Raw genomic sequence first — 100,007 nt, forward strand, 5'->3', positions numbered from 1 at the left:
GCCGCGGCGGCGCAGCGCACCGAGCGCGTGCGGGTAGGTGGGTCGCTCGACCATCACCGCGTCGCCCGGCTCCACCAGCAGCTGGGTCAGCAACGTGAACGCGTGCTGCGCGCCGGTGGTGACGACGATCTGGTCGGCGCGGGTCGCGACGCCGCGCGCGGTGTAGCCGTCCGCGATGACCTGCCGCAGGCTCGCCAGCCCGGCGGGCTCGTAGCCCGGGCCCGAGCTGTAGCGGGGCAGCTCGTCGACGGCCGCGGCGACCGCCTCTTCGAAGATCGCGGGGGCGCCGGGAGCGGCGCAGCCGAGGTCGATGAACGAGGGATCGTCAGGCGCGGGGTGGGCCATGCCGTACCGGTGGCCGGCGGGGACCGCGTCGCCCGGCGCGCCGCGGAGCGCGCCGGGCGGCTCGGCCGACGACATGCGGACCGGGGGCAGCGCCGTCCAGCTTCCCGCGCCCTGCCTGCTCTGGACGTAGCCCTCGTCGCGGAGCCGGTCGTAGGCGGTCGTCACGGTGGTGCGGCTGACGCCGAGGGCGGCGGCCAGGTCGCGTTCGGCGGGCAGGCGCGTGCGCAGCGCGAGCCTGCCGTCCAGGACGAGGGCGCGCAGCGACCGGGCCACCGCCGCATAGACGGGACGCTCCCCGGACACGTCCCCGAGCAGCCGGGCCAGGTGCGGGCCGCTCACGTAGCGCGTGCTCATACGAGCCACTTTCGCACATTGGCTCTACAATCACCAGTCCACTGAGCGCCAGAGTGGTCCGAAACGATGGCCGCCAGTGGATGGGAAGCTTGAAATGGCCTTGATGACGCGCCGCCTGGTGCAGCTCTACATTGGATTGGCCTTGTACGGGCTCGGGATCGCCCTCCAGGTGTCGTCCGGCCTCGGCAACGACCCCTGGGACGTCTTCCACCAGGGGCTCTCGCGGCGCTTCGGCCTGTCGATGGGCGCCTGGATCATCATCACGGGCGCGGTCGTGATGCTCGCGTGGATCCCGATGCGGCAGCGGCCCGGCATCGGGACCGTCAGCAACGTCGTCCTCATCGGCGTCTTCGCCGACCTGTTCCTGTGGCTGCTGCCCGCCCCGGACGCGCTGGCCGGCCGCTGGGCCTACCTGATCGCCGCCGTGCTCGTGGGCGGCTTCGCCACCGGCTGCTACATCGGCGCCGGCCTGGGCCCGGGCCCCCGGGACGGGCTGATGACCGGGCTCGCGGCGCGCGGCCACTCGATCCGGGTGGTCCGGACGGCGATCGAGTTGGGCGTGCTGGCGGTCGGCTGGCTGCTCGGCGGCACCGTCGGCGTTGGAACGGTCCTCTACGCCGTGGCGATCGGGCCGCTGACCCACGTCCTGCTGCCCCGGCTGACCGTCCGGGTCCGCACGCCCGCGCCCGAACCCGAACCCGAGCCCGCCGGCGTCTGCTAGCGGCGGAACAGGCGGACCGCCTGCTCGGCGACGGCGGCGAGCAGGGGCGCGGCGCCCGCCTTCAGCTCCTCCAGGGTGCGGGGGCCGTCGGCGAGGCTGAACGCGGCGGTCAGGCCGAGCGCGTGCAGCTCCTCCAGCGGGCCGGCGACGCCGCCGGCCAGGGCGACGCACGGGACGCCGCGGTCCCGGGCGAGCGCCGCGACCGCGGACACCACCTTGCCGCCGGCGCTCTGCCCGTCCACGCGGCCCTCCCCCGTGACGACGAGGTCGGCGCCGTCGAGCGCGGCGGGCAGGCCGACGGCCTCGGCGACCAGGAGGGCTCCCCCGGACGGCTCGGCGCCGAGCAGGCCGACGAGCCCGCCGCAGGTGCCTCCGGCCGCGCCCGCCCCGGGCAGGTCGTGCACGCGGGGGCCTCCCCGCGCGGCGACCGCGTCGGCGAAGACGGCGAGGGCGGCGTCCAGCTCGGCGACCTGGCCGGGGGACGCGCCCTTCTGCGGGCCGAACACGGCGGCGGCGCCGTCCGGCCCGACGAGCGGGTTGGTCACGTCGCAGGCCACCCGGAACCGGGTCGCGCGGACCTCCTCCGGTACGCCGGAGTCGTCGATCGACGCCAGGCGGGCGAGCGCGGCGCCGCCCGGCGGCAGCTCCCCGCCCGCGGCGTCCAGGAACCGCACGCCGAGGGCGCGCAGCAGCCCGGCGCCGCCGTCGGTGCTGGCGCTGCCGCCGATGCAGACCAGCACGTCGCGTGCGCCGCGCCGCACCGCGTCGGCGATCAGCTCGCCGGTGCCGGTGGTCGCGGCGTTCATCGGGTCGGGCGGGACGTCCTCGACCAGCGGCAGCCCGGACGCCGCGGCCAGCTCCACCACCGCCGAGCGCCCGTCGCCGGACAGCGCGTAGCGCGCCTTGACCGGGCGCCCCACCGGGTCGGTGGCGGCGACCTCGACCGCGTCGCCGCCGCGGGCGCTGAGGAAGCAGTCGAGGGTGCCCTCGCCGCCGTCGGCCATCGGCACGGCGGCCACCTGCGCGGCGGGCGCGGCGCGCCGGACGCCCGCCGCCACGGCGGCGCACACCTGCGCGGCGGACAGGCTGCCCTTGAACGAGTCGGGGGCGACGACGACCTTCATCAGCGCTCCGCCGCCAGCGTGGCGAGCACGGAGGCGAACTCCTCCGGCAGGACCATGGTGTCGCCCTCGTAGCGGGTCTCCAGGAAGGTCAGCTCGCCGGCGCGCCACCAGTACAGGTACGGGCTGAGCGAGCCGGGGCCCTCCTCGTAGGCGCGGTGCGCCTGCGCCTGGAGCTCGGTCGCCGCCGCCACGGCCTCGCGGTAGCGCGCCCTCGGGTGGCCTTCGGCGATCCGGAGCGGGTGGGCGACGATGAGGCTCCGGTTGGGCGCGATGACCAGCGCGCCGTACGGGCCGATCGGCAGGTACTCCTCCAGCCACGCCAGGTGGGTGACGGCGTAGAAGGTCCATCCGTGCAGGACCGAGACGCGGACGCCGCCGAGGTCCTGCTCGTCCAGCTGGAGCGGGCCGTCGGCGCGGACGTTCGCGCGGCCGAGCATGAACAGCGCGTCGCCCGACACCGGCCAGCCGCCCATCTCCTCGGTGGTGACGGTGCGGACGGTGGTGGGCGTGTCGACCACCACCACCTCGATCAGACCGGGTGCGAACGGCCGGGCGGCGAGCACCCCGTTGTCGGCCTCCGCCGGGTAGATGCGGGTGCGCAGCAGATGCTGGGCGAGGTCGAAGTCGCTGAGGTCCAGCGGCTCCTCGATCGCGGTGACGATCGTGGTGACGTGGTCGGAGACCAGCGCGGGCCAGTCGTCGCGCGGCACGAGCCGCGCGAGCTGCCGCAGGTCGCGCAGGCTGACGTGCAGCCTGTTGGCGCCCTCCAGCAGCATGACCTCGCCGGGCACGGGGCTGCACCGGTAGCCGAGGCTCTCGGCCACGAGGACGAGCAAGGAGTCGAGGGTCCCGTCGTCCCATGGATCGGGACGGGCGTGGCGGCCGCTCATCGCGCACCTCCCGGGGGCGCTTCGAGGGTGAGCGCGCCGGTGTCCGGCACGGCGGGGTGCGGATGTGCGGGGTCGTGGCCCGGCGGGGCCGGGGCGTGCAGAACGGCGGGGGCGCCGAGTTCCAGGGTGTGCTGGCGCGGCCCGTGCCCGGCCGGGACGCCGGCGAGGATCGGGACACCGAGCGGGCCGAGCCGCGCGGCGAACACCGCGTCGAGCTCGGCGGGGGCGCCGCAGTCCTTCCAGGAGCCGAGCGCGAACCCGGCGGCGCCGTCGAACCAGCCGGCCTGGAGCAGTTGGACGAGCATCCGGTCGATCCGGTAGGGCGCCTCGGTCACGTCCTCCAGGAAGACGATGCGCCCCGCGGCGGGCGGCGCGGCGTACGCGGTGCCGAGCACGGCCGCCAGGAGCGAGAGGGTGCCGCCGGTCAGCGGGCCCTCCGCGCGCCCGGGCCGCAGCGTGCGCGTGCCGGGCAGCAGGGTGGGCGACGGGGCGGCGCCGCCGAACAGGGCGGTGCGCAGGGCCTCCAGGGAGGCGTCCGGCGCCGCCGGGTCGAGGTCTGCGATCACTCCGGCGGGCATGGGGCCGAAGGACGTCGTGAGCCGCAGGCGCGTTCCAAAGGCGCCGTGCAGCGCGGTGATGTCGCTGGAGCCGTGCAGGATCTTCGGCCCGCCGCCGGAGGCGACGGACGCCTCGGTGGCGGCGCGCAGGGCGTCCCAGTCGAGACGGTCGAGGACGCGGGTGGCGCCGTAGCCGCCCCGCGCGCAGACCACAGCGCGGACCCGCGGGTCGCACCAGGCGGCCTGGAGGTCGGCGGCGCGGTCGGCGTCGGTGCCGGCCAGCCGGTGCCAGTCGCCGCGCACAGGTCCCGCCGCGCCCAGGTTGACACGGTCGAGGGCGTGCTTGCCGACCACGACGTCAAGGCCGAGATCGCGCAGGACGGCGCAGCCCGCCTCCAGCCGGGCGGGCTCGGCGGGGCCGCTGGGCGCGACCACCGCGACGCGGTCGCCGGGCCGCAACCGCGCGTACCTGCGGGCCTTCCGCGCACGCTCCGCACCGCCGGGCGTGCCGACGGCGGGCGCGTCCGGCGACCCGTGGGTCGCCACCGCGCGGGCGCCCCCGCTGTTCAACCCGATCCCTCCTCGCACCGCGACGGATAGAGCTTGTCAGGATCCGGACGCCAGTGGAAGGGGCGACCGGTCACGACCCGCCAACAGATCATCGCCCCGTGCCGAGCGCGAGGCCGGCGAGCCGCGGCAGCGTCTCGCCGATCGGCCGGCGCAGCACCGCGTCGGCCAGCCCATCGTAGGGCGTCTCCTCCGCGTTGATGATCACCAGGCGGGCACCGTGGTCGACCGCCTCCAGGCACAGCCCGGCGGCGGGCTGCACCGTGAGCGAGGTGCCGACGGCCAGGAACAGGTCGCAGGATCGCGCGGCGGTGATCGCCGCGTCCAGGACGCGCTGGTCGAGGGCCTGGCCGAAGGAGATCGTCGCGGACTTCTGGATGCCCCCGCACTCGGTGCAGGGCGGGTCGGCCTCCCCGGCCTCCACGCGCGCGATGATCTCCTGCATCGGGGTGCGCAGCTCGCAGGACAGGCACACGGCCTCGCGCGCGGTCCCGTGGATCTCGATGACGGCGCCGTCGCTGGATCCGGCCCGCTGGTGCAGGCCGTCGATGTTCTGGGTGATCAGGGCGCGGAGCCGTCCCGCCCGCTCCAGCTCGACCAGCGCGGAGTGCGCGGCGTTGGGCTCGGCCTCCCAGACGGGGGCGTCGCGCCGGGCCCGCCAGGCGCGGCGCCGCACCTCGGGGTCGGCGAGGTAGGAGCCGATCGTGGACATCGCCTCCGCCGACGGGTCGCGCGTCCAGACGCCGTTCGGGCCGCGGAAGTCGGGGATCCCGCTGTCGGTGGAGATGCCGGCGCCGGTGAGCACCGTGATCGCCTCGGCCTCCGGCAGGAGGTGGGCCAGCGTGATGGGAGCGTCCACCGCACCATGGTAGGTCCAGCGCCGCACCGCGCGTCCCGGCGACGGGACGGGCCGCTCCGGTTAACGGATGGGTATCGGGCGGGCCCTTACGGAGGGTCACGGACCGACCGGCCCTCAAAAGGTGACAAACTTGGCCCGGTTATGAGGTCGACGCCGCACATCCTGGTGATCAACGGCACCAAGGTCCGCCGCCCGGTGTTCATCCTGGGCGCGCCGCACTCGGGTGCGGAGCTGCTGGCGCGCGCGGTCAAGCGCTCACCCGGCTTCCACCTGACCACCGGCCGGCCGGACGTCCTGCGCGTCACCTACGCGTTCGCCCGGCAGCCCTCGATCGCCGAGCGCGGGGAGGGCGCCGCACGCGTGCTGCGGGACGCCTACGCGCAGGCGTGGCAGGTGTCGGCGCGGGCCTGCGGGGAGTGCCCGGACGAGTGCCGCGAGATGGGCGGGCTGCCGCCGCGCCCGCCCGGCCGGACGGAGGGGCCCGCGCCCGGCTCCGAGGCGCCCGGCCCGTGCGTGCGGGCGCAGGGGCTCGCCCGGTACGCCGACGCCTCCCCCGACCTGATCTACAGCGCCGACGTGCTGCTGGACGCCTTCCCCGACGCCCAGCTCGTCCAGGTGATCCGGGACGGCCGGGACGTGGTCGCCGACATGCTGGCCGACGAGCGCTGCCTGGCCTGGTTCAAGCCGGGCCTGGCCAACCTCGACACGGTGTTCCCCAACCCGTTCTTCGGCGTCGAGGACCACACTGACCGGAGCCGGTGGCCGCGCGCGGCGACCGCCGTGAAGTGCGCCCTGCGGTGGCGGGGGTCCGTGCGGTTGAGCGCGAAACTCCGCCTCCAGGTTCCCGAGGAGCAGCTGGTCACGATTCGCTACGAGGAGCTGGTGGCCCGGCCGCGCCGCGTCGGCGCCGAGCTGTCGGAGTACCTGGACGCGCCGCTGTCGAAGTCGGCGTTCTCGGGACTGGTGCGTGCCGGGGCGCGGGACGCCGCCGAGCCGGGCGTCGGGGTGTGGCGCGAGCGCCTCACCCCGCGGCAGGCCGCCCAGGTCGAGAAGATCGCGGGGACGGAGCTGCTGCGCCTCGGCTACCCGCTCGGCTCCGAGACCTGAACGGCCGCTACTCGGCCCCCAGCGGCTCGGCCCGCCGCTCGCCCGCCGGGTCCGGGTCACGCTGGTGCGAGAACTGCGTGCGGTAGAGCTCGGCGTACAGGCCGCCCTCCAGCAGCAGCTCCTCGTGGCGACCGCGCTCGGCGACCCGGCCGCCGTCGATCACCAGGATCTGGTCGGCCTCCCGGATCGTGGACAGCCGGTGCGCGATCACCAGCGACGTCCGCCCCGCGAGGGCGGTGCGCAGGGCCCGCTGGACGGCCGCCTCGGACTCGGAGTCCAGGTGCGCGGTCGCCTCGTCCAGCACGACCACCGACGGCGCCTTGAGCAGCAGCCGGGCGATCGCGAGCCGCTGCTTCTCCCCGCCCGACAGCCGGTAGCCGCGATCGCCGACGACGGTGTCCAGGCCCTCGGGCATGTCGGTGACGAGCCCGCCGATGTGCGCGGCCTCCAGTGCGGCGAGGATCTCCTCGTCGGAGGCGTCCGGACGGGCGTAGCGCATGTTCTCGCGGATCGAGTCGTGGAACAGGTGGGCGTCCTGGCTGACGACGCCGATCTCGGCGCGCAGCGATTCCAGCGTGACGTCGCGGACGTCGACGCCGCCGATCCGGACCGCGCCGGCGGACACGTCGTAGAGCCGCGACACCAGATGCGTGATCGTCGACTTGCCCGCGCCGGACGGCCCGACGAGCGCGACCAGCTGCCCCGGCGCGGCGGCGAAGTCGACGTCGTGCAGCACCTCGCGGCCGGGCGCGGTGTCGATGCGGGCGATCGACTCCAGCGAGGCCAGCGACACCTCGTCCCCCGACGGGTAGGCGAACCGGACGTGGTCGAACTCGATCGACGGCGCCTTCGCGAGCGCCGGGCCCGAGCCGTTGCCGGACGGCGTGCGGGCCTCGCCCAGCTTCCGGGCGTCCTCGCGGTCGCGGACCAGCGGCTTCAGGTCGAGCACCTCGAACACGCGGTCGAAGCTGACGAGCGCGGTCATCACGTCCACGTGCACGTTGGACAGCGCGGTCAGCGGCCCGTACATCCGGGTCAGCAGGGTGGCCAGCGCGACGAGCGTGCCGAGCTCGAAGGTGCCGTCCACCACCAGGTAGCCGCCGACGCCGTAGACCATGGCGGTGGCCAGCGCGGCGACCAGGGTCAGCGCGGTGAAGAAGACCCGCCCGTACATGGCGGCGACGACGCCGACGTCGCGGACGCGGGCGGCGCGGCCGGAGAAGTTCTCCTCCTCTTCGGCGGGCCGCCCGTAGAGCTTGGCGAGCATGGCCCCGGCGACGTTGAACCGCTCGGTCATCAGCGAGCCCATCTCGGCGTCCAGCACCATCTGCTCGCGGCTGACCCGCTGGAGCCGCTTGCCGACCCACTTGGCCGGCAGGATGAAGATCGGGAGCAGCAGCAGCGCGATCACCGTGACCTGCCAGGACAGGATGAGCATCGTCACCAGCACCAGGACCAGGCTGATCACGTTGGACACCACCGACGACAGGGTGGTGGTGAGGGCGCGCTGCGCGCCGATGACGTCGTTGTTGAGGCGGCTGACGAGCGAACCCGTCTGCGCCCGCATGAAGAACGCGACGGGCTGCCGCTGGACGTGCGCGAACACCTGGCTGCGCAGGTCGTAGATGAGCCCCTCGCCGATGCGCGCCGAGTACCAGCGCTGCGCGAGGCCGAGCACGGCCTCCACCAGGGCGAGCCCGGCGACGGCGCCCGCGAGCCAGATCACGACGCTCGACCGGCCCGGCACGATGCCGCGGTCGATGATCCCCTTGAGCAGCAGCGGGTTGGCGACGACGATCACCGCGGCCAGCGAGTTCAACGTGAGGAAGACCGCCAGCTCGCGGACGTAGGGCCGGGCGTAGCCCGCGATCCGCCCCACGGTGCCGGGCGCCAGCTTCTGCCGGGTGACGGAGCTGTCCTTGCGGAAGGACGCCATCACCTGCCAGCCGTTGCCCGACATTCCCGGCATTCCCACGAGCGCCTCCGGTAGAGCCTGGACGTATCAAGTACGTAATCAAGTAAGCATCTCAGTATCCGCCGGGCACAACGCGCCCCCGCCCGCCCGTCTTCCCGGCTCCGCTCACGGCGTAACACGCCTCTGGACAACCCGCTCGCGGCGGTGTAACCGTGATCTCCACTTCCAGGCTCACACCCCCAGGAGCCCCCATGAGACGACGACGCCTCACCGGCGGCGCCGGCGTGATCACCCTCACCGCCGCGCTCGCCGCCGCCACCGCGCCGCCCGCCGCGGCGGCCGGACCCGCCGGGTCCGCGCCCCGGCCGCCGGGCGCCCCTCAGGTCACGGTGAAGAACGGGGAGACGCAGCCGGTGTTCTCCCGCGCCGACGCCGTCACCCAGACCGTGAACATCGAGACCACGGCCGACAGCGACCGCGACGGCGTGCGGGACCGCGTGCAGTTGCGGATCATGCGCCCGAGGGAGACCGACGGCGCCGGACTCAAGGTCCCGACGATCCTGGAGCCGAGCCCGTACTGGGCCGGGATCAACGACGTCCCGAACCACCCGGTCGACATCGGCGACGCCGGCGCCCGGTCGCTCACCTCCTCGCGGCGCGACCTGGCGGAGATCTTCCCGGGCTACTACGACAACTACTTCCTGCCGCGCGGCTACGCCGTCGCCGACCTGGACAGCATCGGGACGGGCGGCTCGACCGGCTGCCCGACCTCCGGGGACCGCAGCGAGCAGGCGGGCGCGAAGGCCGCCGTGGACTGGCTGAACGGGCGGGCCCGGGGCTGGGCTCCGGACGGCGCGCCGGTGAAGGCGACCTGGTCCACCGGGAACGTCGGCATGATCGGCCAGTCCTACGACGGGACGCTCCCCAACATGGCCGCCGCCACCGGAGTCGAGGGACTGAAGGCCATCGTCCCGATCGCCGGCATCTCCAGCTGGTACGACTACTACCGCGCGGGCGGCGGCGTGGTCGCGCCCGGCGGCTACCAGGGCGAGGACCTGGACGTCCTGGCCAAGGCCGTGCTGACCCGGAAGGACCCCGAGGTCTGCGCGAAGATCATCGACGGCATCGAGGCGGCCCAGGACCGCGAGACCGGCGACTACTCCAAGGTGTGGGCCGAGCGCGACTACGTCGGGCAGGCGCGGAGGGTGCGCGCCGCCGTCATGGTGGTGCACGGGCTCAATGACTGGAACGTCAAGATCAAGAACTCCGTGCAATGGTGGAACGCGCTGAAGGAAGCGGGCGTCCCGCGCAAGCTGTGGCTCCACCAGGGCAACCACTCCACGCCGTTCCGCTGGCGGGCCGAGGAATGGCTGCGCCAGACGCTGCACTGGTTCGACCGCTACCTGTACGGCGTCCGCAACGGGATCGAGCGCGAGCCGCGCGTGGACGTCCAGCACGCGGACGGGACGTGGGAGACGGCGACGGACTGGCCCGTCCCCGGCACGCGCACCGTCCCGGTCAGCCTCAACGCGGGCCCGGCCGGGCAGCCGGGCGCCCTCGGCCTCAGGCCCCGGTCCGGCGCGGCGCAGTCGTTCACGGACGCGGGCAAGACCCGCACGGCCGAGCAGCTCCTCGCGGGCGAGGGCCAGGCGGACCCGAACCGGCTCGCCTACCTGACCGGGCCGCTGGCGAGGCCCGTCCGGGTGGACGGCATCCCCTCGATGTCGCTGCGGGCCTCCCTCGACGGCCGGTCGCCGTACCTGACGGCACTGCTGGTCGACTACGGCACCGACACCCGTCCCACGGGCGCGCGGGTCAACACCGGCGAGGAGGTCTGCTACGGCCAGAGCGTGCCGGGCGACTCCGGCTGCACGATCCGGCAGGCGCTGCACACCGAGACCGCCCCGTACAAGATCATCACGCGGGGGTGGCTGGACGCGCGGAACCGGCACGGCTTCGCCCGGACCGAGCCGATCGAGGCCGGGCGGACCTACACCTTCCGGTGGGACCTGGAACCGGCCGACTACACGGTGAAGGCCGGGCACCGGCTCGGCGTGATCCTGCTGTCCACCGACCACGACTACACACTCCGCTACCCGGCGGGGACGAAGGTCGGCGTGCGGCCGGGCGTCAGCAGGGTGCTGCTGCCGCTGGCGCGGGGCGGCCGGGAGTCGCTCCAGTAGCGCGGCGCGGCGGGCCGGGGGCGGGGGACGCCTCTCCCCCGGCCCGTCCGCTCATGAGCCGAAGACCTCGCGGAGGCGGCCGATCTGCTCACGCCGCTCGGCGGCGCACTGCTCGTCGAGGGTGTTCTCCGCGGCCTGCCACAGCAGCCGCTTGGTCGCGGCGGCCGCACCCGGGTTCACCGCGAGCAGGGCGTCCGCCAGGTCGCGGACGGCTCCGTCGAGGCCGTCGCGCGGGACGACGGTCTCGGCGAGCCCGATCCGGGCCGCCTCGTCGGCGAGCACCGTCCGGGCGGTCAGGCACAGCTCCAGGGCGCGCCCGACCCCCACGATCTCGACCAGCGGCTTGGTGCCGGTCAGGTCCGGAACGAGCCCGAGCGCGGGCTCCTTCATGCAGAACCTGGCGTCCTCGGCGATCACGCGGATGTCGCAGGCCAGCGCGAGCTGGAAGCCGGCGCCGATGGCGTGGCCCTGCACCGCCGCGACGGAGACGATGTCGGGGCGCCGCAGCCAGGTGTAGCCCTCCTGCAGCTCGGCGATGAAGCGGTCGGTGCCCTCGGCGTCGGCGCCGTCGGTGAACCCCTCGCCGCCTCCGCCGCCGGAGAACATGCCGAGGTCGATGCCCGCGGAGAACGAGGGTCCCTCCCCGCGCAGGACGACGACGCGCACGCCCGCGGGCAGGGAGCGCCCGATCGCGGCGAGCCCGCGCCAGGTCGCGAACGTCATGGCGTTGCGCCGCTCGGGCCGGTTCAGGGTGACGGTCGCGACCGCGCCGTCCACGTCCAGCCGCAGTCCCGCCTCGTCGAGGCCCGGCGGGACGGACTCCGCCGTCTCCGGCGCCGTGGCCGTTTCCGGCCTGCCGGCCGTGGTCGCGTCCCCCATGGGTCTTCCCTCCGATGAGCGTTCGGGTCCCGCCTCGCCGTCCACGAGGCGGGACCCGCAATCCTGTCCGCCGCCGCGACCGAACCTTACTCGGTCGGTCGCGGCGCCGGGTCAGGCGGTGCGCTCATCCGGGGGCCGGTGTCCGGTCAGGACTTCTTGCCCCGGGTCGCGCCACCGCGACCGCGCAGGTTGACGCCGGACTCGGTCAGAATCCGGTGGATGAAACCGTACGAGCGGCCGGTGGCGGCTGCCAGGGCGCGGATGCTCTCGCCGGAGTCGTACCTCTTCTTCAGGTCCGACGCCAGCTTGTCGCGCTCGGCACCGGTCACGCGGGTGCCCTTCTTCAGGGTCTCGGCCACGAGTACCTCCCGTAGTGATGTGGTGACCGCTGCGTTATCCCCCGCCATGATCAGTCATTCCCGCCGGTTCGGCTACCCACTCGGCCAGAAAAGATCTGCGGAAGTCACTCCGCAGGTCACGCGAGGGCCACCAGATCGGCAAACTCGTCACTCCAGATGTCTTCCACACCATCCGGGAGCAAAATCACTCTTTCCGGTGCGAGCGCCTCCACCGCGCCCTCGTCGTGGGTCACCAGGACGATCGCTCCGGCGAACGTCCGCAGGGCCGCGAGGATCTCCTCGCGGCTCGCCGGATCGAGGTTGTTGGTGGGCTCGTCCAGAAGCAGCACGTTGGCGCTGGAGACCACGAGCATCGCCAGTGCCAGCCGGGTCTTCTCGCCGCCGGACAGCACCCCCGCGGGCTTGTCGACGTCGTCGCCGGAGAACAGGAACGAGCCGAGGATCTTGCGGACCTCGACCGGCGCCATGCCGGGGGCGGCGGACTGCATGTTCTCCAGGACGGACCGCTCGACCTCCAGCGTCTCGTGCTCCTGCGCGTAGTAGCCGATCCGCAGCCCGTGCCCGGCCACGACCGACCCGGTGTCGGCCTTGTCGACCCCCGCCAGCAGCCGCAGGAGCGTCGTTTTCCCGGCGCCGTTCAGGCCCAGAATGACGACCCGGCTGCCGCGGTCGATGGCCAGGTCCACGTCGGTGAATATCTCCAAAGATCCGTACGATTTCGACAAACCCTCCGCGGTGAGGGGGGTTTTGCCACAGGGTGCCGGGTCCGGGAAGCGAATTTTGGCCACCTTGTCGGCCTGCCGCTCACCCTCGACGCCCGCCAGCAGCTGCCGGGCCCGCCGGTCCATCTGCTGGGCCGCCTTGGCCTTGGTGGCCTTGGCCCGCATCTTGTCGGCCTGCGACAGCAGCGTCGACGCCTGCCGCTGCGCGTTCGCCGACTCGCGCTTGCGGCGCCGCTCGTCGGTCTCCCGCTGGTCGAGGTACTTCTTCCAGCCGACGTTGTAGATGTCGATCACGCCGCGGTTGGCGTCCAGGTGGAACACCCGGTTGACCACCGCGTCCAGCAGCTCCACGTCGTGGCTGATGACGACGAGGCCGCCCTGGTGGCCTTTCAGGAAGTCGCGCAGCCAGACGACCGAGTCGGCGTCCAGGTGGTTGGTGGGCTCGTCCAGCAGCAGTGTGTCGGCGCCCGAGAACAGGATGCGGGCCAGCTCGACGCGCCGCCGCTGGCCGCCCGACAGCGTGCCGAGCGGCTGGGTCATCACCCGGTCCGGCAGGCCGAGGCTGGAGGCGATCGAGGCGGCCTCGGCCTCCGCGCTGTAGCCGCCGAGGACGTGCAGGCGCTCCTCCAGCCGCCCGTACCGGCGGACGGCCTTGTCGCGCCCGGCGCCGGTCGCGGTCGCCATCGCCTCCTCGGCGGCGCGCAGCTCGCGGATCACCTCGTCCAGCCCGCGGGCGGACAGGATCCGGTCGCGGGCCAGCTCGTCCAGGTCGACGCCGCGGGGGTCCTGCGGCAGGTAGCCGATGGTCCCGGAGGACGTCACGGCGCCCTGCGCGGGCAGCGCCTCACCCGCCAGGACCTTGGTGAGCGTGGTCTTGCCGGCGCCGTTGCGGCCGACGAAGCCGACCCGGTCGCCGGGGTTGACCCGGAAGCTGGCGGCCTCGATCAGCAGCCGGGACCCGGCGCGCAGCTCGATGTCTTTCGCGATGATCACAGTGACAGGGCTCCCCTGACGGACGGCTCGGTGGACAGGCACGAAGAAGCGCGCCGCGCGGTCCTGTGACCGGGGCGCGCTGGGCGGCCTGTCAGTTCGGGAGCGGAACCATTCGCCCAGTGTACGTGAAGCCGGACCGGCCGCGGTCATCGCGGAGCCCGCCCGGATCCGATGTGTAGACGCGGTGGGCGGGGCCAGGATGGGAGGTGGCGGCGTGCGGCGGACGACACCGGGGCCACGGTCCCCAGCAGAAGGAGTGTGAGTCGGATGACCCACGTCACAGGCAACGCGCCGGACGGGACGCCCAACTGGCTGGACATCGGCGTCCCCGATCTCGACCGGGCCAGGACGTTCTACGGGACCCTCCTGGGCTGGCAGTTCCAGGACGCCGGACCGGAGGCGGGGCACTACAACATGTGCAACCTGCGCGGCGAGCCCGTCGCCGGGATGATGCAGAACCCCGAGGGCGAGCCGGACGTGTACTGGTGGAACGTCTACTTCGCCGCCGACGACTGCGACGGGCTCGCCAAGCGGGCCACCGACGCGGGCGGGGAGGTCGTCGTCCCGTCCATGGACGTGATGGACCTCGGCCGCATGGCGGTCCTGCGCGACCCGCAGGGAGCGCATTTCGGCCTGTGGCAGGGCCGCTCCCACCCCGGCTCGCGGATCGTGAACGTCCCGGGCTCGTACGTGTGGAACGAGCTCGTCGCGCGCGACTCGGCCGCGGCCGGGGAGTTCTACAAGGCGGTGTTCGGCTACGAGCTGGAGCCGATGCCGGGCGACATGGACTACACCGTCCTGCGGCGGGCGGGCGACGGGCGCTACGTCGGCGGCATCCTCGGCGGATCCGGGATCGTCCTCGGCGGCGGCGGCAGCCCCGCCTCGTCCTGGACGACGTACTTCGCGGTCGACGACGCCGACGAGGCGGCCCGCAGGGTCCGCGCGGGCGGCGGCACCGTCGACTCCGAGCCGCAGGACACCCCGTACGGCCGGTCGGCGACGGTCCGCGACCCCTTCGGGGTCCCGTTCCACGTGATGAAGCCCGCACAGGAGCCGCAGTCCTGATCCGGTGGTCCCGGGGGCCGGACGTGCTCCGTCCGGCCCCCGGGATCAGCCCTGGCGTTCGGAGGCGAGCCGCTGCGTGATCGTGTGCTGGAGGCGCTGGAGGCCGGACGCGCCGACCAGCCCGATCTGGCCTTCGAGGTCGCGCAGCAGGACGTCCTCGTTCATCACGACCTCCGACGACTGCATCATCACGGTGCCCTGGCCGGTGAAGTCGAACTGGTGCTCCTCGCCGGAGGAGCCGCCGATCCCGAAGATCATCCGGGCGGCGCCGAACGCGCCGCGCATGTAGGAGTGGTCGTAGTGGTGGCACGGCGACGGGCAGTCGGCCCAGCCGAGCAGCGCCTGCGGGTCGACGCGGATCGGCGGTTCGACGAAGTGCACGGGACCGTTGGAGGCGGCGACGAACCGGCCCGTGCCGATCAGGGTCAGGAACCCGGGGATGATCGACTGCTTCAGCTCCAGGCCCGGCTCGAAGGCGAGCAGGTTCCCCGCCCGGACGGTGAGGTTGCCCTCCTCCAGGTCGAAGGAGTTGACGTCGAACCCGCGGTCGGCGAGGACGAGCTTGCCCTGCCCCTGCGCGACGATCCAGTCCTGCGCGTAGAGCGGGGAGTTGAAGGTGTGCGCGACGAGGGAGTCCAGCGGGCCGGACGACAGCGCCTCGAACTTGATCTGCCCGTAGTAGGCGATCATCTTGCCCTTCTGCGCGAACCACTGCCCCTTGAGGTCGACGCTGAAGGCGTAGGGGTTGACGTTGTCGTTGGACGGCAGCGTCGTGGGGTTCCAGGTCTGCGTCCCGAACGTGCTCACGGTCAGATCTTCCTCTCGCTGGCCTGGACGTAGACGACGCCGGAGCCGCTCAGCTCCAGCTGGAAGCCCTCGCCGGAGCCGCGTCCGATCAGGTCGCGCAGCCCCACCGCCGTGGTGAGCTTGTTCTGCACCTGGCCGCGGTGGGCCACGTACGCCTGCGGATCGACGTGGACGGGACGCTGCGGGGTGATCGGCAGCTCCATCACGCCGCCGTGCGACAGCAGTGCGCACGCGCCGTGCCCGGTGAGCGTCGTGGTGAACAGGCCCTGCCCGGTGACCGCGCCGCGCACGATGCCGCGCACGCCGCCCTGCTCGCCCATGAACATGGTGCCGACCTGCAGGGTCGCGTCGTGCACCAGCAGCCGGTCGGCCTCGGCGTAGAGGGTGTCGGCGCCGTTCAGCTCGACGACGGACACGTGCAGCCCGCCGTGGCCGAACATGACGCTGCCCTGGCCGGTCACGTGCATCATCGCGCTGTGCTCGCCGGCGACGGCGCGCCCGAGCGTGCCGCCGATGCCCTGCCCGGCCGTGGCGGTCGGGGCGAACGACACCGGGCCGGTGTAGGCCAGCATGGCGCCGCGCTTGCTGTAGACCTCCTGCCCCGGTCCGATCGGGACCTGGAGCATCTTGGAGTTGATCGACTGGTAGCCGGGCATCAGATCTCCAGAATCCCGCCGCGCTCGGCCGGCTGGACGTAGACCAGCCCGTGCCCCTGGTACCGGAACTGCACGCTCTCCCCCGATCCCTGACCGATCACCGTCCGCCAGTTCACGTCGGTGACCACGTCCTGCTGAAGCTGCCCGTGGTGGCAGACGTAGGCGTGCGGGTCGACGCACAGCGGCGTCTGCGGCGTCACCTCCAGCGCGATGGCCGGTCCCTGCGACAGGACCGCCACCGTCCCGTGCCCCTCGACCTTGGTGGTGGCGAGGCCCTGACCGGTGCCCATCCCCCGCAGCCCCACGAACTGCACGCCCGTGCTCAGGTTCCCGTCGAGCGCCAGCAGGCTCTCCGACTCCACGAACAGGGTGTCGCCGGTGAGCTGGACGAGCGTCACCTCCGTCGCCTCGCTCGCCAGGTAGACCGTCCCCTGCCCGGTGATCTCCATGAGGGTCATGCCCTCGCCGGCGATCCTGCGCTTGAGGGCGCCGCGCAGGCCCTCGCCGCCCGTCATGCCCTGCCGCTTGAACGCCATCTGGCCCTCGTAGGCCACCATCGAGCCGTTCAGCGCCCGGATCGTCTCGCCGCCGATGTCGACGGCGAGCATCTTCGAGCCGTTCATTCGAAATTGCGCCACGAAGCGAGAAGATACAGCCCGGCGCGTTGCCGGTCCGCCCGGTGCGCCGATCGGGAAGGATGAGCACATGTGGATCGCTCCCGAACGCCGCAGTCTCAGCCGGTGGGCCGTCCCAGGGCTCGTCCTGGGCGCCGGTGTGGTGGTCGGGGCCGTGCTGGCCGCCGACGGGCGGTCCGGGACGGCCCTCATCGCGCTGGCCTCGCTGGCCGGGTACGCGGCGTACCTCGCCTACCGCCGCAACGAGCCGGCGCTGCCGCTCAGTGAGGGTTTCGGGTCGGGCACCCGGGCCCGCGCGCACCTGCGGGCCGCCGCCATGACGGGCGACGTGCTGACCGTCGCGGTCGTCGGCGGCCTCGTGGTGCAGGCGCTGCGCGGCGCCGACATCACCGCCTACGTGTGGCTGGCGGCCGTCGCCGGCGTGACGTACCTGCTGTCGGCGATCGCCGGCGGCCGCGGGCTGTGACCGGCCGCCGTCCGGCCGGGTGAGCTGCAGGAATAGTGGGTTAACTTCTCCTGACAAATGCGGTTTCGCCGGCTTGCGGGCGGCATGATGCGCCTGTGTCCTCCACCGACACCCTCGACGCGCTCGTCCCGGCCCGGGCCGTGTTCCACCCCGTGGTCGACCTCGGCACGGGCGCCGTCGTCGCCGTGGAGGCGCACGCCGCCCCGTCCGGCCCGTCCGGCGGCCCGGTGCGGCCCGACCCGGCGTCCGGGGACGTGCGGCGCGCGGTCGCGGCGGCGCGCGCGGCCGCCGAGCTGGGCACCCCGCTGCCGCTGCAGATCGGGCTGCGCGCCGAGTCCCTCGCGAGCGGCGCCGACCTGCTCGGCGAACTGCACCGCGGACTCGGCGAGACCGGACGGCGCCCGCAGGAGATCATCCTGTGCGTCGGCGGGGGCTTCCCGCCCGCGCGGCGCCCGGCCCTCGCCGCCGCGCTGTCGGCGCTGCGCCGCGCCGGGTACCTCGTCGGGCTGTCCGGCCTCGGCTCCGCCCACACCCCGCTCGACCTGTTGGTCGACGGCGCCTCCTACCTGCTCAAGCTCGATCCCGGGCTGGCCCGGACGGCGGCCGGCGATCCGCGCCGCGCGGCGCTCGTGGCGAGCCTCGTCGAGCTGGCGCACCGGCTGGAGACCCGCGTCCTCGCGCCGGGCATGACGACGCACGACCAGGTTCTGCACCTGCGCGAGACCGGCGTCCGGCTCGTCCAGGGACCCGCCCTCGCACCGCCGGACTGGCGCCCGGGAATGCCGGTGAGCATCCCGGTCACCGGCGGGCGCGAGGCCCCGGCCCGGCCCGGCGCCGGTCTCGGGCCGCGGGTGTCGGAGTTCACCCTCCCCGCGGTGACGCTGCCGCGGACGGCGACCGCCGGCGAGGTGCTCACCGTGCTCAACGCCGAGACCGGCGCCACCAGCGTCGTCCTCGTCGACGAGCGGCAGCGGCCGAGCTTCACCGTCGACCGGACGCGCTTCCTGCTCCAGCTGTCGGGCGCCTACGGGCACGCCCTGCACGCGCGCCGGCCCGCCGCCCGGCTCGCCGACCCGCCGCGGCCCGTCCCGCGCACCGTCCCGGCGATCGCCGCGCTGCGGGCCGCCGGCGCGGAGGACGAGCGCGTCTACGACGACCTGGTCGTGGTGGACGAGGTCGGCCGCTGCCTCGGCATCGTCCGGGTGGCCGACCTGATCCGGGCCATGTCGCGCTGAGATCGCCGCTGCGGGCCTAGACCGTCCCGGATGATCCCTTATGCGGATCAAGGCCGGAGAGTCCCGTGACGGCCGTCTCCTGCGCGAGAATGGCCGCCTGGACGCGGCTGGCGAGCCCGAGCTTGCCGAGGATGCGGCTCACGTGCGTCTTGGTGGTCGTCTCGGCCATGGCGAGCCGGGCCGCGATCTGCCCGTTCGACAGGCCCTCCCCGAGGCAGCCGAACACCTCGCGCTCGCGCGGCGTCAGCTCCGCCAGCCCCGGCACCTCCGCCGGGGCCGCCGGCCGGGCCGCGAAGGCGCCGATGAGCCGCCGGGTGACCTGGGGGGCGATGATGCCCTCGCCCGCCGCGACGGTCCGCACGGCCTCCACCAGCCTGTCGGCGTCGACGTCCTTGAGCAGGAACCCGGCGGCGCCCGCCCGCAGCGCCCCGAACACGTACTCGTCCATGTCGAACGTCGTCAGCACCAGGACGTCGGTGAACCCGGCGATCCGCCGGGTGGCGGCGATCCCGTCCAGGCGGGGCATGCGGACGTCCATGAGCACCACGTCGGGCCGCAGCTCGCCGGCCAGCTCCACCGCGCGCGCCCCGTCGGCGGCCTCGCCGACCACCCGCACGTCCGGCGCGGCGCCGAGGATCAGCACCAGCCCCGCCCGCACCGCCGCCTGGTCGTCGGCGACCAGCACGTCGATCACGCCGTCCCGCCCCGTGCTCACGCCGCCCCGCCCAGCGAGTCGACGGGCAGCTCGGCGTGCACCCGCCAGCGGCCGCCGTCCGGCCCGGCGGCGAACCTGCCGGCGAGCATCACGGCGCGCTCGCGCATCCCGACCAGGCCGCTGCCGGTGCCGGGCAGCCGGGAGCCGTCCAGGCCGAGCGGGCTCAGGACGTCGATCACCACGTGCCCGCCCGCGTACTCCACCCGCACGTCGGCGCACCCGGACCCGGCGTGCTTCAGCGCGTTCGTCAGCGCCTCCTGGACGATCCGGTAGGCGGCCAGCTCGACCGCCGCCGGCAGCTCCGGCTGCTCTCCGGCGACCTCCAGCCGCGCCGACAGGTCGGACCGCGCGGTGTGCCGGACGAGCCGGTCCAGCTCCGCCAGCCGCGGCCGGGCCGCCGGGTCCGCGTCGTCGCCCTCCCGCAGCAGCCCGATCATCCGCCGCATCTCGGCGAGCCCCTGCACGCTGTTCTCCCGGATGACCTCCATCGCCCGGTTCACGCCCTCCCGGTCCAGGCCCTGCACCTTCAGCACGGCCGAGGAGTGCAGCGCGACCGCGCTCAGGTGGTTGGCGATCACGTCGTGCAGCTCGCGGGCCATCCGGGCGCGCTCGGCGCTCACGGCGGCCCGCCGGTCCATCTCGGCCAGCCGCGCGACCTGCTCGGCGCGCTCCCGCTCCGTCTCGGCCCGGGACCGGTGCTCCCGGACGGCCATCGCGGTCAGCACCGGCGTCACCCACACCACCCCGGCGACCGACGCCCCGAGCACGGCGACCGCGACGCCGCGCAGGGCCGACGCCGCCGCGACCGCCACCGCCGCGCTCGCCGCCAGCGTCGTCCCGAGCAGCCACTCCGCCGTCCGGCGCCGCCCGTACAGGCTCGCCGCGTACAGCGCGTCCCCGTAGATCATCACGGTGGCGAGGCTCGGCCCGAACGCGACGTCGACGAAGTTGAACGGCGTCGCCAGCAGCAGCCCGGTGAGCGGCGCCGTCCGCCTCAGCGGCATCGCCGCGCACAGCCCGATCAGCGGGAGCAGGCGCAGCCGGAACGAGGGGTTCCAGCCGTCGGACCAGACGGTGTGCCCGTGCGCCGCGAGCACCACGAGACCGCCCGCGAGCGCGGCGACGGCGATCAGCGCGTCCTGGCGCGTGGTGAGACGTCGGAGCCTGTGCACGGGTCCATCTCAGCATCTCGCCCGGGATGTCTCGTCCGTCCAGGTGAGGAGCGCGCGTACATCCTTCGGACGACCCGCGAAACCTCACCGCAGACGACGATCCGCCCCCGTCCCGGGGCTGACGATGGGATCCCCGCCGTCGAGAAGGGATTCCACGTGCTCCTTGCGGTGATCGCCGGATGCGAGATCGGCTTCTGGGTCCTGCTCGCCGCGGGCCTCCTCGCCCGCTACGCGCTGCGCCTGCGCCGCACCGGCGCGGCGCTCCTGCTGTGCGTTCCGCTGGTCGACCTGGTCCTGCTGGCCGCCACGGCCATCGACCTGCGCGGCGGCGCCACCGCCGGCGCCGCCCACGGGCTGTCGGCGGCCTACCTCGGCTACTCCGTCGCGTTCGGCCACAGCATGGTGCGCTGGGCGGACGAACGCTTCGCCCACCGCTTCGCCGGCGGACCGCCGCCCACCCGCGGTCCGCGGTACGGGGCGGCGCGCGCCCGCTACGAGTGGCGCGAGTTCGGCAAGGCGGCCCTCGCCACGGCCATCGCCTGCGGCCTGCTCCTGACGATGATCGCCCTGGTCGGCGACGCCGACCGCACGCGGGCCCTCGACGCATGGCTGGGGCGCCTCGGATTCGTCCTGGCGATCTGGTTCCTCTGGCCGGTCACGACCACCCTCTGGCCCCCCAAGCCGCGGGACGGCGCCACCCGGGACCCCGCGGAGCACGCACGGCCGGAGTGACGCTCGGCGAGCGGAACGGCCCGTCCGCCGCGCCCTCGCCGGGCTTTCGGACGCCGTGAGGCCGCGCCCCGTCCCGGGGCGCGGCCTCACGGCGTCGCGTGGCGCGGGTCAGACGTTGAAGCCGAGGGCGCGGAGCTGGTCGCGGCCCTCGTCGGTGATCTTGTCGGGGCCCCACGGCGGGAGCCAGACCCAGTTGATCTTGACGTCCTTGGCGAGGCCCTCCAGCGCGCTGTGGGCCTGGTCCTCGATCACGTCGGTGAGCGGGCAGGCGGCGCTGGTGAGCGTCATGTCCAGGGTGGCGACCTCGTCGGACAGGTCGACGCCGTACACCAGGCCGAGGTCGACGACGTTGATGCCGAGCTCGGGGTCGACGACGTCCTTGAGGGCCTCAAGGATCTCCGCCTCCTCCTCGGAGGGGGCGGCGGCCGCGGGCGCCTCGGTGTCGGGCGTCTCCTGGGCGGGCGTGTCGGTCGCGGGCGTGTCGGTCATGGTGCCTCTCCGAGTGCGCGGGCGGTCGCGTCCTTCCACGCCATCCAGGCGAGCAGGGCGCATTTGATGCGGGCGGGGTACTTCGAGACCCCGGCGAAGGCGACGGCGTCCTCCAGGACGTCCTCGTCAGGCGCGACGTCCTGGCCGCGGGACTGCATCAGCGCCAGGAACTCCTCGCCGACCGCCATCCCCTCCTTGACGGACTTGCCGATCAGCAGGTCGGACATCACCGAGGCGCTGGCCTGGCTGATCGAGCAGCCCATGGCGTCGTAGGACACGTCGGCGACCGTGGCGTCCTGGCCCCCGCCCTCCAGGTGGACGCGCAGCGTCACCTCGTCGCCGCACGTGGGGTTGACGTGGTGCGCCTCCCCCTCGAACGGCTCCCGCAGCCCCTTGTGCAGGGGGTTGCGGTAGTGATCCAGGATGACCTCCTGGTACATCGCCTCCAGCTGCATGGCGTCCTTTCTCAACCTTTCTCGCTACAACCCGGGCACGTCAGGGCGTGTTCCTCAGGCGGTGCCGAAGAACTTCTGCGCCTGCCTCACCCCGTCGGCGAGCGCGTCCACGTCGCCGAGGGTGTTGTAGAGGTAGAACGTCGCGCGGGTGGTCGCCGGGATGCCGAAGCGGCGGCAGATCGGCCACGCGCAGTGGTGGCCGACGCGGACCTCGACGCCCAGCTCGTCCAAGACCTGCCCGACGTCGTGCGGGTGGATGCCGTCGACGGTGAACGACACGGCGCCGCCGCGGGCCTCGGTGGTGCCGGGGCCGATGACCCGGATGCCGGGGATCTCGCCGAGCCGGTCCAGCGAGTGGCCGACCAGGGCCTCCTCGTGGGCGTGCACGCGGTCCATGCCGATCTCGGTGAGGTAGTCGCAGGCCACGCCCAGCCCGACCGCCTGCGCGGTCATCGGGACGCCCGCCTCGAACCGCTGCGGCGGCGGCATGAACGTGGTCTCCTCCATGTGGACGACCTCGATCATGGAACCGCCGGTGATGAACGGCGGCATGGCCGCGAGCAGCTCGCCGCGGCCCCACAGCACGCCGATGCCGGTGGGGCCGAGCATCTTGTGGCCGGAGAACACCAGGAAGTCGGCGCCGAGCCGGGCCACGTCCACGGGCTGGTGCGGAACCGACTGCGCGGCGTCCAGCAGGACGAGCGCGCCGACGGCGTGGGCGCGCTCCACGATCCGCTCGATCGGCGGAACGGTCCCGAGCACGTTCGACTGGTGCGTCAGTGCGACGATCTTCGTGCGCTCGTTGACGATGCCGTCGAGGTCGTCGAGGTCGAGGCGGCCCTCGTCGGTGATGCCGAACCAGCGCAGGGTGGCGCCCGTCCGCCGGCAGAGCTGCTGCCACGGGACGAGGTTGGCGTGGTGCTCCATCTCCGACACCACGACCTCGTCACCGGGGCCGACCGCGAACCGCTCGGCCCCGGGGCCGGCGGTGGCCGCGTTGCTCATCGCGTAGGCGACCAGGTTGATGCCCTCGGTGGCGTTCTTGGTGAACACGATCTCGGCGGGCGACGCGCCGACGAAGCGGGCGATCGAGGCGCGGGCGTTCTCGTAGGCCTCCGTCGCCTCCTCGGCGAGCAGGTGCGCCCCGCGGTGCGGCGCGGCGTTGTGCCGCTCGTAGAACTCCCGCTCGGCGTCCAGCACCCGGACGGGCTTCTGCGACGTCGCCCCCGAGTCGAGGTACACCAGCGGGCGCCCGCCGCGGACCGTGCGCTGCAGCAGCGGGAAGTCCTTCTTCAGCTCCTCGGGCAGAAGGCTTGCCGTTCCCTGTGCGGAGGCGGCCGTCCCCGCCCCCCGGGCCGCTTCCGTCATAGGGACGCGCCCGCCTTCACGTACTTCTCGTAGCCCTCGTTCTCCAGCTCGTCGGCCAGCTCGGGCCCGCCCTCGGCGACGACGCGGCCGGCGGCGAACACGTGCACGAAGTCGGGCTTCACGTAGCGCAGGATGCGCGTGTAGTGGGTGATGAGCAGGACGCCGGTGTCGCCGGAGGCGAAACGGTTGACGCCCTCGGAGACGACCTTCAGGGCGTCGACGTCGAGGCCGGAGTCGGTCTCGTCCAGCACGGCGACCTTCGGCTTCAGCATCTCCAGCTGGAGGATCTCGTGCCGCTTCTTCTCGCCGCCCGAGAAGCCCTCGTTCAGGCTGCGCTGCGCGAACGCCGGGTCGATGGACAGGGCGTCCATCGCGGCCTTCATCTCCTTGGAGAACTCGCGCAGCTTCGGGGCCTCGCCGCGCACGGCGGTGACGGCCGAGCGCAGGAAGTTGGACACCGAGACGCCGGGCACCTCGACCGGGTACTGCATCGCCAGGAACAGCCCGGCGCGGGCGCGCTCGTCGACCGACATGGCCAGGACGTCCTCGCCGTCCAGCGTGACGGAGCCGGACGTCACCTCGTACTTCGGGTGGCCGGCGACCGCGTAGGCGAGGGTGGACTTGCCGGAGCCGTTCGGCCCCATGATCGCGTGGGTCTCGCCGGCCTTCACGGTCAGGTCGACCCCGCGCAGGATCTCCTTCGCTCCGTCGGAGCCGTCGCCGACGGAGACGTGGAGGTCGCGGATCTCAAGCGTGGCCATAGTGCGTCTAGTCCTTCGTCGTGCGGTCAGTCGTCGCCGGCGAGCGAGACGTAGACCTCGCCGTCCTCGACCCTGACCTTGTAGGTGGCGACCGGCTGCGTGGCCGGCGGGTTGGTGGGCTTGCCGCTGCGCAGGTCGAAGCAGGACCCGTGCAGCCAGCACTCGATGGTGCCGTTGTAGACCTCGCCCTCGGAGAGCGAGACCTCGGCGTGCGAGCAGATGTCGTTCAGGGCGAACACGTCGCCGCCGCTTCGCGCGATGACGACGGGCGTGTCGTCGACCTCGACGCCGAGCGCCCCGTCGGCGGGGACCTCGTCCAGCGCGCACACCTTCACGAAGGTCACTTGGCCGCTCCCCGGTCCAGCTCCGCCTCGATCGCCTCGCGCACCTTCTCGCGCACCTCGACGACCTCGATGCGCTCGATGAGCTGGCCGAGGAAGCCCCGGACCACCATGCGGCGCGCCGCGTCGAAGGTGATGCCGCGCGCCTGGAGGTAGAACAGGTGCTCGTCGTCCAGCCGCCCGGACGCCGAGGCGTGGCCCGCTCCGGCGACCTCGCCCGTGAGGATCTCCAGGTTCGGCACGGAGTCGACCCGCGTCCCGTCGGTGAGCACGAGGTTGCGGTTCAGCTCGTAGGTGTCGGTGCCCTCGGCCTCGGCGCGGATGATCACATCGCCGATCCAGACGGCGTGCGCGTCCCGGTCCTGCAGGGCGCCGCGGTAGTCGACGCGGCTGCGGCAGTGCGGGACGGCGTGGTCGACGAGGAGGCGGTGCTCCAGGTGCTGGCCGCCGTCGGCGAAGTACACCCCGTACAGCTCGGCGTCGCCGCCGGGCCCCTCGTAGGCGACGGACGGCGAGATCCGCACGACGTCGCCGCCGAGCGAGATGTTGTGCGAGACGAACCGGGCGTCGCGGCCGAGCCGGGCGTGCTGGTGGGAGACGTGGACGCCGTCGTCCGCCCAGTCCTGCAGGCTGATCACCGACAGGCGGGCACCGTCGCCGACGACGAACTCGATGTTGTCGGCGTAGGTCGCCGAGCCCTGGTGCGCCAGCACGACGGTGGCCTCGGCGAAGGGCTCCAGGACGACGGTGGTGTGCCCGTAGGCGGCGGCCGAGGCGTCCTCGCCGCGCAGCCGCAGCACCGTCGGCACGGAGGCCGCGGTCTCCTTCGGGACGGTCACGACCGTGGCCTGGGTGAAGGAGCTCCACGCCTGGGCGCTGACCCGGTCGGCGGGGACGTAGGCCCTGCCGAGGCGCTCGTCGCCGCGGCCGACGGTCTCGACGGTCACCTCCGGCGCCGCCTCGACCTCCAGCAGGACCTTGCCGCCGTCCTCGGCCGTGCCGTTGTGCAGGCCGCGCAGGCGGCGCAGCGGGGTGAACCGCCACTCCTCCTCGCGGCCCGTGGGCACGTCGAAGTCGGCAACCTCGTAGGACGCCTTCTCGTGCAGCGTCGAGAGAGGCTTCTGCTCCAGCCCCATCAGCCGACGGCTCCTTCCATCTGCAGTTCGATGAGCCGGTTCAGCTCCAGGGCGTACTCCATCGGCAGCTCGCGCGCGATCGGCTCGACGAACCCGCGCACGATCATCGCCATCGCCTCGTCCTCGGTGAGGCCGCGGCTCATCAGGTAGAACAGCTGCTGCTCGGACACCTTGGAGACGGTGGCCTCGTGGCCCATCTCCACGTCGTCCTCGCGGACGTCGACGTAGGGGTAGGTGTCGGAGCGGCTGATCTGGTCGACCAGCAGCGCGTCGCACTTGACCGTGGACTTGCTGTGCTCGGCGCCCTCCTGGATCTGCACCAGTCCGCGGTAGGACGTGCGGCCCCCGCCGCGCGCCACCGACTTGGAGATGATGCTGCTGGAGGTGTTCGGCGCGGCGTGCACCATCTTCGCGCCGGCGTCCTGGTGCTGGTCCTCGCCCGCGAACGCGATCGACAGGGTCTCGCCCTTGGCGTGCTCGCCGAGCAGGTAGATGGCCGGGTACTTCATGGTGACCTTGGAGCCGATGTTGCCGTCGACCCACTCCATGGTGGCGCCCTCGTAGGCGACGGCGCGCTTGGTCACCAGGTTGTAGACGTTGTTCGACCAGTTCTGGATCGTCGTGTAGCGGACGCGGGCGTCCTTCTTCACGACGATCTCCACGACGGCCGAGTGCAGCGAGTCGGACTTGTAGATCGGGGCGGTACAGCCCTCGACGTAGTGGACGTAGGAGCCCTCGTCGGCGATGATCAGCGTCCGCTCGAACTGGCCCATGTTCTCGGTGTTGATCCGGAAGTAGGCCTGGAGCGGGATCTCCACGTGCACGCCCGGCGGGACGTAGATGAACGAGCCGCCCGACCACACGGCGGTGTTGAGCGCGGCGAACTTGTTGTCGCCGACCGGGATCACCGAGCCGAAGTACTCCTGGAAGATCTCCGGGTGCTCGCGCAGGCCGGTGTCGGTGTCGACGAAGATGACGCCCTTCTCCTCAAGGTCCTCGCGGATCTTGTGGTAGACGACCTCCGACTCGTACTGGGCGGCGACGCCGGCGATGAGGCGCTGCTTCTCCGCCTCGGGGATGCCGAGCTTGTCGTAGGTGTTCTTGATGTCCTCGGGGAGCTCCTCCCAGGACGTGGCCTGTTGCTCGGTGGAGCGCACGAAGTACTTGATGTTCTCGAAGTCGATGCCCGTGAGATCCGAGCCCCAGGTGGGCATCGGCTTCTTGCTGAACAACCGCAGCCCCTTGAGGCGCAGGTCGAGCATCCACTCAGGCTCGCTCTTCTTGCCCGAGATGTCGCGGACGACGTCCTCGTTCAGGCCGCGGCGCGCCGAGGCGCCGGCGGCGTCCGAGTCGGCCCAGCCGAACTTGTACTTGTCGAGCCCTTCGAGCTCCGGGTGGGCTGCCGTAGTCATAGGGAGGTCCCTCCGGACTCCTCGTCACTGATCAGATGCGTGCCGGCGGACGCCCCCGCGTCCGCCGTGTCCCCGCCAGGGGCGGCGTGCGCGGCGCGGGCGCCGCCCTCGCCGGTGTCGCTGGTCCCGCACAGCGAGCGGGAGCTGACGTGGGTGGTGCAGATGCCGTCGCCGTGCGCGATCGTGGCGAGCCGCTGCACTGGAGTGCCCAGCAGCCGGCTGAACGCCTCGGTCTCGGCCTCGCACAGTTGGGGGAACTCCGCGGCGACGTGCGCGACCGGGCAGTGGTGCTGGCACAGCTGCTCGCCGCCGCCCGGCTGGGGCGCCTTGGCGGCGGCGGCCGCGTAGCCGTCCCCCGACAGGGCCTCGGCGAGCGTGCGGACCCGCTGGTGAGGCGGCGCGTCCTGCACGACGGGCCGGTACCGGCGCTCCAGGTCGGCGATCTGCCGCCGGGCGAACTCGGCGACCGCGTGGTCGCCGGCCGTCTCGGCGAGGAACCGCAGGGCGCTGGTCGCCAGGTCGTCGTAGGCGTGCACGAAGGCGCTGCGCCCGGCGTCGGTGATGGCGAACCACTTGGCGGGGCGGCCCCGGCCGCGCCGGGACTGCGGCACCCGCGCCTTGCGGATCTCGATCATGCCCTCGGCCAGGAGCGCGTCCAGATGCCGCCGGATCGCCGCCGGCGTGAGGCCGACGCGCTCTCCCAACGTGGACGCGGTGACGGGGCCGTGTTCGAGGATCAGCCTGGCGACCCGGGCGCGGGTGTCGCGCTCGGGCTGGCCGGACGGCACGCCGACAGGGCGCGCGGTGGCGCCCCGGCTGCTCGTCTGATCCTCGCCCACGTTTTTCACAACATCAGTGTGCCGTAATTACTTCCCGCGAAACACTGGATCGCCAATGTCGTAGCTCACGCAGGTAAGCCTTACCTAAGCTGGGCGTCCTCGCCGGAGGGCGCCTCGCCCTGGCCCGCGCCGGTCCCGCGCGGCAGCACCAGCACCGGGCACGGGGCGGCCCGGACGATTTTGCCGGAGCCCTCCCCGAGGAACACCTTGCGCAGCGGCCCATGACGGCCGGGCAGGCAGGCGACGACCTCGCCCGGCAGCATATCGACGGCGCCGAGAGTGCTGGCGACCCCGGTCCCCACCTCCGCGAGCCGCTCCACCGGCATCCCGTCCCCCAGGCGCGCCCCGAGCAGGCCCGCGGCCTCCCGCAGCTCCTCGTCGGCCCGGGCGACCTGGCGGTCCAGCGCGCCGCCGACACCGCCGAGCCCGGCCGCGAGCGCGGCCGGCCGCAGCACCAGCGTCAGCAGCCGCATCGGCAGCCCCAGCGTCCGCGCGAGCGCGGCGGCGGCCAGCAGCGGGCCCTCGACATCGCGGCGCGGCCAGAACGCCACGGTCATCCGCTCCAGCCGCCGCGCCGAGCGGTCGGGCCCGAGCGTCCGGTGGTGGCCCAGCGACTCCTCGGCGTATCCGCGCGGCGCCAGCATCACCGGCACCGGCGAGTCGTGCAGGAGCTGGTCGGCGGTGCTGCCGATGGCGATCCGGCCGCGGCGGCCGCCCGGAGCCGAGCCGATCACGACGAGATCGGCGTCCGCCTCCTTCGCGGCCTCGATGAGGCCGCGCCCGGTCCCCCGGTGGGCGCGCGCCCGCAGGTCCAGCTCAGGCCGCGGCACCTGGAGCTCGCCGAGCCGCGCGACGGCCCGCGCCAACGCCTCCTCGGCCTGGCCCCTGAGGTAGGCGACCCATTCGGCGTCCACCGACGCGGGGCCGTGCGCGGGCCAGGCGGGCGGATACAGGTTGACGACCGTCAGCCGCGCGAGCCGGCTCGACCGGTCCGCCGACCGGACCATCGCGGCCAGGGCGAGGGCGTCGTCGCCGCGCTCGTCGGGCGAGTACCCGACCAGCACGCGCAGCCCGTCCGGTCCCCCGCCTCCCGATTCCCCGGCATCAGGTGCACTGCCGTTCGGTTCACTGCCGTTCGGTTCACTCATGCGGGCTCCCTCCGTTGGGCCCTGCGTGCCGGGCCGCCAGGCGCGAGTGGCGGCGGCCGTACAGGAAGTAGGCGGCCAGGCCGACGGCGGTCCAGATCGCGAAGACGGTCCAGGTGACGCCGCCGAGCCCGACCATCAGGTAGACGCACAGCGCGACGCCGAGCAGCGGCGTCACCGGGTACAGCGGCGCGCGGAAGCTGCGCGCGAGCTCCGGCCGGGTGCGGCGCAGCACGATCACACCGACGCTGACCAGGGCGAACGCGAACAGCGTCCCGATGCTGGTGGCGTCGACGAGCCGGCCGAGCGGGATCACCGCGGCGAGGATCGCGATGAACGCCGCCACGATGACGGTGTTGGCGACCGGCACGCGGCGCCGCGGGCTCACCTTCTGGAAGACGTGCGGGACGAGCCCGTCCCGCGACATCGCGAACAGGATGCGGGTCTGCCCGTACATGACGGTGAGCACGACGCTGGCGATGGCGACCACGGCGCCCAGGGACAGGACCAGCGACGGCCACGTCCGCCCGCTCACCGAGTCCAGCACCTGCGCCAGCGAGGCCTCGGAGCCGCTGAGCGAGAACCGCGTCCAGTGCATGGCACCGACCGCGGCGAGCCCGACCAGGACGTACAGGGCGGTCACGACGGCCAGCGAGAGCATGATCGCGAGGGGCAGGTCGCGGCGCGGGTTCCTGGCCTCCTCACCGGCGGTGGAGGCGGCGTCGAAGCCGATGTAGGAGAAGAACACCTTGGAGCCGGCCGCGCTGATGCCCGCCCATCCCATCGGCGCGAACGGGGTCATGTTCCCCGCCCGGAACGCCGTGAAGGCGATCGCGCAGAAGAACAGCAGCACGCCGATCTTGAGGAACACCATGACCGTGTTGGCGGCGGCGCTCTCGGACGTGCCGCGCAGCAGCAGCGCCGTGGCGAACAGCACCACGATCACCGCGGGGACGTTGACGAGGCCGCCCTCCCCCGGCGGGTTGCTGATCTGCGCCGCGATCGTGAAGCCCGCCGCGCCGTCGAGGAAGGCGTTGAGGTAGGAGCCCCAGCCGACCGCCACGGCCGACACCGACACGGCGTACTCCAGCAGCAGGCACCAGCCGCAGACCCACGCGACCAGCTCGCCCAGCGTCGCGTAGGCGTAGGAGTAGGACGAGCCGGAGACCGGGATGGTCCCGGCCAGCTCGGCGTAGGACAGCGCCGAGAACAGGGCGGTGACGGCGGCGAGGACGAACGACAGCACGACCGCGGGCCCGGCCAGCGGGACCGCCTCGCCGAGGACGACGAAGATGCCGGTGCCGAGGGTCGCGCCGACGCTGAACAGGGTGAGCTGGAGCAGGCTCATCGTGCGCCTCAGCTCGCCGCCCTCGCCGCGCCCGCCCTCGGCGACGATCAGGTCGACGGGCTTGGTCCGCAGCAGGCTGCGCGCGAAGGTCTCCGGTGCGGTCCCGGCGGTCACAGGGTGCTCGCCAGCGGCCAGGTGGCGTTCGGGGTGACGATCGTCCCCGCGGTCCCCTCCAGGATGCGCTCGCACTGGTCGATCATCCCGATCGCGGCCATGTCGCCCGTCCGCTCGACGAAGCTCACCGCCGCCTCGACCTTCGGGCCCATCGACCCTGCGGGAAAGTCCTCGCCGCGCAGCTCGTACGGCGTCGTGTGGGTGATCTCCTCCTGCCGCGGCGTGCCGAAGTCGCGCATCACGCGGGGCACGTCGGTGAGGATGAGCAGCGCGTCGGCGTCCATGCTCTCGGCGAGGACGGCCGCGGTGAGGTCCTTGTCGACCACCGCCTCGACGCCCTCCAACCGCCCCACGTCGTTGCGGAAGACCGGGATACCGCCGCCGCCCGCGCACACCACCACCGTGCCGAGCCGGACCAGCTCCCTGATCAGCCGCGTCTCGATCACCCGCTGCGGCCGCGGGGACGGCACCACGCGGCGCCAGCGGTCCCCGTCGGGCCGGACGGTCCAGCCGTACTCGGAGGCGAGCTTCTCCGCCTCCTCGCGCTCGTAGACCTGGCCGACGAACTTGGTGGGATTCTGGAACGCCGGGTCCACCGCCGACACCAGCGTCTGGTTGATCATCGCCATCACCTGGCGGCCGGGCAGCGCGTTCTGCAGGGCCTGGAGCATCCAGTAGCCGATCATGCCCTGGGTCTCGGCGCCGATCGTGTCCAGCGGGTAGGGCCGGGTCAGGTTCGGGTCGTTGACGCTCTCCAGCGCCAGCACCCCGACCTGCGGCCCGTTCCCGTGCGTGATGATCAGCTCGTGCCGCTCGGCGAGCGGCGCCAGCGACCGCACGGCCCGGTCGACGTTGCCGCGCTGGAGCTCGGCGTCGGGCGTCTGCCCCCGCTTGACCAGCGCGTTCCCCCCGAGCGCGACGACCACGCGCATGCGTCCTCCCCCTCCCCGGCGGCCCCCGCTCAGCCGAGCGTCGCCACCATGACCGCCTTGATCGTGTGCATCCGGTTCTCGGCCTCGTCGAAGACGATCGACGCCTCGGACTCGAACACCTCGTCGGTGACCTCCAGGGCGTCCAGGCCGGTCCTGCGGTAGATCTCCTCCCCGACGGCGGTCCGCCGGTCGTGGAAGGCCGGCAGGCAGTGCATGAACCTGGCGGCGGGATTGCCGGTCGCCCGCATGACCTCGGCGTTCACCTGGTAGGGCGCGAGCATCGCGATCCGCTCGTCCCACACCTCGGCCGGTTCGCCCATCGACACCCACACGTCGGTGATGACGAAGTCGGCGCCGCGCACGCCGTCCGCGACGTCCTCGGTGATGGTGATGCTCGCACCCGTCCCGGCGGCGACCGCGCGGGACGGCCCGACGACCGTCTCCTCGTCGGGCCAGAGGGCGCGCGGGGCGACGATGCGGACGTTCATGCCGAGGAGCGCCCCGGCCGCCACGTAGGAGTGCCCCATGTTGTTGCGCGCGTCGCCCAGGTACGCGTACGTGACCTCGCGCAACGGCCTGCCGCCGTGCTCGCGCATGGTGAGCATGTCGGCGAGCATCTGCGTCGGGTGCCACTCGTCGGTCAGGCCGTTCCACACCGGGACGCCCGCGTGCTCGGCCAGTTCCTCGATGCGCCTCTGGCCGGCCCCCCGGTACTGGATGCCGTCGTACATCCGTCCGAGGACGCGCGCCGTGTCCTTCATCGACTCCTTGTGGCCGATCTGCGTCCCGCCGGGGTCGAGGTAGGTGACGTGGGCGCCCTGGTCGTGCGCGGCGACCTCGAACGCGCAGCGGGTGCGGGTGGAGGCCTTCTCGAAGATGAGCGCGATGTTCCTGCCCGCCAGCGCCTGCGTCTCCGTCCCGCCGCGCCTGGCCGCCTTCAGGTCGGCCGCCAGGTCGATGAGGTGTTCGAACTCGCCCGGCGTGAAGTCGAGTTCCCTGAGCAGGCTGCGGCCGCGCAGCTCGGCCGCCATCAGGCGTCCCGGACGAGCGGGCAGCTCATGCAGCGCGGGCCGCCGCGGCCCCGGCCGAGCTCGCTGCCGCGGATCGTGATGACCTCGACGCCGTTCCGGCTCAGGTGGTTGTTGCTCGTGGCGTTGCGCTCGTAGGCGACGACGACGCCGGGCGCGACGGCCAGGACGTTCGCGCCGTCGTCCCACTGCTCGCGCTCGGCGGAGAACACGTCCTGGGTCGGGGCGAGGACCGTGATGTCGTCCAACCCGAGCGCGGCGGCGACGGCCCGGTGCATGTCCTCCGCCGGATGATCGGTGATCTTGAGTTCCTTCTCGTTGTCGCCGGGCTCCACGGTGTGGGACGGAAGCATGCCCATCCCCGCGTACTTGGTGAACACCCCGTGGTCGACCATCGTCATGACCGTGTCCAGGTGCATGAACGCCCGCCTGCGCGGCATCCGCAGCGCGACGATCCGGTCGCAGGAGCCCCCGGCGAACAGCGCCTGGGCCAGCATCTCGACGGCCTGCGGCTGCGTGCGCTCGCTCATCCCGACCAGCACGGCGCCGTTCCCGAGGACCAGCACGTCGCCGCCCTCCAGCGTCGCCGGCGCCATGGCGGTGCCGCGGTTCCACACGTGGTACCCGCCCTCGGCGGGCCGGTCGTAGCCGGTCGCGAACAGCGGGTGCCAGCGGTAGACCGCCTCCATGTTCACCGTCTCGCGCATCCGGGCCTTCATGCGCATCGTGTTGATCGACACGCCGTCGTAGATCCAGCAGGACGTGTCGCGGGTGAACAGGTGGTTGGGCAGCGGCGGCAGGACGAACCCGTCCATGCCGATGGAGTGGAACGCGATGGACGCCGGCTCGGGCATCCGCTCCAGCATCTCCCGCTTGGTGATGCCCCCGATCAGGAACGCCGCCAGCTCCGCCACGTCCATGGCGTCGAAGCAGTTGCGGATCGCGTCGGTCGCCAGCGGGCCGAACCAGTGCGGGTCGACCACCCTGTCGAGGATGTGCCGGCGCGCCTCGGGGATCGTGACGGTCTCGCCGAGCAGGTCGATCAGCAGATGCGTCCGCACGCCCTGGGCGCGCAGCACGTCCTCGAACTCCTCGTGCTCCTCCACCGCCCGCCGGACCCACAGCACGTCGTCGAACAGCAGCCCGGCGGCGTTGGAGGGGGTGAGCCGCTTCAGCGACAGCTCGGGCCGGTGCAGCAGCACCTCCCGGAGCCGGCCCACCTCCGAATCGACGCGGAACGCCATCCCCACCTCCCCGGAGCACGGCCACGGCGCCGCGACTCCCCCAGAGCGCGGATTCCCCGGGGCGCGGCGGCGAAACTAGATCGACTTCCACCGGGCGGCTTTACCGCGACTTCACGCCGGCGGCGCCGGGACCGGGCGCGGAGCTGTCCTGCCCCGGACCTAAACTCGTCACCATGACACCCCCCGGAGACGGCGCGGTCGAACTGCACTCGCTCGCCAAGCGCTACGGCGCGGTGGCGGCCGTGGACGGCCTGTCGCTCAGCGCCGCCCGGGGTGCGGTCACCGCGCTGCTCGGCCCGAACGGCGCCGGCAAGACCACCACGATCGAGATCTGCGAGGGGTTCCGGCGGGCCGATGCGGGCACCGTCCGCGTCCTCGGCCTCGACCCCGCCGCCGACGGGCGCGCCCTGCGCCCGCGGGTCGGCGTGATGCCGCAGTCCGGCGGCGTGCCGGGCACCGCGCGGGCCGGCGAGTTCCTGCGGCTCGTCGCCTCGTTCCACACCGCGCCGCTCGACGCCTCCGCCCTGCTGGAGCGGCTCGGCCTCACCGGGCACGCCCGCACCCCGTTCCGGCGGATGTCGGGCGGGCAGCAGCAGCGGCTCTCCCTCGCCGTCGCCGTGGTCGGACGTCCCGAGTTGGTCTTCCTCGACGAGCCCACCACCGGGCTCGACCCGCAGGCCAGGCACGCGACCTGGGACCTGATCGGCGAGCTGCGCGCCGCCGGGGTCTCGGTCGTGCTCACCACGCACAACATGGAGGAGGCCGAGCGCCTCGCCGACCACATCGTGATCGTCGACGGCGGCCGGGTCGTCGCCGAGGGCGCCCCCGAGGAGCTGACCGGCGCCGAGCGGCAGCTGCGGTTCCGCGCCCGTCCCGGCCTCGGCCTGGAGGAGCTGCTCGCGGCGCTGCCCGCCGGGAGCGCCGCCAAGGAGTCGCCCGCCGGGCACTACCTGATCGAGGCCGACGTCCGGCCCGAGCTGCTGGCCACGGTCACCGCCTGGTGCGCCTCGCACGGCGTCCTGACCGAGGACCTGCGGATCGAGCGGCGCACGCTGGAGGACGTCTTCCTGGAACTCACCGGACGGGAGCTGCGCTCGTGACGACCTCGCTGGACCTCGCCCCCGCGCCGGGCGCCGCGCCGCTGCCGCGCATGATCCTCTCCCAGGCCGGCTACGAGTTCCGCGCCGTGCTGCGCAACGGCGAGCAGCTGCTGCTCACACTGATCATCCCGGTGGTGCTGCTCGCGCTGTTCAGCGCCACGTCCCTGCTGGACCTCGGCGCGGGCCGCCGCGTCGACTTCCTGGCGCCCGGCATCCTCGCCCTCGCGGTGATGTCCACCGCGTTCACCGGCCAGGCCATCGGCACCGGCTTCGAGCGGCGCTACGGCGTCCTCAAGCGGCTCGGCGCGACCCCGCTGCCGCGCGGCGGGCTCATCGCCGCCAAGACGCTCAGCGTGGTCGCGGTCGAGGCCGTGCAGGCCGCGGTGGTCTGCGCCGTGGCGCTGGCGCTCGGCTGGCACCCGCACGGCGACCCCGCCTCGGTGGTCGTCCTGCTGCTGCTCGGCACCGCCGCGTTCAGCGGGTTCGGGCTGCTCATGGCCGGGACACTGCGCGCCGAGGCCACCCTGGCCGCAGCCAACCTCGTCTACATCCTGCTGCTCGCCCTCGGCGGCGTCGTCTTCCCGCTGGACCGGTTCCCCGGCGCGGTGCGCTCCGCCCTGGAGCTGCTGCCGATCTCGGCGCTCTCCGAGGGGCTGCGCCAGGTCCTCCAGCACGGCGCCGCGTTCCCCGGCCGGCCGCTGGCGGTCCTCGCCGTGTGGGCCGTCGCGGGCCTCGTCCTGGCCGCCCGCTTCTTCAAGTGGGAGTAGCGCATGGTCCTGTCTGAAGCGCCCGGCTCGTTCGGCGGCGCGTCCCACCCCGCCCGTCCTTCCCGGGCGCGGGCGCTCTCATCGCGGAAACTGTCGCTCGGGTCGGTGCCGCCGCCCGCGCTGATCCTGCTCGGCATCATCTCCCTGCAGGTCGGGGCGGGCATGGCCAAGCACCTGTTCGACCGGCTGCCGCCGAGCGCCGTCGTGACGATGCGCCTGCTGACCTCGGCGATCGTGCTGGGGTTCCTCAGCCGCAAGGCGCTGCGGACCGTCCTGCGCGACCACTCGCGCTCCAGCCTCGCGATCGCCGCCGGCTTCGGGCTGGCGCTGGCGCTGATGAACTTCTCGATCTACCAGTCGTTCTCGCGGATCCCGCTGGGCGTCGCGGTCACGATCGAGTTCCTCGGGCCGCTCCTGGTCTCGATCGTCGCCTCCCGGCGCCCCCGCGACGCGCTGTGGGTCGTGCTGGCGGGCGCCGGGGTCGTCCTGCTCGCCAGGGGCGGCAGCGGCGCCCTCGACCCGGTCGGCATCGCGTTCGCGCTGCTGGCGGGGGCGTGCTGGGCGGGCTACATCGTGCTCACCGCCGCGACCGGCAGGCGGTTCCCCGGCTCCACCGGCCTGGCGCTCGCCAGCGTCGTCGGGACCGTCGCGATCCTCCCGCTCGGCGTGGCGTCCGCGGGCACCGCCCTGCTGGACCCGCGGCTGGTGCTGATCGGCCTCGGCGTCGGGCTGCTGTCGTCGGTGATCCCGTACTCGCTCGAACTGGAGGCGCTGCGGCGGATGCCCGCCCGCGTCTTCGGGATCCTCATGAGCCTGGAGCCCGCCGTCGCGGCGCTCGTCGGGGTGGCGCTGCTGGGCGAGATCCTCACGGCGCGCCAGTGGGTCGCGATCTGCTGCGTCATCGTCGCCTGCGCGGGCGCCACCCGGAGCCGGAAGGAGCCGCCCGAGGCCCCTGAGGCCTGAGCGGTGGCGGCCCCGTGTGGCAGCGTGGAAGGATCGGGACGTCGCGATCATCAAGCCGGAGAGGAGCCGCCGTGATCGGCCGGAGCGAGGACCAGGGGATTCCGCCCGAGTTCTTCGAGGCGGGGTCGGCGTCGTTCGTCGACTTCCTGCGCCTGCACTCCCCTGAGCTGCTGCCCGTCAACCGGGTGCCCGAGGGGGACGCGCCCGAACTGCCGCACGGGACGACGGTCCTGGCGCTGACGTTCCCGGGCGGCGTCATGATGGCCGGCGACCGGCGCGCCACGCAGGGCCACCGCATCGCCTACCGCGAGCTCGACAAGGTGCAGCGCGCCGACGAGTACTCCGCCGTCGCCTTCGCGGGGACGGTCGGGCTGGCGCTTGAGATGGTCCGGCTGTTCCAGGTGGAGCTGGAGCACTACGAGAAGATGGAGACCGTCCCGCTGTCGCTGCCGGGCAAGGCCCGCCGCCTCGGCGCCGTGATCCAGGCCAACCTCGCGCAGGCCCTCCAAGGGCTCGCGGTCGTCCCGCTGTTCGCCGGCCTCGACCCCGGCTCCGGCGAGGCGCGGATCTACACCTACGACATCACCGGCGCCCCGCAGGAGGCCCGCGGCTTCCACGCGGACGGCTCCGGCTCCCCGTACGCCACCGGCGCGCTGAAGAAGCTCTACCGCGACGACCTGTCCCTGGAGGACGCCGCCACCGTGTGCGTCCAGGCCCTCTACGACGCGGCCGACGACGACACCGCCACCGGCGGCCCCGACCCGGCCCGGCGCATCTACCCGACGATCGCGGTCGTCACCGCCGACGGCTACCGGCGGCTGCCCGAGGAGCAGGTCGCGGCGATCGCCGGGGAGGTCGTGCGCGGCCGGACCGAGCGGCCCGGCGGACCCGTCGCGCCCCTGCGCTGAGCGCCGGAAACGTCGTACCCGGCTTCTAGACTCGGCCCATGGCACGGGCGAACGACGAGGCTGCGGCCCTCATCCAGGAACTGGCGGACCTGCTGTCCATCACGGGCGGCGACGCTTTCAAGATCAGGGCGTACGAGAAGGCGGCGCGGGCGGTCGCGGGCCACCCCGGCGACATCGCCGGCCTCGACCTGGCCGGGCTCCGCACGATCTCGGGGGTGGGCGACGCGATCGCCAAGAAGCTCCTCGACTACAACACCACCGGAACGATCCGGCAGGTGGAGGAGCTGCGCACGCAGATCCCGGCCGGGGTCCGCGCCCTGACGGCCATCCCCACGCTCGGCCCGAAGAAGGCCCTCGCCGTCTACGAGGCGCTCGGCGTCTCCTCGGTGGACGAGCTGGCCGCCGCCGTCCAGGAGGGCCGGCTCCGCGGGCTCAAGGGCTTCGGCGCCAAGACCGAGGAGAACATCCTCCACGGCATCGAGCTGATGCGCAGCTCCGGCGAGCGCGTCCTGGTCGACGCCGCGGCGGGCGTCGCCGACGAGATCGTCGCGGCCCTGTCCGAGCTGCCCCAGGTGGAGCGCTGCGCCCACGCCGGCTCGCTGCGCCGGATGCGCGAGACGATCGGCGACGTGGACGTGCTGGCCGCCTCCCGCGACCCGCGTCCGATCATGGAGGCGTTCACCGCGCTCCCGTTCGTCGCGGAAGTGATCGCGGGCGGCGACAAGAAGACCTCGATCCGCACCGCCCAGGGCCTGCAGGTCGACCTGCGCGTCGTCCCGCCCGAATCGTGGGGCGCCGCGCTCCAGTACTTCACCGGCTCGCAGGCCCACAACATCCGCACCCGCGAGATCGCCGTGAGGGCGGGGCTCAGGCTGTCGGAGTACGGGCTGTTCGACGCCCGGACCGACGAGCTGATCGTGTCCAGGACCGAGGAGGAGGTCTACGAGCGCCTCGGCCTCCCCTGGGTCCATCCCACCCTCCGCGAGGACTCCGGCGAGATCGAGGCGGCGCTGAAGGACGAACTGCCCCACCTGGTGACCGTCGAGGACCTCCGCGGCGACCTGCACAGCCACACCGACCTGACCGACGGCGTCGCCTCCCTGGAGGACATGGCCGCCGCCGCGCGGGACCGCGGCCTGGAGTACTACGCGATCACCGACCACGCGCCGAACCTGGTCATGCAGCGCATGACCGACGAGAAGATGCTCGCCCAGCGCGCGCAGGTCGCCGAGCTGCGGGAGCGGTTCCCCGGCCTCACGCTCCTGCACGGCACCGAGCTCAACATCGACCCCGACGGCGGCGTCGACTGGGACGCCGACTTCCTGTCCGGCTTCGACGTCTGCGTCGCCTCCGTCCACTCCCACTTCACGCAGGACGAGGCGAGCATGACCCGGCGGCTCGTCCGCGCGTGCGAGAACCCCCACGTCCACGTGATCGGGCACCCCACCGCCCGCAGCATCGGCCGCCGGGCTCCGGTGAACGCCGACTGGGACGAGGTGTTCCGCGCCGCCGCCCGCACCGGCACCGCGATGGAGATCGACTCCTTCCCCGACCGCCTCGACCTGCCCGCCGACCTGATCCGGCGCGCGAAGCGGTTCGGCGTGAAGTTCTCCATCGACACCGACGCCCACTCCGTGGGCCACCACCGCAACATCCGCTACGGCGTCGGCACCGCCCAGCGGGGCTGGCTGACCCCCGACGTCGTCATCAACACCTGGCCGCTGGAGCGCCTCCGCGCGTTCCTGCGCAAGGCCTGAGCGCGGGTCAGGCGGGCTGGGGCGCCTCGGCGGGCCGCGGGGCCGCCGAGGCCGGGTCCACGGTCGCGGGGACGGGGCCCCGGTCCCGCAGGGCGAAGAACAGGCGGAACGCCGCGATCCACATCAGCACCGACCCGAGCATGTGCAGCAGCACCAGGCCGGCGGGCACGCCGAGGAAGTACTGGGTGTAGCCGACGGCGCCCTGCAGGACGATCAGCCCGGCCAGCTCGTGGGCGCGGCGGCGGGCGGCGGCGGGCGCCCCCGCGCGGTGCAGGGCCACGATGGCGAGCACCGTCAGGGCGATGGTGAGCCACGCCAGCTCGCCGTGGATCCGGGCGACGTCGGTGATGTCGAACCCGTAGCGGCGCGACTCCGCGTCGCCCGCGTGCGGGCCGGTGCCGGTGACGACGGTGCCCGCGACGAGCACGGCGGCGCAGGAGACCAGCAGCGCGGCGGCGAGGCGGCGCGTCCAGGGCCCGGCGAGCGGCCGGGGCGGCGCGTCGCCCTCTCCCGCGCGGATCCACAGCGCGACGCAGAACACCAGCAGGGCCGGCGAGACGAGGAAGTGCAGCGAGACCGCCGCCGGGTGCAGCTCGGTCAGCACGACGATGCCGCCGATGACCGCCTGGGCGACCACGCTCATCGGCTGGGCCAGCGCCCACCACACCAGGCCCCGGCGGCGCGGCCGCAGCCGCAGCGCGGCGACGAACACCAGCACGCCCACGCCCAGCACCACGAAGGTGATCAGCCGGTTGCCGAACTCGATCGACATGTTGAGCACATGGTGCTCAGGATCGTGGGTCGGCACGAGGCTGTCACCGGAGCAGCGCGGCCAGTCGGGGCAGCCGAGGCCGGACTTGGTGACGCGGACGGCGCCGCCGCTGACGACGATCACCACGTTGCCGATGACGCCGATCAGCGCGAGCAGCCGCAGCGACCCGGGCGTCGGGCGCCACACGGCGTTCCAGGTCCGGATCAGGAGGTTGGAGGACTCTCGCTCTGCCACGGCACCAATCGTATGGCCGGGTCCCCGCGACCGTGACCCGGCCCCCGGCCGTCTCGCGCCGCTCCGCCCGCGTCCGCGGGTCAGGCGCCGTACGGACCGGGCGGCCGCGGCGGCAGGAACCCCGACGGCCCCTGCCGCGCCCAGGGCGGCCCGGCCTGCAGGCCCGCTCCGGGGCGCGGCGGGGTGCGCAGGAACGCCTGCCTGGCCAGCGACATCAGTGCGAGCAGCGAGTCGCGGCGGGTCAGGAACCAGCGCTGGTCGGCCACCCCCCGGTCGGCGCGCTTGTGCAGCAGCGCCAGCTCGGTCGCGGCGAGCTGGTAGTCGACCATGGCGCGCCCGGCGGGCGCGCCGCCGACCGAGCGGGCCCAGCGGCGGGCGGCGCGGCGCGAGGGGATGGAGCGCAGCATCCGCACGTCCTGCGGCGTCACCAGGCCCGTCCCCGCGTACATCGGCAGGTAGGCCTCGATGCGGCGGACGGTGTTGCGCCGCTCGACGAACACGATGACGATCAGCGTGACCAGGACGCAGAAGTCCAGCAGGTAGACGATGCCGAGCCCGCCGAGCCCGAACGCGGCGGCGCCGTTCCACAGCCCGTGCAGCACCATCGCGCCGAGCAGCCCGGCGAGCGGCGCGGCGATCTGGCCGCGCCGGTGCGTGGCGGCGTAGGCGACGCCGAGGCCGGTCATCGAGGTGAACAGCGGGTGGCTGAGCGGCGCGATCAGGCCGCGCAGGATGAAGACCGCCTGGAGCTGCTGGGCGCCGCCGTCCTCGAAGGCCCGCGTGTAGTACGTGACGTTCTCCATCATGGCGAAGCCGAGCCCGACCATGGCGGCGTACATTATCCCGTCGGCGAACCCGTCGATCTCGTTGCGGCGGAACCACAGCATGCCGAACAGGACGGCGCCCTTCAGGGTCTCCTCGATGATCGGCGCGCCGATGGCGGCGCTGACGAAGTGGCCCTCCGTCTCGCCGAAGATGGGCACGGTCACGTACAGCATCCCGGCGGTGTTGAGCACGAGGGCGCCCAGCACGGCGACGCCCGCGCCCCACATGAACGAGAAGGCGAGGGCGCGCGGCGGCTCGGGCTCCAGCCGGTCGAGGGTGAGGGCGAGGGCGATCAGCACCGGTATCGGCAGGATGGCGAGGACCACCCCGACCCAGAAGCCGGCCCCGCCGAGGGCGGCGTCCGCGCCGAGCGCGATGACGGCGCACAGCCCGGACACGGTCATGCCGAGGATCAGGCCGACCGGGGGCCGACCGGGGACACGGCCTTCGAGCACCGCCTTGGGATCCATGCTCGCCATAACGCGAAAGCGTAACGGCAGGTCGCACCGATCGCTAAAGCGCAGGCGATCCCCGCGGCGGCGGCGCGGGAGCGCGCCGGCAGTACCGCGCCGGTCAGTACAGCGCGCCGGTCAGTACAGGAGGGGGTCGACCGCCACGGCGGTGAACAGCAGCGCCAGGTAGACGTTCGACAGGTGGAAGAAGCGCATCGGCCGCAGGTGGACGCCGGTGACCCCGGCGCGCACGGCCTTCAGCAGCCGGTGCCCCTCGGCCAGGAAGACCAGGCCGAGCACGACGGCGACGGCCCCGTACACCGGGCCCATCCCGGCGACGGGCCACAGCACCAGCGAGCAGGCGACGGTCGCGTAGGTGTACACGAGGCTCTCGACGACGACGCGGCGCTCGGACGCGACGACCGGCAGCATCGGGACCTTGGCGAGGGCGTAGTCCTCGCGGTAGCGCATCGCGAGCGTCCAGGTGTGCGGCGGCGTCCAGAGGAACACCACGCCGAACAGGACGAACGGCGTCCAGGCGACGGTCCCGGTGACGGCGGCCCAGCCGATGAGGACGGGCATGCACCCGGCGATGCCGCCCCACACGACGTTCTGCGAGGTGCGCCGCTTGAGCAGCAGCGAGTAGACGAAGACGTAGAACAGGATCGCGAACAGCGAGCCCGCCGCGGCGACCGGGTTGACCGCGAGCAGGAACCCGGCGGTGGACAGCACGGCGAGCGTCACCCCGAAGACGAGGGCGCGGGCCGGGGTGACCTGGTGGCGGGCCAGCGGGCGGCGCCGGGTGCGGCGCATCTTGGCGTCGATGTCGCGGTCGATGTAGCAGTTGATCGCGTTGGCGGCGCCGGCGGACATGGTGCCGAACGCCAGCGTCAGCAGCACGGTGGACAGCGGCGGCACGCCCCGGTCCGCCAGGAACATCACCGGGATGGTGGTGATCAAGAGCAGCTCGATCACGCGCGGCTTGGTCAGCGCCACGTAGGCGCGCACGCTCGCACCGGGCGTGCGCCGGGCGGCCCGCTCGGCGGGGGGCGGCGCGAGCCCGGACGCGGGCGCCTCCGGCACCTGCTCGTCCAGGTCGATCCCGCGCTTGTTACTGAGCACCGTCACAATCGGGTCCACGTCTGACTAGGGATGAGAAATCGGTACCACCCTGGCGGTGCCCCGCGATCGGGCCGGCCTCGGCTGGGTGCGACTTCGGCTTGGTCGTCTTGCCGCGGCGGCTGGCGTCAGCCGCGCAATCACTGTAGTCCGCCCCCTCCCGGAGGCGCGCACCGGGTCGCCGGACGCGTCGCGCCCGGTGCCGGCGGCCCCGTCCGGACCCCGGGGCGACCTCGGATCACCCGCCGGATCCCCCGTGCGGGGGGTTAGTCGGCGGGGCGTTCGGGCAAGGGTGCATGAAGCGTCGCGGCCCTATGCCCGGCGCGTCGGCGCAGGGGTCCCCCGCCCCCGCCTGCGACGGCCCTCCCGCGCGATAGGCTCGCGGCTGGGCGCGGGCATGATCTTCGCGACCGCGCCCGTGCGGCCGTGCGGGGCGGGGGAAGAGGCGCCGCACCGCCGGGCGTTGTCCTCTGTGGGGGTCGTCTGCGGGGTCGCCGGCGCACAACATTACAGAGTGGTTCTTTGACATCGGTTCGAGAGGAGCCTGGCGTTTCCGTGAGCAGGGACAACAGCACGTTTGAGTGGTCCGAGCAGGACCGGCGCGCGGTGGACGTGATCCGCGCCCTCGCCATGGACGCGGTCGAGGAGGCGGGCTCCGGTCACCCCGGCACGGCGATGAGCCTCGCGCCGGCCGCCTACCTTCTCTTCCAGCGCTTCCTGCGGCACGACCCGACGGACCCGCACTGGGCCGGGCGGGACAGGTTCGTGCTGTCCTGCGGACACTCCAGCCTGACCCTCTACATCCAGCTGTACCTGTCGGGCTACCCGCTGACGCTGGACGACCTGAAGTCCCTGCGCAAGTGGGGCAGCCTCACCCCCGGCCACCCCGAGTACGGGCACACCGCGGGCGTGGAGACCACCACCGGGCCCCTCGGGCAGGGCATCGCCAACGCCGTGGGCATGGCGATGGCGGCCCGCCGCGAGCGCGGCCTGTTCGACCCGGACGCGCCGGAGGGCGAGTCCCCCTTCGACCACACCGTCTGGGCGATCGCGTCCGACGGCGACATCGAGGAGGGCATCAGCCACGAGGCGAGCGCGCTGGCGGCGCACCAGCGCCTGGGCAACCTGGTCCTGCTCTACGACGACAACCACATCTCGATCGAGGACGACACGGCGATCGCGCTGTCGGAGGACGTGCGCGCCCGGTACGCGGCCTACGGCTGGGACGTCCACCACGTCGACTGGACGCAGGACGGCGACTACGCGGAGAACGTCGCCGCGCTGGCGGAGGCGTTCGCCGCGGCCAAGGCCGACACGTCCCGCCCGTCCTTCATCGCGCTGCGCACGATCATCGGCTGGCCGGCGCCGAACAAGAAGAACACCGGCAAGATCCACGGTTCGGCGCTCGGCGCGGACGAGGTCGCCGCGACCAAGCGGATCCTCGGCATGGACCCGGCCGAGAGCTTCCTGGTCCCCGAGGACGTGCTGGCCCACGCCCGCGCCGTGTCCGACCGGGGCCGCGCCGACCACGCCGAGTGGGCCAAGTCGTTCGAGGCGTGGCGCTCCGCGAACCCCGAGCGGGCCGCGGAGTTCGACCGGATTTCGTCCCGGACGCTTCCGGCCGGCTGGGAGGCCGCGCTTCCGGAGTTCGAGGCGGGCAAGGCCCTCGCGACCCGCGCGGCGTCCGGTGAGGTGCTGGCGTCGCTGGCGCCGACGCTGCCGGAGCTGTGGGGCGGCTCGGCCGACCTCGCGGAGAGCAACAACACGACGATGAAGGGCGAGCCCTCCTTCATCCCGGAGGAGTTCCAGACCAAGGAGTTCCCCGGCCACCGCTACGGCCGCACGCTGCACTTCGGCGTCCGCGAGCACGCGATGGCCGCGATCTGCAACGGCATCGCGCTGCACGGCGGCACCCGCCCGTACGGCGGCACGTTCCTGATCTTCAGTGACTACATGCGCCCGGCGGTCCGGCTGGCGGCGCTGATGAAGCTGCCGGTCACCTTCGTCTGGACGCACGACTCGATCGGCCTCGGCGAGGACGGCCCGACCCACCAGCCCGTCGAGCACCTGTGGGCGCTGCGGGCGATCCCCGGCCTGGACGTCGTCCGCCCGGCCGACGCCAACGAGACGGCGGTCGCGTGGCGGACGGTCCTGCAGCACACCGACCGGCCGGCCGGCCTGGCCCTGACCCGGCAGAAGCTGGCGACGCTGGAGCGCGGCGGCGAGATCGCGTCCGCCGAGGGTGTCGCCAAGGGCGGCTATGTGCTGGCCGACGCCGAGGGCGGGCGCCCCGAAGTGATCATCATCGCGACGGGCAGCGAGGTGGAGCTGGCGCTGCAGGCGCGCGCGACGCTGCAGTCCGAGGGCACCCCGACCCGCGTCGTGTCGATGCCGTGCGTGGAGTGGTTCGAGGAGCAGACCGACGCCTACCGGCAGGAGGTCCTCCCGCCGGGGGTGCGCGCCCGGGTGTCGGTCGAGGCCGGCGTGGCGCTCGGCTGGCGCGGCTACGTCGGCGACGCCGGCGAGTCGGTGAGCCTGGAGCACTTCGGCGCCTCGGCCGACTACAAGACCCTGTTCCTGCAGTTCGGCATCACGCCCGAGCGCGTGGTGGCGGCGGCCAAGGCCAGCCTCATCAAGGCGGGAGTGCGGAACGCCGGTCAGGGCGAGACGACCGGCAACTGAGCGGGAGCCCGCGAGGCGGACGGCGTCCGCGCACCCCTGGGCGCCGCCCGCCCCCGGCGCGGCGATGAAGACGACGAGGAGGAGAAAGCGATGAGCGAGATTCTGAAGAAGCTCTCGGGCGAGGGCGTGTCGATCTGGCTGGACGACATCAGCCGGGAGCGGCTGCGCACGGACAACCTGGCGGAGCTGGTCAAGGACAAGTACGTCGTCGGCGTCACGTCCAACCCGACGATCTTCGCGAAGGCGCTGGGCAAGGGCGACGCCTACGACGAGCAGGTCCGCGACCTCGCGGTGCGCGGCGTGGACGTCGAGGAGGCGTCCCGCGCGATCACCACCTACGACATCCGGTGGGGCTGCGACGTGCTGCGCCCGGTCTACGACCGGACGGAGGGCCTGGACGGCCGGGTGTCGATCGAGGTCGACCCGCGGGTGGCCCGCGACACCCGCCGCACGATCGCCGAGGCGCGTGCGCTGTGGTGGATGGTGGACCGGCCCAACCTGTTCATCAAGATCCCGGCGACGGAGGAGGGCCTGCCGGCGATCACGGCGGTGCTGGCCGAGGGCATCAGCGTGAACGTGACGCTGATCTTCTCGCTGGAGCGCTACGGCAAGGTCATCGACGCGTTCTTCGCCGGCCTGGAGAAGGCCCGGGAGAACGGCCACGACCTGTCGAAGATCGCCTCGGTGGCCTCGTTCTTCGTCAGCCGGGTGGACACCGAGATCGACAAGCGGCTCGACAAGATCGGCTCGGACGAGGCGAAGGCGCTGCGCTCGAAGGCGGGCCTCGCCAACGCCCGGCTCGCCTACGCGCTGTACGAGGAGAAGTCCGGCACCGACCGGTGGAAGTCGCTCAAGGACGCCGGGGCCCGTCCCCAGCGGCCGCTGTGGGCCTCGACCGGCGTGAAGGACCCCGACCTCAGCGACACGCTGTACGTGGACGAGCTGGTCGCGCCCGGCACGGTCAACACGATGCCGGAGGCGACGCTGCTGGCGGAGGCCGACCACGGCCAGGTCCGCGGCGACACCGTCCGGGGCGCCTACGACGACGCCCGCGCGCACATGGCGGCCCTGAAGGACGTCGGCGTCGACTACGACGACGTCGTCCGGGTGCTGGAGGATGAGGGCGTCGAGAAGTTCGAGGCGTCCTGGAAGGAGCTCCTCGACACCATCACCGGCGAGCTGGAGTCCAAGAAGGCCGGCGCGTGACCTCGGTGGTGACCGCCGGGGGGATCTCGGTCACCATCCGCGGCGCCGTCGTCGACGAGAGCGAGACGGTCCTGGACCGTCTCGTCTCCGACGGCGTGCCGGGCTCGCTGGCGTCCCGCAACGCCAAGCTGTGGGGGCCCGACGCGGCCCCGCTCGCCGCCCGCCGGCTCGGCTGGCTGGGTCTGCCGGAGACCTCGCGGTACCTGAGCGACCGCCTGTCGGGCCTGGTGGGCGAGGTCCGCTCCGCCGGGCTCGACCGGGTCGTGCTGGTCGCGTCCGGGGGTCCTGCGCTGGCGGCGGACGCGATCTGCCGGACGGCGGGCGCGGACCTGACCGTCCTCGACACCACCGACCCGCACGAGGTGTCCGCCGTCCTGGCCGGCAGCCTGGACCGGACGCTCGTCGTCGTGGTGGACGAGGGCGTCGAGGCCGAGTCGCTTCGGCGCGTCTTCGGGCGCGCCTTCTCCGAGGCCGGGCTGAAGGGGGCCGAGCTGGCGCGCCGGTTCGTCGTGGTGGCCGAGGAGGGCTCCGACCTCCAGCAGGCGGCCCGCGACGTCGGGCACCATCTCGTCCTGGCCGAGCCCGACGTCGACGGCCGGTTCGGCGCGCTCGGCGCGCGGGCGCTGGTCCCGGCGGCGCTGGCGGGCGTGGACGTCGAGGTCCTCCTGGACGAGGCGGCCCGGCTCGCGGGGGCGCTGCGGCAGCCCTACGACAACCCGGCGCTGGCGCTCGGCGCGGCGCTCGGCTCCTCGGCGCTCGGCGCCCGCGACAAGCTGGTGATCGCCGACCTCGGCTCCGGCCTGGACGGCTTCGCCGCGTGGGCGGAGCAGCTGGTCGCCGGGGCGATGGGCAAGGACGGCAAGGGGCTGCTCCCGGTCGTGGTGGAGGGCGTCGACGCGCCCGGCTTCGAGCTGACCGGGGAGCTGCGGCGCGTCATCCTCGGCCGCCGCCCTGACGAGCCGGGCCCCGGGCGCGAGGCGGGGGTGAGCGTCGCCGGGCCGCTCGGCGGGCAGTTCCTGCTGTGGGAGTACGCGGTCGCGGTGGCGTGCCGGGTGATCGGGGTCGACCCGTTCGCCGAGCCCGACGCCGACGAGTCGCGGGAGAGCACGGCGGCGCTGCTGCGCTCGGAGGAGGGCGCCGCGCCGACGGTGGTGCACCGGCCTCCGGAACTGGTCGAGGGCGCCGTCGAGGTGCACGCCCCCGAGGAGGCGCTACGGGGCGCGCAGACCCTCACCGAGGCGGTGGACGCCCTCCTGGAGGACGTCGAGGACGGCGGCTACCTCGCGGTCCTGGCCTACCTGGACCGGTCCGGGGACGCCGCGGCGGCGGAGCTGCGGCCGCTGCTGGCCGCGCGGGCCGCCAAGGTCCGCCGGAAACCGGCCCCCGTCACGTTCGGGTGGGGGCCCCGCTGCCTGCACACGGCCGGGCAGTACCACAAGGGCGGCCCGGCGAACGGGGCGTTCCTGCAGATCACCGGCGCCGTCACCGACGACCTCCCGGTGCCGGGCAAGCCCTACAGCCTGGGTGAGCTGCACCTCGCACAGGCGTTCGGCGATCTGCGGGTGCTGCGCTCGCTCGGCCGTCCCGCTTTCCGGATCCATCTGCGCGACCGCGCCGAGGGCCTCCGCCGGCTCGTCGCGGCCCTGAGCTGACCGACCGGGTCCGGCCGCGTCGACTCCGTGCGACCGGCCGGATCCGGGACGCGACCAAGAAGATCGATGGAGATGGTCGCGAATGCCCATTCTCTCCTGAAACGATGGGGGCCGGGAGGGAACGGTGTCAGGATTCGACGTACTCACGCGCGGCGACGTGCTCGACTCCGCGCTGCAGGCGCGGGACTACCTCGTGAGCTGCGGCGTCCCGGGTGCGCTGGCCGCGAAGGACCCGCAGCTGTGGGGGCGGCGGGCGGTCGACCACAGCCGGCTGGGCTGGCTCGACCTGCCGTTCGCCTCGCGCGGCCTGCTGAACCAGGTGGGCGGTCTGGTGTCGGAGGCGCGGTACTCCGGCCTCGACCATGTGGTGCTGATCGGCGTCGGCGCGGAGAGCCTCGCCGCGCAGGCCATCGTGGAGGCGCACGCGCCCGCGCTGGCGGGCGCCGGCGGCGCGGGCGAGCGGCCGTCCGGCGAGCTGACCGTCCTGGACGGCGGCGACACCGCCGCGCTCGCGTTCGCGATGGAGCGGCTCGACCGCACGCTGGTCGTGCTGGCCAGCAAGTCGGGGGTGTCCCTGGAGGGCGACGCCTACCGCCGGATCTTCGCGGCCGCGTTCCGGGAGCGGGGCCTGTCGGAGCGGGAGATCGCCGGCCGGTTCCTCGTCATCACCGACCACGGCAGCCCGCTGCACGACTTCGCCCGCCAGTGCGGCTACCGGATCGGGCTGACCGACCCCTACCTGCCCGGGCACTACGGCGCCCTGTCGGCCTACGGGCTCGTCCCGGCCGTGCTGGCGGGCGCCGACGCCGACCGGCTGCTGGAGGAGGCGGCGTCGCTGGTGCCGTCGCTGTCCAAGGACGAGGACAACCCGGGACTGCTGCTCGGCGCCGTCATCGGCGGCTGCGCGCAGCAGGGGCCGGGCGGGCTCGCCCGCGACAAGGTGCTGCTGCGCGAGCCGGGCGGGCCGGGCGCGCTGAGCGCGTGGATCTCCCAGCTGCTCGCGGTCGGCACCGGCAAGCGGGGGCGCGGCGTGCTGGCCTTCGAGCCGCCCGGCGGGCGGGGCGACTTCCCCGACGTGCACGGCGTGTCGGTCAATCCGCGCTCGGCGGCGCAGGACGAGTCCGACACCTCGGTGTGGGCGCCGCTCGGCGCGCAGTTCCTGCTGTGGGAGTACGCGACGGCGGTCGCCGGATGGCTGCTCGGCGTCAACCCCTTCGAGGCGGGCAGCACGGTCGTCCAGGAGGCCGAGGACGACGCCGCCACGCTGCTGCGCACGGTCGCGGGCGGGTCGCTCACGGCGGAGCGGCCGGTGTACGTCGAGGACGACATCGAGGTGCACGCCGACTTCCCGTGGCCGCCCGGAGCCGAGCTGCAGACCGTCCTCGGCGGCCTGGTCGCCTCGGTGCCGTCCGACGGCTACCTGGCGGTGATGACGTACCTGTCCGGCGACTTCTCCGGGCGCTACCTCGCGCCGTCGCTGGCCCGCGCGTCCGGCCGCCCGGTCGCCTACGGGCCGGGTCCCGGCTACCCGCACGCGACGGGCCCGGTGCACAAGGACGGTCCGGGCAACGGCGCGTTCCTGATCATCACCGGCGACCCCGCGCCGGGGGACGCGCTGGCCGCGCACCCGGTCCCGGGGCGCCCCTACAGCCTGGCGCAGCTGCAGATCGCGCGCGCCCTCGGGGAACTGCGGGCGCTGCGCGCGCGGCGGCTGCCGGTCATCCGGCTGCACCTGCGCAACCCGGTGGACGGCGCGGCGCGGCTGATCGAGGCGGTCCGCGCGGTGGCGGGGGCGCGCAGACCGTGAGCTTCACCGCCGTCGTCTCGGGGGAGACGGCCATCACCGCACGCGGTGCGCTGAGGGAGGCCGCCGAGCGGGTCATGGGCCGGTTGTGGATCGACCAGGTGCCGGTCCGGCTCGCCTCGGAGGACGCGTCGCTGTGGCCGTCGGCCGCCACCGCCGGCGTGGAGGGCCGCCCGCTGTGCTGGCCCGGGCAGCCCGGCCCGGGACGTGCGGTGTTGGACCGTGCCGAACGGCTGCGCGCGCGGGCCCGCGAGGACGGGCTGACCGACGTGGTGCTGCTCGGCGGCGGCGCCCCGGCCCGCGCCGCCGAGCTGATCGTGCGCGCCCGCGGGCCCGCCGCGCCGGACGGCGCCGGTTCGCTGACGGTGCTGGACGGCCCGGACCCCGGGCCGCCGCTGCGCGTCCGGGAGGACCCGGAGCGGCTGAACCGGACGGCGTTCGTGGTGACCGGCGACGACCCGGCGACCGAGGCGCTGCGCGAGGTGTTCGCGGAGGCGCTGCGGGAGGAGGGCCTGTCCCCCGCCGGGATCGCGCGGCGGTTCGTGACGGTCGCCGAGCCGCGCGCGGCGGCGGCCAAGCACGCGACGGAAGCGGGGCACCCGCTGGTGGAGGCCCCGGCGCCCACCGCGTTCGGCGCGCTGTCCCCCTACGCGCTGGTGCCCGCCGCGCTCGCGGGCGCCGACGTCGGGGCGCTGCTGGTGGAGGCCACCGCCGTCCTGCCGTCGCTCACACGGCCGGAGAACAACCCGGGGCTCGTGCTCGGCGCCATCCTCGGCGGCGCGGCCCGGGCCGGGCGAGGGACGGCCGTGCTCGGCGGCTACCCGGCGGCGCTGCCGGGCATCGCGGGGTGGGCGGCGCTGCTGCTGCGGGAGGCGGCCCGCGGCCGGCTGGCGCCGGTCGTCCAGGACGGGGGCCTGCCGCTGCTGCCCGACGACGACCTGTTCCTGCTGACGTTCGACGGCCGCCCGCACCAGGACGACGCCACCGTCGCCGGGCCGCTCGCCGCGCAGCTCGTCGTGTGGGAGTACGCGGCCGCCGTGGCGTCCTACCTGCTGGAGGCCGACCCGCTGGCGGCGGAGCGGCCCGCCCCGATGACGCTGGACGACGGGATCGGCGAGCCGCTGTTCGCCGACGGCGACCCCGGCCGGGCGGTCGAGGCCCACACGACCGTCCCGGCGCTGGCCGGCGCGTCCGGGCTCACCGAGCTGCTGGACGCGCTGGCGGGCCGGGTCGGGCGGGGCGAGCACCTCGCGCTCGTCGCCTACCTCGACCCGGACGGGGCGCGCGGCCAGGGCGCGCAGGTGCGCCGGCTCGCCGCGCTGCTCGCCGCCCGCTGCGGGCGGCCGGTACGGGTGGACTGGGGCGCGCGGCCGGCCGCGACCGGAAATGATCACCCGGACGGATGCGTTTACCTTCTGGTGACCGGGAACGTCGTCCGCGACGTGCCGGTCCCCGGCCGGCACCACAGGCTCGGCATGCTGCAGCTCGCGCGGGCGCTCGGGGACGCCCGCGACGCCCATGCGGCGGGCCGCCCGGTGGTCCGGCTCCATCTGCAGAACCGCTGGGCGGGGCTGACCCGGCTGCTGGACGCCGCCAGAGGGGGCACATGAGCGCTCACACCGGGGGCGGCGGAGACCGTGGCCGGACAGGGGGCGATTCCCAGTTGGGGCCCGCGATACGAGTTGGGGCAGGATGCTTGCAGCAGTAGTCGAAGAAGGCGCAGTGCGACCAGAGGGGGCCACGTGACCAACACAGCCAATCCGCTCCGCGACCCGCGGGACAAGCGCCTGCCGCGGGTGGCCGGGCCGTGCGTGCTCGTGCTGTTCGGGGTCACCGGGGACCTGTCGCGCAAGAAGCTCCTCCCGGCGATCTACGACCTGGCGAACCGAGGGCTGCTGCCGCCGGGCTTCTCCCTGGTGGGATTCGCGCGGCGCGACTGGGAGAACGAGGACTTCCGCCAGATCGCCTACGAGTCGGTCAAGGCCCACGCGCGGACCCCGTTCCGCGAGGACGTGTGGACGCACCTGATGGAGGGCATGCACTTCGTCCCCGGCGAGTTCAGCGACCCGGGCGCGTTCGACGCGCTGGCGATGGCGGTCAAGGAGCTGGACGAGAGCCGCGGCACGGGCGGCAACTACGCCTTCTACCTGTCGATCCCCCCGAAGTTCTTCCCGCAGGTCGTCGAGCAGCTGCAGCGCAGCGGCCTCGCCGACCGCGAGGAGGGCTCGTGGCGCCGGGTCGTCATCGAGAAGCCCTTCGGCCGCGATCTGAAGACCGCGGTGGAGCTGAACGACACGGTGCACCGCGTCTTCCCCGAGGAGGCGATCTTCCGGATCGACCACTACCTCGGCAAGGAGACGGTGCAGAACATCCTGGCCCTGCGGTTCGCCAACACGATGTTCGAGCCGATCTGGAACCGCTCCTTCGTCGACCACGTGCAGATCACGATGGCCGAGGACATCGGGATCGGCGGCCGGGCCGGGTACTACGACGGCATCGGCGCCGCCCGCGACGTCATCCAGAACCACCTGCTCCAGCTGCTGGCGCTCACGGCGATGGAGGAGCCGACGTCGTTCAGCGCCGACGCCGTCCGCGCCGAGAAGGCCAAGATCCTCTCCGCGGTGCGGGTGCGGGGCGACCTCGCCCAGTCGACCGCGCGCGGGCAGTACGCGGCGGGCTGGCAGGGCGGCGTGAGCGTCCGGGGGTACCTGGAGGAGGAGGGCATCCCCGCCGACTCCCGCACCGAGACCTACGCGGCCGTCAAGCTGGAGATCGACAACCGCCGCTGGGCGGGCGTCCCGTTCTACCTGCGCACCGGCAAGCGGCTGAGCCGCCGGGTGACGGAGGTGGCGATGGTGTTCCAGCAGGCCCCGCACCTGCCGTTCTCGCACACCGACACCGAGGAGCTCGGGCAGAACGCCCTGGTGATGCGGGTGCAGCCGGACGAGGGCATCACGGTCCGGTTCGGCTCGAAGGTGCCCGGCACCTCGATGGAGATCCGCGACGTCAACATGGACTTCGCCTACGGCGAGTCGTTCACCGAGGCCTCGCCCGAGGCGTACGAGCGGCTGCTGCTGGACGTGCTGATCGGCGACCCGCCGTTGTTCCCCCGGCAGGAGGAGGTCGAGCTGTCCTGGAAGATCCTCGACCCGATCGAGGAGTACTGGGCCAGCCGCGGCGGCCTCGACCAGTACAAGGCCGGCGGCTACGGGCCCGACAGCGCCGACGAGCTGATGGCGCGGGACGGCCGAACCTGGAGGCGGCTCTAGATGAACATCGATCTGACCGGCACGACGACCCGCAAGATCCAGGACGCGCTGACGCAGTCCCGGCATCTGATGGGCGGCCCGGCCGTCGGCATGGTGCTCACACTGATCATCGTGACGGACGAGTCGGCGCAGTACGACGCGGTGCGCGCCGCGACCGAGGCGGCGCGCGAGCACCCCTGCCGGGTGCTGACGGTCATCTCCCGCGACCCGCGGGGCAGCTCCTCGCGGCTCGACGCCGAGATCCGGATGGGCGAGACCGGCCCCGGCGAGACCGTGCTGCTGCGCATGTACGGGCCGCTCGCCGAGCACGCCGACTCCGTCGTCGTGCCGCTGCTGATGCCCGACACCCCGGTGGTGACGTGGTGGCCCGGCGGCAAGGTGCCGAAGGTGCCCGCCAAGGACCCGCTCGGCCGGCTGGCGCAGCGCCGGGTGACCGACGCCTACGCGGCGCGCGACCGGCTCGGCACCCTCGCCCAGCTCGCCGAGGGCTACCGGCCGGGCGACACCGACTTCACCTGGACGCGGCTGACGTCCTGGCGGTCGCTGCTGGCCGCCGCGCTCGACCAGGAGCACGACGAGATCACCGCGGGCGAGGTGATGGCCGAGCCGGACTCCCCGAGCGCGGAGCTGCTGGCGGCGTGGCTGTCGGTCCGGCTCGGCGTCCCGGTGGACCGGTCGGTCTCCGAGGGCCCCGGCATCACCGGCGTCCGGCTGGCGACGACGAGCGGCGACCTCCTGATCGACCGCCCGGACGGGCGGGTCGCGACGCTGAGCCGTCCCGGGCAGCCCGACCGGCAGGTGTCGCTGATGCGGCGGCCGATGGCCGAGCTGCTGGCCGAGGAGCTGCGGCGCCTCGACCCCGACGAGGTCTACCGCGACGCCGCCGCCCGGTTCGCCAAGGACCTGGCGGGCGGGTCGCAGAAGCCGGGCGTGGCGAGCGAGCCGGTGTCGGCGACGTCCGACGCGGCCGCGACGGGCCCCGCCAAGAAGCAGGCCGAGTCCAAGCAGCCCGCGTCCAGGCAGCCCGCGTCCAGGCAGGCGGAGTCCAAGCAGCCGGCGCGCAAGGGGCGCGGCAAGTCGGGGGACGCGTGACCGCCCCGGACGTCCTGGTCCACCGCGACCAGGCACTGCTCGCCCAGGCGGCCGCGGCCCGGCTGGTGACGCGGATCGCCGACGCCCAGGCGGCGCGGGGCTCGGCGTCGGTCGTGCTCACCGGCGGCGGCGTCGGCACGGCGGTGCTCGCCGCGCTGGCCGCCGCCGGCGCCCGCGACGCGGTCGACTGGGGCCGCCTCGACGTGTGGTGGGGCGACGAGCGCTTCCTGCCCGCCGGGGACCCCGAGCGCAACGAGACCGGGGCGCGGGAGGCGCTGCTCGACCGCGTCCCGCTCGACCCGGCGCGGGTCCATGCGATGCCGGCGGCCGACGGCCCGGACGGCGACGACCCGGAGGCCGCGGCCGAGCGGTACGCCGCCGAACTGCGCGCCGCCGCCGGGGCCGGCGGCGGCCCGGTCCCGGCCTTCGACGTGCTGATGCTGGGCGTCGGCCCCGACGCGCACGTGGCGTCGCTGTTCCCGGAGCTGCCGGCGCTGCGCGACGAGGGCGCGGTCACGGCGGTGCGGGGCGCCCCGAAGCCGCCCCCGACCCGGATCTCGCTGACGTTCCCCTCCCTGCGCGCCGCGGACGAGGTGTGGCTGCTGGCGGCGGGCGAGTCCAAGGCGAAGGCCGTCGGGCTCGGGCTGGCGCCGGACGCGGACCCGTTCCACGTCCCGTGCGCCGGGGCCCGGGGCCGGAACCGGACCCTGTTCCTGCTCGACCGCGCCGCCGCGTCCGAGCTCCCGCCGGGCATGGGGCGCCTCACGTCCCCTTGAACCCCGCTTGAAGGCAGGCCCGTACACCTGGGAGAAGACTGAACAGTTGCGGTGCTTCCGCATGCCTTGCGCGAAAGCGTGCATACCCTAACCGAGGGAAAACCCGCGTCGAGCGTGAGGAGTTCTCAGGTGCTCAAGGGTCGGACCGGGACGGTGGGTGCGGCGGTCGCCGGCGCGGTGGTGATCGCCGCCGCGGGCTGCTCGTCCGGAGGTGGCGGCGGAGGCAGGGGCGATGACGGCGGCAAGGCCGAGGACGCGGTGAAGCTCGCCGTCACGCCCGCCACCGGGACGCGGCAGGCGGCCCCGGACAAGCCGGTCACCGTCACGGCGGACAACGGCAGGCTCACCAGCGTGACCCTGACCTATGGCAAGAAGGGCGCGAAGGCCGACGGAAAGCTCGCCCCCGGCGGGAAGTCGTGGACGTCGTCCTGGACGCTGCGGCCGTCCACGACGTACACGGTCACTGCCAAGGCCACCGGCGACGGCGGCAAGCAGGCCACCACGACGTCCACGTTCACGACACTGACGCCCAGCAAGAAGCTGGAGAGCGGCATGTCGCCGCTGGACGGCGAGAACGTCGGCGTCGGCATGCCCGTCCAGCTGCTGCTGTCCAAGCCGGTCAGCACCAAGGCCGGCAAGGTGGCGGTGGAGAAGGCCCTTGAGGTCCGCATGTCCAAGCCGGTCGAGGGCGCCTGGTACTGGGTCGGCGACAAGGAGGTCGACTTCCGGCCCCGCGACTACTGGCCCGCCGGGCAGAAGGTGAAGGTCGTCGCGCATCTGGCGGGGCTGAAGGCCGGCGAGGGCATGTACGGGATGAAGGACCGCAGCGTCGGCTTCACCGTCGGGCCGCGGCACATCACCACCGTCGACGCCAAGAAGCACCGCGCGACGGTGACCGACGGCGGCCGCACGGTGCGGACGATGAAGGTGAGCCTCGGCAAGCCGGGCCACGACAGCTACAGCGGCACCATGATCGCGCAGGAGAAGGCGGCGCACATCGTCATGGACTCGGCCACCACCGGCGATCCCGGCGAGTACCGGATCCCGACGAAGTGGAACGTCCGCCTCACCTACAGCGGGACGTTCGTCCATTCGGCGCCGTGGTCGACCGACGCACAGGGCAACGACAACGTCAGCCACGGGTGCGTGAACGCCTCTCCGGGCGACGCCAAGTGGTTCTTCGACTTCACCAACCGGGGCGACGTGGTGAAGGTGACGGGCACGTCGCGGCAGCTCCAGTTCGGGAACGGCCCGACGCCGTGGGCCAAGTCCTGGGATGCCTGGCTGAAGGGCGGCGCCCTCGGCAAGCCGGTCATGGGCACGCCCCTCACCTGAGGTAACCGGCGCCGTCCACGACCGCACTGGCACACTTGGTGCCATGCAGAAGCTCTCGTTGGACGCACGGGTACGGGACCTGATGAAGCGCGCCGCCGCGGCCTCGACGGGGCGCGGCGCCGACACCGTGTACGGCGGGCACGAGCACGTCCTGCGCCAGACGCTGATCGCCATGACGGCGGGCACGTCGCTGGCGGAGCACGAGAGCCCCGGCGAGGCGACGATCCTGGTCATGCAGGGACGCGTCCGGCTGGTGGCCGGCCAGGACACCTGGGACGGCATCGCCGGCGACCTGCTGATCATCCCGAACGCGCGGCACAGCCTGGAGGCGCTGGAGGACGCCGCGGTGCTGCTCACCGTGGCCAAGTCCGGCTGACCGGACGGCGCCGGGCCGGGCCGCCCGATGTCGGGTCGGCCCGGCCCGGCGCCTCCGGCAGGAGGGCGCTCCGCCTCAGGCGCAGGTGAGGTCCCGCGCGGGAAGGCGACCGGTCAGCAGGTAGTCGTTGACGGTGTCCATGACGCAGGTGTTCGGGTAGCCGCGCTGGTAGGGCGCGTGGACGTCGGCGTCCAGCGTGACCATCCGAGAACCGCGCAGCAGCCGGTGCAGCACCTGGTTGCCGGCGTAGGTGGTCCGGGTGTCACCGGTCGCGGCCACCATCAGCGCGGGCAGGCGCCCGCCGACCTCGGTCGGCCGCTCGGCGGGCCGCGCCGGCCAGAAGGCGCACGGGTTGACGTTGCGGGTCAGCGGCGCGAACAGCGGGCTGGCCGACCGGTTCCGCTCGATGTCGCGCCGGTAGTACTCCGGATCGCGCGGCGCGGCCGCGTCCCCGCAGATGATGGCGGTCTGACCGCTCCCGTACACCGACTCGGCGCCGGTGAGCAGGAACGCCAGTTCCTCGTCCAGTTCCTTGGTCGGCTGGACGCTCTCCCCCGCCGCGGCCTTGGCGAAGACGCGCAGCGACTCCGCCAGCACGGCCCTCGGCCCGTCCTCGTCGGTGCCGAGGTTGTCGAACAGCACGACGGGCAGCGTCGTGTCGTCCACGCGGTACCGGCCGACGGCGAGGGGCGCCTTGGCGGACGCCTCGACGAGCCCGCGCACGGTGCCGAGGACTTCGGCGCGAGTCCCGCCGAGACCGTAGGCGGCGTCGCGCTCGGCCGCCCACGCGGCCCACGCGCCGAGCGCGTGGTCGTTGGCGCCTTCGGTTCCGGCCAGCAGGCGCGGGCCGAAGCGTGTCGGGTCGACCGAGCTGTCGAGGAGGACGCGGTCGAGGCGGCCGGGGAACATCGTCGCGTACACCGACCCGAGGTAGGTGCCGTAGGACGCGCCGTTGTAGGAGACCTTCCGCTCACCGAGGGCGCCCCGGACGATGTCCATGTCGCGGGCGATGTTGCGCGTGCTGATGTGCGGCAGGACGCCGGCGTTCGTCCGCGCGCACCGGTCGGCGAGGTCCTTGGCGAACGCGGCGGCCCGGTCGAAGGTGCCGCGGCTCTCCCCCGCCGACTTGATCCAGGTCCCGGAGGGCCCGCCGCAGTCGACCGCGGCGCTGCGGCCGAGCGAGCGCGGGTCCATCCCCACCAGGTCGTAGCGGGGGCCGGCCCTGCCCATGATGGAGCGCATGTAGGGGGGCATGTCGATGGCCGGTCCCGGGCCGCCGCCATTGATGATCATCGTCCCGATGCGGTGGGCGCCGTCGGACGCCTTCAACCGGGAGATCGCGACGGTGATGGTGCGGCCCTCCGGACGGCGGTAGTCGAGCGGGACGGTGACGTCCGCGCACCGGGCGCCCGCCTCGTCGAGCTCCTTGCCGACCTCGTCGCCGGCGTTGAGCGTGCAGTCCTTCCACTCCAGCCGCTGGTCGTAGTAGCGGCCGAGACCGCCCGCGCCGGACGTGGCGGCGGCCGGCGCGGCGCCGGGTGCGGCGGCCCCGTCGCAGAAGGCCGTCTCGACGAGTTTCATCTGGTCGTCGAACATCTCCTTGGTGGACGGGCTCTCGTTGAGGTCGACCGTCACGCGGCGCCCTGACGGCGCGACGCCCGAGACGGTGGCGTAGCTTTCGAGACCGCCGGCGTGCCCCCACCAGGTGCCGCCGCAGCGCAGCGGGGTCCCGATCAGGCCGAGACCGTAGGCCGCGCCGTCCCAGACGCGGTCGGGGTCGGCGGGAACCGTCTGCTTCATCTGGGCGAGCATCGCCGGGGACAGCAGTCGGCCGCCCATCAGCGCCCCGAAGAAGACGTTCAGGTCCCGCGGGCTGGAGATCAGTGCGCCGCCGGCCCAGGCCACCGTCGTGTTCATCTCGGTGAAGTCGTCCCACCGGACGGTCCCGTCGCGCTCCTCGCGCAGGTAGCCACGCGCGTGCGCTCCCCTGATCCGCGTCCGGTCGCCGGGCCAGTAGGTGTCGCGCAGCCGCAGCGGCCCGATGATCCGGCGCTGGACCTCGTCCTCCAGGCCGTGCCCGCTCGCCTTCTCCGCGATGAGCCCCGCGAGGACGTAGTTGGTGGTCGAGTAGTGCCAGCCGGGGCTCGGGTGCGGGAGCGTCAGCGCCCGTTCGACCAGGTCTTCGGGCTCGAAGTGCCGGAAGCGGTACCCGTCCGGGTCCGCGAAGGCGTCCATGTGGTCGGGCAGGCCGCTGGTGTGCCGCAGCAGGCTCCGCACGGTGATCTTCCGGCCGTCGTAGCCGCCCCGGTCGATCAGGCCGGGCAGGTAGCGCTCGACCGGTGCGTCCAGCGAGATCCGGCCCTCCCGGGCCAGCTGGAGCACGGTCACGGCCGTGAACGTCTTGGTGACGCTGGCGATCCGTACCCGCAGGTCCGCCCGCATCGGCCGCTGCGTGCGGCGGTCGGCCACCCCGCTGCCGGCCGTCCACGTCCCGCACTCGGGGTCGTCGACGCGCACGGCGGCGCCGGTGAGCCCGTGCGTTCCCGTCATCCGTTCCAGGGCGCGCAGCGTCGCCGTGCGGTCGGTGCAGCCGGCCGGCGGCGGCTCGGCTCGCGCGGGCGCCGGGACGGCGGCGGCCGCGGCGATCGCGGCCACCGCCGCGAGCACCGCGCCCGCCCGCCTGGCGGCCCGGCGCCGCCTCGGTTGTCTGGTCGTCATGGTCTCCGACGCTAGGCAGCCGCGGGCGCGGGCACACTGCGGCGCTCACCCGGACCGGTACTGCGGGCAGCGGGCGGCCGCGGGGTGGGGACAGCCCCAGGAGGCGCCCCGGCGACCAAAGTCGATGGCGCCGCCGACCTGCGGCCGCTGCCCGGGGCGGGCGGCATGGCTACCGTTGGGCGGGTGGACCTCCTGAGACGATCGTGGCGCGACTGGCTCGGCGACCTCGGCGCCGTCGGCGCCGCGATGCTGCTCGGCTGGGTGCTGCTCCAGGGCACGGTGGAGGACCTGCCTCCCGGGGAGACGATCGCGGTCCGCCGGGACGTGCTGATCGGCGCCGCCACCTGCGTGTTCCTCCTGCTGTTCCGGCGCCGCCATCCGGTGGCCGTCGCGGTCACGATGGTGTTCGCGCAGTGGGCGGCGACGACGACGCTCGGCACGGCGGCGATCGCGATGTACTCGCTGGCGATGCTGCGCCCCTGGCGGATCGCGCTGCCGATCGCCGGCGCGAGCCTGGCGCTGATCATCGGCCTCTTCTGGATCGCGGAGGCCGGGGAGGACTTCCTCGAGGGCAGCGTCATCTTCGCGCTGATCTACGCGGTCCTCGTCACGACGGGCATGCTGGTGCGGTCCCGGCGGCAGCTCATCGCCTCGCTGGAGGAGCGGGCCCGCGCCGCCGAGACCGAGCAGCGGCTGCGGGTCGAGGAGGCCCGGCTGCTGGAGCGCGAGCGGCTCGCCCGCGAGATGCACGACGTGCTCGCGCACCGCATCTCGCTGCTGGCCGTGCACGCGGGGGCCCTGGAGTTCGGCCCGGGCACGCCCGAAGGGCAGCGGGAGGCCGCCGGGGTCATCCGGCGGAGCGCCCACGAGGCGATGGAGGACCTGCGCGAGGTGATCGGGGTGCTGCGCGACGACGCGCCCGGCACCGATCCCGAACGCCCGCAGCCGACGCTCGCGGACGTTCCCGGGCTCGTCGAGGAGTCGCGGCGGGCGGGGGGCCGCGTCACGCTGGAGCAGGACGTCCCCGACCCCGAGCTGGTCCCGTCCCGCGTCGGGCGGCACGCCTACCGGATCGTCCAGGAGGGGCTGACGAACGCCCGCAAGCACGCGCCGGGCGCGGACGTCCGGGTCTGTGTGGGCGCGGGCGCCGAGCTGGACGTCGAGATCGTGAACGCGATGCCCCCGGGCCCGCCCGCCCTGCCCCTGCCGGGTTCCGGCACGGGGCTGGTCGGCCTGGCCGAGCGGGTGGCGCTGCTCGGCGGGACCTTGGAGCACGGCCGCACCGGCGACGGGCGGTTCCGGCTGCGCGCCCGCCTTCCGCTGCGGGCCGCGCATGGCGCCGGGACCGGTGGGAAAGGTGGTACGCATGGCAGCGAACTCCTCTGACGAGCCCGTCCTGGAAGAACTCGACCGCGCCGAGTGCATGAAGCTCCTCGCCGGCGGCACCATCGGCCGGGTGGCGTTCGACGACGGCGAGGGACCGACGGTCATCCCGGTGAACTACGCCGTCGAGGGCGACTCGGTGATCTTCCGCACGTCGGCGTCGGGCCGGCTGAACCGCAACCTGCTGTCGGCGGTGACCGGCGGGGAGGTCCGGGCCGCCTTCGAGGTCGACCGGTTCGAGGAGGCCCACCACGAGGGCTGGAGCGTGCTGCTGCGCGGCGGCGCGCACCCCCTCTCCGAGGCGGAGAAGGCCGAGGTCGCGCAGGTCCGGCCGTGGCCGGGCGGCGACCGGGAGGCGTGGTTCCGGCTGGCGGCGGCGAGCGTCACCGGCCGCCGCCTGCGCCGCGGTTGAGCCGCCCCTAGGGTGGCGGGATGGACTCCCCTCCCGTCCGCGTCCTGATCGTGGACGACGACGCGCTCGTCCGGGCCGGCCTGTCGATGATGCTGGCGAGCGCCGACGACCTGAAGGTGGTCGCGGACGTCGCCGACGGCGCCGAGGTCGTCGCCGCCGTGAACCAGCACCGGCCCGACGTCGTGCTGATGGACATCCGGATGCCGCGGCTGGACGGGCTCGCGGCGACCGCGCTGCTGCGGGGTCGCCGTGAGCCGCCTGAGATCATCATCCTGACCACGTTCGACAGCGACGACCACATCCTGCGGGCGATGCGCGCGGGCGCGAGCGGCTTCCTGCTGAAGCACACCCCGCCGCCGGAGATCGTCCGGGCGATCCGCCAGGTCGCGGCCGGCGAGCCGATGATGTCCCCCGCGGTGCTGCGCAAGATGATGGCGTACGTGGCCGAGAGCGGCGCCGACCCGCGCCGGGCCCGCGCCCGCGATCTGCTGGCCCGGCTGAGCGACGGCGAGCGGGCCGTCGCCGCGCTCGTCGGGCGCGGCCACACCAACAGCGAGATCGGCAAGGAGCTGTCGCTCAGCGTCGCCACGGTGAAGGCGTACGTGTCGCGGCTGCTGACCAAGCTGGAGCTGAACAACCGCGTCCAGATCGCCCTCCTCGTCCACGACGCCGCCCTCGACGACTAGTCCTCCGGGCCGCGCCCCGCCAGCGGGACGTGGCGGAGGAGCAGCGCCGCCGCCAGGCCCAGCGCCGCGACGGGCAGCGCGGCGACGAACAGGGTGGAGAACGCGTCCGCGAAGGCCTCGGCGACGCCGTCGCGCACCGGCGCCGGGAGCGTGTCCAGCACCTCGGGACGGACGGCGTCGCCGAACGCCGGGACCCGCCCGTCCGGGACCCGCGAGGCGATCTCCTCGGCGAACCGGTTCGACACGACGGCGCCGAAGACCGCCATCCCGGCGGCGGTGCCGAGCATCCGGCTCGCGAAGACGCCCGAGCTCGCCGCGCCGAGGTCGCGGTGCGGCGCGGCCTGCTGCGCGATCAGCATGACGACCTGCTGGGACAGCCCTGCCCCGAAGCCGAGCACCGCCATGTAGCAGCCCGCGGCGACCAGGCCGGTGCCGGCGTCCATGGTCGCCAGCAGCGCGATCCCGGCGGCGCTGACCGCCATGCTCGCCGCGGGCAGCCGGTGGTAGCGGCCGGTCCGGTGGATGCGCTTCCCGGCCGCCATGGAGGACACCAGCAGGGCGAGCATCATCGGCAGCAGGAGGAGGCCCGACCTGGTCGCGTCCACTCCCCCGACGACCTGGAAGAACATCGGCAGGTAGGTGGCGAGGCCGAACCCGGTGGCGCCGCCGACGGCCGCGACGACGCAGGCGACGCCGAACGACCGGTCGCGGAACAGCCGCGGCGGGATGATCGGCTCGGCGGCCGTCCGCTCGGCGAGCACCCACGCGGTGAACAGCACGGCCGAGGCCGCCGCCAGCGAGAGCACGACGGGCGAGCCCCACGCGTACCGCGTCCCGGCCCAGCTGGTGAACAGGGTGAAGCAGGTCACCGCCGCGCCGAGCAGGACGATCCCGGCATAGTCGATCCGCGGCCTACCCCTCGGCGCCGGCAGCCGCAGGAACAGCGCGACCAGGGCCGTGGCGGCGACGCCGAGCGGCAGGTTGAGGTAGAACACCCACCGCCATGACGCGTGGTCGGTGAGGACGCCGCCGGCCAGCGGCCCCGCGATGCTGGAGACGGCGAAGACGAGCGCCGAGTACCCCTGGTACCGGGCACGCTCGCGCGGTTCGAACAGGTCGCCGGTGAGTGCGAACATCGAGCTCAGCAGGCATCCGGCCGCGGCGCCCTGGAGGGCGCGGAACACGATCAGCCAGGTCATGGTGGGCGCCGCCCCGCACGCCGCCGATCCGGCGAGGAACCCGAGCAGGCCGGTCAGCAGGACGCGGCGGCGCCCGAACAGGTCCCCGAGCCGTCCCGACAGGGGGACGGTGACGCTCGTGGCCAGCACGTACGCCGTCGACACCCAGGCGAGCCGGTCGAGCCCGCCGAGGTCCCCGACGATCGTCGGCAGCGCGGTGCCGAGCACCGTCGCGTCCAGCGAGGACATGAGCCCGGCGAGCATGAGCCCGCCGAACACCAGCTTCCGGTGCCGGCCGGTCATCGGCGCGGTCATCTCGATCACGCGCACCTCCATTTTCTATGCCTTGGACATATAGATGCTAAGCGCAGATAGATGAGTCGCGCAATCCATCTAGACTGGGAGCCATGAGCGACGAGGCGCTGGACGCCGTCGAGCGGAGCATGGTCAGGCTGCGCCGGGGCATGTCGCGGCAGCGGCTGGGCAAGGCGGCGATCCGGGACCACAACCTCCCCGTGGACGTGCAGGTCCTGCACGTCGTGGACATCGTGGACGAGGGCCCCGACCGGCCCGGCGAGGAGATGAGCGTCGGCCTGGTCGCCACCCGTCTCGGCGTCGACGCCTCGCGCGGCAGCCGCATCGTCGCCGAGGCGGTCAAGTCGGGCTACGTCCGGCGGGTCGCCTCACAGGAGGACGGCCGCCGCATCCACCTGGAGCTCACCGACGCGGGCAGGGCCGTCGTCGACGCCACCCGCCGCACCCGGCAGGAGCACTTCGCCAAGGCCATGGGCGGCTGGACGGACGAGGAGCGCTCCGCGTTCGCGCGCCTCCTGTCCCGCTTCGTCCACACCTACGAGGACTGACCGCCCGGACCGCGGTGCGGGGGTCTCGCGTCCTCCCCCGGTTGCGGTCGGACGGCGCCTGCCTACAACCCCGGTTGCGGGTCCGGCGCGAAACGTTCGGCCGCGCGGAGGACGGCGCCGGGCCGGGCCGCCGTCTAGGCTGGCGGGATGGGTGGCAGCCTGATCCCGCTGCCGCCGGCAGGGCGCGCGCGGGACGCGGCCCTGGCGGGCGGAGTGTTCGCCGTGGTGGCCGTCAGCAGCCTGAAGTCGCTCGTCGGCCCGCGCGAGGAGCCGTGGGCCGCGACCGCGTTCGACTGGGCGCTGATCCTCCTGGCCTGCGGGGCACTGTTCTTCGCCCGCCGGTGGCCGGTGGCCGTCGCGGGGCTGGTCCTGGTGACCACCGGCGCCTACTACGTCACCAGCCTGCACGACGGCGGGCTGATGATCGCGGTCATCGCCGCGCTGTACGCGGTCGCGGCCGGGGGACGGCTCCAGGCCGCCGTCGTCCTCGCGGCGCTGACCGTGATCACCACCGGCGCCGGCACCCTGCTCGGCAACCGCGACGTCAACGGCGTCGCCCTCTTCATGCTGACCGGTTGGCTGGTGGCCGTGGTCGCGCTCGGGTGGGTGCGGCACAGCCGGCTCGCCTACCTGCGCGAGGCCGAGCGGCGCGCCGCCGGCGAGGAGCGGCTGCGCATCGCCCGCGAGCTGCACGACGTCGTGGGGCACCACCTCTCGCTGATCAACGTCCAGGCGGGGACGTCGCTGCACCGCTTCCACCGGGACCCGGCCCAGGGCGAGGCGGCCCTCGCCGCCATCAAGGCGTCGAGCCGGGAGGCCCTGCGCGACCTGCGCGCGACCCTCGGGGTGCTGCGGCAGGCCGACGAGGAGGCGCCGACCGCGCCCCCGCCCGCCCTGGACGGGATCGGCGGCCTGATCGGGACGGCCCGGGCGGCGGGGCTCACCGTGCACGGCCGCCTCACCGGCGAGGCGGAGCCGCCCACCGAGGTCGGCCTGGCCGCCTACCGCATCGTCCAGGAGTCCCTCACCAACGTCTCGCGGCACGCCGCCGCCGCGGAGGTCACCGTCAGCGTCGAGCGCGGGCCGGGCGCGCTGCTCGTCGAGGTCGCCGACGACGGCCGGGGCGCCGCCGCGCCGGCGGGTCCGGGCAGCGGCGTCGACGGGATGCGCGAGCGGGCCCGCGCCCTCGGCGGCGAGCTGACGGCGGGGCCGCGGCCCGGCGGCGGCTTCCTCGTCCGGGCCCGGCTGCCCTACGGAAACGAGGCCCCCGCACGATGATCAAGGTTCTGCTGGCCGACGACCAGGGCCTGGTGCGGGCCGGGTTCCGCTCCATCCTCGACGACGAGGACGACATCACCGTCGTCGGCGAGGCCGCGGACGGCGCCCGGGCGGTCTCCGCCTGCCGCGAGCTGCGCCCGGACGTGGCGCTGCTGGACGTGCGGATGCCCGGCACGGACGGCCTGGAGGCCGCCCGCCGGATCACCGCCGACCCGCGGCTCGACGGCGTGCGGGTGGTGATCCTGACGACCTTCGACCTGGACGAGTACGTGTACGGGGCGCTGCGCGCCGGGGCCACCGGCTTCCTGCTCAAGGACACCGAGCCTGCGGAGCTGATCCACGCCGTGCGGGTCGCGGCGCGCGGGGACGCGCTCATCACCCCGTCCGTCACCCGCCGCCTCATCGGCGAGTTCGCCGGGCGGGTCCCGGCGCCGGCCCCGGGTCCGCGGCTGGAGTCCCTCACCGTCCGGGAACGGGAGGTGATGCTGCTCGTCGCGGCCGGGCTCAGCAACGACGAGGTCGCCGCCCGCCTCGTGCTCAGCCCCGCCACCGCCAAGACCCACGTCAGCCGCATCATGTCCAAGCTGGGCGTGCGGGACCGCTCGCAGCTGGTCGTCCTCGCCTACGAGTCCGGCATGGTCAGACCGCGCTGGATGCGACCACGGACGTAGGCGCGCCGCACGCCCGCAACCGGCGGGGTAGCGCGGATGCCCGCCGCGGGCCGATGCGGCGCGGGCGGCCGCGTCCCGATCCTTGGAGCCATGAACCACACCGGCGCAATGATCGGGTTCGTGGTCGGCGGGGCCGCGGGCTTCCTGCTGACCGAGACCGTGGGAGCGTTCTTCACCTTCGTCCTGGAGCGCACGCTCGACGTCGACGGCACCCCCGTCCTGCTGGCCGCCTTCATCCTCGTGCCGGTCCTGTCCGCGCTCGTCGGCGCCGTCGTGGGCTCCCGCTTCAGAACCGGGCGGTGATCCCCCGCGGTCAGGTCAGGCGGGTCCGGAGCAGGCAGAACTCGTTGCCCTCCGGATCCGCCAGCGGGACCCAGCTCTCCTCACCGGTCTGCCCGACGTCCACCGGCCGGGCCCCCGCGGCCAGGAGCCGCTCCAGTTCGGCGTCCTGGTCCCGGTCCGTGGCGTTCACGTCGAAGTGCAGCCGCAGCTTGCCGTTCTTCGGCTCCTCGCTGCGGCTGAGGATCAGCGTCGGATGGAGCCCGCCGAACCCCTCCGGCGGACCGATCTCGATGTCGTCGCCCTCCCGGTCCAGCTCCACGAACCCGAGCACCTCGCACCAGAACCCCGCGAGTCTCTCCGGATCGCGGCAGTCGAGCACCAGTTCACTCACCCGGCACGCCACAGTCGGCCCCCCACCACGTCCTGCAAAGATCGAATACCAACGCCCCACGGTGCCAGAACCCCGTGCCGGGCGTCGAGCAAAATACCGCCGGGCCCGCGTCACAGAGGTGGGGGCACCGGGACAGAAGTGGGTCGCGGGGACGCCAGGGAGGCGGATCCTCACGGTAAGTGATCGCCTCATCGCCCTCGGGAATGGGGAGCGTGATGTCGATCCCCCGAGAGGAAGCGCACATGCCGGCTCAGCGCCTGGTCCAAGGACAGCCCCCGACCCGCGAGCCGATCCTGCTCGTCCACCAGGTGTCGGGGACGTTCCTGCAGAGCGAGAACCAGTCGACGACGACGCTCAACGACGAGGTGCAGAACGAGAACCACTGGCCGCTGCCGTCCGACAAGACCGTGCGATGGCGGCTTTACGAGATCAGGCTGCGCGGCGGCCGCTCCGTCTACCTGATGGAGCACCAGGTCAACGAGCACGTCCTGACGTTCCGGCCGGGGTCCGGGCCCGGGAGCATCCCGGGCCTGTCACCGATCCTGACCACACGGGAGGGGCGGACGGGCAGCCCGCCGCAGCACTGGAGGTTCGTCCCGGTGCCGGGCACGGGCGCCAACTACTGGGGGATCGTGCCGGACCAGTATCCCGGCTACGCCCTCGGCCTCTACAACAACCACGTCGCCGACGACCAGTGGGTGGTGCCGACCCCGACCTGGGGCGGGCCTCCGACGCTCTTCCACGCGTGGTCGGCCGTCCCCACCACCATCCCGGCAGGGGACGTCGACGAGGAGGACGCACGGCTGGTCGGTGAGGACGAGGGCGCGGCATCCGAGCCGCGCACCAACATGTGAACGGCCCGGGTCAGGCCTGGGCGAGCACGGCGCAGAGGGCGTCCAGGGCGGCCGGGTAGGCGGCGCCGACCGGGGTGCTGTAGCCGACGACGAGGCCCTGCGGGCGTTCGCCGGGATCCTGCCAGTGGTCGCGCAGAGGCATGAGGGCGAGGTCATGGAACGCGGCGCGGCGCATGACCTCGCCCTCACCCAGCCCGCCGTCCGGGAGCAGCACCAGGGCGTGCAGGCCGGCGGCGACCCCCTGGACCCGGACCCGCGGGACGCGGTCGCGGAGCGTCTCGACCAGGAGGTCGCGGCGGCGCCGGTAGCGCTGGCGGGCGGCGCGGACGTGCCGGTCGTAGGCGTGGGCGGCGATGAGGTCGGCGAGGACGAGCTGGGCGAGCGACGGGGTGTGGGCGTCGGCGAGGCGCTTGGCCTCGGCGAAGGGCTCGACCAGGTGCGCGGGCAGGACCAGCCAGGCCAGGCGCAGCGCCGGGGCCAGGGTCTTGGACGCGGTACCGCCGTAGACCACGTGCTCGGGCGCCGTCCCCTGCAGGGCGCCGACCGGCTGGCGGTCGTAGCGGAACTCGCCGTCGTAGTCGTCCTCGACGATCGTGCCGCCGGTGCCGCGGGCCCAGGCGGCGAAGGCGCGGCGGCGGTCCGGGTGGAGGGTCGCGCCCGCCGGGTACTGGTGCGCCGGGGTCAGCACGGCCGCGCCCGCCGGGCCGAGCCGGTCCGCACGTGCGCCCCGCTCGTCCACCGGCAGCGGGACGACGGCGAGCCCGGCGCGCCGGACGATCGCGCGGTGGAAGGGATGTCCCGGCTCCTCCATCGCGATCGACTCCGTGCCGAGGTCCCGCAGGACGGAGGCCAGGAGGCCGAGGGACTGGGCGTAACCGGACGTGACCACGATCCGGGCGGGGTCGGCGTGCACGCCCCTGGCCCTGCCGAGGTATCCGGCCAGCGCCTCGCGCAGCTCGCGGCGCCCGCGCGGGTCGCCGAGCGCGTGCACGTCGGGCGGGGCGGACGCGAGGACGCGGCGCGTCGAGCGCGACCACGCCGTGGAGGGGAACGTGCTCAGGTCGGGCCGCCCGGGCAGCAGGTCGTGCGCCGGCGCCTCGGCGGACGCCGGTTCCGCGGGCGCGGGCGCCGGTGCGGGCCCCGCCGCGACCCGCGTTCGTCCGCCGGGAACGGCCGTGAGGTAGCCCTCCGCCGTCAGCTGGTCGTAGGCGGCGCTGACCGTCCCGCGCGCCAGGCCCAGCTCGGCGGCCAGCGCGCGGGTCGACGGGACGACGTCGCCCGGGGCCAGCCGCCGGGACCTGATCGCTGCGCGGAGGGCGCGTTCGAGTCCGGCGCGGCGGCCCCCGGAGGGGTCGACGTCCAGATGCAGGTCGACCGAACCGGACCAGTCTTTGCGCATGAGACTGGATCTTAATACTGGTCCGGTCGGCGTCTAGATTCGCGGCATGATTGTTTTCGCGCAGCTCAGCGACACCCATCTGGACGGCGGCGAGGGCCCGGCCGAACGCGCGGCCCGCGTCATGGACCACCTGAACGGCGTGCCGGTCGACGCCGTCCTCGTCACCGGGGACATCGCCGACCACGGCGAGCCCGCCGAGTACGAGCAGGCCCGCAAGGTCCTCGCGTCGGGGCATCCGGTCCTGACCTGTCCCGGCAACCACGACAGGCGCGGCCCGTACCGGGAGGTCCTGCTGGAGGAGCCGCCGGGCGGCGGCCCGGTCAACCGCGCCCACGAGATCGCCGGGGCCACCTTCCTGATGTGCGACTCGACCGTCCCCGGCGAGGACCACGGGCGGCTCGACGACGAGACGATCGGGTGGCTCGACCGGCGGCTGGCCGCGGCGCCGGACGCTCCGGCGTTCGTCTGCTTCCACCACCCGCCCGTGAGGCTCCAGATTCCGTACGTGGACGGGATCCGGCAGTTCGGCGAGCGGCGCCTGGCCGAGGTGGTCCTGCGCCACCCGCAGGTCGTGGCGGTGCTGTGCGGGCACGCCCACACGGCGGCGGCCACGACCTTCGCGGGACGGCCCCTGCTCGTCGCGCCCGGCGTCGTGTCGACCCTCCGGCTGCCCTGGCAGGAGGGCGACATCGCCGACCTGGACGCTCCCCCGGGCGTCGCCTTCCACGTCCTGGACGACGAGGGGCGCCTGAGCACGCACTACCGCACCTTCTAACGGTGCGCGGTCCAGGTCCGGGTGATCTCCTCGGCGGCGTCGCGGACCAGCGTCCGGTACCGCTCGACGGCCTCGGGGGTGAAGCGGTGCCGGGGCCCGCACACGCTGATGGAGCCGTGGACCTCGCCGTCCGGGCCGAAGAGGGGCGCGGCGACCGACCCGGCGTCGGCCTGACGCTCGCCGAAGGAGACGCCGACGCCCTCCCGGACCGTCTCGGCGAGTTCGGCGCGCAGCGCCGGCCCGCCGGTGACGGTCCGGTCGGTGAGCGCCGCCAGCGGGCGGGCCAGCACGGCCTCGCGCCGCTCCTCGGGCAGGAACGCGAGGATCACCCGGCCCGAGGAGCCCGCGTGCAGCGGGAACCGCCGCCCGACCTCGACGGTCATCTTGACCTCGCGGGGGCTCTCGAACTGGTCGAGGTAGACCCGCTCGTCGCCGACGAGCCCCGACAGCGTGGTCGTCTCGCCGGTCTCGTCCCGCAACCGGCGCAGCACGGGCGCGGCGACGGTGCGGACGTTGAAGCGCCGCAGCGCGCTCACGCCGAGGGCGACGGCGGCGGGCCCGAGCCGGTAGCCGGACGTGCCCGCCTCCAGCATCTCGCGCGACACGAGCGACTGCAGGATGCGGTACACGACGGCCTTGGAGATGCCGAGCTCGCGGCCGATGGCGGTGACGCCGAGGTACTCGGGCCCGCCGGCGAACAGCAGCAGCACGTCGGCGACGCGCCCGGCGACCTCGGTTCCCCCCGGGGCCGGAGCGGCGGTCTGGTTGGTCACTGGACGATCCTAGGGAATGGGATCAGCGGCCGCGGTGGAGGTAGCGGCCGGCGGGAGCGCCGGTGATCTCGCCGTCGGCGTAGACGCGGCGGCCGCGCACGAAGGTGTCGGTGACCCGCGCGGTCATGGCGAAGCCCTCGAACGGCGTGTACTCCTGCGTCGACTCGGAGTCGGCGGCGCGGACCGTCCAGGACACGTCCGGGTCGACCAGGGCGATGTCGGCGTCGTACCCCTCGGCGATGGCGCCCTTGGTGAGAAGCCCGTAGCGCCGGGCGGGGTTCCAGGACGTCAGCTGGGCGACGCGCTGGAGCGGCAGGCCGCGCTTCAGTCCCTCGCCCACGAGGCCGGGCAGCAGGTACTCGGCGCCGCCGAAGCCGGACTTGGCGAGGAAGACGTCGTCGCGGTCGGCGCCGAACTTCATCTCGTCCCGGCAGCAGGCGTGGTCGCTGACGACCCAGTCGACCTCGCCGGCGAGGACGTGCCGCCACAGCGCCTCGACGTCGGAGCGCTCGCGCAGCGGCGGGTTGACCTTGCCGCCCAGGCCGTGCGCGGTGTCGACGTCGGCGAGCAGGTGCCCGATGGTGACCTCGCGGCGGAAGTCGATGTGCGGGAAGGCGCCCGCCATGGTCAGCGCGGCCGACAGCGCCTTCTCCGACGACAGGTGCAGCAGGTTGATGTTGGGCAGGCCCGTCTCGTGCGCGAGGTAGGACGCGATCGTGACGGCGAGGCCCTCCGAGTGCGGGGGCCGGGACGCGCTGTAGGCGCGCAGCCCGGTCAGCGACCCGTCGCGCTCCACCATCCTGGTGTACGCGGTCATGATCTCGGCGGTCTCGCAGTGCAGCGACAGGGAGATGTGCGGCGCGTACTCGGCGAGCTGCTCGCGGGCCTTCTGGACGCCGCGCATGACGAACTCGAAGTGGGCCACGTCGTAGCGCTCGTCCGGCGGCGTCATGAGGAAGTCGCTCTGGCCGGACGAGCGCCCGTGCAGGCCGTGGCTGCCGTAGAACATGAAGATCTTGAACGAGGTGACGCCGTGCTCCTCGACCAGGTAGGGGATCTCCTCGATGTGCCGGGCCATCATCGGCGCGAGGTGGAAGGCGTAGTCGACGTAGGCGTTGCCCTGTGCGGCGCCGAGCACCTCGGGGAAGAACTCGCGGTACGGTCCTCCCCTGTTCAGGTAGTACTGGCCGGTGCGCATGTAGGTCAGGGCCGTGGTGACGCCGCCCTGCGCGGCGGCGCGGCTCTCGGTGCGGGTGTCGGTCACCAGCTCGTTGTAGATGCCCCAGTGCTGGTGGGCGTCCACGACGCCGGGGAAGGCGAGCCGCCCGCGGCCGTCGATCACGGTGGCGGCGTCGTCGTCCGGCAGCCCGGGCGCGACCCGCGCGATGGCGCCGTCGTTCACGGCGATGTCCAGGGGCTCGGGCTCGGTGCCCTCGGGGGCGTCGGGGCGGACCACCCGCACGTTCTTCAGCAGCAGCTCGGTCGTCGCCATGGTGGTCTCCTCAATTCTCGCGGGTGGTCGTGCGGCGGGCGATGGCGCCGGCCGCCAGGTAGGCGAGCCCGAAGGCGGGCAGCAGGCCGTTGCCGGGCAGGTAGCCGCCGGCGCCGTGGCCGGAGATCCCGGCGGCGGCGCCGCCCGCGGCGTACAGGCCGGGGATGGGACGGTCGCCGGGGTCGACGACCGCGGCGTCACCGTCGACGAGCAGCCCGCCCTGGGTGTGGAAGAGGGCGGGGACGACGCGGACGGCGGCGTAGGGGGCGGCGAGCGGGCGCTCCCAGTGGGTGCGGCCGTGCTCGTCGGGGCGTTCCCCGCGCGCGGCGGCGGCGCCGGCCTCCAGTTCGCGGGCGAGGGCCCCGGCGGGGAGGCCGGTGGCCTCGGCGAGGCCCTCGGCATCGTCGGCCCAGACCAGGACGCCCGACTCGACGGTGTCGCGGAAGTCCTGGAACGGCCGGCACTGCTCGAAGATCGTCTCGTCCAGGACGATCCAGCCGGTGGAGCCGGGACGGGCGGCCAGTTCGGCGGCGTACTCGGAGTAGCCGCGGGTCTCGTCGCCGAACCGGCGCCCGTCGAGGTCCACCATGATCCCGCCGTGGATGATCGTGGCCCAGCCGACGAGGGTGCCCGCGCCGGCGGCGACGGCGCCGTGCCCCTGGTAGGCGTCCAGGTAGCCGGTGGCGGCGCCGAGCCCGCCGCCGATGCGCAGCGCGTCCCCGCGGGACCGCTCGCCGCCCTGGTAGAGGGCCTCCGCGATCTCGGGCAGGTGGCGCCTCACCAGGGCGCGGTCGGCGCCGAAGCCGTTGGTGGCGAGGAGCACGGCGCCGGCGGGGATCTCCTCCTGCGTCCCGTCCGGGTACCGGACCAACGCCCCGCGCACGGTGGTGGCGGCACCGGGGCCGCCCGTGGTCGTCACGTCCACGAGCGCGGCCGGGACGAGCAGGTCGATGCCCGGGTGCTCGCGGACGCGGCGGGCGAGGTGGTCGATCACGCTGGAGCCGTGCCGCCCGGGGACGGAGTGGCAGCGGTGCACGGAGTGGCCGGGGTAGTTGAAGTCGGTGACCAGGGAGAGCGGCAGCCCGGCCGAGTCGGCGAGCCACTCCACGAGCGGGCCGCTGACCTCGGCGAGCGTGCGGGCGAGGCGGGCGTCGGCGCGGCCGCCGGTCTTGGCCGCGATGTCGGCGGCGAACCGGTCCGGGGAGTCCTCGACGCCCGCGGCCTTCTGCCAGCGCGAGCCCGCGCCGGGGAACATCGCGGTCGACATCGAGGTGTTGTTGCCGCGCCGGAAGTGCTCGCTCGCCTCGACGACGAGCACGCTGAGGCCGAGTTCGGCGGCGCGCAGCGCCCCGGCGAGGCCGCCGCCGGCGCCCGCGACGACGAGGTCGGGTCCGCCGGTCACGCGCTCCCCCCGATCACCATGAGCCGCAGGGCCAGGGCCGTGGGGTCGACGATCCGGGCCGCGAAGCGGTGCTCCGCGACGTCGACGGCCGAGCAGCCGTTGATCACGGCGGTGGCCCCGGCGGCGGCGAGCGCATCCGCCGCCGCGCCGAGGGCGGCGTTCCAGGCGCCCGCGTCGGCGACGGCGTCGAAGGGCAGGTCCAGCACCTCGATCCCGGCGGTGCGGGCGTCCAGGCCGTAGGCCGTGAGGCGGCGGCGCAGCTCCGCACCGATCGCCTCGTTCCGCACCACCGCACCGAAACGTACATTCATCGCAGAAAGATACAGACTACTCAGCCTGAGCAGGCCGTTCACCGGAACGGCCTGGTCGGCGGCGTGGCCGGCGGGCGCAGGGCCCTCGGGCACGGCCGGGTCCAGCACGCAGTCGGGAAAGGCGAGGTCCCAGCCGTCCCCGGCCCGCGCCAGCGCGGCGGCGACCTCATGTTCGGACGCGCGGATCGACGCCTCGTCGTCCAGCGAACCGGGCGCGGCGGGGCCGACGTCGCGCAGCTCGACCGACAGCCCCGGCGGGGCGAGCCGGTCGTAGCGGGCCTGCCTCCTTCGGATCTCCTCCGGCGGCAGATGGATCGGCGTCACGGCAAGGGCGCGCATCACTTCGGCTCCTTCGTCTCGTCTGCGCCGGCGAGTTCGCGCAGGCGCTCACCGGCGTGGTCCAGGGCGGGCAGCTCGCGGGCGAAGGCCGCGGCCCTGCCGATCAGGTCCTCGCGTCCGGGCAGCCGTCGCCTCAGCAGGGCCAGGAGCTCCCCTTCGTCCAGGGGGCGGTGGTCGGCGTCGCCCACCGGGTTCGGCACCTCGCGGATCCGGGTCGTCCCGTCGGCCAGCGCGACGGTGACGCGCGCGGCGCGCTCGTCCGGGAGCCGGGCCGTCAGGTCGTCCGCCTCGACCAGCCGGACGCGCCGGGCGAGGGCCCGCAGCCGCGGGTCCTCCAGGCTCGTGCGCGGTCCGACCTCGCCGTGCAGGAAGGCCGCGGCCACGGCGAACGGCGTGGAGAACATCGCCGACAGCCGGTTGTGCCAGCGCGCCGAGCCCAGCCCGGCGCCGAGCGCGTGCGTCTCGACCAGGACCGCGGTGATCCGGGACGGGTCGAGCCCGGGCCGCAGGTCGAGGACGGCGTCGGCGGCCGGATGGGTGAACGAGCAGGAGGCGTGCCGCTTGAAGTAGCCGTGCGCGATGTCCCAGCGGTCCCCGAGCCCGCCGGTCAGCTCGGACGGGTCGAACTCCCCCAGCAGGGTCCCGAGCGAGAGCGCGGCCGTCCCGGTGTTGCGGGCGGACCCGGCCGCGGCCATCCGGGCCGCCACCAGGCCGGACATGTTGGCCGCGCCCATCCAGGCGTCGCGCACCGGGTTGCCGTCGGTCGCGGACGCGAAGTGCCCCGCGACCGGAAGCCCCGCACCGGTGTCGATCGCGGCGGCGACGGCGTCCGGGCCGAGGCCGAGCAGCCGGGCGCATCCGGCGGCGGCGCCCGCGACGCCCCAGCTCCCGTGCGGGTGCGCGCCAGGCCGCAGCCGCGACGCCCGCCCGAACCGTGACGCCACCTCGTAGGCGGCGAGCAGGGCGGCGGCCGTGTCCGCCCCGGAGGCGTCCACCTCCGACGCCAGCGCCAGCACGGCCGGGAAGCCGTGCGCCGCCGGATGCCCCTTGGCGTACTTGTTGCCCTCGTCCAGTTCGAGGCAGACGAGGGCCGTCGCGTTCAGCCAGGCGGCGGCGTCGACCGTGACGCAGCGCCCGGCGCCGATCAGCGGCGCGGGCCCGGCGGGCGCGTTCCACGCCGAGCGCATCGCGCTCGTCTCCTCCAGCCCGGCGCCGAGCGCCGTCACGCCGATGACGTCGAGCAGGACGAGCGACAGCCGGTCGAGCACCGGCTCCGGCACCCGCGCCGCGTCCAGCCGCGCGACCCACTCCCCCAGCCGCGCCGTGGCCTCCACCGCATCCGTCACAGCCCCAGGTACGCCTTCCTGACCTCGGCGGATCCGGCCAGCTCGCGGCCTGTCCCGTGCAGGACGGTCGATCCGCTCTCCATGACGTAGGCGCGGTCGGCGATCCCGAGCGCCTGCTTGGCGTTCTGCTCGACGAGCAGCACGGCGACGCCGGTGTCGCGGATCCGCTTGACCGCGTCGAGCACCGCCCAGGTGAGTTTGGGCGAAAGGCCGGTGGACGGCTCGTCCAGCATGAGCAGCTTCGGCCGGGCCATCAGCGCGCGGCCGATCGCGAGCATCTGCTGCTGCCCGCCGCTGAACGTCTGCGCGATCTGCGCGCGGCGCTCGGCGAGGACGGGGAACAGCTCGAACACCTCCCGCATCCGGGCGGCGGCCTCGGCGGGCGGGCGGGTCCAGGCGCCCATCCGCAGGTTCTCCTCGACCGTGAGCGTGCCGAACAGCGCCCGGTCCTCGGGAACGTGCACGAGGCCGTCCCGGACGAGCTGGTCCGGGCGCCGCCCGGCCGTGGACGCGCCCGCGAACGTGACCGTCCCGGACGTCGGCCTCAGCTGCCCGCACACCGCGCGCAGCGTGGTCGTCTTGCCCGCGCCGTTCGCGCCGACGAGCGCGACGATCTCGCCCTCGCCGAGCCGCAGGTCGACCTCGTGCAGGATCCGCATGCGGCCGTAGCCGGCGCAGAGCCCGTCAATCGCCAGCATCGTCCGGCTCCTCTCCGAGGTACGCCTCGATCACGCGGGGGTCGGAGGTGACCTCCGCGGCCGTCCCGGCGGCCAGCACCCGGCCCTGGTCCAGGACGAGGACGCGGTCCGACAGCCGCATCACGGCCGCCATGATGTGCTCGATGAACAGCAGCGTCGTGCCGTCCTCCACCCGCAGCGCGGCGAGCAGGTCCAGGACGGGTTCGCGCTCGGCCGGGACGAGTCCGGCGAGGACCTCGTCCAGCAGCAGCACCCTCGGCCGCATCGCGAGCGCGCGGGCGAGTTCGAGCCGCTTGAGCCCGGCGGTCGGCAGTTCGGTGGCGCCCCGGTGCGCCCACTCTCCGAGCCCGACGCGCTCCACGACGTCCATCGCCCCTGCCCGCAGGCGGTGCGGCGATTGGCGGCGGTGCTGGGCGGCCAGGGCGACGTTCTCCAGGACGGTCATGCTCCCGAACGGCCGCATCAGCTGGAACGTCCGGACCATACCGGCGCGGGCGATGCGGTCGGGCGAGGCGCCGGTGACGTCCCGGCCGCCGAACTCGACCCGGCCCGCGTCGGGGGCGAGGGCGCCGCAGATGACGTTGAACAGCGTCGTCTTCCCGGCGCCGTTCGGGCCGATGACGCCGAGGATCTCGCCTTCGGCGACCCGCAGGTCGACGTCGGCCAGGGCCCGCAGGCCGCGGAAGTGCTTGCCGACGCCGGACACGGTCAGCACGGTCTCGCCGGACGGGCTCATCCGCGCCACCTCGCGGCGATCGTGCCGACGATTCCCTTGGGGAGCAGCCGGACGATCAGGATCAGCAGGACCGCGTAGACCGCGACGTCCAGGCCGCTGCGCCCCTGCAGGAAGTCCAGGAAGCCGGGCGGGGTCCGCAGCAGCGTCGCGGTGACGTCCGACAGCGAGCCCAGGACGACCGCGCCCGCGACCGGGCCCCAGACCGTGCCGATGCCGCCGATGACCACGGCCGCGATCGCCTGGATCGACACCGAGGACCCGAACGCCAGATCCGGGTTCACGAACAGGTAGTACTGCGTGTAGAGGGCTCCGGCGACGGCGGTGATCGCGGCCGACAGCGCGACCGTGACCAGCTTGTACCGCAGGACCGGCGTACCGAGGGACGCCGCCGCGAGCTCGTCGTCGCGGATCGCGGTGACGTAGCGTCCGGTCCGCGAGTACAGGAACAGGATGCTGACCAGGGCGGCGAGGCCCGCGAGGGCGAGCGCGATCCAGAAGTAGGCGGGCGAGTCCGCCGCGAACTGGATCTTCCAGAGCGAGGACCCCTGGATCAGCGGGACGGTGAACCCGACCGCCTTGCCCGTGAACTCCGTCGTGGTGACCACCAGCCGGAGCATCTCGGCGAACGCGAACGTCGCCAGCGCGAAGTAGGCGCCCTTGAGCCGGTAGCGGAACGCGAAGAACCCGATGACCACGGCGACGGCCGCCGCGACCGCCATCCCGGCGAGCATCCCGATCCAGGGCGACACCCCGTGCTCGACCAGCAGGTAGGCGCTGGTGTAGGCGCCGAGGCCGAAGAACGCGGCGTGCCCGAAGCTGAACATGCCGCCGAACCCGCTCATCACGTTCCAGCCGATCGCCATCAGCGCGAAGATCAGGATGCGGACGGCGACGGCTCCCTGCGCGGGCGGCAGCACCAGCGGCAGCGGGATCGCCAGGAGCAGCAGCACCGCCAGGACGGCGAGCTGCCGGTTCTGCGGCCGCAGCGGCGGCGCCTTCGCCGGGCGGGCCGCGCCGGCGCCGGGGCGGCCGGTGAGGGTGATGCCGGTCATGCTCGCCTCCCGAACAGTCCCTGCGGGCGGAGGAACAGCACGACCAGGAAGACGGCGAACACGCCGAGCAGCGAGCTCTGGCCGTCCATGTAGATCGTGGTGAGCTGCTCGACCAGCCCGATGAGCAGCCCGCCCGCGAGCGCCCCCGCCACGTTGCCCATGCCGCCCAGCACCACCACGACGAAGGCGGTGATGTTGAACTGCTCGCCGAGCGTGGGCGTCACCGTGACGAGCGGCGCGGCCAGCACGGCCGCCGCTCCGGCGCAGGCGGTGCCGATCGCGAACGTCAGCGTGTGGACGCGGCGGACGTTCACGCCGACCAGTTCCGCGCCAGCCCGGTTCCCGGCCACCGCGCGGATCGCCGTGCCGAACCGGGTGCGGCGCAGCATCCAGAACAGCGCCGCGCCGATCAGGACGGCGCCGAGGAAGGCGTACAGCCGGGCGCCCGACACGACCGCGCCGAACAGCGAGAACTGGAAGTCGCCGGGCAGCGCGACGTTCTTGGGCTCGGCGCCGAAGAACATCAGCAGGCCGTTCTCCAGCAGCAGCGACAGGCCGAGCGTGATGAGCAGCTGGTTCTCCAGCGACGCGCCGCCCGTCCCGCCGAGCAGGCCGCGGTGCACGGCCGCCCCGATCAGGAACAGCGCGGGGACGGCGACCAGCAGCGTCAGGTAGGGGTGCAGGCCGGTGCCCTGCACGACGCCGAACGCGATGAACATCGCGATGGCGAGCAGCGCCCCGTGCGCGAAGTTCACGATGTCGAGCACGCCGAAGATGAGCGTGAGGCCCATCGCGATGAGACCGTACAGCCCGCCCATCAGCAGGCCGGTGACCACCGACTGCCAGACGACGAGGCCGCTGCCGGACTTGATCAGGGCGACCGCGATCGCGGCCGCCACCAGGCCGCCGGTGACGGCGGCGCGCTTGAGGACGGCCGCCGTCACGCCGCCGGGGAGACGGCGCCGGACGGCGGGGGTGGGAGGGGACTGGGCCTTGGTTCCGATGTCGCTCATGACCGCCACGTCACCGAGTAGTTGGGCTGGGATTCGGCCTTCTCCGGCGGGTAGACCTGCTTGACCCCGCCGCCCTGCACCTGCATGAGGACGGGCAGGGCGTTGCGGTTGTCCCCGTTCGGGGCGAAGGAGATCGGGCCGGTGCCGACCGTGAGGGGCTCGACCTTCGAGGTCGCGATCGCGTCGCGCACCTTCTCCGCGTCGGTGGTGCCCGCGCGCTCCACGCCCTGTGCGATCACCTGGACCGCGTCGTAGGCGAGGACCGCGCCCGTGCGCATGGGGGCGCCGTAGCGCCGCTGGTAGTCGGCCCGCAGCTTCTCCGTCTGCGGGCTCCGGGCGTCGAAGTGGTAGTTGGTGCTGAAGATCCGCTCTGCGGCGGCGCCGCCGTCGGTGACGAACTTGGGCTGGTCGTAGGCGCCGTTGGACACGCCCCAGATCGCGTTCAGGGCGGGCTTGACCGCGGCGACGGCCTTGGCCGCGAGCAGGCTGTCGCGGTAGTAGCCGGCGACGGCGAGGACGTCCGCGCCGGACGCCTTGACCTGCGTGATCTGCGCGGTGAGGTCGGACACGGTGAGCGCGTCGTAGCTGATGTCCGGGCCGACCTCGATGCCGAGCCGCTTCGCCGCCGCGGAGAACGCCTCGGCGGCGCCGCTGCCGAAGTCCGTCTGCTCGTGCAGGAACGCGACCTTGCGGACGGGCTTGCCCGCCCGCTCCGAGACCTCCTTGAGGTAGCGGGCGGCGGCGCCCGCGATCGCGGCGCTGCCCGGCTGGACCCGGAAGGCGTACCGGTAGCCGTGGGCGAAGATCGCGTCCGAGGCGGTGACGTCCATGACGAACGGCACCCGGTTGCGCTCGGCGACGACCGCGACGTTCGTGCTGACGGCACTCTGGTAGGTGCCGACGAGCCCGACCGCGCCCGCGGAGATGAGGCGCTGGGCCTCGCTCTGGCCGACCTCCGCCTTGCCCTGGGTGTCGCCCGTCTCCAGTTCCACCTTGCGACCGCCGAGGGACCGGATGCCGCCGGCGGCGTTGATCGCCTCCACCGCCATCCGCGCGCCGCGCCGCATCTGCTGGCCGTCGACGGCGTTGGCTCCGCTGACCGGGTGCAGCGCGCCGATCTTGACCGGGCCCTCGTCGCGCCCGGCCGCCACCCCGGCCGCACCGGACGGCGCCGAGCCGCCGCAGCCGGCCGCGGCCAGCAGGACCGCGCACGCGCCGAGCCCGGCGGCGAGCTTGCGAGCCGACATTCATCTCTCCTGCCCGTAGGCTCCTGCCCTCTGATGAGTGTTCCGCTTAGAGGAACAGCAGGTCAGTGTTGCGTCATGGTGGCATCCGTCACGCCATTGGGTCAATATCTAGGTGAAACTTGACGAAACTCGCTACGCAGTGCCAACTTGAAGACTCCGGGTCGCCTCGCGAGCCGGTCGCACACTCCATTGACGTTTCTCTAAGAGAAACAACCAGCGAAGGCGGTGCCGTCCCATGACCGACGCCCTGTCCGGAGTCCGGGTCCTCGACACGGCCACGCTGTTCGCCGGACCGCTCGCCGCGACGCTGCTGGGCGACTTCGGGGCCGAGGTCATCAAGATCGAGCATCCGGCGGGGGACCCGGTGCGCAGCCACGGAGCGCAGCGCGACGGCGTCGGCCTGTGGTGGAAGATGCTCGGCCGCAACAAGAAGGCGATGACGCTCTACCTCGGCTCGCCCGAGGGCCAGGAGCTGTTCCGGCGGCTGGCCGCCGACGCCGACGTGGTGATCGAGAACTTCCGTCCCGGGACGCTGGAGCGCTGGGGCATCGGCCCGGACGAGCTGCGCAGGATCAACCCGCGGCTCGTGCTGGCCCGGGTCACCGGGTTCGGGCAGACCGGCCCCTACGCCCGGCGGCCCGGGTTCGGCACGCTCGCCGAGGCGATGAGCGGATTCGCCGCGATCACCGGCGAGCCGGACGGCCCGCCGACCCTGCCGCCCTTCGGCCTCGCCGACGGGATCGCGGCGCTGACCACCGCGTTCGCGGTGATGACCGCGCTGCGGGCGCGGGAGGCGACCGGCGAGGGCCAGGTGGTCGACCTGGCCATCATCGAGCCGATCCTCACCCTGCTCGGCCCGCAGATCATCACCTACGACCAGCTGGGCGAGCTGCAGGCCCGCACCGGGAACCGCTCGCACAACAACGCGCCGCGCAACACCTACCGGACCCGCGACGGCGGCTGGGTCGCGATCTCCACCAGCGCCCAGTCGATCGCCGAGCGGGTGATGCGGCTGGTCGGCCGCCCCGAGCTGATCGACGAGCCCTGGTTCGCGACGGGGACGCAGCGCGCCCGGCACGCCGACGTGCTGGACGAGGCGGTCGGGTCGTGGATCGCCAGGCGCGACCGCGACGAGGTCGTCAAGGCGTTCGAGGAGGCGCAGGCCGCCGTCGCCCCCGTCTACACCGCCGCCGACGTGATGGCCGACCCGCAGTTCGAGGCGCTCGGCACCATCGCCTCCGTCCCCGACGACGAGCTCGGCCCGGTGCGGATGCAGAACGTGCTGTTCCGGCTGTCGGGGACGCCGGGCCGGATCACCTCGGCCGGGCCGCCGCTCGGCGCGCACACCGCCGAGATCCTCGCCCGCTACGGCGTGGACGGGGCCGGGCTGGAGGACCTGCGGGCCAAGGGCGTGATCAGGTGACGCCGCGGACCTGGCTCTACGTCCCGGGCGACCGCCCGGACCGGATGGCCAAGGCACTGGCCTCGGCGGCCGACGCGGTGATCCTCGACCTGGAGGACGCGGTCGCGCCGCCGGCCAAGCAGGCCGCCCGCCGGGCCGTCCTGGACGCCCTGGGCGCGCTGGACGCCGGACGCACCGCCCACGTGCGGATCAACGCGCCCGCCACCCCGGACGGCGCCGACGACATCGCGCTCCTCGCGGCCGCTCCGAGCGGCCTCGCGGGGGTACGGATCCCCAAGTGCGAGCACCCGGCCGAACTGCGCCGCGCCGCCGACGCGCTGGGCGTCCCGGTGCTCCCCGTCCTGGAGTCGGCGCTCGGCGTGGAGAACGCCTTCGCGCTCGCCACCGCGCACCCGCTCGTCGCCGGGATATCGCTGGGCGAGGCCGACCTGTCCGCCGACCTGCGGGTGGCGGGGGGCGACGCGCTGGCGTGGCCGCGCTCCCGCGTCGTCGTGGCCGCCCGCGCCGCCGGGCTCCCGTCCCCGCCGCAAAGCGTCTGGACGGCCGTCCGCGACCTGGACGGCCTGCGCGCCGACACGCTCGCCGGGCGGCGGGCCGGGTTCTTCGGACGCTCGGTCATCCACCCCGCGCAGATCCCCGTCGTGCACGAGGCGTCCGCACCCGACCCGGACGAGGTCGCATGGGCGCGGGACCTGATGAGCCGGCTCGCCGAACGCGGGGACCCGGCTCGCCGGGCCGCATGGATCGACTCCGCCGGCCGATTCGTGGACAAGGCGGTCGTCGAGCGCGCCGCATGGCTGCTCGACGCCGCCGCGTCCGCCGACTCCACCGCCCCGCCCGTCAAGGAAGGCCACCGATGAACTCGCAGGATCCGCTGCTCGCGGCCGTCGCCGGAGGGGTCCGGCTGATCGAGCTGGGCCAGCCGTTCTTCACCGGCATGCCCTGCTCGCCCAACCACCCCGGGTTCCGCATGACGCTGATCCGCAGGCACGGCGACATGGAGCGCCCCGACGGCGGCTCGGCGGCCAACGAGATCATCGTGACCGGCGGGCACGTCGGCACCCACATCGACGCGCTCTCCCACGTCAGCCACGACGGGGAGCTGCACGGCGGGATCTCCGCCGCCGACGCCCAGCGCGGCGGCGCCTTCACCAGCCACGGCGCCGAGAACCTGCCGGGCCTGCTGCGCCGGGGGGTGCTGCTGGACGTGGCGGCGGTCCACGGCATGGCGACGCTGCCGCCCGGCTACGGCGTGACCGCCGAGGACCTGGACCTGGCCGCAGCGCGCGCCGGGACCGAGCCGGGCGCCGGCGACGTGGCGCTGATCCGCACCGGGTGGTCGCGCAACTTCGCGGACGCGACCGCCTACCTGGGCCGGGAGACCGGCGTCCCGGGCGCGACGCCGTCCGCCGCCCGCTGGCTGGCCGGCCGCGGCGTGGCCGCGACGGGCGCCGACACGACCGCCTACGAGCAGATCCCGGCGGGCGCGGGGCACAGCGTCCTGCCCGTGCACCGCATCCTGCTGGTGGAGTCGGGGATCTTCATCCTGGAGCACCTCGCCCTGGAGGCGCTCGCCGAGGCCGGGCTGCACGAGTTCGTGTTCGTGCTGGCGCCGCTGAGGATCACCGGCGGCACCGGATCCCCCGTCCGCCCCCTCGCGGCGGTGGCGGCGTGACCCCCGTCCAGCGGCTCGCCGGCCTGGCGGCCACCGTCGCCTCCCGCGGGCTGCCCCCGGAGCTGCGCGCCGACGCGGCGCGGCGCGTCCTGGACGCCCTGGGCAACAGCCTGGCCGCGACAGGTGAGCGGCCGGCGCGGGCCGTCGGAGAGCTCGTCGCCGAATGGGGCGGGCAGGGCCGTGCCACCGCGATCGGCACCGGCACGCGCCTGCCCGAGCCGAGCGCCGCCCTGCTCAACGGGACGCTCGCCCACTCCCTGGACTTCGACGACACGCACCTGCCGTCCGTCCTGCATCCGTCGGCGTCGGTCGTGCCCGCCGCGCTCGCCGCGGCCGAGGCGCACGGCGCCGGCGGCGCCCGGCTGCTGGACGCGGTGGGCGTCGGCGTCGAGATCACCGTCCGGCTCGGCATGGCCGGGTACGACCGCGAGCTCGGCAACTCGGTGTTCTTCGAGCGCGGCCAGCACGCCACCGCCATCTGCGGCGCCGTCGGCGCCGCCGCGTCCGCCGCGATGCTGTCCGGCCTGGACGCCGCCGGGATCGCCGACGCCATGGGCATCGCCGCGAGCATGGGCTCGGGGATCCTGGAGGCCAACCGCACCGGCGGCACCGTCAAGCGGATCCACTGCGGCTGGGCCGCGCACGCCGCCGTCACCGCCGCCGGGCTCGCCCGCACCGGGATCACCGGCCCGCCGACCGTCCTCGAAGGCCGCTTCGGGATGCTCCAGGCGTTCTGCGGCGACCGGGTCGACCTCGACGCCCTCACCTCGGACCTCGGCGAGCGCTGGGAACTGCCCGGCATCTTCTTCAAGCCGTACCCGTGCAACCACTTCACGCACGCCGGCATCGACGCCGCCCTCCGGCTGCGCTCCCGCGGGCTGGACCCGGCCGACGTCGACACGATCGAGCTCGGCGCGCCGACCCCCGTGCTGCGGACGATCGGCGAGCCGCACGAGGACAAGATCCGTCCCCGGTCGGGGTACCACGCCGCGTTCTCCGGGCCCTACACCGTCGCGGCGGCCCTGCTCGGCGGCGGCGGCCTCGGCGTCTTCCACGAGGACTTCACCGACGAGGCCGCCGCCGACCCCGCCCGGCTGGCGCTGGCCGCCCGGGTCGGCTGCGTCCCGGACGCACGCTGCGACGAGATCTTCCCGCACCAGTTCCCGGCCGTGCTGCGCGTCCGCACCCGCGACGGCGCGCTCCTGGAGGAGCGCGTGGACGCCAACCGGGGCGGCCCGGGCAACCCCCTCTCGGCCGAGGAGCTCGCGACGAAGTTCCGCCTCAACGCCGCCCGCCGCGTCCCGGACGCCCGGGCCGACCAGATCACCGACCTCGTCCACGGCCTGGCCGACCTGGCGGACCTCGGCCGGCTCACCTCCCTGCTCGCCTGACGCTAGAGGTGCTCCATCACGAAGACCGCGGCCGTGCCGGGCACCAGGGCCTCGAAGACGTGCGGAGCGTCGCCGGGGTAGGTGAGGTAGTCGCCGGGGCCCAGCTCCACCGGCCCGGACGCGGGCCCGGCCGTGGCGCGGCCGGCGCTGAGGACGACGTGCTCGGTCGTGCCCGGCGGGTGGGGGTCGGAGACCCTGGCCTCGCCGGGCTCCGCCGTGACGCGGTAGAGGTCGCGGCGCGCGTGCGGCGGGGACGACGCCAGCAGCGTCGCGGTGTAGTCGGCCCGGTCGGAGTGCGCGGCCGGCCCCTCCCCCGCCCGGATCACCCGGACGGCCGGGCGCGGCGGGTCCACCAGCCGGCTGAAGGGGACGTTCAGCGCCGTCCCCAGAGCCCAGAGCGTCTCGACACTCGGGTTACCGGCGCCGGACTCCAGCTGGGAGAGCGTCGACTTGGCCAGGCCCGCGCGCCGGGCCAGCTCCGTCTGGGACATCCCGGCGCGCTCGCGCTCCCGCCGGATCGACGCCGCGATCACCGCGATCACATCCACTCGCCCGCTCCCGTCCTCCGAGGGTAGTGTTCACTGTACTGGACGATTGTTCGCCACAACGAACAGGACTGAGCATGAGGCACCTCGGCATCCTCGCCCACAGCGCGGAAGGCGCCGCGCTGTGCTTCCGGACCTTCTGCCATGAGGGCTTCCGTGAGCTGGGCCCCGACGACCACCCGGACGTGACGCTCGACCTCATCGCGCTCGCACGCAGCATGCCCTCGTGGGACGCCGGGGACCACGCCCCGATCAGGAGGATCCTGGCCGAGAGCGCCCGGCGGCTCGCCGCGGCCGGCGCGGACTTCTTCGTCTGCCCCGACAACACCGCGCACCTGGCCCTCGAACACCCCGGCAACGAGCTGGCGCTCCCCGGCCTGCACCTCGTCCAGGTCGTCGCCGACCAGGCCGCCCGCGACGGCCGGACGCGGGTCGGCGTGCTCGGCACCCGCTACACCATGGACGGCCCGCTCTACCCGCGCGAGCTGGCCGCACGCGGCATCGCCGCCGAGGTCCCGGACCCGGTCGACCGGGAGACCGTCCACCGGATCATCTTCGACGAGCTGGTCAACGGGGTCTTCACCGAGGAGTCGCGCCGCGAGTACGTCCGGATCATCGAGCGCCTCGCCGGGCGCGGGTGCGACGCCGTCGCCCTGGTGTGCACCGAGATCCCGCTCCTGGTCACCCCCGAGGCCTCGCCGCTGCCCACGCTCGACTCCACCCGCCTGCTGGCCCGTGCCGCCTTCGACGTGGCCGCGGACCGCCGGCCCCTCCCCACCTGGCGCGGCGGACGCTTCGACGGAAGGTGAAACGACCCGCCCCTAGATTGGCGGCATGGACTTCGGGGACGCGGAGAAGGCGGGCCTGTTCCGGCGGCTCCACCACGGCGACCGTCCGCTGGTGCTGCCGAACGCGTGGGACTTCGCGAGCGGCGCGGCGCTGGCCGAGGCGGGCTTCCCGGCGATCGGCACGACCAGCCTCGGCGTCGCCGCGGCGGCCGGGAAGGCCGACGCGGCCGGCGGCACGCGCGCCGAGACGGTGGCGCTCGCCCGGACGCTGGCGCGGCTGCCCGTCCCGGTGACCGTCGACATCGAGGGCGGGTTCTCCGACCGCCCCGGCGACGTGGCCGAACTCGCCGCCGAACTTTCCTCGTTCGGGATCGCCGGGGTCAACCTGGAGGACGGCCGCGCAGACGGGACCCTCGCGCCCGCCGGCGACCAGGCGGCCGTCATCGCCGCCGTCAAGGAGGCCGCGCCGCAACTGTTCCTCAACGCCCGCACCGACACGTTCTGGCTCGGCACGCCGGACCTGGACGAGACGCTGCGGCGGGCACGGGCGTACGCGGAGGCGGGAGCGGACGGGATCTTCGTCCCCGGGATCGCCGGCGACGCCGGCATCCGCGCCGTCCTGGACGCCGTCGACCTGCCGCTGAACGTGCTGTACCTGCCGGGAAAGAGCGAGTACCCGTGGCTCGCCCGGCTCGGCGTGCACCGGGTGAGCACAGGGTCGCTGCTGTTCCGCACGGCGCTGGGCGCGACGGTCGCCGCGGCCCTCGGCGTCACCGGAGAGGGCGGCGCCCCTTCCGTGCCGTCGTACGGGGACGTCCAGCGGCTCGTCAGTGACCGGTGATCCGGTCGGCGAGGCGCGCCAGGCCCGAGGTGCGCGCGGACGGCGCGGACGACTCGCGGGCGTCGGCCGCGCGGTAGAGGGCGTACATCGCGTGGACGCCGAGCCAGCGCAGGGGTTCGGGCTCCCACCGGCGGACGCGGCGGTCCACCCACGGCAGCGCCGTCAGGTCGGTGTCGTGGCCCAGGACGAGGTCGCGGAGGGTGCGGCCGGCGAGGTTCGCGGTGGCGACGCCGTGGCCGGTGTAGCCGCCGGCGTGGCCGAGCCCGGTCGCGCGGTCGAGGACGACCGTCGCGCACCAGTCGCGGGGGACGCCGAGGACGCCCGACCAGGCGTGCTCCACCGCGCCCTCGTCGGCGACGGCGGGGAGCATGCCGGTGAGCATCGTCCAGAGCGCGTCGACGGTGGCCGGCTCCGTCCGCCCGCCGTCGTCGACGCGCGACCCGTACCGGTAGGGGCGGCCCCGGCCGCCGAAGGCGATGCGGTCGTCGGCGGTGCGCTGCGCGTACATGTAGTAGTGCGCCATGTCGCCGAGCAGTTCCCGGCGCTCCCACCCGATCGCCTTCCAGGTGCGGGCGGGCAGCGGCGTCGTGACGATCATCGAGCTGTTCATCGGGAGCCAGTCGCGGCGGTGGCCGGGCAGCGCCGCGGTGAAGCCCTCGGTGGCCCGCAGCACGTGCTCGGCGGTGACGGTCCCGAACGGCGTGACGGCGGCGGCCGGCCCGCCCGGCCTGCGCGGGTCGATCCGCACGACCGGCGTCCGCTCGTAGATCTGCACGCCGAGCCGCCGGACCGCCGCGGCGAGGCCCCGGACGAGCGCGGCGGGCTGCACGCGCGCGGCGTGCGGGCTCCACGCGGCGCCGGTCGCGCCCTCGACGCGCAGCCGCTCGTCGCGTTCGACGGCGGGCAGCGGGACGAGGTCGTCGTCGCTCCAGCCCCACTCGCGCGCCTCGTCGACCAGGGCGGCGAGGCGGGCGCGCTGGGCCGCGTTCCGGGCCACGTGCAGGACGCCGCCCTTGACCAGGCCGGCGTCGACGCCCTCGGCGCCCGCGACGCGGACGACCTCGTCCACCGCCCGGAACATGGCGTGCTGAAGCGCGATCGCGGCGGGACGGCCGTGCCGGGCGGCGTAGCGCTCCCGGGACCCCGCGATCTCCCCCAGCACCCAGCCGCCGTTGCGGCCGGACGCGCCGAACCCCGCGAACTCGCGCTCCAGCACGACGATCCGCAGGTCGGGACTGTCGCGCTTGAGGTAGTAGGCGGTCCAGAGCCCGGTGTAGCCGGCGCCGACGACGCACACGTCGGCGGTGCACGGGCCCGGCAGGCGGGGGCCGGGGGCGGGGCGCCCGGCCGCCCGGTACCAGTGGGAGACGCCACCGTTGGCGAAGCCGGGAGCCAGGGGCGCCCGGCCCGGGGAGGAGCTCATGCGCTCATCCTGCTGCATTCCGCAGCAAAATCAACAGTCGGCAACGGATTCTAGGGTACGGCGTCGGCGATTCGACGGGATCCGATCCAGCGGGAGCGTTCGGCGGCATAGTACGCGGCACCGTCGGGACCGGCGGGGCCTTCCCGCCACCGGCGCATCCCGAGCTGGAGCGCGATCTCCGACGACGCGGGGTTGGCCGTGTCGATCTCGGCGGTGATCCGGTGCACGCCCACCACCCCGAACGCGTAGTCGAGGACGGCACGGGACGCCTCGGCGGCCAGCCCACGCCCCCAGTGGTCGGGCTCCAGGCTGTAGAGGATCTCCACGTCCACGCCGTGGCCGAGCGGCCCCTCGTGGTGGCTGAGCCCGGCCACGCCGGCCAGCGGGCCGCCGCGCGCCGCCGCGCCGCCGCCCGGGGACGAGGGGGCGGAGCGCAGCGCCCACAGCCCGTAGCCCTCGGTGGCGAAGTCCCGCTCGCTGGCCTCGATGATCTCACTGACCTGCACCGGAGTGATCACCCGGTCGTCGAACAGGTGGCGCCGCACGAGGGGGCCCGTCCAGTGCGTCAGCAGGGCGCCGTGGTCGCGCATCGACACCGGGTGCAGGACGAGCCGCACCGTGCGCAGCACCTCACTCATACCCGTCCTCCGCGGCGGGCCACTCGGGCGCGGCCTCGCCGTCGGGGACGCCGACGCGGAACACGCGCAACTGCAGCGCGAGCACCTGGTAGTAACCGACGAGTGTGACCAGCTCGACGAGGGCGGTGCGGCCGAGCGTGGCCACCGCCTCGGTGTACACGGCGTCGGCGAGGTCGCCCTCGGCCACGAGCTGGTGCGCCGCCTCGTACACGACCCGCTCGCGGACGTCGGCGAGCATCGGCGCGCGGCCCTCGCGCAGCGCGTCCGTCTCCTCGTCGGCGAGCCCCTGCCGGCGCCCGATCCGCTCATGGGCGTACCACTCGAAGTCGGAGCGCAGGTGCGCCGCCACGACGAGGGTCGCGATCTCCCGCTCGCGCCTGGTGAATCCGGTGCGGAAGCGCAGCGCGGCGCCGAGGTCCTGCAGCGGCAGCCCGACGGGAGGGCTGTAGAGCATCGCGTTGAACGGGCCCTGGAGGCGCCCGATGTCATCGGCCAGAGGGAAGGGAGGGTTGCGGTCGCCGGCGCGGGGCCCGCCCGTCACCGCCTCGTAGACGGCTCGCTGCTCTTCGCTGAGCGAACCGGGGAGGAGCAGCGGAAGCCTCGTCGGGGACGGGCCGCGCCGCGGTCGGTCGTTGACACGCTCACCGGTCACGGGGTCGATCACTCACCGCACGCTAGGCGCTCGAAGCGGTCGGCTCAACCCCCGTCCGGAATGTGAAACCCCTGGCACACGATGACGTAGCGACCGCGTAACACGCGTCGGCGAACCTTGTCGGCGACCGCACCGGACACGAACGGGCCCCGGCCCCCGGAGGGAACGTCCCATGCCGCTGCTGCGCATCCGCACCGAGATCGAGGACCGCCCGGGCCGCCTCGCCTCCCTCACGGCCGCGCTGGCCCGGCGCGGCGCCAACATCCTCGGGCTGTCGGTCCAGCTCGACGCCGACGGGGTGGTGGACGAGTTCATCGTCGACGTCCCGCGCGGCGGCCCGGACGCGCGCGCCCTCGCCGAGGCGCTGGGCGCGGCGGGCGGGACCCGGACCGCGGTGCTCCCCGCGCGCCCCCACGACCTGGTCGACGAGCCGACCCGCGCCCTGGCCCTGGCGGCCCGGCTCCGGGCCCGGCCGAACGCGGTTCCCGAGATCCTCGGGGAGCTGCTGCGCGCCGACGAGGCCCGCTGGGACGCCCCGGGCGGCGAGGAACCCGACCGCTGCGACCTCCTGATCCCGGTGCGCGGACGCTCGGTCCGGCTCCGGCGCACCGGGCTGCCCTTCACCGCGACGGAGGCGGCGCGCGCGGACGCGCTGGTGCGCGCCGCGCTCCCGACGGTGCCGCCCCCGTCGGCGTTCCGGCGGATCGCGCTGCGCGACGGCACGCAGGCGGTCGTCCGGCCGGTCGAGCCCCGCGACGGCGACGCCGTGCGGGCGCTGCACGAGCGCTGCTCCCTGGACAGCCGCCGGATGCGCTACTTCAGCCCCAAGCCGTACCCGCCGCGCCGGTCGTTCGAGCGGTTCTGCGATCCCTCGCGGGGCCTGACGCTGGTCGCCGAGGGCCCGGACGGGTCGCTGCTGGCGCTGGCGCACCTGGTCCTCGTCCGCGACCCGGGCGCCGCCGAGGTCGCGTTCCTGGTCGAGGACGCCTGGCAGGGCCGCGGGCTCGGCCGCGGCCTCGCCGAGCTGCTCCTCGCGCTGGCCAGGGACCGCGGCCTGGTGGAGGTGCGCGCGACCGCGCTGAGCGAGAACGCCCGGATGCGGCGGCTGCTGACCTCGCTCGGCGGGCGGACGCGGCGCACCGAGGACACCGCGATCGTGGAGATCAGGCTGCGGCTGGACGGCCGTCCCGCCGAGCCGGGGGCGCTGGCAGGATGGGCGGGTGAGCGGCGTATATGACGACCCCTGGGCGTACGAGCTGGCGTGCTCGTTCCGCGACGTGCCGGCCGAGGTGGACGTCCTGCTCGGGTGGTGCGCCGAGCAGGGCCTCGCGCCCGGCACGGCGCTGGAGCTGGCCGCCGGGCCCGCCGAGCACGCCCGCGAGTTCGCCCGCCGCGGGCTGGCCGCGACGGCGCTCGACCTGAACCCGCGCATGTGCGCCTACGCGGCCCGCGAGGCCGAACGCGACGGCGTCGGCCTGGAGGTGGTCGAGGGCGACATGACGCGGTTCGCGCTGGGCCGCCGGTTCGACCTGGTCGCGACCATGCTGGACTCCACGTCCCACCTCATGACGCTGGACGCGTTCGTGGCGCACCTGCGGTGCGCCGCCGCGCACCTGTCCCCCGGCGGCCTCTACGTCCTCGAGATGTCTCATCCCCGGGACCGGCTGGGCGACGATCCGAGCGTCAGCACCGGCTGGACGGTCGAGCGGGACGGCGTCCGGGCGAGCGTGCGCTGGGGCGAGCCGTCCGACCGGCTGGACCCGGTCACCCAGATCGCCGACGACCGCGTGACGATGACCATCACCGGGGAGGGCACGGAGCCGCGGGTCGTCCGCGACGTCGTGCCCTACCGGTTCTGGACGGCCACCGAGCTGGACGCCGCGATCCGCCTCGCGGGCGGGCTGGAGGCGGTCGCGCAGTACGGCGACTTCGGGGCCGGCGAGGACGCGGTGCCCCTCGCCGACCCCGGGGCCTGGCGCATGATCACGCTGCTGCGCCCGCGCTGAGCGTCAGGGCGCGGACCGCCAGCCGGGCATCGGGTAGGACGCGAGCAGGTCGCGGACCTGCCCGGCGACCCGGTCCAGGACCGCCTCGTCCTGCTTGGCCGTGGCCTGCACGACCTCGTCGATCCACGCCGCGAGCTGCGGCATGTGCTCCTCGCCGATCCCCCGGGTGGTGATCGCGGCGGTGCCGAGCCGCAGCCCGGACGGGTCGAAGGGCTTGCGCGGGTCGAACGGGACGGCGTTGTAGTTCAGCTCGATGCCGGCCCGGTCGAGAGCCTGCGCGGCGGGCTTGCCCGCCACTCCCTTGCCGGTCAGGTCGATGAGGATGAGGTGGTTGTCGGTGCCGCCGGAGATCAGGTCGTAGCCGCGGTCCAGCAGCGCGGCGGCCAGCACCTTGGCGTTCGCGACGACCTGCCGCGCGTACCCGGCGAAGTCCGGCCGCGCCGCCTCCTTCAGCGCGACGGCGATCGCGGCCGTCGTGTGGTTGTGCGGCCCGCCCTGAAGGCCGGGGAACACGGCCTTGTCGACCGCCTTCGCGTGTTCCGCCGTCGAAAGGATCATGGCGCCGCGGGGACCGCGCAGCGTCTTGTGCGTGGTGGTCGTGACGACGTCGGCGTGCCCGATCGGGGACGGGTGCGCGCCGCCGGCGACCAGGCCCGCGATGTGCGCGATGTCGGCGGCCAGGACCGCGCCGGCCTCCCGGGCGATCTCGGCGAACGCCGGGAAGTCGATCGTCCGCGGGACCGCGGTGCCGCCGCACCAGATCAGCTTCGGCCGCTCCTTGAGGGCGAGGTCGCGCACCTGGTCCATGTCGACCCGGCCCGTGTCGGCGCGCACGTCGTAGCGGACGGGCCGGAACCACTTGCCGGTGGCCGACACCGACCAGCCGTGCGTGAGGTGGCCGCCCATCGGCAGCGACAGGCCCATGACCGGGTCGCCGGGCTCCAGGAACGCCATGTAGACGGCGAGGTTGGCGGGCGAGCCGGAGTAGGGCTGGACGTTGGCGTGCTCGGCGCCGAAGACGCCCTTCGCGCGCTCGATGGCGAGCAGCTCGATGGGGTCGACGTTCTGCTGGCCCTCGTAGTAGCGCTTGCCCGCGTAGCCCTCGGAGTACTTGTTGGTCAGGACCGTGCCGGCGGCCTCCAGCACCGCCTCCGAGACGTAGTTCTCCGAGGCGATCAACCGGATCTTCTCGTACTGGCGGCGGGCCTCGGCCTCCACCAGCGCGGCGATCTCGGGGTCCTGGCCCTGCAGATGGGGTACGGCCGGTTCGTGCATCGTGAGCCTCCGCGCTGCTCGCGCCGGGGCTTCGGGCACCCCGGCGAAGGGGACCCGTACACCCAGGCGCGCGGTGTGCGGACTACTTTCGCTCCCCGGTGGTCGTCTCCACCTTGACTGCGCCAGTCGCGTGGACGCCATCATACCGGGCCGTCCCCCGCCCGCGCGGCGCACGCGCGGGGACCGAGACCAGGAACAGCCCGCCCATCAGCAGCAGGGACCCCGCCGCGACCGGCGCCGACATCCGCTCGCCGAGGACGGCCACGGCCAGGCCGGTGGCGACGAGCGGCTCGGCGAGGCTGAGCGTCCCGGCGGTCGCGGCCGCCACCCGCCCGAGGCCGGTGACGAAGAACATGTACGCGGCGGCGGTGGCGGCGATCCCCAGCCAGGCCACCAGGGCCGCCGAGCGCGGCGCGGCGAGGGCGGGCAGCTCCGGCAGCGTCCAGGGCAGCAGGGCCGCTCCCCCGGCCAGCAGCGTCACCGACACCGCGCCGGCCATGCCGGTCCCCTTCATCCCGGCGCCGAGACCGGTCAGGATCTTGGCCGACACCGTGTAGACGCCGAAGCACGTGCCGGCGACCAGGCTCAGAGCGATCCCGGCCGGGTCGACGTGGACGGCCTCCCCCGGCACCATCAGCAGGGCCACGCCGCCGACCGCGCAGGCCGTCCCGGCCCACCAGCGGCGGCCGAGCCGGGCGCCCAGGACGAACCGCTCGCAGAGCCCGGTGGAGACGGGCGCGAGCCCGAACACCACGGCGGTCGCGACGGCGGCGCCCGTCCGGTCGACCGCGCTGAAGAACGACGCCTGGAAGGTACCGGTCGCGGCCGAGGCCGCCACGAGGGGCGGCCAGGTCCGCCGGGTCAGTGCCAGGAACGCGCGGCGGTCCGCCACGAGCACGAGGACCGCGAGGACGAGGCCGCCCGAGAGGATCCGGGCGCCGCCGACCGCGACCGGGCCCGCGGACGGCCCGGCCAGCACCTGCGCCGGCCCGACCGTCCCCCAGAGCACGCCGGCGGCGAGCACCAGCAGCGCACCGGCTGAGTTGTTCCATCGGTTCATGCCGCCGAAGCTAGGCGAACATGCGGAGTATGGCGCTCTGGGCCGTCATTCGTTCGCTCCACTGGGCTGGCGTCGTCATTCCTTCGCTCCAGCCGGGCGACTCCGGGCGTCAGATGTAGGGCGTTCGCCCGTCGGGCCGGTGGGCCGACGGAAGTTCGGACTGCTCCACCGGCTGCACGTAGTCGTACACGACGATGGTGCGGACGTCCACGTACTCCTTGCGGCGCGCCAGCCGGTCGAGCACGAAGTCGCGGAGGTAGGCGGTGCTCGGCACGGCCACGTGGACGAGCAGATCCTCGTTCCCCGTCACCACGAAGACCCCTATCGTCTCGGGCATCGAGGCCATGCTGTCGCGGGCGGACTCGATCGCCTCGCGCGACTGCGGCCGGATCCTGATCGATATCAGCGCCTGCACGCCGCGTCCCAGCCGCTCCAGGTCGGCCGCCGCGTGGAACCCGGTGATGACGCCCCGCGAGCGCAGCGCCCGCGTCCGCTCCAGGGCCGTGGACGGCGCGATCCCCACCGCCTCCGCCAGTTCGCGGTTGGTCTGCCGCCCGTCCCGCTGCAGGCGCCGCAGGATCGCCTGGTCGACCGCGTCCATAGGGTTCCTCCCGAACTGCCCGGCGGACGCCGAACTCCCGCGCGGGAATCGCGCCCGGACGTCCCGTTCCCCGAAGATTATTCGCCCCGGGCCGGGCCCGCCACCGGGCCCGCGGCAGGGCCGGCCATCGTGCCCGCCACGGCCAGGAGCGCGCAGGCCCCGACCCCGGTGAGGGCCCACGCCGCGCCCGCCGGGCCCAGGTCGAAGAGGCGGCCGATCACCAGGTCGCCCGCGAAGGAGAACATGCCGGCGCAGAACGCCAGGACGCCGTAGTACGAGCCGAACCGCTCCGGCGGGGCGCGCCGCGCGGTGCGCTGGAAGACCGACGGCTGGACGAGGCCGTTCGCGGCGCCGTTGAGGACGGCCGCGAGCATCAGCGGACCCGGCTGCGTGCCGTCCAGCGCCGCGAGGACGAAGAACCCCGCCGCGGCGCACAGCAGGCCGCTCCGCAGCACCCACGGCCGCTCGCCGCGGCGCCGGACGGCGACGAAGGGCTGGACCGCCGCCGCGACCATGGCCAGGAGGGAGAAGCACAGCGTCGCCACCGCGGGCTTGAAGCCGAGGAGGGGGACGGCCGTCATGATGTGGTTGGCGAGCAGCGTCGTGGGCGCGGTCAGCAGCGCGAAGACCAGGAACGCGCGGTCGCCGAGCACCGCCCGCACACCGGCGAGGACGTCGCGGAAACCCGTGGGCGCGCTCTTCCCGCCCGGCCGGGGCACGAACAGGAACAGGACACCGGCGACCGTCCACAGGGCGGCGGCCGTCCCCGTCAGGAGCGCGAACCCGGGTCCCGCGCCCAGCAGGAGAAGCCCCATCGGCGGGCCCGCGACCGTCGCCAGGTGCTGGGCGACGACGTAGGCGGCGAATCCGCCGGACCTGCTGCCGGGGCCGACGGACGCGAGCAGGCTGTGGCCCGCGGGATTGTAGAGCGCGCCGCCGACCGCGAGGACGACGGCGGCGCAGAGCAGCGCGCCCACGCTCTCCGCGGCCCCGAGCATCACGAACCCCAGCGCGCGGACGGCGCAGGAGATCATCCCGGTCCGGCGCGCCCCGAGCAGGTCGGTGACCGTGCCGACCGGCAGGAGCAGCGCGAACTGCAGGCCCACCCGCACGCCGAGGACCAGCCCGACGGTGCCGGCCAGCAGCCCGAGGTCGTGCCGGAGGTGGGCGACGAGGTGCGCCATCACCGAGAAGAAGCCGAGGCTGGCGGCGAGCTGGATCGCCACCACCGTCACGATCACCCGGCGGCCGGACGGGTCCGCGGCGGGCGCGGGCCGCGGACCGGAGGCCGCGGAGGCCGGCGCGGGGACGGAGACCGTCACAGCCCTGCCCGGGTCAGGTCGGAGACGACCAGCTCCGTGGCCTCCGCGATCAGGGCGTTCCTGGGCGGGGTGTCGTATCCCGGACGGTCGGACATGACGGCCACCACGAGCGGAGCGCCCTGGGGCGGCCACACCACGGCGATGTCGTTGGCCCTGCCGTAGTCGCCGGTCCCGGTCTTGCTCGCCGTCCTCCACCCCCGGGGCAGCCCGGCCTTGATGCGCTCGGCTCCGACGCTCGTGGCGCTGCGTTCGAGCCAGCCGCGGAGCAGGGCGCGTCTGCCCGGCTCCAGCGCGTCCCCGAGGACGATCGCGCGGTGGTCGGCGGCGATCGCCCGGGGGCTGGTGGTGTCCCGCGGGTCGCCCGGACGGATCCTGTTCAGCTCGGGCTCGTAGTCGTCCATGCGGCTGACGGCGTCGCCGAGCCCGCGCAGGTAGGCGGTCAGCCGCGCCGGGCCGCCGACGTCGCGCATCAGCAGGTTCCCCGCCGTGCCGTCGCTGTGGCGGATGGCGGCGTCGCACAGCTCCCGGATGGTCATCCCGGTGGCGACGCGGTCCTTGGTGATCGGTGAGATGGAGTTCACATCGGCCCGGGTGTAGGTGATCCGCCTGTCGAGGTGGCCGATCGGATTGCCGTGCAGGACCGCCGCCGCGGCGAGCGCCTTGAAGGTGGAGCAGAACGCGAAGCGCTCGTCGGCGCGGTAGGCCACCTCGGCTCCGGTCCGGGTCGCCACGGCGTACACGCCGAGGCGGGCGCCGTGCCGGCGTTCGAGCGCCGCGAACCGCGACAGGTCCGGCGGCGCGGCCGAGGGCCGGGCGGACGGCGACGACGCCGCGGCGGACGGGCGCTCCTTCTCACCGCATCCCGCAAGCGGCAGGAGAGCCGCGGCGGCCAGCAGCGCCCGCCGGGAGGAGCCGGACTGCTCGAACGGCATGCGGAGGCACCTGCTTTCCCGGGGCGGAGGGCGGACGCGGCTCAGCAGACCAGAGCCGCACGTGTGACGTCCAATATGGATATCACTCGTACCGCCATACTCGTGCGCATATCAGACCTGGTCAGCCCCCACCCGCCGAGGCGCCGTCGCGGAGATCCGGCGATTGCGCCGATACCGGCGTGTCCCGTGGGTCCGACGCCTGGCGGCTCGCGGAAGGCGGCGGCGTGGGCGGGGCGGTCGTCGATCTTGAGGCAGGCCCCGCCCGCAGCCCTTGCGCCCCCGACTGCCGAACGCCGCCCGCGCCCCGACCGCGGAACCGACCGGGAAAGGCGTGTGGCCCGGCCCCTGGTCGGGGTCCGGGCCACACGGTGCGGCTTCGGCGGGCGTCAGCGGGCCGCGGCCTCCATGGCCTGCTTGACGGCGGCGCGCTTCTGCCGGAGCTTGGCGAGCGCCTCCTCCAGGATGGCCTCGCCGTCCTCGTCGCTGCGCCGCTCCTTCACGTACGCGAGGTGGGTCTTGTACGGCTCCGTCTTCGGCGGGGCCGGGGGGTTGTTGGAGTCCTGGCCGGCGGGGAACCCGCAGCGCGGGCAGTCCCACGTCTCGGGGACCGCGACGTCCGTCGCGAAGCTGGGGCGGGTCTCGTGCCGGTTGGCGCAGTAGAAGGTCACCCAGACGCGGGGGGCGGCGTCGCCGCGCTCCGCCTCTCCCATCGGACCGGCCCCGACGCGGCTGCCCCGAATCGCGTTGCCACTACCCACGGAATACTCCTCGCTTGGTGATCCGCCGCCGCCCGTGACCTTCGAGGACGGCGCGGCGCTCGCATGTGTTGAACGGGACGGCTCAGCCGACGCCCTTGTGCTTGAACAGCAGCCCGAGAACGACGATCGAGGCGAACCAGACCACCCCGATGCCGATGGTCAGCCGGTCGAGGTTGCGCTCGACCACCGACGACCCTCCGAGGGAGGACGAGACGCCGCCGCCGAACATGTCGGACAGGCCGCCGCCCTTGCCCTTGTGCATCAGGACGAGGACCACCATCAGCAGGCTCGTGACGATGAGCACGATGGACGTTGCGATGATCACGTTTCTTCAGCGCCTTGTCTGTAGTTCAGGACGGAGCTCGAGCCGGAGCGGGCGTTTACCCGTCAGATACGAAGGGTACGACGAAGTCCCCGCTGGTTCGGCAAGAACCCCTGGTTCACGCGGAATTGATCAGTTTTGATCAGACCGGCAGATCCCGGTACCGGCAGATTTTGACGAACTCTCCCGGGTCCAGGCTGGCACCACCGACCAAAGCGCCGTCCACGTCGGTCTGCGCCATGATCCCGGCCACGTTGCCGCCCTTGACCGAACCGCCGTACAGGATACGCGCCTCGTCGGCCACTCCGCCGTCGTACAGCTCGGCGAGCCGCGTGCGGATGGCCGAACAGACCTCCTGCGCGTCCTGCGGGGTGGCGACCTCGCCGGTGCCGATCGCCCAGACCGGCTCGTAGGCGATCACGGAGCGCCGCACCTGGTCGGCGGTGATCTTCTCCAGCCCGCCGTCGATCTGCGCGAGCACGTGCGGGACGTGCCCGCCGGCCTTGCGGACCTCCAGCCCCTCGCCGACGCACAGGATCGGGGTGAGGTCGGCGGCGAGCGCGGCCTTGGCCTTGGCGTTGACGACCGCGTCGTCCTCGGCGTGGTACTGGCGCCGCTCGGAGTGCCCGACGACGGCATAGGTGCAGCCGAGCTTGGCCAGCATCGCCGCGGAGATCTCACCGGTGTAGGCGCCGGAGGCGTGCTGGGAGACGTCCTGCGCGCCGTACTGGATCCCGTACTTGTCGGCCTCGATCAGGGTCTGCACCGAGCGGAGCGCGGTGAACGGCGGGAGCACCGCGACGTCGACGGCCTCGTAGTCGGCGTCCTTGAGCGCGAACGCCATCTTCTGGACGAGCGCGATCGCCTCGAGGTGGTTGTTGTTCATCTTCCAGTTGCCGGCCATGAGCGGCTTGCGGCCGCTCGGGCCGCCGGCAGGGGTCGCGCGGGCCATCGGTCAGTCCTCCAGGGCTTGCAGGCCGGGCAGCGTCTTGCCTTCGAGGTACTCGAGGCTCGCGCCGCCGCCGGTCGAGATGTGGGAGAAGGCCGCCTCGTCGAAGCCGAGCAGCCGGACGGCCGCGGCCGAGTCGCCGCCGCCGACCACGGTGAACGCGCCCGAGTCGATGAGGCCCTGCGCGACGGCGCGGGTGCCGTGCGAGTAGGGCTCCATCTCGAACACGCCCATGGGGCCGTTCCAGAAGACCGTCCTGGCGTCGGCGAGGCGCGCGGCGAACAGCTTGCCGGACTCGGGCCCGATGTCCAGGCCCAGCCGGTCGGCCGGGATCGCGTCGGCGGGCACCACGTCGTGGTCGGCGTCCGCGGCGAACGCGGTGGCCGCGACGATGTCGACCGGCAGCACGAACTCGACGCCGGTCTCCTCGGCCCGCCGCAGGTACTCGCGGACGGTGCCGAGCTGGTCCTCCTCCAGGAGGCTCCCGCCGGCCTCGTGCCCCTGCGCCTTGAGGAAGGTGAACACCATGCCGCCGCCGATCAGGATGCGGTCGGCCTTGCCGAGCAGGTTGTCGATGACCCCGAGCTTGTCGGACACCTTGGACCCGCCGAGCGCGACCACGTAGGGCCGCTCGACGTCCTCGGTGAGCTTCCTGAGCACCTCGACCTCGGCGACGATCAGCCCGCCCGCGGCGTGCGGGAGCCGCTCCGGCACGTCGTAGACCGACGCGTGCTTGCGGTGCACCGCACCGAACCCGTCCCCCACGTAGACCTCGGCGAGGGCGGCCAGCCGGTCGGCGAAGGCGCCGCGCTCGGCGTCGTCCTTGCTGGTCTCGCCCGGCTCGAAGCGCAGGTTCTCCAGCAGCGCGACGCCGCCGTCGGCGAGGCCGCCGACCGCCGCGCGGGCGGAGTCGCCCACGACGTCGGTCGCGAACGCCACCTCCGTGCCCAGCAGCTCGCCCAGGCGGGCGGCGACCGGCGCGAGCGAGAGCTCGGGCTTGGCCTCCCCCTTGGGGCGGCCGAGGTGGGCGCAGACGATGACCTTGGCGCCCCGGGCCCGCAGCGCCTCGATCGTCGGCAGGCTGGCCCGGATCCGCCCGTCGTCGGTGATCCGCATCGTGGTGGAGGGGCGGCCCTCCACACCCTCCGGAGGAGGGCCGGAGTCCTGCAGCGGGACGTTCAGGTCCGCTCGCAGCAGGACGCGCCGTCCGGCGACGTCGAGGTCGTCAATGGTGCGCATCGGGATGCGGTGTCCTTCCGTACACGGCCCCGGCCGGGGGGCGGGCGGCGGCCGGCGGGCGGGCCGGGCGGCGGGGGGGGAGGGGAGGGCGAGCGAGGCCAGCTGGTCA

The 100,007-nt window shown here is 74.0% G+C and carries 95 protein-coding genes, 1 pseudogene and 1 riboswitch (1 of these 97 cut by a window edge); of the genes and pseudogenes, 39 read left to right on the forward strand and 57 right to left on the reverse strand.

All coding sequences use genetic code 11. The features are described 5' to 3' along the window. On the reverse strand, positions 1-699 hold the start of the coding sequence (locus AB0H37_RS12040; protein ID WP_179835220.1) for a PLP-dependent aminotransferase family protein. It extends 795 nt beyond the left edge of the window; 699 of the gene's 1,494 nt are visible here — the first part of the coding sequence; it begins with the start codon at positions 697-699; its stop codon lies beyond the left edge, outside the window. 94 nt (positions 700-793) lie between these two features. Between AB0H37_RS12040 and AB0H37_RS12045 the strand changes: the two genes are divergently transcribed. Further along, on the forward strand, positions 794-1,420 hold the full coding sequence (locus AB0H37_RS12045) for a hypothetical protein (RefSeq protein WP_329090195.1): 627 nt from the start codon (positions 794-796) through the stop codon (positions 1,418-1,420). On the opposite strand, the gene AB0H37_RS12050 is transcribed toward AB0H37_RS12045, so the two are convergent. From AB0H37_RS12050 to AB0H37_RS12065, 4 genes are all read right to left on the reverse strand, one after another. Beyond that, positions 1,417-2,544: a glycerate kinase gene (locus AB0H37_RS12050; protein ID WP_360612361.1), complete on the reverse strand. Its 1,128-nt coding sequence runs from the start codon at positions 2,542-2,544 to the stop codon at positions 1,417-1,419. The genes AB0H37_RS12045 and AB0H37_RS12050 overlap by 4 nt on opposite strands. Then, positions 2,544-3,434, reverse strand: coding sequence for a hypothetical protein (locus AB0H37_RS12055; RefSeq protein WP_329090191.1), 891 nt, complete (start codon positions 3,432-3,434; stop codon positions 2,544-2,546). The genes AB0H37_RS12050 and AB0H37_RS12055 overlap by 1 nt, the downstream gene beginning before the upstream one ends. Beyond that, positions 3,431-4,561, reverse strand: coding sequence for an LD-carboxypeptidase (locus tag AB0H37_RS12060; protein WP_360612363.1), 1,131 nt, complete (start codon positions 4,559-4,561; stop codon positions 3,431-3,433). Before AB0H37_RS12060 ends, AB0H37_RS12055 begins: the two co-directional genes overlap by 4 nt. An 88-nt stretch (positions 4,562-4,649) precedes the next feature. Further along, positions 4,650-5,417, reverse strand: coding sequence for a Sir2 family NAD-dependent protein deacetylase (locus AB0H37_RS12065; protein ID WP_360612365.1), 768 nt, complete (start codon positions 5,415-5,417; stop codon positions 4,650-4,652). A 141-nt stretch (positions 5,418-5,558) separates the two neighbouring features. Between AB0H37_RS12065 and AB0H37_RS12070 the strand changes: the two genes are divergently transcribed. Further along, entirely contained in the window at positions 5,559-6,524 is a 966-nt protein-coding gene (locus tag AB0H37_RS12070; RefSeq protein ID WP_179835224.1) for a sulfotransferase, read from the forward strand. A 7-nt stretch (positions 6,525-6,531) separates the two neighbouring features. Here AB0H37_RS12070 and AB0H37_RS12075 read toward each other — a convergent pair whose 3' ends face one another. Beyond that, positions 6,532-8,484, reverse strand: a complete 1,953-nt coding sequence (locus AB0H37_RS12075) for an ABC transporter ATP-binding protein (protein WP_360612450.1) — start codon at positions 8,482-8,484, stop codon at positions 6,532-6,534. 206 nt (positions 8,485-8,690) lie between these two features. Here AB0H37_RS12075 and AB0H37_RS12080 point away from each other — a divergent pair, with 206 nt between their 5' ends. Then, positions 8,691-10,622 (forward strand): Xaa-Pro dipeptidyl-peptidase, encoded by a 1,932-nt coding sequence (locus AB0H37_RS12080; RefSeq protein ID WP_360612367.1) that lies wholly within the window; start codon positions 8,691-8,693, stop codon positions 10,620-10,622. A gap of 51 nt (positions 10,623-10,673) precedes the next feature. Here the strand turns inward: AB0H37_RS12080 and AB0H37_RS12085 are convergent, their stop codons facing one another. The 3 genes from AB0H37_RS12085 to AB0H37_RS12095 all read right to left on the reverse strand — a co-directional run bounded on the left by AB0H37_RS12085 (position 10,674) and on the right by AB0H37_RS12095 (position 13,575). Continuing rightward, positions 10,674-11,501, reverse strand: a complete 828-nt coding sequence (locus AB0H37_RS12085) for an enoyl-CoA hydratase/isomerase family protein (RefSeq protein WP_329090179.1) — start codon at positions 11,499-11,501, stop codon at positions 10,674-10,676. 146 nt (positions 11,502-11,647) lie between these two features. Continuing rightward, positions 11,648-11,860: a helix-turn-helix domain-containing protein gene (locus AB0H37_RS12090; RefSeq protein WP_067886945.1), complete on the reverse strand. Its 213-nt coding sequence runs from the start codon at positions 11,858-11,860 to the stop codon at positions 11,648-11,650. Between the two features lie 116 nt (positions 11,861-11,976). Beyond that, the gene (locus tag AB0H37_RS12095; RefSeq protein ID WP_329090171.1) at positions 11,977-13,575 is read right to left on the reverse strand and encodes an ABC-F family ATP-binding cassette domain-containing protein; all 1,599 of its coding nucleotides are present in this window, start codon (positions 13,573-13,575) and stop codon (positions 11,977-11,979) included. A 267-nt stretch (positions 13,576-13,842) separates the two neighbouring features. Here AB0H37_RS12095 and AB0H37_RS12100 point away from each other — a divergent pair, with 267 nt between their 5' ends. After that, positions 13,843-14,640: a VOC family protein gene (locus AB0H37_RS12100; protein ID WP_329090169.1), complete on the forward strand. Its 798-nt coding sequence runs from the start codon at positions 13,843-13,845 to the stop codon at positions 14,638-14,640. 45 nt (positions 14,641-14,685) lie between these two features. Here AB0H37_RS12100 and AB0H37_RS12105 read toward each other — a convergent pair whose 3' ends face one another. The 3 genes from AB0H37_RS12105 to AB0H37_RS12115 are packed head-to-tail and all read right to left on the reverse strand — an operon-like array spanning position 14,686 to position 16,741. After that, the gene (locus AB0H37_RS12105; protein ID WP_179835229.1) at positions 14,686-15,447 is read right to left on the reverse strand and encodes an AIM24 family protein; all 762 of its coding nucleotides are present in this window, start codon (positions 15,445-15,447) and stop codon (positions 14,686-14,688) included. 2 nt (positions 15,448-15,449) lie between these two features. Beyond that, on the reverse strand, positions 15,450-16,103 hold the full coding sequence (locus AB0H37_RS12110; RefSeq protein WP_141586133.1) for an AIM24 family protein: 654 nt from the start codon (positions 16,101-16,103) through the stop codon (positions 15,450-15,452). After that, complete coding sequence (locus AB0H37_RS12115; RefSeq protein WP_229810304.1) at positions 16,103-16,741, reverse strand: AIM24 family protein; 639 nt, start codon at positions 16,739-16,741, stop codon at positions 16,103-16,105. Before AB0H37_RS12115 ends, AB0H37_RS12110 begins: the two co-directional genes overlap by 1 nt. A 67-nt stretch (positions 16,742-16,808) precedes the next feature. Between AB0H37_RS12115 and AB0H37_RS12120 the strand changes: the two genes are divergently transcribed. Together AB0H37_RS12120 and AB0H37_RS12125 are read left to right on the forward strand one after the other, a co-directional pair. After that, positions 16,809-17,204 carry an ABC transporter permease gene (locus AB0H37_RS12120; RefSeq protein WP_179835230.1) on the forward strand — a complete coding sequence of 132 codons (396 nt, stop codon included), beginning with the start codon at positions 16,809-16,811 and terminating at the stop codon, positions 17,202-17,204. Between the two features lie 95 nt (positions 17,205-17,299). Next, complete coding sequence (locus tag AB0H37_RS12125; RefSeq protein ID WP_229810303.1) at positions 17,300-18,439, forward strand: EAL domain-containing protein; 1,140 nt, start codon at positions 17,300-17,302, stop codon at positions 18,437-18,439. A gap of 16 nt (positions 18,440-18,455) precedes the next feature. Here the strand turns inward: AB0H37_RS12125 and AB0H37_RS12130 are convergent, their stop codons facing one another. Beyond that, positions 18,456-19,133 carry a response regulator transcription factor gene (locus tag AB0H37_RS12130; protein WP_360612452.1) on the reverse strand — a complete coding sequence of 226 codons (678 nt, stop codon included), beginning with the start codon at positions 19,131-19,133 and terminating at the stop codon, positions 18,456-18,458. A gap of 17 nt (positions 19,134-19,150) precedes the next feature. Continuing rightward, entirely contained in the window at positions 19,151-20,326 is a 1,176-nt protein-coding gene (locus AB0H37_RS12135; RefSeq protein WP_329090159.1) for a histidine kinase, read from the reverse strand. A 156-nt stretch (positions 20,327-20,482) separates the two neighbouring features. On the opposite strand from AB0H37_RS12135, the gene AB0H37_RS12140 reads away from it, so the two are divergent. Next, on the forward strand, positions 20,483-21,058 hold the full coding sequence (locus tag AB0H37_RS12140; protein ID WP_179835232.1) for a hypothetical protein: 576 nt from the start codon (positions 20,483-20,485) through the stop codon (positions 21,056-21,058). 108 nt (positions 21,059-21,166) lie between these two features. On the opposite strand, the gene AB0H37_RS12145 is transcribed toward AB0H37_RS12140, so the two are convergent. The 13 genes from AB0H37_RS12145 to AB0H37_RS12205 form a co-directional block, all read right to left on the reverse strand. After that, on the reverse strand, positions 21,167-21,547 hold the full coding sequence (locus AB0H37_RS12145) for a metal-sulfur cluster assembly factor (RefSeq protein ID WP_179835233.1): 381 nt from the start codon (positions 21,545-21,547) through the stop codon (positions 21,167-21,169). Continuing rightward, positions 21,544-22,002, reverse strand: a complete 459-nt coding sequence (sufU, locus tag AB0H37_RS12150; protein ID WP_179838758.1) for a Fe-S cluster assembly sulfur transfer protein SufU — start codon at positions 22,000-22,002, stop codon at positions 21,544-21,546. Before sufU ends, AB0H37_RS12145 begins: the two co-directional genes overlap by 4 nt. Positions 22,003-22,056: 54 nt before the next feature. After that, positions 22,057-23,370, reverse strand: a complete 1,314-nt coding sequence (locus AB0H37_RS12155; RefSeq protein ID WP_179835234.1) for a cysteine desulfurase — start codon at positions 23,368-23,370, stop codon at positions 22,057-22,059. Next, positions 23,367-24,131 (reverse strand): Fe-S cluster assembly ATPase SufC, encoded by a 765-nt coding sequence (sufC, locus tag AB0H37_RS12160; protein ID WP_179835235.1) that lies wholly within the window; start codon positions 24,129-24,131, stop codon positions 23,367-23,369. The genes AB0H37_RS12155 and sufC overlap by 4 nt, the downstream gene beginning before the upstream one ends. Positions 24,132-24,157: 26 nt before the next feature. Then, positions 24,158-24,475: a non-heme iron oxygenase ferredoxin subunit gene (locus tag AB0H37_RS12165; protein ID WP_179835236.1), complete on the reverse strand. Its 318-nt coding sequence runs from the start codon at positions 24,473-24,475 to the stop codon at positions 24,158-24,160. Continuing rightward, on the reverse strand, positions 24,472-25,608 hold the full coding sequence (gene sufD / locus AB0H37_RS12170; RefSeq protein ID WP_329090152.1) for a Fe-S cluster assembly protein SufD: 1,137 nt from the start codon (positions 25,606-25,608) through the stop codon (positions 24,472-24,474). Before sufD ends, AB0H37_RS12165 begins: the two co-directional genes overlap by 4 nt. Beyond that, entirely contained in the window at positions 25,608-27,020 is a 1,413-nt protein-coding gene (sufB, locus tag AB0H37_RS12175; protein ID WP_179835238.1) for a Fe-S cluster assembly protein SufB, read from the reverse strand. Before sufB ends, sufD begins: the two co-directional genes overlap by 1 nt. Next, positions 27,017-27,808: a metalloregulator ArsR/SmtB family transcription factor gene (locus AB0H37_RS12180; protein ID WP_360612454.1), complete on the reverse strand. Its 792-nt coding sequence runs from the start codon at positions 27,806-27,808 to the stop codon at positions 27,017-27,019. The genes sufB and AB0H37_RS12180 overlap by 4 nt, the downstream gene beginning before the upstream one ends. A gap of 131 nt (positions 27,809-27,939) precedes the next feature. Continuing rightward, positions 27,940-29,007 (reverse strand): universal stress protein, encoded by a 1,068-nt coding sequence (locus tag AB0H37_RS12185; protein ID WP_360612374.1) that lies wholly within the window; start codon positions 29,005-29,007, stop codon positions 27,940-27,942. After that, the gene (locus AB0H37_RS12190) at positions 29,000-30,466 is read right to left on the reverse strand and encodes an amino acid permease (protein ID WP_329090149.1); all 1,467 of its coding nucleotides are present in this window, start codon (positions 30,464-30,466) and stop codon (positions 29,000-29,002) included. The genes AB0H37_RS12185 and AB0H37_RS12190 overlap by 8 nt, the downstream gene beginning before the upstream one ends. Next, positions 30,463-31,398, reverse strand: coding sequence for a carbamate kinase (arcC, locus tag AB0H37_RS12195; RefSeq protein ID WP_329090147.1), 936 nt, complete (start codon positions 31,396-31,398; stop codon positions 30,463-30,465). Before arcC ends, AB0H37_RS12190 begins: the two co-directional genes overlap by 4 nt. Positions 31,399-31,427: 29 nt before the next feature. Beyond that, positions 31,428-32,429, reverse strand: a complete 1,002-nt coding sequence (argF, locus tag AB0H37_RS12200) for an ornithine carbamoyltransferase (protein WP_360612376.1) — start codon at positions 32,427-32,429, stop codon at positions 31,428-31,430. Then, the gene (locus AB0H37_RS12205) at positions 32,429-33,670 is read right to left on the reverse strand and encodes an arginine deiminase (protein ID WP_329090144.1); all 1,242 of its coding nucleotides are present in this window, start codon (positions 33,668-33,670) and stop codon (positions 32,429-32,431) included. Before AB0H37_RS12205 ends, argF begins: the two co-directional genes overlap by 1 nt. A 173-nt stretch (positions 33,671-33,843) precedes the next feature. Between AB0H37_RS12205 and AB0H37_RS12210 the strand changes: the two genes are divergently transcribed. From AB0H37_RS12210 to polX, 5 genes are all read left to right on the forward strand, one after another. Continuing rightward, positions 33,844-34,770, forward strand: coding sequence for an ABC transporter ATP-binding protein (locus tag AB0H37_RS12210; RefSeq protein WP_329090142.1), 927 nt, complete (start codon positions 33,844-33,846; stop codon positions 34,768-34,770). Between the two features lie 50 nt (positions 34,771-34,820). Then, entirely contained in the window at positions 34,821-35,537 is a 717-nt protein-coding gene (locus tag AB0H37_RS12215; protein ID WP_360612456.1) for an ABC transporter permease, read from the forward strand. A 3-nt stretch (positions 35,538-35,540) separates the two neighbouring features. After that, a complete protein-coding gene (locus AB0H37_RS12220) occupies positions 35,541-36,500 on the forward strand; it encodes an EamA family transporter (RefSeq protein WP_329090140.1) in 960 nt (319 codons plus the stop codon). 71 nt (positions 36,501-36,571) lie between these two features. Then, positions 36,572-37,408: a proteasome subunit beta gene (gene prcB, locus AB0H37_RS12225; protein WP_179835245.1), complete on the forward strand. Its 837-nt coding sequence runs from the start codon at positions 36,572-36,574 to the stop codon at positions 37,406-37,408. A gap of 38 nt (positions 37,409-37,446) precedes the next feature. Further along, positions 37,447-39,165, forward strand: a complete 1,719-nt coding sequence (polX, locus tag AB0H37_RS12230; protein ID WP_360612379.1) for a DNA polymerase/3'-5' exonuclease PolX — start codon at positions 37,447-37,449, stop codon at positions 39,163-39,165. A gap of 7 nt (positions 39,166-39,172) precedes the next feature. On the opposite strand, the gene AB0H37_RS12235 is transcribed toward polX, so the two are convergent. The 3 genes from AB0H37_RS12235 to AB0H37_RS12245 form a co-directional block, all read right to left on the reverse strand. Further along, positions 39,173-40,171, reverse strand: a complete 999-nt coding sequence (locus AB0H37_RS12235; RefSeq protein WP_360612381.1) for a COX15/CtaA family protein — start codon at positions 40,169-40,171, stop codon at positions 39,173-39,175. Between the two features lie 80 nt (positions 40,172-40,251). Next, a complete protein-coding gene (locus tag AB0H37_RS12240) occupies positions 40,252-41,475 on the reverse strand; it encodes a PrsW family intramembrane metalloprotease (protein WP_360612382.1) in 1,224 nt (407 codons plus the stop codon). Positions 41,476-41,586: 111 nt separating this feature from the next. After that, a complete protein-coding gene (locus AB0H37_RS12245; protein WP_329098667.1) occupies positions 41,587-42,531 on the reverse strand; it encodes a heme o synthase in 945 nt (314 codons plus the stop codon). A gap of 591 nt (positions 42,532-43,122) precedes the next feature. Here AB0H37_RS12245 and tkt point away from each other — a divergent pair. The 10 genes from tkt (at position 43,123) to AB0H37_RS12295 (ending at position 56,759) form a co-directional block, all read left to right on the forward strand. Beyond that, entirely contained in the window at positions 43,123-45,249 is a 2,127-nt protein-coding gene (gene tkt / locus AB0H37_RS12250; RefSeq protein WP_360612384.1) for a transketolase, read from the forward strand. A gap of 90 nt (positions 45,250-45,339) precedes the next feature. Beyond that, a complete protein-coding gene (gene tal / locus AB0H37_RS12255; RefSeq protein ID WP_360612385.1) occupies positions 45,340-46,455 on the forward strand; it encodes a transaldolase in 1,116 nt (371 codons plus the stop codon). Then, positions 46,452-48,107: a glucose-6-phosphate isomerase gene (locus AB0H37_RS12260; protein WP_360612387.1), complete on the forward strand. Its 1,656-nt coding sequence runs from the start codon at positions 46,452-46,454 to the stop codon at positions 48,105-48,107. Before tal ends, AB0H37_RS12260 begins: the two co-directional genes overlap by 4 nt. A gap of 124 nt (positions 48,108-48,231) precedes the next feature. Continuing rightward, complete coding sequence (locus tag AB0H37_RS12265) at positions 48,232-49,914, forward strand: phosphoheptose isomerase (RefSeq protein ID WP_179835253.1); 1,683 nt, start codon at positions 48,232-48,234, stop codon at positions 49,912-49,914. Further along, positions 49,911-51,521 (forward strand): hypothetical protein, encoded by a 1,611-nt coding sequence (locus AB0H37_RS12270; RefSeq protein ID WP_360612390.1) that lies wholly within the window; start codon positions 49,911-49,913, stop codon positions 51,519-51,521. The genes AB0H37_RS12265 and AB0H37_RS12270 overlap by 4 nt, the downstream gene beginning before the upstream one ends. Positions 51,522-51,653: 132 nt before the next feature. Next, positions 51,654-53,180, forward strand: coding sequence for a glucose-6-phosphate dehydrogenase (gene zwf / locus AB0H37_RS12275; RefSeq protein WP_179835255.1), 1,527 nt, complete (start codon positions 51,654-51,656; stop codon positions 53,178-53,180). Then, positions 53,181-54,272, forward strand: a complete 1,092-nt coding sequence (locus tag AB0H37_RS12280) for a glucose-6-phosphate dehydrogenase assembly protein OpcA (RefSeq protein ID WP_329090125.1) — start codon at positions 53,181-53,183, stop codon at positions 54,270-54,272. Continuing rightward, the gene (gene pgl, locus AB0H37_RS12285) at positions 54,269-55,048 is read left to right on the forward strand and encodes a 6-phosphogluconolactonase (protein WP_179835257.1); all 780 of its coding nucleotides are present in this window, start codon (positions 54,269-54,271) and stop codon (positions 55,046-55,048) included. The genes AB0H37_RS12280 and pgl overlap by 4 nt, the downstream gene beginning before the upstream one ends. A 129-nt stretch (positions 55,049-55,177) precedes the next feature. Beyond that, positions 55,178-56,383: an Ig-like domain-containing protein gene (locus tag AB0H37_RS12290; protein ID WP_360612393.1), complete on the forward strand. Its 1,206-nt coding sequence runs from the start codon at positions 55,178-55,180 to the stop codon at positions 56,381-56,383. A gap of 43 nt (positions 56,384-56,426) precedes the next feature. Next, on the forward strand, positions 56,427-56,759 hold the full coding sequence (locus tag AB0H37_RS12295; RefSeq protein ID WP_179835258.1) for a cupin domain-containing protein: 333 nt from the start codon (positions 56,427-56,429) through the stop codon (positions 56,757-56,759). 75 nt (positions 56,760-56,834) lie between these two features. Here AB0H37_RS12295 and AB0H37_RS12300 read toward each other — a convergent pair whose 3' ends face one another. Next, positions 56,835-59,477 carry a serine hydrolase gene (locus tag AB0H37_RS12300; protein WP_360612395.1) on the reverse strand — a complete coding sequence of 881 codons (2,643 nt, stop codon included), beginning with the start codon at positions 59,475-59,477 and terminating at the stop codon, positions 56,835-56,837. A 183-nt stretch (positions 59,478-59,660) separates the two neighbouring features. Between AB0H37_RS12300 and AB0H37_RS12305 the strand changes: the two genes are divergently transcribed. From AB0H37_RS12305 to AB0H37_RS12315, 3 genes are read left to right on the forward strand one after another with little or no spacing between them, the layout of a single operon-like run. Beyond that, positions 59,661-60,863 (forward strand): histidine kinase, encoded by a 1,203-nt coding sequence (locus AB0H37_RS12305; protein WP_329090115.1) that lies wholly within the window; start codon positions 59,661-59,663, stop codon positions 60,861-60,863. Then, positions 60,844-61,272: a pyridoxamine 5'-phosphate oxidase family protein gene (locus AB0H37_RS12310; RefSeq protein ID WP_179835260.1), complete on the forward strand. Its 429-nt coding sequence runs from the start codon at positions 60,844-60,846 to the stop codon at positions 61,270-61,272. Before AB0H37_RS12305 ends, AB0H37_RS12310 begins: the two co-directional genes overlap by 20 nt. A gap of 20 nt (positions 61,273-61,292) precedes the next feature. After that, entirely contained in the window at positions 61,293-61,958 is a 666-nt protein-coding gene (locus tag AB0H37_RS12315) for a response regulator transcription factor (RefSeq protein WP_360612398.1), read from the forward strand. Here the strand turns inward: AB0H37_RS12315 and AB0H37_RS12320 are convergent. Further along, a complete protein-coding gene (locus AB0H37_RS12320; RefSeq protein WP_360612458.1) occupies positions 61,955-63,451 on the reverse strand; it encodes an MDR family MFS transporter in 1,497 nt (498 codons plus the stop codon). The genes AB0H37_RS12315 and AB0H37_RS12320 overlap by 4 nt on opposite strands. Positions 63,452-63,543: 92 nt before the next feature. Between AB0H37_RS12320 and AB0H37_RS12325 the strand changes: the two genes are divergently transcribed. From AB0H37_RS12325 to AB0H37_RS12340, 4 genes are all read left to right on the forward strand, one after another. Continuing rightward, positions 63,544-63,999 (forward strand): MarR family transcriptional regulator, encoded by a 456-nt coding sequence (locus AB0H37_RS12325; RefSeq protein WP_179835263.1) that lies wholly within the window; start codon positions 63,544-63,546, stop codon positions 63,997-63,999. A 147-nt stretch (positions 64,000-64,146) separates the two neighbouring features. Beyond that, positions 64,147-65,277, forward strand: coding sequence for a sensor histidine kinase (locus AB0H37_RS12330; protein WP_360612400.1), 1,131 nt, complete (start codon positions 64,147-64,149; stop codon positions 65,275-65,277). Then, on the forward strand, positions 65,274-65,948 hold the full coding sequence (locus AB0H37_RS12335) for a response regulator transcription factor (protein ID WP_360612402.1): 675 nt from the start codon (positions 65,274-65,276) through the stop codon (positions 65,946-65,948). Before AB0H37_RS12330 ends, AB0H37_RS12335 begins: the two co-directional genes overlap by 4 nt. A 90-nt stretch (positions 65,949-66,038) precedes the next feature. Next, entirely contained in the window at positions 66,039-66,251 is a 213-nt protein-coding gene (locus AB0H37_RS12340; protein WP_360612404.1) for a hypothetical protein, read from the forward strand. Positions 66,252-66,261: 10 nt separating this feature from the next. Here the strand turns inward: AB0H37_RS12340 and AB0H37_RS12345 are convergent, their stop codons facing one another. Continuing rightward, positions 66,262-66,633, reverse strand: coding sequence for a VOC family protein (locus AB0H37_RS12345; RefSeq protein ID WP_360612406.1), 372 nt, complete (start codon positions 66,631-66,633; stop codon positions 66,262-66,264). Between the two features lie 230 nt (positions 66,634-66,863). Between AB0H37_RS12345 and AB0H37_RS12350 the strand changes: the two genes are divergently transcribed. Beyond that, entirely contained in the window at positions 66,864-67,475 is a 612-nt protein-coding gene (locus AB0H37_RS12350; protein WP_329090103.1) for a hypothetical protein, read from the forward strand. Positions 67,476-67,485: 10 nt separating this feature from the next. Here the strand turns inward: AB0H37_RS12350 and AB0H37_RS12355 are convergent, their stop codons facing one another. Further along, positions 67,486-68,874, reverse strand: a complete 1,389-nt coding sequence (locus tag AB0H37_RS12355; protein ID WP_329090101.1) for a PLP-dependent aminotransferase family protein — start codon at positions 68,872-68,874, stop codon at positions 67,486-67,488. Positions 68,875-68,920: 46 nt separating this feature from the next. On the opposite strand from AB0H37_RS12355, the gene AB0H37_RS12360 reads away from it, so the two are divergent. Continuing rightward, complete coding sequence (locus AB0H37_RS12360) at positions 68,921-69,649, forward strand: phosphodiesterase (RefSeq protein WP_360612408.1); 729 nt, start codon at positions 68,921-68,923, stop codon at positions 69,647-69,649. Here AB0H37_RS12360 and AB0H37_RS12365 read toward each other — a convergent pair. Genes AB0H37_RS12365 through AB0H37_RS12410 form a run of 10 tightly spaced genes read right to left on the reverse strand, consistent with a single transcriptional unit; the run spans position 69,646 to position 80,058 of the window. Continuing rightward, a complete protein-coding gene (locus AB0H37_RS12365) occupies positions 69,646-70,422 on the reverse strand; it encodes an IclR family transcriptional regulator (protein ID WP_360612410.1) in 777 nt (258 codons plus the stop codon). The genes AB0H37_RS12360 and AB0H37_RS12365 overlap by 4 nt on opposite strands. A gap of 22 nt (positions 70,423-70,444) precedes the next feature. Next, positions 70,445-71,914, reverse strand: coding sequence for a dihydroorotase family protein (locus tag AB0H37_RS12370; RefSeq protein WP_360612412.1), 1,470 nt, complete (start codon positions 71,912-71,914; stop codon positions 70,445-70,447). A gap of 10 nt (positions 71,915-71,924) precedes the next feature. Further along, entirely contained in the window at positions 71,925-73,316 is a 1,392-nt protein-coding gene (locus AB0H37_RS12375; RefSeq protein ID WP_179835274.1) for an FAD-binding protein, read from the reverse strand. Continuing rightward, positions 73,313-73,966, reverse strand: coding sequence for a hypothetical protein (locus AB0H37_RS12380; RefSeq protein WP_329090093.1), 654 nt, complete (start codon positions 73,964-73,966; stop codon positions 73,313-73,315). Before AB0H37_RS12380 ends, AB0H37_RS12375 begins: the two co-directional genes overlap by 4 nt. Next, positions 73,966-75,312 carry an MmgE/PrpD family protein gene (locus AB0H37_RS12385; RefSeq protein ID WP_360612414.1) on the reverse strand — a complete coding sequence of 449 codons (1,347 nt, stop codon included), beginning with the start codon at positions 75,310-75,312 and terminating at the stop codon, positions 73,966-73,968. The genes AB0H37_RS12380 and AB0H37_RS12385 overlap by 1 nt, the downstream gene beginning before the upstream one ends. Further along, the gene (locus AB0H37_RS12390; protein WP_360612416.1) at positions 75,309-76,010 is read right to left on the reverse strand and encodes an ABC transporter ATP-binding protein; all 702 of its coding nucleotides are present in this window, start codon (positions 76,008-76,010) and stop codon (positions 75,309-75,311) included. Before AB0H37_RS12390 ends, AB0H37_RS12385 begins: the two co-directional genes overlap by 4 nt. After that, complete coding sequence (locus AB0H37_RS12395; protein ID WP_360612418.1) at positions 75,997-76,746, reverse strand: ABC transporter ATP-binding protein; 750 nt, start codon at positions 76,744-76,746, stop codon at positions 75,997-75,999. The genes AB0H37_RS12390 and AB0H37_RS12395 overlap by 14 nt, the downstream gene beginning before the upstream one ends. Next, positions 76,743-77,798: a branched-chain amino acid ABC transporter permease gene (locus AB0H37_RS12400; protein WP_329090085.1), complete on the reverse strand. Its 1,056-nt coding sequence runs from the start codon at positions 77,796-77,798 to the stop codon at positions 76,743-76,745. Before AB0H37_RS12400 ends, AB0H37_RS12395 begins: the two co-directional genes overlap by 4 nt. Further along, complete coding sequence (locus tag AB0H37_RS12405) at positions 77,795-78,811, reverse strand: branched-chain amino acid ABC transporter permease (protein ID WP_360612420.1); 1,017 nt, start codon at positions 78,809-78,811, stop codon at positions 77,795-77,797. Before AB0H37_RS12405 ends, AB0H37_RS12400 begins: the two co-directional genes overlap by 4 nt. Then, positions 78,808-80,058 carry an ABC transporter substrate-binding protein gene (locus AB0H37_RS12410; RefSeq protein ID WP_329090081.1) on the reverse strand — a complete coding sequence of 417 codons (1,251 nt, stop codon included), beginning with the start codon at positions 80,056-80,058 and terminating at the stop codon, positions 78,808-78,810. Before AB0H37_RS12410 ends, AB0H37_RS12405 begins: the two co-directional genes overlap by 4 nt. Before the next feature lie 235 nt (positions 80,059-80,293). On the opposite strand from AB0H37_RS12410, the gene AB0H37_RS12415 reads away from it, so the two are divergent. From AB0H37_RS12415 to AB0H37_RS12430, 4 genes are read left to right on the forward strand one after another with little or no spacing between them, the layout of a single operon-like run. Next, positions 80,294-81,481: a CoA transferase gene (locus AB0H37_RS12415; RefSeq protein WP_329090079.1), complete on the forward strand. Its 1,188-nt coding sequence runs from the start codon at positions 80,294-80,296 to the stop codon at positions 81,479-81,481. Continuing rightward, a complete protein-coding gene (locus AB0H37_RS12420) occupies positions 81,478-82,341 on the forward strand; it encodes a CoA ester lyase (RefSeq protein ID WP_329090077.1) in 864 nt (287 codons plus the stop codon). Before AB0H37_RS12415 ends, AB0H37_RS12420 begins: the two co-directional genes overlap by 4 nt. Further along, entirely contained in the window at positions 82,338-83,156 is an 819-nt protein-coding gene (locus tag AB0H37_RS12425) for a cyclase family protein (RefSeq protein WP_179835283.1), read from the forward strand. Before AB0H37_RS12420 ends, AB0H37_RS12425 begins: the two co-directional genes overlap by 4 nt. Continuing rightward, the gene (locus AB0H37_RS12430) at positions 83,153-84,547 is read left to right on the forward strand and encodes an MmgE/PrpD family protein (protein ID WP_360612423.1); all 1,395 of its coding nucleotides are present in this window, start codon (positions 83,153-83,155) and stop codon (positions 84,545-84,547) included. The genes AB0H37_RS12425 and AB0H37_RS12430 overlap by 4 nt, the downstream gene beginning before the upstream one ends. Positions 84,548-84,549: 2 nt before the next feature. On the opposite strand, the gene AB0H37_RS12435 is transcribed toward AB0H37_RS12430, so the two are convergent. Continuing rightward, the gene (locus tag AB0H37_RS12435) at positions 84,550-85,095 is read right to left on the reverse strand and encodes an XRE family transcriptional regulator (protein WP_329090073.1); all 546 of its coding nucleotides are present in this window, start codon (positions 85,093-85,095) and stop codon (positions 84,550-84,552) included. A 74-nt stretch (positions 85,096-85,169) separates the two neighbouring features. Here AB0H37_RS12435 and AB0H37_RS12440 point away from each other — a divergent pair, with 74 nt between their 5' ends. Both AB0H37_RS12440 and AB0H37_RS12445 read left to right on the forward strand, forming a co-directional pair. Beyond that, a complete protein-coding gene (locus tag AB0H37_RS12440; protein WP_360612425.1) occupies positions 85,170-85,901 on the forward strand; it encodes an amino acid racemase in 732 nt (243 codons plus the stop codon). A gap of 25 nt (positions 85,902-85,926) precedes the next feature. Beyond that, positions 85,927-86,721 (forward strand): isocitrate lyase/phosphoenolpyruvate mutase family protein, encoded by a 795-nt coding sequence (locus AB0H37_RS12445; protein ID WP_360612427.1) that lies wholly within the window; start codon positions 85,927-85,929, stop codon positions 86,719-86,721. Here the strand turns inward: AB0H37_RS12445 and AB0H37_RS12450 are convergent. The 3 genes from AB0H37_RS12450 to AB0H37_RS12460 are packed head-to-tail and all read right to left on the reverse strand — an operon-like array spanning position 86,708 to position 89,446. Next, positions 86,708-88,144 carry an FAD-binding oxidoreductase gene (locus tag AB0H37_RS12450; RefSeq protein ID WP_360612429.1) on the reverse strand — a complete coding sequence of 479 codons (1,437 nt, stop codon included), beginning with the start codon at positions 88,142-88,144 and terminating at the stop codon, positions 86,708-86,710. The genes AB0H37_RS12445 and AB0H37_RS12450 overlap by 14 nt on opposite strands. Before the next feature lie 50 nt (positions 88,145-88,194). After that, a complete protein-coding gene (locus AB0H37_RS12455; protein ID WP_329090065.1) occupies positions 88,195-88,782 on the reverse strand; it encodes a GNAT family protein in 588 nt (195 codons plus the stop codon). Then, positions 88,775-89,446, reverse strand: coding sequence for a carboxymuconolactone decarboxylase family protein (locus AB0H37_RS12460; RefSeq protein WP_179835289.1), 672 nt, complete (start codon positions 89,444-89,446; stop codon positions 88,775-88,777). The genes AB0H37_RS12455 and AB0H37_RS12460 overlap by 8 nt, the downstream gene beginning before the upstream one ends. 160 nt (positions 89,447-89,606) lie before the next feature. On the opposite strand from AB0H37_RS12460, the gene AB0H37_RS12465 reads away from it, so the two are divergent. Both AB0H37_RS12465 and AB0H37_RS12470 read left to right on the forward strand, forming a co-directional pair. Further along, positions 89,607-90,671, forward strand: a complete 1,065-nt coding sequence (locus AB0H37_RS12465; RefSeq protein WP_329090063.1) for a GNAT family N-acetyltransferase — start codon at positions 89,607-89,609, stop codon at positions 90,669-90,671. Next, positions 90,655-91,440, forward strand: a complete 786-nt coding sequence (locus AB0H37_RS12470; RefSeq protein ID WP_360612432.1) for a class I SAM-dependent methyltransferase — start codon at positions 90,655-90,657, stop codon at positions 91,438-91,440. The genes AB0H37_RS12465 and AB0H37_RS12470 overlap by 17 nt, the downstream gene beginning before the upstream one ends. Positions 91,441-91,443: 3 nt before the next feature. Here the strand turns inward: AB0H37_RS12470 and glyA are convergent, their stop codons facing one another. The 9 genes and pseudogenes from glyA to AB0H37_RS12515 all read right to left on the reverse strand — a co-directional run bounded on the left by glyA (position 91,444) and on the right by AB0H37_RS12515 (position 99,898). After that, the gene (gene glyA / locus AB0H37_RS12475) at positions 91,444-92,715 is read right to left on the reverse strand and encodes a serine hydroxymethyltransferase (RefSeq protein WP_329090059.1); all 1,272 of its coding nucleotides are present in this window, start codon (positions 92,713-92,715) and stop codon (positions 91,444-91,446) included. A 53-nt stretch (positions 92,716-92,768) separates the two neighbouring features. Continuing rightward, a riboswitch (ZMP/ZTP riboswitch) is annotated at positions 92,769-92,855 on the reverse strand. 104 nt (positions 92,856-92,959) lie between these two features. Then, a pseudogene (locus tag AB0H37_RS12480) lies at positions 92,960-93,775 on the reverse strand (DMT family transporter); the annotation flags it as partial. Positions 93,776-93,884: 109 nt separating this feature from the next. Then, complete coding sequence (locus AB0H37_RS12485) at positions 93,885-94,376, reverse strand: Lrp/AsnC family transcriptional regulator (RefSeq protein WP_179835294.1); 492 nt, start codon at positions 94,374-94,376, stop codon at positions 93,885-93,887. Positions 94,377-94,453: 77 nt separating this feature from the next. After that, positions 94,454-95,698, reverse strand: a complete 1,245-nt coding sequence (locus AB0H37_RS12490) for an MFS transporter (protein ID WP_360612434.1) — start codon at positions 95,696-95,698, stop codon at positions 94,454-94,456. After that, positions 95,695-96,630: a class A beta-lactamase gene (gene bla, locus AB0H37_RS12495; protein ID WP_360612436.1), complete on the reverse strand. Its 936-nt coding sequence runs from the start codon at positions 96,628-96,630 to the stop codon at positions 95,695-95,697. Before bla ends, AB0H37_RS12490 begins: the two co-directional genes overlap by 4 nt. Before the next feature lie 386 nt (positions 96,631-97,016). Then, complete coding sequence (locus AB0H37_RS12500) at positions 97,017-97,388, reverse strand: RNA polymerase-binding protein RbpA (RefSeq protein WP_179835297.1); 372 nt, start codon at positions 97,386-97,388, stop codon at positions 97,017-97,019. Positions 97,389-97,470: 82 nt separating this feature from the next. Beyond that, positions 97,471-97,713: a preprotein translocase subunit SecG gene (gene secG / locus AB0H37_RS12505; protein WP_329090045.1), complete on the reverse strand. Its 243-nt coding sequence runs from the start codon at positions 97,711-97,713 to the stop codon at positions 97,471-97,473. Positions 97,714-97,852: 139 nt separating this feature from the next. Further along, on the reverse strand, positions 97,853-98,662 hold the full coding sequence (gene tpiA / locus AB0H37_RS12510; RefSeq protein ID WP_179835298.1) for a triose-phosphate isomerase: 810 nt from the start codon (positions 98,660-98,662) through the stop codon (positions 97,853-97,855). A 3-nt stretch (positions 98,663-98,665) separates the two neighbouring features. Further along, entirely contained in the window at positions 98,666-99,898 is a 1,233-nt protein-coding gene (locus AB0H37_RS12515) for a phosphoglycerate kinase (RefSeq protein WP_360612439.1), read from the reverse strand. Positions 99,899-100,007: the final 109 nt, after the last annotated feature.

It is taken from the genome of Actinomadura sp. NPDC023710, from assembly GCF_040639875.1.
Taxonomy (GTDB): Bacteria; Actinomycetota; Actinomycetes; order Streptosporangiales; family Streptosporangiaceae; genus Spirillospora; species Spirillospora citrea.

Coding starts and splice junctions, on each gene's coding strand:
- AB0H37_RS12210 (WP_329090142.1), top strand. CDS start 33,844: ATGACACCCCCCGGAGACGGCGCGGTCGAACTGCACTCGCTCGCCAAG.
- AB0H37_RS12295 (WP_179835258.1), top strand. CDS start 56,427: ATGCAGAAGCTCTCGTTGGACGCACGGGTACGGGACCTGATGAAGCGC.
- AB0H37_RS12400 (WP_329090085.1), bottom strand. CDS start 77,798: ATGACCGGCATCACCCTCACCGGCCGCCCCGGCGCCGGCGCGGCCCGC.
- AB0H37_RS12355 (WP_329090101.1), bottom strand. CDS start 68,874: ATGCGCAAAGACTGGTCCGGTTCGGTCGACCTGCATCTGGACGTCGAC.
- AB0H37_RS12075 (WP_360612450.1), bottom strand. CDS start 8,484: ATGTCGGGCAACGGCTGGCAGGTGATGGCGTCCTTCCGCAAGGACAGC.
- AB0H37_RS12415 (WP_329090079.1), top strand. CDS start 80,294: ATGACCGACGCCCTGTCCGGAGTCCGGGTCCTCGACACGGCCACGCTG.
- AB0H37_RS12205 (WP_329090144.1), bottom strand. CDS start 33,670: ATGGCGTTCCGCGTCGATTCGGAGGTGGGCCGGCTCCGGGAGGTGCTG.
- AB0H37_RS12395 (WP_360612418.1), bottom strand. CDS start 76,746: ATGAGCCCGTCCGGCGAGACCGTGCTGACCGTGTCCGGCGTCGGCAAG.
- tpiA (WP_179835298.1), bottom strand. CDS start 98,662: ATGGCCCGCGCGACCCCTGCCGGCGGCCCGAGCGGCCGCAAGCCGCTC.
- AB0H37_RS12390 (WP_360612416.1), bottom strand. CDS start 76,010: ATGCTGGCGATTGACGGGCTCTGCGCCGGCTACGGCCGCATGCGGATC.
- AB0H37_RS12440 (WP_360612425.1), top strand. CDS start 85,170: ATGAGGCACCTCGGCATCCTCGCCCACAGCGCGGAAGGCGCCGCGCTG.
- AB0H37_RS12335 (WP_360612402.1), top strand. CDS start 65,274: ATGATCAAGGTTCTGCTGGCCGACGACCAGGGCCTGGTGCGGGCCGGG.
- AB0H37_RS12185 (WP_360612374.1), bottom strand. CDS start 29,007: ATGAGTGAACCGAACGGCAGTGAACCGAACGGCAGTGCACCTGATGCC.
- AB0H37_RS12340 (WP_360612404.1), top strand. CDS start 66,039: ATGAACCACACCGGCGCAATGATCGGGTTCGTGGTCGGCGGGGCCGCG.
- AB0H37_RS12080 (WP_360612367.1), top strand. CDS start 8,691: ATGAGACGACGACGCCTCACCGGCGGCGCCGGCGTGATCACCCTCACC.
- AB0H37_RS12310 (WP_179835260.1), top strand. CDS start 60,844: ATGGCAGCGAACTCCTCTGACGAGCCCGTCCTGGAAGAACTCGACCGC.
- AB0H37_RS12280 (WP_329090125.1), top strand. CDS start 53,181: ATGAACATCGATCTGACCGGCACGACGACCCGCAAGATCCAGGACGCG.
- AB0H37_RS12455 (WP_329090065.1), bottom strand. CDS start 88,782: ATGAGTGAGGTGCTGCGCACGGTGCGGCTCGTCCTGCACCCGGTGTCG.
- AB0H37_RS12155 (WP_179835234.1), bottom strand. CDS start 23,370: ATGACGGAAGCGGCCCGGGGGGCGGGGACGGCCGCCTCCGCACAGGGA.
- AB0H37_RS12465 (WP_329090063.1), top strand. CDS start 89,607: ATGCCGCTGCTGCGCATCCGCACCGAGATCGAGGACCGCCCGGGCCGC.
- AB0H37_RS12515 (WP_360612439.1), bottom strand. CDS start 99,898: ATGCGCACCATTGACGACCTCGACGTCGCCGGACGGCGCGTCCTGCTG.
- AB0H37_RS12405 (WP_360612420.1), bottom strand. CDS start 78,811: ATGAGCGACATCGGAACCAAGGCCCAGTCCCCTCCCACCCCCGCCGTC.
- glyA (WP_329090059.1), bottom strand. CDS start 92,715: ATGCACGAACCGGCCGTACCCCATCTGCAGGGCCAGGACCCCGAGATC.
- AB0H37_RS12215 (WP_360612456.1), top strand. CDS start 34,821: ATGATCCTCTCCCAGGCCGGCTACGAGTTCCGCGCCGTGCTGCGCAAC.
- sufU (WP_179838758.1), bottom strand. CDS start 22,002: ATGCAGCTGGAGGCGATGTACCAGGAGGTCATCCTGGATCACTACCGC.
- AB0H37_RS12300 (WP_360612395.1), bottom strand. CDS start 59,477: ATGACGACCAGACAACCGAGGCGGCGCCGGGCCGCCAGGCGGGCGGGC.
- AB0H37_RS12410 (WP_329090081.1), bottom strand. CDS start 80,058: ATGTCGGCTCGCAAGCTCGCCGCCGGGCTCGGCGCGTGCGCGGTCCTG.
- AB0H37_RS12070 (WP_179835224.1), top strand. CDS start 5,559: ATGAGGTCGACGCCGCACATCCTGGTGATCAACGGCACCAAGGTCCGC.
- sufB (WP_179835238.1), bottom strand. CDS start 27,020: ATGACTACGGCAGCCCACCCGGAGCTCGAAGGGCTCGACAAGTACAAG.
- sufD (WP_329090152.1), bottom strand. CDS start 25,608: ATGGGGCTGGAGCAGAAGCCTCTCTCGACGCTGCACGAGAAGGCGTCC.
- arcC (WP_329090147.1), bottom strand. CDS start 31,398: ATGCGCGTGGTCGTCGCGCTCGGGGGGAACGCGCTGGTCAAGCGGGGG.
- AB0H37_RS12110 (WP_141586133.1), bottom strand. CDS start 16,103: ATGCCCGGCTACCAGTCGATCAACTCCAAGATGCTCCAGGTCCCGATC.
- AB0H37_RS12330 (WP_360612400.1), top strand. CDS start 64,147: ATGGGTGGCAGCCTGATCCCGCTGCCGCCGGCAGGGCGCGCGCGGGAC.
- sufC (WP_179835235.1), bottom strand. CDS start 24,131: ATGGCCACGCTTGAGATCCGCGACCTCCACGTCTCCGTCGGCGACGGC.
- polX (WP_360612379.1), top strand. CDS start 37,447: ATGGCACGGGCGAACGACGAGGCTGCGGCCCTCATCCAGGAACTGGCG.
- argF (WP_360612376.1), bottom strand. CDS start 32,429: ATGGCGGCCGAGCTGCGCGGCCGCAGCCTGCTCAGGGAACTCGACTTC.
- AB0H37_RS12350 (WP_329090103.1), top strand. CDS start 66,864: ATGCCGGCTCAGCGCCTGGTCCAAGGACAGCCCCCGACCCGCGAGCCG.
- AB0H37_RS12370 (WP_360612412.1), bottom strand. CDS start 71,914: ATGGCGACGACCGAGCTGCTGCTGAAGAACGTGCGGGTGGTCCGCCCC.
- AB0H37_RS12325 (WP_179835263.1), top strand. CDS start 63,544: ATGAGCGACGAGGCGCTGGACGCCGTCGAGCGGAGCATGGTCAGGCTG.
- AB0H37_RS12045 (WP_329090195.1), top strand. CDS start 794: ATGGCCTTGATGACGCGCCGCCTGGTGCAGCTCTACATTGGATTGGCC.
- tal (WP_360612385.1), top strand. CDS start 45,340: ATGAGCGAGATTCTGAAGAAGCTCTCGGGCGAGGGCGTGTCGATCTGG.
- AB0H37_RS12380 (WP_329090093.1), bottom strand. CDS start 73,966: ATGCGCGCCCTTGCCGTGACGCCGATCCATCTGCCGCCGGAGGAGATC.
- AB0H37_RS12360 (WP_360612408.1), top strand. CDS start 68,921: ATGATTGTTTTCGCGCAGCTCAGCGACACCCATCTGGACGGCGGCGAG.
- AB0H37_RS12485 (WP_179835294.1), bottom strand. CDS start 94,376: ATGGACGCGGTCGACCAGGCGATCCTGCGGCGCCTGCAGCGGGACGGG.
- AB0H37_RS12240 (WP_360612382.1), bottom strand. CDS start 41,475: ATGGCGAGCATGGATCCCAAGGCGGTGCTCGAAGGCCGTGTCCCCGGT.
- AB0H37_RS12220 (WP_329090140.1), top strand. CDS start 35,541: ATGGTCCTGTCTGAAGCGCCCGGCTCGTTCGGCGGCGCGTCCCACCCC.
- AB0H37_RS12445 (WP_360612427.1), top strand. CDS start 85,927: ATGGACTTCGGGGACGCGGAGAAGGCGGGCCTGTTCCGGCGGCTCCAC.
- AB0H37_RS12085 (WP_329090179.1), bottom strand. CDS start 11,501: ATGGGGGACGCGACCACGGCCGGCAGGCCGGAAACGGCCACGGCGCCG.
- AB0H37_RS12450 (WP_360612429.1), bottom strand. CDS start 88,144: ATGAGCTCCTCCCCGGGCCGGGCGCCCCTGGCTCCCGGCTTCGCCAAC.
- AB0H37_RS12050 (WP_360612361.1), bottom strand. CDS start 2,544: ATGAAGGTCGTCGTCGCCCCCGACTCGTTCAAGGGCAGCCTGTCCGCC.
- AB0H37_RS12120 (WP_179835230.1), top strand. CDS start 16,809: ATGTGGATCGCTCCCGAACGCCGCAGTCTCAGCCGGTGGGCCGTCCCA.
- AB0H37_RS12145 (WP_179835233.1), bottom strand. CDS start 21,547: ATGACCGACACGCCCGCGACCGACACGCCCGCCCAGGAGACGCCCGAC.
- AB0H37_RS12100 (WP_329090169.1), top strand. CDS start 13,843: ATGACCCACGTCACAGGCAACGCGCCGGACGGGACGCCCAACTGGCTG.
- AB0H37_RS12425 (WP_179835283.1), top strand. CDS start 82,338: ATGAACTCGCAGGATCCGCTGCTCGCGGCCGTCGCCGGAGGGGTCCGG.
- bla (WP_360612436.1), bottom strand. CDS start 96,630: ATGCCGTTCGAGCAGTCCGGCTCCTCCCGGCGGGCGCTGCTGGCCGCC.
- AB0H37_RS12055 (WP_329090191.1), bottom strand. CDS start 3,434: ATGAGCGGCCGCCACGCCCGTCCCGATCCATGGGACGACGGGACCCTC.
- AB0H37_RS12320 (WP_360612458.1), bottom strand. CDS start 63,451: ATGACCGCGCCGATGACCGGCCGGCACCGGAAGCTGGTGTTCGGCGGG.
- AB0H37_RS12315 (WP_360612398.1), top strand. CDS start 61,293: ATGGACTCCCCTCCCGTCCGCGTCCTGATCGTGGACGACGACGCGCTC.